This is a genomic window from Pseudomonas sp. SWRI77, from assembly GCF_014269105.1.
Classification (GTDB): Bacteria; Pseudomonadota; Gammaproteobacteria; order Pseudomonadales; family Pseudomonadaceae; genus Aquipseudomonas; species Aquipseudomonas capeferrum.
Window position 1 is genome coordinate 1 of sequence record NZ_JABWRV010000013.1, and the last position, 114,274, is coordinate 114,274.

Genomic DNA, 114,274 nt, shown 5'->3' on the forward strand with positions numbered 1-114,274 from the left:
CTCCTAACCGCAGCAGTCGGAGCCCTTCTTTCCTTTGTGGGGTGATCCGGCACTGGCCCGCACTCGCGGGCCTTTTCATTCACACCGGAGAAGACCATGAGCCATACCCATTTACCCAAGCCAGTTCAACGAGCCCTCAACCAGATCGCCCACAGCCGCGCCCTGTTGCGCCAGATGGAGGAGCGTGAGCGGTTGAGCAAAGAGATCGATCGCCTGTTGGCCAGCGGCCTGAGCGCATCCGAAGCGCTGGAGCAGATCCGGTCGGCGCCGCCGTACATCGCGCCGACCTACTGAGGGGGGCGGGTCGAAAGTCTGGAAGGTTCGCTGACCTAGACCGCCTCCGACCCCACGTACACATTTTTTCCCGTGTTACAAAAAGTTAAAACGAGGTTAACACCATGCCGAACGTGCATGGGGCTGGAAACCACGGAAACAAAGGCATAGACGCCGCTAGCACCTTCTGGCGGATGTTAACCGAGTTAACACATTTAACCTCGAAAAGTTAACGCTTTAACCTCCGAGTTAACAGGAGCCATCATGGCGGAAACAGACGTTCAGGGCATGCTGGTACGCATCGAAGCAACAACCGCGCAGCTCCGCAAAGAGATTGCGCGAGCCGATTCGAGCGTGGCCCAGGCCAGTGGAAAAATAGACAACAGCCTTAAGCAGGTAGACGACGCATTCGACCGGGTTGAGGCGCACTCGGTCGCCCTCCGCGAAGGTGTCAGCAGGGCCTTCACAGGAGTCGGGATCGCGGCTGCCGGCGCGGTTGCCGGCCTGGTGGCGCTGACCACATCGACCCTGAACTATGCGCAGCAAGTCCAGAACTTGGCCAGCCTGGCCAACACCTCGGTAGAAGACTTCCAGCGCTTGTCGGTAGGCGCGAAGACTGTGGGCGTCGAGCAAGAAAAGCTCGCGGACATTTTCAAGGACACCACTGACCGCGTGGGTGAGTTTATCTCTCGCGGCGGCGGCGAGCTGCAGGACTTCTTCCGAGAGATTGCCCCTCAGGTAGGCGTGACTGCGGAGAGCTTCAAGAACCTGTCCGGCCCCGAAGCCTTGCAGCTCTATTACACCTCGCTCGAGAAAGCCGGTGCCAGCCAGCAGCAGATCACCAGCTACATGGAGCAGATGGCCGACGAGGCTACCGCCCTGGTGCCACTGCTCAAGAATGCCGGCGCCGGATTCCGAGAGGCCGGCGACCGAGCCGAGGCAACGGGCGCCATCATCTCGGCGTTCGATATCGGCCAGATGGTCAAGCTGAACAAGTCGGTCCAGGATCTGGAGAATTCGTGGGATGGTGCGGCCCGCCAGCTTGTTGTTGGGCTGCTGCCAGGCATCGAGAGCGTCACCAACAAGCTCCAAGGGATGACTGATAACGGCGCCTCCGAAGCCCTGGGCACCGCAATCGCGTTCCTGGCGGATAACGTCAATATCCTGCTGGGCGTGATCGGCACCAAACTGACGGCAAGCTTCATCGGTTACGTCGCTGCCCTCGGCAAAGGCATCGCGTCGAGCATTGAGGCAACTCGCTCAACCAATGCCCAGGCACAAGCCGCCCTGATGGCGGCAAAGGCCGACCAGATTGCCGCTACGTCTGCCGTAATCCGCGCAGAAAAAGAGGCGGCAGCAGCCCGGGGCACGGCGGTTCAGACCGCCATGTCGATTGAGCTTGCTCAGGCCCGTATGGCCGAGGCAGCCGCAACCACCCGCCTTGGGGTGGCTCAAGCGGCAGTGAAATCGTCGTCCGGCATACTGATGACGCTCCTCGGCGGTCCTGCCGGTCTAGCTGCCCTTGCCGTAGGAGCGGGTATTGCGTTTCTGACCATGGGTAGCAACGCCCAGTCGGCAGGCGCTGACCTTGAAGAACTGAAGCGCCCCATCGAGGAGTTGCGCAAGGCTTTCAGGGAGTTGGACAAGGACCAGCGCAACTCGAAGCTGGTAACCGCCATGCGCGAGCAGGAGCAAGCCGCCGCTGCCGCTGATGAGTCGTTCAAGGACTTCCTCAGTACGATGAAGCAAGGGGTTGGCTCCACGGTGGGAGCCCGCATTTCCGGAGAGGCTGAGGAAGCGCGTAAAGCTGGCAAGGGCCTTTCTGACTGGCTTGACGACCTGAACAAGCGCTTCAAGATCCCGCAAGAGGCCATGCGGAGCATGCGGGAGGCGGCGGGCGGTTACTCCGCTCTCGCAGATAATGCGCAGAAAGCCGGTGAGCGCGTGTCGGTGTACACCAAGGAGCTGAACAGCGCGCGAGAGACAACCGGCGCGGCCGGCGATGCTGACGCCAAGGCTACCTCGGTCGGTCAGACGTACCTGGACACGTTGGACAAGCAGCTGGCCACCCTCAAGGACAAGACCGCCGCCGAAGCCGCTGAGCGCTTTATCACCGACAACAAGATCAAGTCCGAGAGCGACTTGGCCAAGCAGATCCGGGAGCGGGCAAAGGCGGTCGATGCGCAGAAAGAGGCTGACAAAGCAGCGACCCAGGAAACCAAGAACGGCACAAAAGCGACTTCGCAACTTGCTCAGATGCTGGATAAGGCCGCGAAATCGCACCTGCAACTGAAGAAGATCTACGACCCGCTAGGCGCTGCGGCAGATGAATTCAAGTCGCAGGTGGAAGACCTGGACCTGCTGCTATCCAAAAACAAGATCACCACCGAGGACTACAGCCGCGGTATCGCTGCGCTGGCCACTCAGTTCAACTCTGCGGTCCAGGCTTCCACCGGTCTATCACAGGCCATGAAGTACCAAGCCGATCTTGAGCGCCAGTTGGCGATCGCCCGGCAGCAAGGTGACGCGGCAGCCGCCGCGATTGGGATGGGTGACAAGCAGTCCAGCCGCGCCCAGTCACGCCTGGCGCTCGAGCAGGAGAACAACGACAGGATCCTGGCCCTCCGGGACGAGCTGGCCACCGCCTCGACCGAGAAGCAGCGGCAGGAGCTGGAGAAGCAGATTGCCTTGAGGCAGGAATACGGCGCGAAGCTGGTGCAGGCGCAGGAAGACAGTTTCGCCAAAATTGACGCCGCGCAGGCTGATTGGACCAATGGTACGGCGGCAGCGCTTGATAACTACCTTGACAGCGCTGCTGACGTTGCCCGGCAGACACAGGACCTATTTACCAACGCATTCGGCAACCTTGAGGATGGAGTCACCCAGTTCGTGAAAACGGGCAAGTTCGAGTTCAGGGATTTTGCTGACTCGATCATCGAGGACTTAATCCGCATCCAGGTGCGCCAAGCCGCTGCAGGGTTCTTGGGTACCGCCTTCAGCTTCCTGAGCGGGGGCAGTGCGGCACTTGGCCAAGGCACCATGACCGGCTTCAGCGAGGTCATCCCCAACGCCAAGGGGGGCGTTTATGACTCGCCTAGCCTGTCCTCATTCTCCAACCAGGTGCACGACAGCCCCCAGATGTTCGCTTTCGCCAAGGGCGCGGGAATCTTTGCCGAGGCCGGGCCTGAGGCGATCTTGCCGCTTCATCGCGGCTCTGATGGCTCGCTGGGCGTGATGGCCGCTGGAGCTGGTGGCAGCGATGGCGGTGGTTCATCGGTCAGCTTTGGCGGCATTACTCAACACTTCCACTTTAGCGGTGGGGCAAATGCAGCGTCCAAGGCTGACTTGCAGAAGGCCGCATACGACGGCGCCCAGGGTGGCTATGAAATGATGCTACGAGACTTCAGAACCAACGGCGCTGGCCGCCAACTGCTGGCCAGGCGATAGGAGAGACGATGAAAATTACCGATCTGGATCTAGAAGAAATGATTGTGCAGATCGCCGGTGCAGTGTCGCCTTTTGTGTTTGGCGATCTTGGCCCAGGAACATCGGCTAAGACCTACACCGAGCGCGCCAGCTTGCAAGGTGAGGTGATGGGAAGGATTCTGGCCGTGCTGATGGTGGAGCAGATTTGCGGTGATACTGTGGCCAAAAATGTTGAGGCGTGCGTCCACCACATGCAGGAGCAAACACTGAAGCAGCTTCGTTCAAAAATGGTCGAAGCGACGAAATCAGTCTGATTCAGGCTGCTGATAGATAAAGGGGTACCCTCAAATCTGAGGGGACCTCCAATCTAGTATCAAATAACCATCAGTCCTTCCTGAGTAGTCCTTACTCATTTGGAATAATTTTTAGCAAACCATCAATCTTTTCTAGTTTATGCACTTGAGTGGGCAATCCAAGAAAATCATAAATGGCTCTGACTTTAACCAAAAAAGCCTCATCGCAGCTCACCAGCAACTCCGCCCCAATCGCGATCGATGCATGGGCCGCATCGCTAGCAGATGAAATCTGTCTTGCCTCCCTTGAAAGTCGAGTATCTTGATTAAAGCCTACGATATTAAGAACATTATAAATGGAGGTCACTTTCTCATGGAAAAACTGTTCCCGACCATAAATCGGCCCAGCTGAAATACCGTAGAATTGGTCAATGGAAAAACCCTTCCCTGCGTAACCTTCCAACTCAGAGTGAGCTAAGAATACTTTTTGCAGTACGTTTGGAGGTCTAATATTATTAAGCTCTACAGGACCTATCCCTGTATTTTTACGATAATTTTTTACACCCGAAACTTCTTCACCGCTCAGAAGAAACTTACGCATCTGCTCACCAGACACTTCCACTACTTCATCAAACTGAGACTTCAATCGATCCCTGTAAGCGCGCATCCCACTAGCCACATCCTCGGGAAGCCCCTCAGAACTGACAAACCCGTCAATCATGTGCATGAGTTCTGAAAAAGCCTGTTTCTGTTCGGCTTGCACGCTTTCAAAATCTTCGTCTTTCCGACCGCCAAAAATCTTCAAGGTTGTAGATCTGGTAGCCTTATAAAGAAGATCCTGAATTGGTTCCACCTGGCAAAACTCAGAATAAGCAACTCGCAGATTCAAGTCCGAGATTCTGATATCACCTGTGAAATCAAAGCTTTTATCCAGCCCATAAATCAAAATTTTAGGCTTTAGCTTTTCCAGCGCCTCTAAATATTTATCAGGGCAGCCACTGCGCTTAATCTCTCTGAAAGTCTCTTGAGAAATTAGAACATGAAAAAACAAGGGCAACCGTTCAAAGAACTCTGGATCTACCCCATGCACCATTAAGCTCAGTACATTTTGATCGATGTACAGAGTAGGCTTATTCAGGCATGAGCACGATGATTCCACCATCCCCCCTCAGTATCTTTAATAGCGCCAAGCCGTGATCCGAACCACTCGTTCAAGAAAAAAGTCGTGACTACGAATGTGAGTATCTCGGCAACCAAAGTGATTGGGCAAGTAGCTCAACCCGATTTCACCTCGCCTGGCGGAACAATTGGAGTCGGGGATCCGTTCGGTGCACTAGCACCTTTAGCTTTGCTAACGAGTGAAGATACATAAGCCGTTAACTGCCCACTCAAGTTAGGAATCGTCCTAACGGCTTCTTTCATGAGGTCGGACGACAGTAGGTCCTGCCATGGGCTACCATGGTTAGCAGTTTCGACCAATCTAAGCGGTTGCTCATCTAACCGAGTGAGAGCGGATGTGAGCAATTTGACTTCAAGTGCCGGGTCAATACGGCTTGCCTCCCTTCTATACCCTTCATAGGCTTTAGAAATTGAGGCTTTGAAAGCATAATCTTCCGCTAGGCGGAAACGCTGCCCCACTTGTTTGGTTGACAGCCAGGCAAACCAAATTGGGGCGCCCACAGAGAGTACCGAAAGCAGAAAATTGAGTACAATAACGGAGTTAGATGCATCCGGAGTCTTCAATAGCTCCGAAAGATGCATGAGCTGGCCCTTTCCCAGGTAGCTGCCGATACCCAGCGAGCATGCTAGCCCAGCAACCCACGCCCACATCGACCACGACAGTTTTTGAGACCTATCGGCGAATGCAGCGGCTAAGCCTTGGCTCGTCGCAACAGAATAAGCGTGGTTCGCCTTTTTAACAGACTCATCGGCCTCAGCAGCGGCAGCGGCCAACGCTTGCTGTGCTTCCTCAGCTCCATTCTTCGCTGATAGTACTGCGACTCGATCCTTTTCAGCATCTATTTTAAGTTGATAAATTTCACGACGAATCTCGTTCAGGCTCTCCACATCTTCCGGAAGCTGCAATGCAGCGGCGTGAGCCGCAGTAATTTCCTGAAACACTGCCTCCATCGTTACGCTTCCGTGGTCTAGATTGCGCAGTCGGGTTTGCAATCCTCGCAACTGGCGGGATGCATCGCGCAGATCTTGTAACACTTGGGGAGCTTCAACCGTCTCTGTCACCGGCCCAACAACACGTTTGATGGCGTCCAATGTCATAAAAATGGCGGGCACAGCAGCTTGCGGGCTACCCCACACCTGCGGGACGGTATTACCACGGAGAAAGGTAATTCGCTGCGTGAAGCTCTGGACCATCTCCGGTACTGCTTCGAATCCACCGGCACCGTGTTCAACGAGGGCTATCAGGTCGTTGATCGGCCCCACGATGTCATCGAGCGTAAGGCCAGGGAAACTCCAATTGCCGTGGCTGATATTGAACACGGAATTGGCCGGCACATGCGCACGGAGATCAACGATCAGTTGATTGAGCTCAGCAATGAGCGGAGCCATGTTGGTTTCCACGAGTGCCTTCCTTGGCCATTCGTGCACCCATAATGCACCCTGGCTGATTAAATGGCTGCAACGAAAAAGGGCGGAACCCTTGAGAATATTGGCGTCCCAGGCAGGAATTGAACCTGCAACCTTCCCCTTAGGAGGGGGATGCTCTATCCAATTGAGCTACTGAGACGCAAACACCGGCAGTGAGCACTGCACGGTTGGACGGCCAGCATGTTAACCAGCATGCTGGCGTTTGTCATGCTGCAACAGGCCTTTTTCACGTAATCCTTTTCTGTGGGCCGGTGCCGGGCGCGTCTGGCCCGGCAATCACGCCTTCATCGTGCAGCAGTTTGAACAACCTGGTCACCGCCGCTTCGAGCGTGGTGGAGTTGTCCAACACATGCACTGACGAATCGGCGACCGCCTGCAGCCCGCTGTTACGCGCCAGGCGCTGCTCGATCTCTTGCGCGGTCTCCCGGCCTCTGGCAAGCAAGCGCTCGCGCAGCACCTGCGGTTTAACGTCGATGAGCACCGGCAGAAGGCCCGGGTAGCGCCGCCGCGCTTCGCTCAGGTAGGCCCGGGAACCGTTGACCAGTACCGGCCTGCCCGCCTGCAGCCATTGATCGACCTGTAGCGGGATGCCGTAACCCAGGCCATTGGCGCGCCAGTGCATGGCGAAAGCACCTTGGGCACACAGCGCTTCGAACTGCTCGGCAGTGACGCCATGGGCAGCTTCACCCTTGGCTTCGGCCGAACGGGTGATGACGCGACGGGCGATTTGCACCCCGGCTGCAACAAGTTGTTCGCGCGCGGCATCGATCAGGGAATCTTTCCCGGAACCCGAGGGTCCTATGAGAAATATCAGCCGGCCTGTCGCTGATCGACGAGCGCTTGCGTCATGTTGCATAGCCACTATGCTCTAAGGAAGGAAACCCGCGCATTCTAGGTGTTTTCTTGGCCTTTTGCTGCGTTTTACCAGTTTTTGACGGCAGAAGAATGACGGCAGGGCAAGTTGGGGCAGGTAAAACTTTTCAAACCAGTGCTCATTTCTGATAATTGGTACTGGCATAAAGCCTTTATCCAGCTCACTATTTGTCACAGAATTGACGCCAAGGAAACGGCGAGCATGAGGCAAGATGAGCATCCAATTTTCCATGTCGGTTGAACATTTTGTCGTCGTCACGGTCGTACTTCCACCCCCGTGCGGCCAATTTGACAACCGCGTCCCCTGAACCAGAAAATCCGGTCAATTTATATGCGCCCATTGAAACAGGCTATTTATTCGAGCCGCACTGCTGACAAGTTTGTCGTCCGCCTGCCAGACGGGATGCGTGAGCGCATTGCCGAGGTAGCGCGCAACCATCACCGCAGCATGAACTCCGAAATCATCGCGCGCCTGGAACAGAGCCTTATCCAGGAAGGTGCGTTGGGTGACGAACTGAGCATGCGCCTGGACAGCCCTGAACTGTCCCTGCATGAGCGCGAGTTGCTGCAGCGCTTCCGCCAACTGTCGCACCGACAGCAGAACGCTCTGGTCGCCCTCATCGCTCACGATGTGGAAATGGCCGCAGACGCTTCCTGACGTCAGCTTGCAATCGAGTACAAAAAAGCCAGCGTAAGCTGGCTTTTTTGGTTCTGCCTGTGGGAGCCGGGTTCACCCGCCCCCACACGCCGGGGTTCAGAGCAGGAACAGCGTCGCCAGCCCGAGGAAGATGAAGAACCCGCCACTGTCGGTAACCGCAGTGATCATCACACTCGACCCCATCGCCGGATCGCGCCCCAGACGCGTCAGCGTCATCGGGATCAACACGCCCATCAGCGCGGCCAACAGCAGGTTAAGCGTCATCGCCGCGGTCATCACCAGGCCCAGCGACCAGCTGTCATACAGCCAGAACGCCACCACACCAATCACACTGCCCCAGATCAGGCCGTTGAGCAGCGACACCGCCAGTTCCTTGCGCATCAACCGACTGGTATTGCCTGGCGACACCTGGTCCAGCGCCATGGCGCGCACGATCATGGTGATGGTCTGGTTGCCCGAGTTACCCCCAATACCTGCCACGATCGGCATCAGCGCAGCCAGCGCCACCAGCTTCTCGATCGACCCCTCGAACAGGCCGATCACGCGCGAGGCCAGAAACGCCGTGATCAGGTTGATGGCCAGCCATGCCCAGCGGTTGCGCAGCGAACGCCAGACCGAAGCGAAGATGTCTTCTTCTTCGCGCAGACCTGCCATGTTCAGCACTTCGCTCTCGCTCTCCTCACGGATCAGGTCCACCATTTCGTCGATGGTCAGACGGCCGATCAAGCGATCGCTCTTGTCCACCACCGGGGCGGATACGAGGTCGTAACGCTCGAAGGCTTGAGCAGCGTCGTAGGCATCTTCATCGGGGTGGAAGGACACAGGGTCGGTCGCCATGACCTCCGCCACCTTCTTGTCCGGGTCATTGACCAGTAGACGCTTGATAGGCAGCACGCCCTTGAGGATGCCGTCATAGTCGACCACGAAGAGTTTGTCGGTGTGGTTCGGCAACTCTTTCAGGCGGCGCAGGTAACGCAACACGACTTCGAGGCTGACGTCTTCGCGGATGGTGACCATCTCGAAGTCCATCAGCGCACCCACCTGCTCCTCGTCGTAGCTCAACGCCGAGCGCACACGCTCGCGTTGCTGGGCATCGAGGGTTTCCATCAACTCGTGAACGACGTCGCGCGGCAGCTCCGGCGCCAGGTCGGCGAGTTCGTCGGCGTCCATTTCCTTGGCAGCAGCGAGCAGTTCGTGATCGTCCATGTCGGCGATCAGCGACTGACGAACCGAATCGGAAACTTCAAGCAGGATGTCGCCGTCGCGGTCCGAGCGCACCAGCTGCCAGACCGTCAGGCGGTCTTCCAGGGGCAATGCTTCGAGGATGTAGGCGACGTCGGCGGGGTGCAGGTCATCGAGCTTGCGTTGCAGCTCGACCAGGTTCTGGCGGTGGACCAGGTTCTCCACCAGGTCGTGGTGAGCACCCTCCTGGCGGTGGGTGAGGTCTTCGACCACGCGCTGACGCTGCAGCAGTTCGACCACCTGGGCCAGGCGATCCTGCAGGCTCTCTTGCGCTTTCTTTACTTCTACTTCAGTCATAGGCGAGCTCCACTCCCAGCAGCGGAGCACGCCGGGGGAATCAATCGGTCAGATCTTTCTGTATGAAACTTGTTAAGGAGTAACTACTGGGTAAGTCCATGGTGGTATTCCACAAGCCCCGGCGGGGCTGACGGGCGCAATCATACACTGCCTCGGCGGGCAGATCGCTTAAATTTTTGGCCAGAACAATCGTTTGCGAGATAAAGCTAGGACAACGCTCGAAGCTATCAGTGCGACGGCTGTACTGGATCAGGAAGCACATTTGTTTTCTTGGCAGGCGGCGCGCCAGCTTCTGGCGGCACCCCAGCGATTACAGAAAAGCTTAGTTGGACATCGCCGACAATTCAGCGAAACAGAAAAACAAAAAGCCCGCTTGAATAAGCGGGCTTCTTGTTTGTGTGTGGCGGACTCAGCAGGATTCGAACCTGCGACCGCTCGGTTCGTAGCCGAGTACTCTATCCAGCTGAGCTATGAGTCCGCAATGGGTAGTTTTAGACCAGATTACCACTGGTTGTCTGAAGTAGCTTTGCAAGCAGAGCCACTTCAAAAAGTGGCGGACTCAGCAGGATTCGAACCTGCGACCGCTCGGTTCGTAGCCGAGTACTCTATCCAGCTGAGCTATGAGTCCGCAATAGGTAGTTTTAGACCAGATTACCACTGGTTGTTTGAAGTAGCCTTGTAAGCAAAGCCACTTCAAAAGTGGCGGACTCAGCAGGATTCGAACCTGCGACCGCTCGGTTCGTAGCCGAGTACTCTATCCAGCTGAGCTATGAGTCCGTGTCTTGCCGCGCATTATAGGCCGCTGAATCATTTTAGCAAGAACTTTTTTCGTTTAATTTCAACGACTTAGCGTTCTTACCGATTACAGCGCCCTAAGCGAATAATGGCGGTGAAGGGGGGATTCGAACCCCCGATACCCTTATGAGGTATACTCCCTTAGCAGGGGAGCGCCTTCGGCCACTCGGCCACCTCACCGCAACACGAGGCGAATATTAAAGAACCTCTTTCACCTTTGCAACCCTTTTTTTGAAAAAAACTTCAAAAAAATTAAAGGCTTGGCTCTTCATCCTTCTCCTTCTTGATCCGCAGGTAGATTTCCTCGCGGTGAACAGCCACTTCTTTAGGGGCGCTGACGCCAATACGCACCTGGTTGCCTTTGACGCCAAGCACCGTCACGGTGATCTCGCCGTCTCCAATGATCAGGCTCTCGGCGCACCGACGAGTCAGAATCAACATAGCTTTCTCCTTACGCATAACTTTCAGGGGTAACAGTCTTGGGTATCAGGGCCTGGCCGTGGACGACGCCCCAGGCCCTGGTTGTTCGCCACGCAGGGCAAGCGCCTGCCTGGCGAGCAGAAACGCGAAGGGCGCGGCAAGCCGCGCCCTTCCAGGCAGCGCCTTACTCGCCCTGTCGGGCAGGAGCGTCGAGCTCGAACGCGGTGTGCAGCGCGCGTACGGCCAGCTCCAGGTACTTCTCTTCGATCACTACCGACACCTTGATCTCGGAGGTGGAGATCATCTGGATGTTGATGCTCTCCTTGGCCAGGGCTTCGAACATGCGGCTGGCAACGCCGGCGTGTGAGCGCATGCCAACGCCAACGATCGAGACCTTGGCGATCTTGATGTCGCCGATCACTTCACGGGCACCGATTTCGCGGGCGGTGTTTTCCAGCACGCTTTGCGCCTTCTCGTACTCGTTGCGGTGTACGGTGAAGGTGAAGTCGGTGGTGTTATCGTGCGCAACGTTCTGCACGATCATGTCGACTTCGATGTTCGAGGCGCTGATCGGGCCGAGGATCTTGAAGGCCACGCCCGGGGTGTCCGGCACGCCGCGAATGGTCAGCTTGGCTTCATCACGGTTGAAGGCGATACCGGAAATGATCGGCTGTTCCATGGATTCCTCTTCATCAATGGTAATGAGGGTACCTGGACCCTCCTTGAAGCTGTGCAGCACGCGCAGCGGGACGTTGTACTTGCCGGCGAACTCCACCGAACGGATTTGCAGTACCTTGGAGCCGAGGCTGGCCATTTCCAGCATCTCTTCGAAGGTGATCTTCTCCAGGCGCTGCGCCTGCGGCACAACGCGCGGGTCAGTGGTGTAGACGCCATCGACGTCGGTGTAGATCTGGCACTCGTCGGCCTTGAGCGCCGCCGCCAGGGCCACGCCGGTGGTGTCGGAGCCACCACGGCCGAGGGTGGTGATGCTGCCGTGCTCGTCGACGCCCTGGAAGCCTGCAACCACGACCACGCGCCCTTCCTTGAGGTCGTTACGGATCTTCTGGTCGTCGATCTGCAGGATGCGCGCCTTGTTGTGCGAGCTATCGGTCAGAATGCGTACCTGATTGCCGGTGTAGGACACCGCTGGCACACCACGCTTGATCAAGGCCATGGTCAGCAGGGCAATGGTGACCTGCTCACCGGTCGACACGATCACATCCAGCTCACGTGGAACCGGCTGATCGGTGATCTGCTTGGCCAGATCGATCAGGCGATTGGTTTCACCGCTCATGGCCGACAGCACAACCACCAGGTCGTCGCCTGCCTCACGGTGTTTCTTGACCTTTTCGGCTACCTGCTCGATCCGCTCGATGGAACCGACAGAGGTGCCGCCAAATTTCTGTACGATCAACGCCATTTCAATGGTGCCTCAGCCCATACAGGGCCCCAAAAAACAATCCAACATGAAGGGGCCGGCGACTACCCGCCGGCCCCCTCATCTCAAAGTCCCTGCTCTGCGAACGGCACGGCCAGCGCCAGGGCCTGGTCCAGCGCAGCGACGTCGACGCCACCACCCTGGGCCATGTCCGGACGGCCACCGCCCTTGCCACCCACTTTTGCTGCGGCTTGTTTCATCAGATCGCCAGCCTTGAGTTGGCTGGAGAGGTCTTTGGTCACGCCGGCCACCAGCACGACCTTGCCCTCATGCTCGCTGCCCAGCAGGATCACTGCGTGGCCGAGCTTGTTCTTCAGCTGATCGACCAGGGCCAGCAGGGCCTTGCCATCCTGCCCATCCAGGCGAGCGGCAAGTACCTTGGCACCTTTGACCTCAACGGCCGCGTTGGAGAGATCATCCCCGGCGGCGCTGGCGGCTTTGGCCTGCAGCTGTTCCAGCTGCTTCTCCAGCTGACGGTTGCGCTCGAGCACAGCCGACAGCTTGTCGATCAGGTTGTCACGATTACCCTTGACCAGTTGCGCGGCTTCCTTGACCTGCTCTTCGGCAGCGTTCAGGTAGGCCAGCGCAGCCGCGCCGGTAACCGCTTCGATACGACGTACGCCAGAGGCCACGCCGCCTTCGCTGATGATCTTGAACAGGCTGATATCACCCGTGCGCTTGGCATGGATACCACCGCACAGCTCCACCGAGAAATCGCCACCCATGCTCAGCACACGCACGGTGTCGCCGTACTTCTCGCCGAACAGGGCCATGGCGCCTTTGCGCTTGGCGGTTTCGATGTCGGTCACCTCGGTCAGCACTTCGGTGTTGCGGCGCACTTCACGGTTGACGATCTCTTCCAGCGCCTTGATTTGCTCTGGCTTGACCGCCTCGAAGTGGCTGAAGTCGAAACGCAGGCGCTGGCTGTCGACCAGCGAGCCCTTCTGCTGTACGTGGTCGCCCAGCACCTGGCGCAGCGCTTCGTGCAGCAGGTGGGTGGCCGAGTGGTTCAGCGAAGTGGCGTGCTGCACTTCGGCATCGACCTTGGCCTCGACCTCGGCACCCACGCTCAGCGCACCGCTGGCCACCACACCGTGGTGCAGGAAGGCACCGCCGGTCTTGGTGGTGTCGCGCACGTCGAAGCGCACGGCGCCAGCCTGCAGGTAACCGCAGTCACCGACCTGGCCACCGGACTCGGCGTAGAACGGCGTGCGATCGAGGACCACTACACCCTGCTCGCCCTCGCCCAGTTGCTCGACGGCCTGGCCGTCCTTGTACAGGGCGATGACCTTGGCCTGGCCTTCAGTGGTGGTATAGCCCAGGAAGTCAGTGGCGGTGTCGACCTTGACCAGGCTGTTGTAGTCCATGCCGAAGGCACTGGCAGAGCGGGCACGCTCACGCTGGGCGTCCATTTCGCGCTCGAAACCGGCTTCGTCGATGGTCAGCTCGCGCTCACGGGCGATGTCGGCGGTCAGGTCCATGGGGAAGCCGTAGGTGTCGTACAGCTTGAACACCACGTCACCCGGGACCACGTCACCCTGCAGTTGCGCCAGGTCCTGTTCGAGGATGCGCAGGCCTTGCTCCAGGGTCTTGGCGAACTGCTCTTCTTCAGCCTTGAGCACGCGTTCGATATGCGCCTGCTGGCTTTTCAGTTCAGGGAAGGCTTCACCCATTTCGGCCACCAGCGCGGCAACGATCTGGTAGAAGAAGCTGCCCTTGGCACCCAGCTTGTTACCGTGGCGGCAAGCGCGGCGGATGATGCGGCGCAGCACGTAGCCACGGCCTTCGTTGGACGGCAGCACGCCATCGGCAATCAGGAAGCCGCAAGAACGGATGTGATCGGCGACCACTTTCAGCGACGCCTGGCTGTCATTGCTGCAACCGATGGCCTTGGCCGCCGCGCTCAGCAGGTTCTGAAAGAGGTCGATCTCGTAGTTCGAGTGAACATGTTGCAGTACCGCACTGACCCGTTCCAGGCCCATGCCGGTGTCTACCGACGGGGCTGGCAGCGGGTGCAAGACGCCATCGGCGGTGCGGTTGAACTGCATGAAGACGTTGTTCCAGATCTCGATGTAACGGTCGCCGTCTTCTTCCGGGGAGCCGGGTGGGCCGCCCCAGATGTCGGCGCCGTGGTCGTAGAAGATCTCGGTGCAGGGGCCGCACGGGCCGGTATCGCCCATGGTCCAGAAGTTGTCGGACGCGTAGGGGGCGCCTTTGTTGTCACCGATGCGCACCATGCGCTCGGCCGGCACGCCGATTTCCTTGGTCCAGATGTCGTAGGCTTCGTCATCGGTGGCGTACACGGTAACCCAGAGCTTTTCCTTGGGCAGGTTAAGCCACTTGTCCGAGGTCAGGAAGGTCCAAGCGTAGGTGATCGCGTCACGCTTGAAATAGTCGCCGAAGCTGAAGTTGCCCAGCATCTCGAAGAACGTATGGTGACGCGCGGTGTAGCCGACGTTTTCCAGGTCGTTGTGCTTGCCGCCGGCGCGTACGCACTTCTGGCTGCTGACCGCGCGGGTGTAGGCGCGTTTTTCCTGGCCGAGGAAGCAGTCCTTGAACTGGTTCATGCCGGCGTTGGTAAACAGCAGGGTCGGGTCATTGCCCGGAATCAGGGAGCTGGAGGCGACTCGGGTATGCCCCTGCTCCTCGAAGAAGCGAAGGAAGGCTTCACGGATTTCTGCGCTTTTCATAGGTTCTTCCACGGAAACGGCGGCCCTGATGGGCAAACGCGTCGACGAAACGACGGCAAAGGGCCGCATTATATCGGTCCTGCAAGCTCGGTGCAGTGTGTTTATGCGATGGAAAACGTCGATTAGACGGTTTTCAGGCGGTTGCAAACGAAAATGACATGACCGGATGCTAATTGCAGCCTTTCGCCACTGGCAAGCCCATTACGGCCGAAGGGAAGGGAAAATGGAATAGACGGTGAATTAAAAGGTTTTCATTCGAAATCGGATCCAAACCGACTCTCTCACTGGCGGCGGGTTGGCCGCGCCGACCGGCAAGCGGCACCCTCCATAGCACACTGAAGAATGTCTCAGCGCTATCTGTGTAGCGCCCTGTGTCCTGCGTTCATACCTAGTCTGGCCAACCCTTTTCCCAGAGCACATGCACATGACTACCCATGCAGTAACTGCGCAGCGCGTGGACGGTAATGACAGAAGCAAAGGCGCCGGTTTCGGCGAAATGGATGAAGCAATCGGCTATGACAACCCGTCGCCTTCAGGGCTCGGCGTCTCACGGGTGTATTTCAATTACGAGCTGTTCGATCTCTACAAGGCGCCCTTGGTACATTTTCAGCGCAGGGTCATCGAGGCCATCGATGACGAGGAAAACGTCGGTAACCTGGACGAGATTCTGGTCTGGTTGAGTACCGCCAATGTGAAATTGAGCCAGGGCAGCGATATCACCCTGGAAGTCGAAGGCGAATCTTTCATCATTCAGCAGGCCTCACCTGAGCAGCGGCTTCATTTGCTGTTCATGGGCACAACGCTGCCAGAAACGATTGGCGCTGGCGTCACGTGCCCGCTGCGCATTGACGCCAGCGCCGACCCGGACAGGCATTTTGAAATCACCGCCATCGAAAACCTGTACCTCTACGGCACCCCACAGTTCCTGGCACGCGTCTTCGAACAGCTGGCCCTTCTGCCGGGCTACCCCGAACTCAAGCGGCTTCTGGATACAGCGCGCCAACAGTACGCCAGCGTGCCTGATATCGTGCTCATGCAGCGCCATGCCGGGCCGCCGCAACAGGGCCCGGGCTTTGACCTGCAACGCGTGATCCCTGCCAAGTATTCACATCTGCTGCCGGGCAGCTACACCGCTGTGCTTTACGACCCCTATGACGCCAGCGGCCTCGACGGACTGACCACGTTGGCGAGAATCCTGCAGCAGGCCTATGACGCACTGGCACCAGACATGCTGGCCCCTGCCCCAACGTCAGCCGACTGACCGGTTCAGGCCAGACTACGCCCTTCATCAGGCACGATGAGAATCCCTGCCCTGAGGCCATTCCTGACCTTGGGGTTGGGGAAGATGATGCGCGCACCCTCCTCTTCGACTACCCAGCGCATCTCGGCCAGGTCTTCAGCCAACAGGTAACCTTTGCTCAACTCGGAGAAGTTTTCGATATCCGCCGGCAAGTGCAGGCGGAAGCCCTCGCTGTGCTTGATGATCTCGCGGGCGACACTGAACAGTTTCAGGCCATCGAGCGAGTCTTGCGCCTCGGGTTCGGTGCCTTCGATGATCTGGATCAGGCGCTTTTCCAGCTTGTCCAGATTGACCTCTTCGTTCTGCCCGAACGGCCGCGCCCTGCCCAACTCCAGGGTAAACGCCTCGGCATCGAGCTGCTCATAGGTGAATGCACTGAAGGTGATGGACGACTTGCTCTGCAGCAGCACCGCCTCCATGCCGGCTGCCGCCAGGCGCGCCAGCTCTCGACGAGAATGTTTGCGCCCCTCCTTGTACGGGTACAGGGCGAACTGCTCGATCTTCGAACCACGGATGGCGGTATGCAGGTCGTAATGCAAGCGCAAGCGCTCGGGCTTGCTGAAGAACACCCGGGCAAACTGCTCAAGCTCCGCGGCGCGCAGCGCCTCGAAACCACTGGAAAGCTCGTGACGGCCATTGAACAGGCGGTTGATGTCCTGCTCGATGAAGCGCTCGCCCTTGCGGATGGCCGCCGGGTTACCGAACAGGAACAACACCCGCGCGCACGGTTTGATCTTGCCATTGGCCACGCCATGCAGCAGCCGTTCGAGCAATTCGATCGGCGCTGTTTCGTTGCCATGGATGCCGGCCGACAACAGCAGGTCGAGCCCGCAATCTTCAGCCTCGGTCGGGCGCACTTCGAGTGCGCCCTCCCCCAGCCAGCGCAAACGCACGCCCTTGGGTGTAACTTGGGTCTTCTCGGCCGGTTCGTGATCGGTCAAGGTCAGCTCAAGCAATTTGCCGAGGGCGAGCATAGGCACTTCCTTAGTGTTGGTGGCCGCAGTCGGGGCCATGGACGTGATCGTCGCCGTCAGCGACTTCGGCCGGCTCCATCTCCAGCTGCAGGCTGACCAGGTTGGTGGCCATCGGGCGCAGCAGCAGGTTGGCGTACTCGGTGTCGTCTTCCTCGACGTCCACGCCAATCAGCAACTGGCCGCGGCCGTCCTGCTGAATCCACACTTCCTTGCCTTGCCAGACAACGGCAAAGCGGGTGCAGGAAGTTTCCAGCTGGGTGCCGTCTTCGTCTTCGAGGATCAGGCGCAGGGCATCGGTCATTACTTAGTCTCTCTTCAAGGTTGGCGTTGGAACGGATAGACCGAACCCAATTGCAGAATCTGAGTCAACTCATCCAGTGCCGTACGGCATTCGACCAACAACTGCGGGTCGGCAAGGTCCGCTTCGCCCATGCGGTCGCGGTAATGCTTGTCTACCCACTGCAGCAGCGTGTCGTACAGCGGCGCGGTCATGATAACGCCTGGATTGACCGCCGCCAGTTCCGATTCCTTCAACGCTACGCGAAGACGCAGGCAAGCAGGGCCCCCGCCGTTCTGCATGCTTTGCTTGAGGTCGAACACCTTGACCTCGCTTACCGGGCCGCCCTGCTGGGTCAACTGGCCAAGATAAGCCCAGACCCGCTCGTTGCTCCGGCATTCTTCCGGCACCACCAACAGCATGGAGCCGTCATCGCGGCTGAGCAGCTGGCTGTTGAACAGGTAGGAACGCACCGCATCCTCCACCGCCACTGCCGCACGCGACACACGGATGGCCTGGAAGTTGCCACCCTTACTGGCCAGTTTAGCTTGCAGCTGGCCAAGCACCGCATCGGTCTCGAGGAAGGCGTCTTCGTGGTAGAACAGCACCTCGCCGTTACCCACCGAAATCACGTCATTGTGGAACACGCCCTGGTCGATCACCGCCGGGTTCTGTTGAGCGTAGACCACGCCGTCGTCGCTCAGGCCGTGCAGCCGGGCCACGGCTTGGGACGCTTCCAGGGTCTGGCGCGCCGGGTACTTCTGCGGCGCGGGGTAGCGGCTGTCGAACGCGCTGCGGCCGTAGACGAAGAATTCGACGCCCGCTTCGCCGTAGCGACGGCAGAAGCGTGTGTGGTTGGCCGCACCCTCGTCGCCGAACTGCGCCACCGCCGGCAACGCCGGGTGGTGAGCGAAGTGCCTGTCATCGGCGAACATCGCACCCAGCACACGGCTGGTGGTCGGGTGCTCGATACTGCGGTGGTACTTGCAGTTGAGGTTGGCGGCCGTGAAATGCACGCGACCATCGGCCGTGTCGGCACTGGGGCTGACCGTGGCGGCATTGGCCACCCACATGCTCGACGCCGAGCAACTGGCGACCAGCAAGGGCATGGCTTCCCTGGCTGCGCGCTGGATCACCTCGGCATCGCTGCCTGAGAAGCCCAGGCGGCGCAACGCGGCCACGTCTGGCCGTTCCTGCGGGGCCAGCACGCCCTGCTTGAAACCCATGTCGGCCAGGGCCTTCATTTTTGCCAGGCCCTGGCGCGCGGCTTCGCGCGGGTTGGACGACTGCTGGCTGTTGCTCTGCGAAGCCACATTGCCGTAGGACAAGCCGCCATAGTTGTGGGTTGGCCCCACCAGGCCATCAAAATTCACTTCGTAGGATTTCATCGGCTAGGCTCCGAGACCGTTTGTTATAGGGTGACGCCCGGCGTCAGGGTTGCCGGCAAGGCGAGGCTGGCGGTCTCCAGCGAGGCCACGGGGTAAGCGCAGTAATCGGCTGCATAGTAGGCACTGGCGCGGTGGTTGCCGCTGTTGCCGACGCCACCGAACGGCGCGCTGCTGGCGGCACCGGTCAGCTGCTTGTTCCAGTTGACGATGCCCGCCCGGCTGCGCAGCCAGAAATACTGGTAGCGCGCGCGGGAGTCGGAGAGCAACCCGGCGGCCAGGCCGTACTGGGTGTTGTTGGCCTCATCGATGGCGGCATCGAAGTCGGTGTAGCGAATCACCTGTAGCAACGGGCCGAAGAACTCTTCGTCAGGGCGCCCGGCAACGGCGCTGACATCGAGGATGCCAGGCGTCAGCAGTGCGGCGTCGGCCTGCGGCTGAGTCATCTCCAGCAACTTCACGGCGCCCTTGCCCACCAGGTCGGCCTGGGCTGCAAGCAGCGCCTGGGCCGCCTGCAGCGAAATCACCGAGCCCATGAACGGCGCTGGCTGCTGGTCGAATGCGCCCACCGTGATGCTTCTGCACACCTCGACCAGCCGCGCGATCAGCGTATCGCCCCAGGCCCCTTGCGGCACCAGCAGGCGACGCGCGCAGGTGCAGCGCTGGCCAGCGGAAATGAATGCCGACTGGATGATGGTGTACACCGCAGCGTCGAGGTCCTTGACCTCGTCCACCACCAGCGGGTTGTTACCGCCCATCTCCAGCGCGAGAATTTTGTCCGGGCGCCCGGCGAACTGCTGGTGCAGCAGGTTGCCGGTGCGACTGGAGCCTGTGAAGAACAGCCCGTCGATCCCCGGGTTGGCCGCCAGCGCCACACCGGTTTCGCGCGCGCCCTGCACCAGGTTGAGCACACCGGCGGGCAGGCCGGCAGCGATCCAGCAGTTGACGGTCAGCTCGGCAACCTTGGGCGTCAGCTCGCTGGGCTTGAACACCACGCAGTTACCCGCCAGCAGCGCCGGCACGATATGCCCATTGGGCAAGTGGCCCGGGAAGTTGTAAGGCCCGAACACCGCCACCACACCATGTGGCTTGTGCCGCAACACGGCGGTGGCATCGGCCAGCGGGCCGCTTTTTTCGCCGGTCCGCTCGCGGTAGCTCTGCACCGAAATCGCCACCTTGTTGACCATGCTGGTGACTTCGGTCGCAGACTCCCACAGCGGCTTGCCGGTTTCTTCACCGATGCAATGCGCCAGCGCCTCGGCATGCTGCTTCAGCTGTTCGGCGAATTTTTCCAGCACGTCGATACGCGCTTCCAGGCTCAGTTGTGCCCAGGCCGGAAAGGTCTGGCGAGCGGCCCGCACGGCGGCATCAACCTGGCTGGCATCGGCACCCTGCCCTTCCCAGACTACGGCCTGGCTCACCGGGTTGAGCGATTGCAGGGCGGCGCCCTGGCCGGCCTGCCAGTTGCCGGCGATGTAATGCGTGGTCATTTACTGGGCCTCCCGGCTAGCCGACAGCGGCACGGCCCGCACGTTGTCGCCAGCCCCCATGCGCAGGCGCTTGGCGGTCAGCGGGTCGACCACCAGAGTGCCTGCCGCCAGGCGTGCAGGCGCGGCGGTGATGCGGCAGTCGTCGCGTTTGCGGTTGTGGATGATGTAAGGCGTCGCGTCATCGCCGGGGGTGCCGACCGCCAGCACCAGGGTCTGGCTTTCGCGCACGGCGCGAATTTTCGCGGTCTCGCATTCGATGGCAGGGCCGGCGTCGAAGATGTCGACATAGCCTTGGTAGCTGAACCCTTCCTGCTTGAGCATGGCCAGCGCAGGCTCGGTGTCGGTGTGCACACGGCCGATCACATTGCGCGCCGCCTCGGACAGGAAGCAGGTGTACAGCGGGAACTTGGGCATCAGCTCGGCGATGAACGACTTGTTGCCCACCCCAGTCAGGTAGTCGGCCTGGCTGAACTCCATCTTGAAGAAGTGCCGGCCCAGGCTTTCCCAGAACGGCGAACGCCCCTGCTCGTCGGACATGCCGCGCATCTCGGCGATGATCTTCTTGCCGAACAGCTCCGGGAATTCGGCGATGAACAGCATGCGTGCGCGTGACAGCAAGCGGCCGTTGAGGCCAGAGCGGTGGTCGCTACGCAGGAACAGCGAGCACAGCTCGGAGTTGCCGGTCAGGTCGTTGGCCAGGAACAGGGTGGGGATCTCGCGGTAGATGTTCAGCTCCTGCGAGGCGCTGACGGTCAGGCCGACCCGGTAGTTGTACCAGGGCTCACGCAGGCCGACGGCACCGGCGATGGCGCTGATGCCCACCACCATGCCTTCGTCATTCTCCAGCACGAACAGGTAGTCGGTATCGCCACGTTCGGCTTCACCACGGAAGCTCTTTTCGGCCCAACCCACGCGATGCCCGAGGCGTTCTTCGTTGGCCGGCAGCGTAGTCAGCCCAGTGGTGCCGGTGCTGCGAGCCAGTTCGATCAGCGCGGGTAAATCGCTGCTGCGTACGGGACGAACGATCATGCTATCTCCTTGAGCGGCGACCTCTGCCACCGCGAAACGCTTCGTTTCGAGCTTGCTGTTACGAGCGGTCTGCGCAGGCTCGCGCCTCAGACGGCAACCAGACGCACACTGCCACCCTCACCAATGCCCAGGGCGTCGGCCGCATCGCGCCCCAGGCTGACCGGCTTGCCGGGCACCCAGTCGAGCTCCAGCAACACTGCACGGTAGTCCTGCAACTGGCCGTTGCACACCAGGTACGGGCGCCCGCCCTTGACCGGGGCATCTTCAAGCTTGACCGGCACCACACGGCTCTGGGCAATCGAGCGAATGCCCGAAGCCCGCGCATGCAAGGTCGGCCCGCCGTCGAAGATGTCGATGTAGTGCTCGGTCTCGAAACCTTCACGCATTAGGATGTCGAAGGTGATCTGCGCCCGCGGATGAACCTGGCCCATGGCTTCCTGGGCTTCGTCGGGCAGCAGCGGCACATAGATCGGGTAGTGCGGCATCAGCTCGGCCAGGAACGTGCGGCTCTTCAACCCGCACAGGCGCTCGGCGTCGGCGTAGTTGAGGTCGAAGAAATTGCGCCCTATGGCATCCCAGAATGGCGATTCGCCCTGATCATCGCTGTAGCCAACGATCTCGGTCACCACCGAGTCGGCGAAGCGCTCCGGGTGCGCGGCCATGAACAGCAGGCGGCCACGCGAGTTGAGCTCGGCCCAGCCACTGCCGACCAGTTCAGGCAAGACGTAGAAGCTGGTCAGCAGGCTGTTGCCGGTCAAGTCATGGCACAGCGACAGGACATGGATCTTGTTGTGGATCTTCAGCTCGCGCGAGGCGTGCACGAAGGTCTCGTTACGGAAACTGTAGAACGGCTCGGAGTAGCCGGCCGAGGCGACGATGGCCGAACAGCCGGCAAGCTTGCCGGTGACGCTGTCTTCGAGCACGAAGAAGTAGCTTTCTTCGCCATTGAAGCTGACCTCGGCGGCGAAGGAGGTTTCCGACGCGGCGATCTTGTCGCCCAGACGGGCAGAATCGTCCGGCAGCGAGGTGACACCAATGGGGCTGTCGGCAGCCATGCGCTGCACTTCGTTCAGGTCAGCCATTTGCGCGGGGCGCATCACCAGCATGGTGTCACTCCTTTGGTAAAGCGGGCCGCTTAAGGCGGCACGAAAAAACGGCGGGCGCGCGATTGACACTGCAAGCACGCGCCCGCGCTGGAATTCAGGTATCGCCGGCCCCTTCTGGGCCGACGACAGGACCGCAGGCTTATCAGCCCTGGGTCAGTGTGGCCACGGCGCGTTCGAAGCGGTCCAGGCCTTCATCGATGTCGGCGTCTTCAACCACCAGGCTAGGCGCGAAACGCACCACGTCCGGGCCGGCTTGCAGCACCATCACCCCTTCTTTCTCGGCGGCGTTGAGCACGTCCTTGGCCTTGCCCCTCCAGGCGTCGGTCAACACGCAGCCAATCAGCAGGCCAACGCCACGCACCTGGGTGAACAGGCTGTACTTCTGCCCGATCTGCTCCAGACGGGCCTTGAAACGCTCGTGCTTGGCCTTGATACCGGCCAGGGTTTGCGGGGTGTTGATCACGTCCAGCACGGCGCAGGCAACGGCGCAGCCCAGCGGGTTGCCACCATAGGTGGTGCCGTGGGTGCCGACAGCCAGGTGCTTGGCCAGCTCGGTGGTGGTCAGCATGGCGCCGATCGGGAAACCGCCGCCCAGGCTCTTGGCGCTGGTCAGGATGTCGGGGGTCACACCGTAGTGCTGATAGGCGTACAGCGAACCAGTACGGCCGACGCCGGTCTGCACTTCGTCGAAGATCAGCAGTGCATTGTGCTCATCGCACAGCTTGCGTGCGCCTTCCAGGTAAGCCTTGTCGGCCGGGACCACACCGCTCTCGCCCTGGATCGGCTCGATCACCACGGCGCAGGTCTTGTCGGAAATCTGTGCCTTGAGCGCTTCCAGGTCGTTGTACGGCACATGGCTGATGCCGGTGATCTTCGGCCCGAAGCCGTCGGAGTACTTCGGCTGGCCGCCGACGCTGACGGTGAACAGGGTGCGCCCGTGGAAGCTGTTCACGGTGGCGATGATTTCGTGCTTTTCAGGGCCGAAACGGTCATGGGCAACGCGACGGGCCAGCTTGAAGGCGGCCTCGTTGGCTTCGGCACCGGAGTTGCAGAAGAAGGCTCGGTCGGCAAAGGTCGCGTCCACCAGTTTGTGGGCCAGGCGCAGCGCCGGCTCGTTGGTGAATACGTTGGATACGTGCCAGAGGGTGTTGGCCTGCTCGGTCAGTGCCTTGACCAGTGCCGGATGGCAGTGACCCAGGGCGTTGACGGCGATACCGCCAGCGAAGTCGATCAGCTCGCGACCCGACTGGTCCCAGACTCGGGAACCCTCGCCTCGCACAGGAATGAAGGCCGCCGGCGAATAGTTGGGGACCATGACCTGGTCGAAATCGGCACGTTGCACCGGGGCTTGCTCAACGGACATCTGAGTCTCCTGAAGAGGAACGCTGGCCTGGAAGTGGCGAGCGATGGGGGGATTGTAAGGACTGATGGGCGCCTGTCCTTGCGGCCAAGCGACAACTTGTTACAGCGCAAAACCCTGTTTTACCCAGGCTTTCGGCAATGCGACAAACACTGTCGCAATCGCGCAGTGTAACGGGAGTGGGTGGCTGGGTGAACGGGTGTTCACACCGGGATTGGATGCTGCCGGCACCGACCCATTCGTGGGGCCTGCACCGTCAGACAAGCGTCAACCCTTCTCGGCGGGCGCCGAACTCAACTCGAACGGGCTGCTGTTACGCCGCTGGTTGCGGTCTTCACGCGGCGTCGCGCCAAAGAAATTGCGGTACGCACTGGAAAAATGCGGCCCCGAGGAGAACCCGCACGACAAGCCGATCTGGATGATCGACTTGCTGGTCTGCATCAGCATCTGCCGCGCTTTGTTAAGCCGCAGCTCGAGGTAATACTGGCTGGGTACCCGGTTCAGGTACTGCTTGAAGATGCGCTCCAGCTGCCGACGCGACACGCACACATGCTGAGCGATCTCGTCGGTGGTCAGCGGCTCTTCGATATTGGCTTCCATCAGCAATACGGCCTGGGTCAGCTTGGGGTGGCTGGAGCCCAGGCGGTTCTGCAACGGAATACGCTGACGCTCGCCCCCCTCGCGGATACGCTCGACCACCAGTTCTTCAGACACCGCCCCCGCCAGCTCCGCACCATGATCACGGGCCAGCACGGCCAGCAACAGATCAGTCACCGCCATGCCACCACAGGCGGTCAGGCGGTCACGGTCCCAGTCGAACAGGTGGCTGGTGGCGATGACCTTGGGGAAGCGCTCGGCAAAATCGTCCTGCCAGCGCCAGTGCACCGCCGCACGATAACCGTCGAGCAGGCCAAGCTGGGCCAGCGGATACACACCGGCCGACAAGCCACCGATCACGCAACCACTTCGCGCCTGCTGCTTGAGCGCGGTCGACAGCACCGAGCCGACGGCCTGCGGTGGCTCGTCGGCCAGCAACAAGAGCTTCTGAAAGCCCTCCAGGCGGCCATTCCACGGCTCGCCCGGCAGGCGCCAGGCACCCTCAACGGCAGGCTCGGCCTGAAGAAAGGCCAATTCGTAGACCACATCCGGATGCACCCGCTGGGCCACCTGCAACACTTCCTCGGCCAGCGCCAGGGTCAAGGGCTTGGTGCTGGGCCAGATGAGAAAACCGATTCGCTGGGTGGTCATAGGGTGCGGTCCGAAACCTGGGGTCGTTCGAGTCTGTGGCGCAGGGTCAGGCTGCGCTCGCTGCGCAGCATGCCCTATTCTGGTGCAAAGATGCAGCGTTCTTTACTTGAGGCTGCCGGAGAGGAACTGCTTGAGCCGCTCCGATTGCGGGTTGGCCAGCACCTCGCGCGGGCAACCGGTCTCTTCCACCAGGCCCTTGTGCAGGAATACCAACTGGTTCGACACCTCGCGGGCAAAGCCCATCTCGTGGGTCACCACCACCATGGTCCGGCCTTCCTGGGCCAGCGCCTGCATGACCTTGAGCACATCACCCACCAGCTCGGGGTCGAGCGCCGAGGTCGGTTCGTCGAACAGCATCACCTCAGGCTCCACGGCCAGGGCACGGGCAATCGCCACGCGCTGCTGCTCGCCACCGGACATGTGCCCCGGGAAGGCATCCTTGCGGTGGGCGACACCGACTTTGGCCAGGTAGTGCTCGGCCTTTTCCAGGGCCTCTTTCTTGTTCATCCCGAGCACGTGCACGGGGGCCTCGATGACGTTTTCCAGCGCAGTCATGTGCGACCACAGGTTGAAATGCTGAAACACCATCGACAGGCGCGAGCGCATGCGCTGCAACTGACGCGGGTCGGCCGCCTTGAGTGCGCCATCCTTGCCGGCGACCAGCTTTAACTCTTCGTTGTTGAGCAGGATCTTGCCGGCGTGGGGCTGCTCGAGCAGGTTGATGCAGCGCAGGAAGGTCGACTTGCCCGAACCGCTGGAGCCGATGATGCTGATCACATCGCCAGCCTTGGCCGCCAGGGACACGCCCTTGAGCACTTCATGGCTGCCGTAGCGCTTGTGCAGGTCTTGGACTTCGAGTTTGTACATGCTGTCGATTCTCACAGAGCGGTCAGTGCTTGCGCGGCGCCAGGTAGCCGAGCCAGCGGCGTTCGGCCATCTTGAACAGGCGCACCAGGATGAAGGTCAGGCACAGGTAGAACACGCCCGCCGTGATGTAGGCCTCGAAAGGCAGGTAGTACTGGGCATTGACCGTGCGCGCCGCGCCAGTGATGTCGATCAGGGTAACGATCGAGGCAAGGCTGGTGGTCTGCAGCATCATGATCACTTCGTTGCTGTACTGCGGCAGCGCCCGGCGCAAGGCCGACGGCAGCAGGATGCGCCGGTACATCTTGAAGCGCGACATGCCCATGGCCTTGGCTGCCTCGATCTCACCATGGGGCGTGGCCTTGAGGCTGCCGGCGATGATCTCTGCGGTGTAGGCACTGGTGTTGACGGCAAAGGCCAGGCAGGCGCAGAAGGTGGCACTGGACAGCATCGGCCAGAAGATACTCGCGCGCACCGCTTCGAACTGGGCCAGGCCGTAGTAGATCAGAAACAGCTGCACCAGCATCGGCGTGCCGCGAATCACATAGGTGTACAGCCAGGCACTGAGGTTAACCAGCGGCTGCTTGGACACCCGCATCAAGCCCAGCGGAACCGCTGCGAGCAGGCCGAAGAACAGCGACAGCGCCAGCAGCTTGAGGGTGGTCAGCAGCCCGCCGAGGTACAGCGGCATGGCCTCCCACACCACGTTGTAGTCGAAGATCATAGTTCAACCACCTTGACGCCCACCGAGTAGCGTTTTTCAAGATACTTCAAGGCCAGCAGCGAGACACTGGTCAGTACCAGGTACATGGCCGCCACCGCCAGAAAGAAGGTGAAGGGTTCGCGGGTGGCGTCAGCCGCCTGCTTGGCTTTGAACATCATGTCCTGCAGGCCGACCACCGAGATCAGCGCCGTGGCCTTGGTCAGCACCAGCCAGTTGTTGGTGAAGCCCGGAATGGCCAGGCGGATCATCTGTGGCACCTGGATGCGGAAGAACACCTGAAGGTTGCTCATGCCATAGGCCACGCCGGCTTCGGCCTGGCCCTTGGGGATGCCGAGGAAGGCGCCACGGAAGGTTTCCGACAGGTACGCGCCAAAGATGAAGCCCAAGGTGCCGATGCCCGCAGCCAGCGGGTTCAGGTCGATGTAGTCTTCGTAGCCAAACAGCGGCGCTACCCGGTTGATGATGTCCTGCCCGCCGTAGAAGATCAGCAGGATCAGTACCAAATCCGGAATACCACGGATCACCGTGGCATACATATCGCCCAACCAGGCCAGCCAGCGCACCGGCGACAAGCGCAGCGCCACGCCAATCAGGCCGAGCACGATGGCCAGGGCCATCGACGACAGGGCGAGCTGCAGCGTCAGCCACGCCCCGTCGAGGATGACTGCCCCGTAGCCTTTCAACATGATGAGGTCCTCGACCTAAAGAATGAAAAATGGTGCAAACCTCAGAGCCTCTGCTGTTTGCACCATTGCACAGGTGAAACCCGACGTCTTAGTTCGAGTCTGGACCGTAGATGTCGAAGTTGAAGTACTTCTTCTCGATTTCTTTGTACTTGCCATTGGCACGGATGGCGTCGATGGCCGCGTTGATGCGGTCGACGTTGGCCTTGTCACCCTTGCGCACGGCAATGCCAATGCCGTCGCCGAAGTACTTGGCGTCGGTGAACGCTGGGCCAACGAAGGCGAAGCCTTTGCCTGCGTCAGTTTTCAGGAAGCCGTCTTCCAGCAGGGTGGCGTCAGCCACCGTGCCATCGAGGCGGCCGGCAGCCACGTCCAGGTAGATTTCGTTCTGGGTGCCGTAAGGAACCACGGTGGCACCTTTGGCGCCCAGCACTTCCTTGGCGAAGCGGTCATGGATCGAGCCGCGCTGCACGCCGATCTTCTTGCCCTGCAGTTCGCCCAGGCTGTCGCTGACGGTGGTGCCTTCCTTCATCACCAGGCGTGCTGGGGTCAGGTAGTAGCGGTTGGTGAAGTCGACCGACTTCTTGCGGTCTTCGGTGATCGACATGGACGACAGAATCGCGTCGATCTTGCGCACCTTCAGTGCCAGGATCAGGCCATCGAACTCTTGCTCGACCCAGGTGCACTTGGCTTTCATCTCTTCACACAGGGCATTGCCGATGTCGTAGTCGAAACCGGCAATGCTGCCGTCGGGCTGCTTGAAGGCAAAGGGTGGGTAGGCGGCTTCGATACCGATTTTCAATGGTTTTTCATCGGCCTGCGACACCAGGGAAAACACGGACAGCGCCAGGGCGCCAAGCAGTGCGAGCTTCTTCATCAGGTAACTCCATCGGTACGGGGCAATACAAGGCAGGTAACGGCTGCCCGATATGCGAATGGGTACAACGCGAGCCGCGCAGGGTCGGTCGGAGACCACGAGCGAGTGAGTGGCATTTTAACGACAGCCCGGTAGTCGATATTTCTTCAAAGCGACAACTACTTACAGAAGCGCTTGAAACCGCTGCGGGCGATGTTGACAGCCATTGCAAGATATGCAAGAGCGCAAGAATTAGAACCCATTGAACTAGCAAATACTGGGCCTATTATTGGCAAAGCCTTGTGTCACGGCAAGTGCAGCGTACCACCCAGGCAAAAATGCCTGCAAAAATGCACCGAAAGTGGGCCGAACTGTTTCCTCGCGCCCCGTTTGCGATCACCCAAGGTGACAGAAGAGTTACCGATGAATGTCGGGTAACAGTAAAGCAAAAACCCCGCCGGTTGCCCGAGCGGGGTTTTTATCAGGGCCTCAGGGGGGGGCGTGCTACAACCCCCTGCGCATCACGCCGAAGCCAGGTTCATCGCTTTGTGCGTGTCGATCAGGTGCTGTACCACACCCGGGTCGGCCAGGGTCGAGATATCCCCCAATGAGCCGTACTCCGCCGTGGCGATCTTGCGCAGGATACGCCGCATGATCTTGCCCGAGCGGGTCTTCGGCAGCCCAGGCGCCCACTGGATCACGTCCGGCGAAGCAATCGGCCCGATCTCCTTGCGCACCCAGTTTTTCAGCTCCAGGCGCAGTTGCTCGCTGGGCTCCACGCCGGCATTGAGGGTGACATAGACATAGATGCCCTGCCCCTTGATGTCGTGCGGCACACCCACCACGGCCGCCTCGGCAACCTTGGCGTGGGCAACCATGGCACTTTCGATTTCGGCAGTGCCCATGCGGTGGCCGGACACGTTGAGCACGTCATCCACACGGCCGGTGATCCAGTAGTAACCATCTTCGTCGCGGCGCGCGCCGTCACCGGTGAAGTACATGCCACGGAAGGTCTTGAAGTAGGTGTCGACGAAACGGTCGTGATCGCCATACAGCGAACGCGACTGGCCCGGCCAGGAATCGAGGATCACCAGGTTGCCTTCGGCGGCGCCATCGATGAGGTTGCCCAGGTTGTCCACCAGCGCCGGCACCACACCGAAGAACGGACGGGTTGCCGAACCCGGCTTGAGGCCGGTGGCGCCTGGCAACGGGCTGATCAGGATGCCGCCAGTTTCGGTCTGCCACCAGGTATCGACGATCGGGCAACGCTCTTTGCCGACCGCCTTGTAGTACCAGTTCCATGCCTCGGGGTTGATCGGCTCGCCGACCGAACCCAGCAGGCGCAGGCTGGAACCATCGGCGCCGTCAACGGCCGCCTGCCCTTCGGCCATCATGGCGCGAATCGCGGTAGGCGCGGTGTAGAGGATGTTGACCTTGTGCTTGTCGATGATTTTCGACACCCGGGTGATGTCCGGGTAGTTCGGCACACCCTCGAACAGCAAGGTGGTGGCGCCGTTGGCCAGCGGGCCGTAGACGATGTAGCTGTGGCCGGTGACCCAGCCCACGTCTGCGGTGCACCAGTAGACCTCACCCGGGCGGTAGTCGAACACCCGCTCATGGGTCAGCGCGGCATACACCAGGTAACCCCCCGTGGTGTGCAGCACGCCCTTGGGCTTGCCGGTGGAGCCGGAGGTATAAAGGATGAACAGCGCTTCCTCGGCACCCATTTCTTTCGGCGCGCAGTGGCTGGAAGCCACTTTCATCAGGTCTTCGTACCAGATGTCGCGGTGCTGGTGCCAGGCAATCTCGCCACCGGTGCGCTTGCACACGATGATCTTCTGCACGCTGTTGGTTTCAGGGTTGGTCAGGGCCAGGTCGACGTTGCCCTTGAGCGGGGTACGACGGCCGCCGCGCAAGCCTTCGTCGGCGGTGATCACTACCTTGGACTTGCAGTCGATGATTCGGCCGGCCAGCGCCTCGGGGGAGAAGCCGCCGAATACCACCGAGTGGATTGCACCGATGCGGGCACAGGCCAGCATGGCGACCACGGCCTCGGGGATCATCGGCATGTAGATGGTCACCACGTCGCCGCGGTGCACGTCCTGGCCACGCAAGGCGTTGGCAAACTTGCAGACCTGCTCGTGGAGCTCGCGGTAGGTGATGTTGCGGTGCTCGGAAGGGTCGTCGCCTTCCCAGATGATCGCCAACTGGTCGCCACGCTCTTCAAGGTGGCGGTCCAGGCAGTTGGAGGAAACGTTCAGAGTGCCATCGGCAAACCACTTGATATCGACATGGTGGTCATCGAAGGAGGTCTGCTTGACCTTGGTAAACGGCTTGATCCAGTCCAGACGCTGGGCCTGCTCGCGCCAGAAGCCGTCCGGGTTGATCACCGATTGCTGGTACATGGCCTTGTAGGTGGCCTCGTCGGTCAGGGTAGTGGCCGCAACCTCGGGACGAACGGGATACAGTGGAGCCGCACTCATCTGTGTTACCTCGGTGTAATAGTTGTTTTTGTATGGAACCGTTTGTAACTGTACCAGAGCGACAAAAGCCATTCGACGTTGGTAGTAAAGCGGCCGAATTTGGTACTGACGTACGAGCAGAGCGCTCTAGCTAGCGGCTCGTAGCCCTGGCCCGAAAAAAGCAGGGTGCTTTTGGGGTGATTGTTACAGATTCTGTCAAAACACTTTATCAAAAGGCCTACTGTTTCAGCGCAAGCCGCCCCCCTAAAATTCATCTCGCCAACAACGGCAAGGCGATTAACTTCTGGTAACAGCCCCCACGAAGGCAAGCGTTAATCCCCCTCTACTTCGATAGTTAAAACCCGCAGCACGTGCGGCGTTACAAACGCCGCGCACCCCCTCACGACCTTAGACAGGTAAATAGAAAATGAAAGCTTTACTGGTATTGGTACTTGGCAGTCTTTGCGGCGCGGCAATGGCCGGCGAAGCAAACGATGCCGAGCAGATTCCGGTTGAACAGTACAGTTATTCGCAGCACCTGGACATTGCCCGCGTCATCTCCATGAGCGAAGTGCCCAACGTCTGTGAAGTCGTGCCCGCCCGCATGACCTACGAGGACTCCAAGGGCCAGACGCACATTCTTGAATACCGCGTGATGGGGAATGGCTGCTCTAACGGCTAACCCTTGAGATCAGGGCCCCACTGGGGCCCTTCGCGGGAAAATCCGCTGCCACCCGCCATTCAAACTTACATCGACGACTATTATTCTGGCGTCTTGCCCAGCGAATAATCACGCAACTTGTTGGCAATGGTCGTGTGCGAAACACCCAATCTTTTGCCCAATGCGCGGCTACTTGTAAATTCCCCCATCAAACTTTCCAGTACGGCCTTTTCAAAGCGCCCGACAATCTGCGAAAGATCCCCTTCCAGGGAAAATTCCCCCAGCGGTTGACGCACGCCATAGTCGGGCAAACGAATATGCTCGCTTTTAACCACACCGCCTTCACATAACGAAACCGCCTGGAACAATACGTTTTCCAGTTGCCGCACATTACCGGGCCAGTGGTACTGGCTGAGTTTATCCATTGCTGCCGGCAGCAGGCGCGGCAACGCGCAGCCAATTTGTCGGCTGGCCTGATCGAGAAAGTGCTGCACCAGCCCTTCCAGCCCATCCATGCACTCACGCAAGGGCGGAATGTGCAAAGACAACACATTGAGGCGGTGATACAGGTCCTGGCGGAACTCGCCGCGTGCGCACAACTCGGACAAGTCCACCTGGGTCGCGCAAATGACCCGCACATCCAGGTACACCTCTTCATCACTGCCTACCCGGCGAAAGCAACCGTCCTGCAGAAAACGAAGCAGCTTCACCTGCAGCCGCGGGCTCATCTCCCCGACCCCATCGAGAAACAGCGTACCGCCAGCCGTCAGCTCCAGCAGCCCCAGCTTGCCTTCGGCCCGCGCCCCTTCGAAGGCACCGGGCCCGTAGCCAAACAGCTCGGTCTCGGCCATCGACTCGGGCAACCCCGCGCAATTGAGCGCCATCAGCGGCGACTGCCCACGCGGGCTGGCCAGGTGACAGGCGCGCGCCAGCAGCTCTTTACCGGTGCCCGTCTCGCCTTCGATCAGCAAGGGTGCATCCAGGGGCGCCATGCGCCGCGCCTCACGCACCACCGCCGCCATCACCCGCGAGCTCTGGAAGATACTGTCAAAGCCGCGCAACTCCTGCTTGCGCACGTTATAGATACGCTCACCGATACGGTCGGCGCGGTGCAAAGTCAGCACCGCGCCGGCCAGCGCCTCGCTGTCGTCATGCTCGGATTGCAACGGCGCGATATCGGCGAGAAACACGTCGCCCTTGACCTTGACTCGCAAGCCGTTGATGCGCGACTTGTTGGCCCGCACCAGTTCGGGCAGGTCGAAGTCTTCGACATAACGCGCCAGCGGCATGCCCGGCACCTCGTCGACGCGCACCCCGAGCAACTGCGCCGCCGTTCGGTTGGCGGCAACGATGCTGCCGCCCATGTCGATCGACAGCACAGGGAAGTCCAACGCGCCCAGTAAAGCATTCAGCTCCATGTGCCGACGCTCACTGGGCATCAAACCCACGCGCTTGACGCCAAACACCCCGGCAATGGCCTCGAATTTCGGCCGCAGGGCCTGGAACTGCAGGTTGATCAGGTTCGGGCAGTGCAGGTAGATGGCATTGCCATGATCCCCCCCCACCTCGCCGCGCAGCACGTTGATGCCGTACTCCACCAACAGGTTGAGGATGTCGCGAAGGATGCCGATGCGGTTCTGGCAATGCACTTTGATACGCATGAGAGCTCTCTAAGCGCCGATGTTTTTCACCTGGGCGCGGAAAATTCGTAAAGATAAGCTGACAAAAACAGGCAAACCATCAGCCCTATGCCCCGGATTTTCCGTCACGCGCGTCGTTTTGTAAAATTTTCGTTACGAACAGCTGCCAACCCAACACCTGACAGAAACACCTACCCCCGTGCAAATTGCCGGATGAGGGGATATTCCTAGGGTAAGCACATAACAAGAAAAGCCCTCACCAGGAGAGCCACATGAAACAGACGCAATACGTGGCACGCGAGCCCGATGCGCATGGTTTTATCGACTACCCGCAGCAAGAGCATGCGGTGTGGAATACGCTGATCACCCGTCAGCTGAAAGTCATCGAAGGCCGTGCGTGCCAGGAATACCTGGACGGCATCGACCAGCTCAAGCTGCCCCACGACCGCATCCCGCAACTGGGCGAGGTCAACAAGGTGCTGGGCGCCACCACTGGCTGGCAGGTCGCCCGCGTACCGGCACTGATCCCCTTCCAGACCTTCTTCGAATTGCTGGCCAGCAAGCGCTTCCCGGTTGCCACGTTCATCCGCACCCCGCAAGAACTGGACTACCTGCAGGAACCGGACATCTTCCACGAGATCTTCGGCCACTGCCCGCTGCTGACCAACCCCTGGTTCGCCGAGTTCACCCACACCTATGGCAAACTCGGCCTGGCCGCGAGCAAAGAGCAGCGCGTGTACCTGGCACGCCTGTACTGGATGACTATCGAGTTCGGCCTGATGGAGACCCCGCAAGGTCAGAAGATCTATGGCGGCGGCATCCTTTCCTCGCCGAAAGAAACGGTCTACAGCCTGTCGAATGAACCGGAACACCAGGCGTTCGACCCGATAGAGGCGATGCGCACGCCGTACCGCATCGACATCCTGCAGCCGCTGTACTTCGTCTTGCCCAACCTCAAGCGGCTGTTCGACCTGGCCCATGAAGACATCATGGGCATGGTTCAGCAGGCCATGCAGCTGGGCCTGCACGCCCCCAAGTTTCCACCCAAGGTTGCTGCCTGAAGCCACCCTGATAACAACTCGAACTGGAAAAGTAATCATGAATGCCTTGAACCAAGCCCATTGCGAAGCCTGCCGCGCCGATGCACCGAAAGTCAGCGACGAGGAACTGGCAGAGCTGATTCGCGAAATCCCGGACTGGAACATCGAAGTGCGCGACGGCCACATGGAGCTGGAGCGCGTGTTCAAGTTCAAGAACTTCAAGCATGCCCTGGACTTCACCAACGCCGTGGGTGCAATCGCTGAAGCCGAAGGCCATCACCCTGGCCTGCTGACCGAGTGGGGCAAAGTCACCGTGACCTGGTGGAGCCACTCGATCAAGGGCCTGCACCGCAACGACTTCATCATGTGCGCGCGTACCGACAAGGTTGCCGAGTCGGCTGAAGGCCGCAAGTAACACCTGAAGACGGGGCCGCTGTGCCCCCCCCTATACGGCGTTCCGGCGCGAAGGGGGGGCACAGCGGCCCCGTTTTTTTGTAAGACAAATGTCCGTTATTCGCCCGTAAACCCGACAAGCGAACGGGAAAAAGTTCAAACTGTCATCTAGACTGCTGTATCCTGCCCCAGCTTTCCGAAGCCCTAAACGCGCCTGGCGCAGCCTTTTCACTCACACTTGCGAGGAACGACGAGATGCATGAAATCCCGAATCTTCCCTTCCCAAGCCTGAACCCAGAAGAGCAAACCGTTTCCGTCCACGCCGAGCCGACGCCTGCCGTCGACCAGGATGGTGACGATCAATCCAGCGCTGATCAGGAATAAACCGCGCATCACAACTGTGTGAAAACGGCTGACCTGCGGGCCACCGCGGTCAACACGTTTTCACACCGTTCAGCCTCAGGCAGTAGCCTGCTACCCCCCGCTCACCTGCCAGGCTATGCATCGTTGCGGCTCCCTTACCGGAGATTGCACCATGCATTCACCCTCCCCCGCTCCCGACGAGTACCGCCGCCGCATAGAGGCGATCACTGCCCAGGACATCCTGCTGGCGAATGATACGTCCGGCCCCCTCGACCTGAAGACTTCGCTGAGCCTGCACTTTGACCGGGCATTCGACTTCGACGACCTGTTTCCGCGTCAGCTCCAGGACCATGAGTTGCGCGAGGCCCTGAACCAGGCTTTTGCCAGCCAGGCAGCCGCGAGCCACCTCAACGCCTTTTTCAAACGCCCGCCAGCCACCCCCTTGGCCACCGGCGAGTGTGCCTATTTTTTCAGAACCTTGGTGGCACGGGCACTTCCCGACGACCTTACTGGCCCATCGGGTGCCGCTGCCTATCAAAGCTGCAGCCTGGCCCAGACACTCTGGGCCAGGCACCTTTGCCACAAGCGCCGTGACGCCTTCCTCATAGCGGCCCTGCTGCTTCACAACGACCTGCCCGACGAGGCCCCGCTACCCCTTGCGCCGGCAACGACAGTGGAACTTGCGCATGCCCTGGACCTCAATGCCTTGTCACACCACCTGCTGGCCACCCCGGCCGGCACCAACCCAGCCGAGCACCTGTTCGCGACACTTGAGGCAGACGTCTACTACCAGGGGCTGCGCTATCGCCCCCCGACCCTGCGTGAACGCGAAGCCGGCCATGAGCCCAACCAATACGGCAAAGTCACCTTGCCGGGTGCAGCATTGAATGCCCCCGTCGCCCATGTACTGGATGCATTGCTGCACGCCCAAGCGTTCAGCCAGTGGGCCGCTCGCCTGGCACAAGCCCTGCAATTGCCCGAGGCAATCAACAGCCGTGACCTTGCCGAGCAGGCCATGACCGATTGGCTCTACCCACCGCATGCGCGACGTGCCGGCTATGTATTGGACTTCGAACTGTTCAACCCGCAGAACCAGAGGCTGCCCTATGCCGACATACGCCTGGACCTGACCAACAGTGTGCAGGCAAGCCTCGGCTGCCGCCCCGCCGTTGCCGAACTGGCCGCCGAGTTACTGCTGCGCCATTTCGCCCCCGAACTGCTGCTCGACGACACCCCCACAGCGATACCTTATCGGCCCGACCTGAACTGGGCCATTCTGCGCCAAGGGGTCATGCTGCTGCGCGACCTGCAGCGCCCGCTGAGCCATGAACAGGCAGAGCAGATACTCAGCCAGACCGTCCAAGACTCCGCTGGCAGCAGTGAAGCCCTGCGCGACACGCTCGCCCAGTGGGGGCCGCTGCAAGGTCACATCGCGTACATGCCGCCGTGGTCGGCCCAGCAATGGCGCACGGTCTACGATCACTACCTGATTGCCTGGGATGTGGCGCAACTGCAGCAGCAGCCAGACCGCATTGCCGAAGCGTGCAGGTTGCTGGAGGCGGCCAACATCGACCCGGCCGGGCACAACGCCGATGGCCAGCTTCACCTTGAAGCGTATCTCGATCTACAAACCCGCTACAGCGCGAAAGGCCTACCAGACGTCACGCAATGGTTCGAAGAGGCATTTGACCGCTGGCTGGCCTCAGCCCGAATACTCCATGAAGGCCTGATGCAACGGCTGCTCAGGCATCTACCGGAAGATTATCTGCAGGCACTGCGCGAAGGCCCGTGGACCTGTTACGCCGCGACCTGGCCACGTTATCGGCAACCTGGCCCGGTCCCGCCCTATGGTGACAGCCCCGAGGAACACTGGCAGCAAGAGGTAGGCACACTGGGCATGCTGGTTTTGTTGCAAGGTGAACACGACCACACGTTGCTGGAACTGTTCCCGCAGCGCTTGACATGGAACGAGCGCGCCATCCCCTCGGCTGCCGCCCACCGCCTCTCGGACATTGTGACACTGCCCTATCAGGCCTATAACGAAGCGCCCCCTACCTGGGATGTCGCCACGTTCCATTCCAGCCTGAGCACCATCATCCAAGCGCCGGCGAAGCACAGACTGGAGGCTCTGACCAACGCCTACGTCCAATACGTCGGGCTAGGTAACAGCGCAGCGTTGCATGCTGTCAGCAAAGGCGCCACGCGACACGAGGCATTTCTTGCCGAAAAGCGCCAAACCAGCAACTGGGGTTACCTGTGGAAGCTGATCAAACACACTGTGCCGGGGGCTGCGTGCATCGATGCCCAGAACGGGCAGGATGCAGTGAGTTGCATACTGGACGTGGTGGCCGGCGCAGGCTCGGCAACCCGTGCGATCCGCCGCGCAGCCAACCCACTGGCGCGCCTGTCCGCTGCCAACAGCCAAGCCGCTCAGGCGATGCGCCTAGGGTTGGTCAAATCAGCCAGGCGCTGGTCCGAGTTATCCGAATTGCCGCCTGCGGTCTATGCCCGAACCGTTGGGCCCAGGCGCTGGCACAGTCAGCCTGAACTTCCCACTCATGCCACTTGGCCGGACAACTTCAGGCTCGATCAGCCGCCCCCGCCCGGCCTGACCCCCGGCCAGTTCATGCGCGACCGCCTGACACCGCCGGATGCACCTTTGGCGTGGCAAGGCCATCCCCGCCCCCTGTCAATTGCCAGGAGCGATGGCCAGGTGGATACACTCATCAACGGCGCTACCTATCGCCATCACCCCGGCGAACTCAGCAATACGCTTCGCCGCATCGACAACCAGAAGTTGTCGTCTGCACCTGCCCCAACCCTGCAAAACGCGCCGTACCGTAACGAAGGTGACAGGCATATCGCCTTGAGCTTCTCCCCGGCCGCCAACGAAGCGCATACCCCCCTGTTCGGCCAGCAGGTAAGCCATGCCTTCCAGCATGTGCGTATCGAGCCTGCGCCCATACGCATGCACGGAGGCGACAGCCGGTTTGACGCCTGGACACAGGCCATGGTGCATGAGGGCAAGGTGGTGAACTACACCGGCCAGCCGTCCAAACCGCTCGCCCCGATAAAGGCACTGGAGGCTCAGGTTCGCCTGGGCATCATCACCCCCCCGGTTTACCACCGACGCATCACTGCCGACCCTTTGGCGGAATTCTGGTTTGGCTTGCCCGAAACGTTTTCAGCCGCCCAAGTGCAACTGATCGCCCGCGTCTGCCCACCGGTGCGCCTGGGCGGGCTGGCCAGAACCGTGCCCGACCGCCGCACGTTGAGGGCGGCAATCATCGCGTGGCAAAGCCGCGACTGGATAATCGTCGAGGCCGATGTCGGCGTCTTCTATGCAGCGCAGTGGGTGATATCGCCCTGGCAAGCACGCCAGTTGAACGCGCTTGCAGCCGGTACATTGCGGCCAGGTGACCTGCCCACGCCACCCTCCAGCACGCGACAAACCCTGTCGCGGGTGCGCGACGACAAGATGATCGAACGTTATCTGCAGGTCAGCGAAACCTACCGGATCGTCGCGACTCGCCCCAATCTGCAGCGTGACATCGACAACCTGACCGCCCTCCTGCGCGACTGGCTTGAACACAGCCGCGCCAGCCACCCGCCGGCGCCCAGCGTGTTCAAGGAAGTACTCGATGCCGCCGAGGCGCGCATGCTGCCGGAATACGCCAAGAGCATTCTCACGGCTCCCAACGCCCAGGATGCCCTCACCGGTGTCGCCAAGCTCAACCTGGCAGGTCTGAACCGGGAAATCATTCCCGCCTGGCGGCCACTGCGCCAAGCCGCGCTGACTGAGCAGGATCACGTAGCCCTTGTCCTCAATACCTTGCTGCCCGCCACCGGCACCGACGCACCCTTCATGCCGATGAGCGTGGCCGAACTGCTCAGCGAAGCTGGCGCGCTGCAACTTCGCCGACACTTGCCTGGTGCTAACCTGGCTTTCGCCACCGCGACACTGGAAGATGGCAGCCGCCGGGTCTACTTTTCGCTGTCCGGTGGCTGGAAAAATCGCAAGGTAGGCATACCAACACCGCCAGCCGAACCGCACACACGCGTGACCTACATCGATGCACGCGCGCGCATGGAGGGCCAGCCACCGTCCCCCCGCTTTACTGAGCTGCCCACATTGCGTCGCCCCGACCACTTGAATATCGTCGAGCATCATAGGCACCTGGACTCCGAACGCTTGATCGCCACAGTGCTCAACGACGACCTGCTTGCCACGCACGCCAGCGTGCGCAGCATCGACGTCTTCACCCTGTTCAGTACCTGCCGCTCATGCGGAGGCTACGTGCTGCCGCGTCTGCGACTGGACCATGGCGCAGCATCCTTCAGTGTCAGCTGGCTGGTGGACTACAAGGAGTAACCGTGCGCCGTGGGCAGGCTTGTTCATCAAAGACCTGCCCACAGGCCGGGCCAGGGTGGATATGATTACACCGTTCTCGCCCGTCTAGCCCAATGGATCTGCCATGCCCGCCAAATCCACGTCACACCTTGCGATCACCGCGCAGGTGGTGTCCATCGTCCTTTTCACGTTCATCGGCTACCTGAATATCGGCATCCCCCTGGCCGTGCTGCCGGGTTATGTGCATAACGACCTGGGCTTCAGCACCGTGATCGCCGGCCTGGTGATCAGTGTGCAGTACCTGGCCACATTGCTCAGCCGCCCTACGGCCAGCCGCATCATCGATAACCTCGGCAGCAAGAAGGCAGTGATGTACGGCTTGGCCGGATGCGGGCTCAGCGGCGTATTCATGCTGGCCTGCGCCTTCCTCACCCACTTGCCCTGGCTGAGTTTGACCTGCCTGCTGGTCGGCCGCCTGGTGCTGGGCAGCGCCGAAAGCCTGGTGGGTTCTGGCGCAATTGGTTGGGGGATCGGCCGAGTGGGCGCCGAAAACACGGCCAAGGTGATTTCCTGGAACGGCATCGCCAGCTACGGCGCGCTGGCCATCGGCGCCCCACTGGGTGTGCTGATGGTCAAGAGCCTGGGGCTGTGGAGCATGGGCGCAAGCATCATCCTGTTGTGCGTGCTCGGCCTGCTGCTGGCCTGGCCGAAGCGCGCCGCGCCAGTGGTCAGCGGGGTGCGCCTGCCGTTCCTGCGGGTGCTGGGCAAAGTGTTCCCGCATGGCTCGGGGCTGGCACTGGGCTCGATCGGCTTTGGCACCATCGCCACCTTCATCACCCTGTACTACGCCAGCCGTGGCTGGGCGAATGCGGCACTGACCCTGAGCCTGTTCGGGGCCAGTTTCATCTGTGCGCGGCTGCTGTTCGGCAACCTGATCAACCGGCTGGGCGGCTTCAGGGTGGCGATCGCCTGCCTGGCGGTGGAGGCGCTTGGCCTGCTGATGCTGTGGCTGGCGCCCAGCGCCGAGCTGGCATTGGCCGGGGCGGCGCTCAGTGGTTTTGGCTTCTCGCTGGTGTTCCCGGCACTAGGGGTCGAGGCGGTGAACCAGGTGTCGGCGGCCAACCGCGGGGCGGCGGTGGGCGCGTATTCGCTGTTCATCGATTTGTCGCTGGGCATTACCGGGCCGTTGGTGGGCGCGGTGGCGGCGGGGTTCGGGTTTGCTTCGATGTTCTTGTTTGCGGCGGGGGCTTCGGGGTGCGGGCTGGTGTTGAGCCTGTACCTGTATCGGCAGGCGCGACATGGCCGCAAACAGGCCCAGGATGCTTGAGCTTGCAAGGCCTGGACTGCCCTCTTCGCGGGCAACACCGCGAAGAGGGCCTTACAGGTTTACCGCTGCGCGTATTGCAACACCACTTCCAGCGGATGACGCATCTGCCGCTCGGTCATGCGCTTGACCTGGCTGCGGCACGAGTAACCTGTCGCCAGCGCCTCGCCTTCCTTGTCCAGCTTGGTCGCCCAGGACTGCTCGAAGATGGTCCGTGAAGTCGCCTGGTTACGCGCTTCATGCCCGTAGGTGCCGGACATGCCGCAGCAACCGGTAGCCTCGGTCACCAGCTTCAGGCCCAGGCGCGCGAACACCTGCTCCCACTGCCGGGTACTGGCCGGTACGTTGGTTTTCTCGGTGCAGTGGGCCATCAAGCGGAAATTGCCGGGTGCGGTCGGCGCCTGCTCGGGCAGCACATCCATCAGCCACTCCTGCGGCAACAGCACGTTCGGGCAGCCTTCCAGGCCCGGCACCTTCTGGTACTCCTGGCGGTACACCAGGGTCATGGCCGGGTCCAGCCCCACCAGCGGCACGCCGCAATCGGCCAGGGCCTTGAGCTGGGTACCGTTGCGGATCGCCGCCTTGGCGAAGGCCCCCAGGAAGCCCTGCACATGCAAGGGCTTGCCGTTGGCACTGTATGGCGCCAGGAATACCCGGTGGCCCAGGCGGTGAGCCAGGTCGATGAAGGCAGCCAGCAGCGGCGTCTCGAAGTAACGGGTGAAGGCATCCTGCACCAGTACGATGCTGCGCTCACGCTGGGCCGGCGTCAGCTCGCGCAGGGCCGGCACGCTGGCCACGCCGACGCGGCAGCGGGTCAAGGTGGCCTGGAAGTTGAAACGGCTGATCAACGGGCTGTCGACCATGCCGACCTTGTCGGCCAGCAGCTTGCTGACCCACTTCGAGCCCATTACCGCGTTGTACAGCCCCGGCGCATGCGCCAGGTACGGGATGGTGAACTCCAGCGAGCCGATCAGGTAATCACGCAGCGGGCGCTGGTAGCGGCCGTGGTAGAGCTCGAGGAAACGCGAGCGGAAGTCCGGCACGTTGACCTTGATCGGGCATTGCCCCGCGCACGACTTGCACGCCAGGCAACCGGCCATGGCGTCGTAGACTTCGTGGGAGAAGTCTGCCTGCCCCTGGTCGCGCCCGCGGTTGTTGCGCAGCCGCGCCGGCAGGCCCTTGAGCCAGGACACCTTGTTGCGCGCTGCCGCCAGCACATCGATATCCGCCGCACCTTGCAGGCGCAACCATTCACGCATCAACGAGGCACGGCCCTTGGGTGAGTGCTGGCGCTCACGGGTGGCCTTCCACGACGGGCACATGGCGTCGTTGGGGTCGTAGTTGTAGCAGGCGCCGTTGCCGTTGCAGTGCACGGCGCTGCTGAAGTTCTGCCAGACGCGCTCGTCGATGGTGCGGTCGAGGTCACCGCGCAAGGTCACGCCATCGACCTTGGTCAGGCCTTCGGCGCTGTCTGGCGGTGTGCAGATTTTTCCGGGGTTGAGCTGGTTGCGTGGGTCGAATGCACCCTTGAGGCGCTGCAACGCCGGGTACAGTTCGCCAAAGTAATCGGGCACGTACTCCGAACGCAGGCCCTTGCCGTGCTCACCCCAAAGCAGCCCGCCATAGCGCTGGGTCAGCGCCGCCACGGCATCGGAAATCGGCTTGACCAGTGCGGCCTGAGCCGGGTCTTTCATGTCCAGCGCCGGGCGCACGTGCAGCACGCCGGCGTCGACGTGGCCGAACATGCCATAGGCCAGGCCATGGCCGTCGAGCAGCGCGCGGAAGTCGGCAATATAGTCGGCCAGTTGCTCTGGCGGTACTGCCGTGTCTTCGACGAATGGCTGCGGGCGCACCTCGCCCTCGACGTTGCCAAGCAGGCCCACCGAGCGTTTGCGCATGGTGTAGACGCGGGTGACGGCCTCGGCGCCCTCGGCCAGGGTGTGCCCAAGGCGCTCGACGCTGGTGTCGCTTTGCAGGTGCTGGATGAACGCCTGCACCCGCGCATTGACCTCGTCAGGCTGATCGCCACAGAACTCCACCAGGTTGATACCCAAGGTCGGGCGCTCGGGGTCGGCGGGGAAATATTCGGCGACGCTGTGCCAGACGATGTCCTTCATCGCCAGCATCAGTACCTTGGAGTCGACGGTTTCGATCGACAAGGGTTTGTGCGCCATCAAGGCATTGGCATCACGCAGGGCATCCATGAAGCTGGTGTAACGGACGTTGACCAGTACCGCGTATTTCGGGATCGGCAGCACATTGAGCTTGGCTTCGACCACGTAACCCAGCGACCCTTCGGCACCGCACAGCACGCTGTTGAGGTTGAAGCGCCCCTGCTCGTCGCGCAGGTGCGCCAGGTCGTAACCGGTCAGGCAGCGGTTGAGCTTGGGGAAGGTGCTTTCGATCAGTTCGGCCTGGGTTTCCTGGATTTCGCGGGCCACCCGATAGACTTCGCCAACCCGCCCCGGCGCGGCGCAGGCCTGGGCTAGCGCGGCGTCATCGATGGGCAGGCTGTGCAGGCGTTCGCCGCCGAGCAGTACGCTGTGCAATTCGAGCACGTGATCGCGGGTCTTGCCGTAGGTGCAGCTGCCCTGGCCGCTGGCGTCGGTGTTGATCATGCCGCCGACGGTGGCGCGGTTGGAGGTGGACAGTTCAGGCGCGAAGAACAGCCCATGGGGCTTGAGCGCGGCATTGAGCTGGTCCTTGACCACACCGGCCTGGACCCGTACCCAACGCTGTTCGACGTTGATTTCGAGGATGCTGTTCATGTGCCGCGACAGGTCGACCACGATGCCGTCGGTCAGCGACTGGCCGTTGGTGCCGGTACCGCCGCCACGCGGGGTCAGCTTGACCTGCGCAAAGCGCGCCTCTCCCATCAGCGCGGCGACCCGCGCCACGTCATCGGCGTCACGCGGGAACACCGCCGCCTGGGGCAGGCGCTGGTAAATCGAGTTGTCGGTGGCCAGCACCGTACGGGTCGCGTAATCGGCACTGATCTGGCCACGGAAGCCGCTGTTGCGCAGGGCTTCGAGGAATTCTGGGTAGTTCGCGGACGGTGCACTGGTCGGCAGCTGGGCGATCATCGAAGGATGGCCTCTTGATATGGGCTAATTCACGGAAATCCTGTCACACCGGCATGAGTCGTTTCACACCTGATGACGAATAGGTCAATGTTCCTGTACTTTCGCGCCAGGGGCAAACGGATAATCCTGCCGCTATCGATGACTTTTATGAATGAATTACCGCCACCTGACACCGTCCATGTCACTGCTGCTGGCATTCGAAGCCGCCGCGCGGCATGAAAGCTACACCCGCGCCGCCGCCGAACTGTCACTGACCCAGAGCGCCGTCAGTCGCCAGGTTCAGGCGCTGGAGCAGCAATTGGGGCTGACGCTGTTTCGCCGCGAGGGCCGCCAGGTGCAATTGACCGACGTCGGCCGGCTGTACCAGCGCGAGCTGAGCGAGGCATTGGGGCGCATCCGCAGCGCCACGCTGCAGGCGCTGGCCTACCAGTCGGGCGTCGGCACGCTGCGCTTGGCCACCCTGCCCACCTTCGGCTCGAAATGGTTGCTGCCGCGGCTGCATGCGTTCTACAGCGCCCACCCGGGCATGTTGGTGCATATCCATTCACGGATCGAAGCGATCAACTTCGACACCAGCGAGATTGATGCGGCCATCGGGGTGGCGAGCCACGACCTGCCAGGGCTGATCTGCCACCGCCTGCATGCCGAGGAGCTGCTGGTGATCCTGCCGCCAGAGGCAGCCGCCGACCCGCATGGCTGGAGCCCCGCCCGGGTCAGCGAGGAAGTGCTGCTCAATGTCGCCAACAACCCGCATGCCTGGGGCGAGTGGTTCTCGCATCACCAGCTGCCGCATCGGGCGATGCGCCTGGGGCCGAGTTTCGAGCTGACCTCACACCTGATCCAGGCGGTGCGGGCCGGCATCGGCATTGGCCTGGTGCCGCGGATTCTGGTGCAAGAGGAGCTGGCCAAGGGCGAGCTGTTCAGCCCCGGCGCAGCATTTGCCAGCCAGCGCAGCTATTACCTCATCTACCCGCCGCGCAATGAAGCGCTGCCGTCGTTGCGGGCGTTTCGCAGCTGGTTGCTCGAGCAGATCTGAGTTTTTGACAGCTTTATTGGCAACAAAAAACCCGATGCCAATGACCTGACATCGGGTTTGCGTTATCGCCTGCAGCGCTTACTTGGCAACAGTACCGGCAGCGGTGCCATTGGCCTGTGCATCACGCTTGGGCTTGAAGATGTAGAAGATGAACATCACCAACAACCACACCGGGATCGCATACACCGAAATATTGATACCCGGAATCTGCAGCATGATGCCGAGGATCAGCACCACGAACGCCAGGCAGATGTAGTTGCCGTAGGGGTACCACAGCGCCTTGAACAGCGGCTTCTGGCCAGTGCGGTCGAGGTGCTGGCGGAATTTCAGGTGCGAGTAGCTGATCATCGCCCAGTTGATCACCAAGGTCGCCACGACCAGCGACATCAACAGCTCCAGCGCATTCTGCGGAATGAAGTAATTGAGCAGCACTGCAATCAGGGTCACTGCAGCCGACACCAGGATCGAACGCACCGGCACACCGCGCTTGTCGACCTTCGCCAGGGCCGCCGGGGCGTCACCTTGCTCGGCCATGCCCAGCAGCATGCGGGCGTTGCAGTAGGTACCGCTGTTGTACACCGACAGCGCTGCGGTCAGGACCACGAAGTTCAGCAGGTGGGCGGCCACGTCGCTGCCCAGCAGGGAGAACACCTGAACGAACGGGCTGCTGCCGTAGCTGCCGCCAGAAGCGTCGATGCTGGCGACCAGGTTGTCCCACGGGGTCAGCGACAGCAGCACGACCAGCGCACCGATGTAGAAGATCAGGATGCGGTAGATGACCTGGTTGATGGCCTTGGGAATCACGGTCCTCGGCTTGTCGGCCTCGGCTGCGGTGAAGCCGAGCATTTCCAGGCCACCGAAGGAGAACATGATGAACGCCAACGCCATCACCAGGCCGCTGACGCCATGCGGGAAGAAGCCGCCGTGCGCCCACAGGTTGGTAACCGAAGCCTCGGGGCCACCGCTACCGCTGGTCAGCAGGTACGCACCCAGGCCGATCATGCCGACGATGGCCACGACCTTGATGATGGCGAACCAGAATTCTGCCTCGCCGAAGACTTTCACGTTCATCAGGTTGATGAAGTTGATCAGCAGGAAGAAGCCCGCCGCCGTGACCCAGGTCGGGATCTCTGGCCACCAGTAGTGGATGTACTTGCCGACCGCCGTCAGCTCCGACATGCCCACCAGGATGTACAGCACCCAACAGTTCCAGCCCGACATGAAGCCGGCGAAGCCGCCCCAGTACTTGTGGGCAAAGTGGCTGAACGAACCGGCCACCGGCTCTTCGACGATCATCTCGCCCAGCTGGCGCATGATCATGAAGGCGATGAAGCCGCAGATGGCATAGCCAAGAATCATCGACGGGCCGGCGGATTTCATCACGCCTGCCGAACCCAGGAACAGGCCGGTACCAATCGCTCCGCCGAGGGCGATCAACTGGATATGGCGGTTCTTCAGGCCCCGCTTTAGCTCGCCTGAATGCATGTTTTGTCCACTCATGAACGAAGTCACCTGCATTGTTTTTATCTGTGACGAAATCGGACCCACCGCGCTCGTGGCGCAGCGGAATGGGCAAGGTGGTTACCTTGGGTTTCTTGAACGCGGGCGCCGCCAGGGCGGGTCAGCCGGGTGTGATCAAGAGTGCGCGGTACGCAAGAGGGTCACAGGTAAAACGCGGCGCACTGTATACCCCTGCAAGCGCGCAGGCGTCAACGCGTTGCGTCATTTCCCCGGGGAAAAACGCAGCGATCCTGTGGTAAAGGCCTTGAAAGGCGAAGTGATCGGCGTACATGGCGCCTCCATTTGTTGTTTTGTCAGCACGCCTCTCTGGGCGGGCTTTTGCACACGGCAATGGCCGCTATATCAGCGTGCGGCGGGGGTTTGGGCAATAGGGGGCGCGAGCGACAGGGGTGCCTCGCCGCGCGGGGTGCGGCAAGTTATGTTTACACAGGTAGGGGAAATCTGAATTCAGGGCGTATTTTGCCTGCACCCGTATAAATTTCTTTACAGGCCGGTTTGAAAACTTGCCAGTCGTCAGAAAAATTCTTTTTGTTCAATATCTTGGCGACAGCCTAAGGTGCCGCCGCTGAATCCAAAGCAAAAAAAACCAGCCCGGAGGCTGGTTCTTATCTAGCGCTGCTGATCAACCGCGCGGCTTGCCGCGACCACGGCCTGCCGGCTTGTCGCCGTCTGGCTTGGCGGTACGCTTGCGCATCTCGCTCGGGCGCTCGGCCACCGCGCTGCCACGGTTGCCTTTACGCGCGTCGTCACGCGACTGGCGCGCAGGGCGCTCACCGGTGGTATCACGCGGTTGGCGGGCTGGGCGCTCACCCGCGCTGTCACGCGGTTGGCGTGCTGGGCGCTCGGCAGCCCCTTCGCTGGCAGGGCGCAGGTTGCGCACGCGCTCGCCACGGCCCATCGGACGGCTCGACTTGCGCTGCATGCGCTCCATCTTGTCCTTGGCCTTGAGGTTCAAGGTCGGCAGCGCAACTGGCTGCAGGCCCACTTCAGCGGCCAGGATGTCGATTTCACCCTGGGTCATTTCGCGCCAGCGGCCCATCGGCAGGTCGGAGTTGAGGAACACCGGGCCGAAGCGCACGCGCTTCAGGCGGCTGACCACCATGCCCTGCGACTCCCACAGGCGACGCACTTCACGGTTACGGCCTTCCATCACCACGCAGTGGTACCAGTGGTTGAAGCCTTCGCCGCCCGGTGCCTTCTGGATGTCGGTGAACTTGGCCGGGCCGTCTTCGAGCATCACGCCAGCCTTGAGGCGATCGAGCATCTCGTCGTCGACCTCGCCCCGCACACGTACCGCGTACTCACGGTCCATCTCGTAGGAAGGGTGCATCAGGCGGTTGGCCAACTCACCGTCGGTGGTGAACAGCAACAGGCCGGTGGTGTTGATGTCCAGGCGGCCGATGTTGATCCAGCGCCCTTCTTTCGGCCGCGGCAGGCGGTCGAACACCGTCGGGCGGCCTTCCGGGTCGTCACGGGTGCAGATCTCGCCGTCGGGCTTGTTGTACATGATCACCCGGCGGGTGGCCTCGGCGGCTTCTTCGCGCTTGATCAGCTTGCCATCGACAGCGATGGCGTCGTGCAGGTCGACGCGCTGGCCGAGGGTGGCGGCCACGCCATTGACCTTGATGCGGCCCTGGCTGATCCAGGCCTCGACGTCACGGCGCGAACCGACGCCAATGCGCGCCAGTACTTTCTGCAGCTTTTCGCCGGATGGAGGGGTAATTTCGGTATTTTGCAGGTCTTGCTCACTCATCTGGGCACCTCCCGGTGTAGGAATGAAAAAGGGGTCTTGGCGACGAACGCGCCAAAGGGCCGCGCATCATACGCGGTTCGTATCAGGAACGCACTCGAGCGTAGTGGGTTTTGCGGGGGCCGGCAGGGTTTTCTGCCCAGTGGTTTTGCGCTGTCAGTGCGGGCCTCTTCGCGGGGCAAGCCCGCTCCCACCGGTTTGTGGGCTCTGACGGTGAGCGGCCAAACCTGTAGGAGCGGGCTTGCCCCGCGAAGAGGCCCGCACTGCCAGCATAAGCCTCAGGTCTGCAACTTGCCCTCGTCCTCCAGTGAAGCCTCGGGTTCAATCACGTCCTCTTCTTCACGCAAATCATCGAAATCGGTCTTGAGCCCCTCTTCCATCGCATCCAGCTCCACCAGCAGGCTGCGGAAGCTGGTCTCATCCTTCGGCACCTCGGCCTCGGCTTCGCCCTCGCCAAGGCTGGCATCGGCCAGCGCCTGCAGGTGCGCAGGTACTGGCGCGTCATCGGGGTCGAGCAACGGCTCCGGTTCCATCTCGCGCAGTTCGGCCAATGCCGGCAGCTCCTCAAGGCTCTTGAGATTGAAGTGGTCGAGAAATGCCTTGGTGGTGGCGAACATCGCCGGCCGCCCCGGCACTTCGCGATAACCCACGATGCGAATCCACTCGCGCTCCATCAAGGTCTTGATGATATTGCTGTTCACCGCCACGCCGCGCACGTCCTCGATCTCGCCACGGGTGATGGGCTGGCGGTAGGCAATCAGCGCCATGGTTTCAAGCAGCGCACGGGAATAGCGCTGCGGCCGCTCTTCCCACAGGCGCCCAACCCACGGAGCAAAGGTTTCGCGGATCTGCAGGCGATAGCCGGTGGCAACTTCCTTGAGCTCGAAGGCACGCCCGCTGCAGGACTTGCCGAGCACTTCCAGGGCCTTCTTGAACACCTTGGGCTCCGGGCGCTCGACCTCCTCGAACAGCTCGTACAAGCGCTCAAGGGACTGCGGCTTGCCCGAAGCGAGCAAAAAAGCTTCGATCAGCGACGCCAGGTCGCGGGGTTCATTCAGGTTCATCAGGTTCTTCAACAAACTCGGCGCGAAGCCGGACGTGGATCGCGGCGAAAGGCTCATTCTGCACCAGTTCGACCAGTGATTCCTTCACCAGCTCAAGAATCGCCATGAACGTCACCACCACCCCCAACTTGCCCTCTTCTGCGCCGAACAGCTCGACGAAGGGCACGAAGGCGCCGCCCTTGAGGCGTTCGAGTACTTGGCTCATGCGCTCACGGGTAGACAGCGTTTCGCGGGTGATCTGGTGGCTTTCGAACAGGTCATTGCGGCGCATCACCTCGGCCATCGATACCAGCAGCTCCTCCAGGCTGACCTGGGGCAGCAGCTTGCGCACCTTGGCCTGCGGTGCTTCCAGGCGCGGCACGACAATGTCGCGACCCACCCGTGGCAGTGTATCGATCCCTTCTGCAGCGGCCTTGAAGCGCTCGTACTCCTGCAAGCGGCGGATCAGCTCGGCGCGCGGGTCGCCCTCTTCCTCTTCGATCTCGGCCGAGCGGGGCAGCAACATGCGCGACTTGATCTCGGCCAGCATGGCCGCCATGACCAGGTACTCGGCTGCCAGTTCCAGGCGCACGCTCTTCATCAGCTCGACATAGCCCATGTACTGGCGGGTGATCTCCGCCACCGGGATGTCGAGGATATCGATGTTCTGCTTGCGGATCAGGTACAGCAGCAGGTCCAGCGGGCCTTCGAACGCCTCGAGAATGATTTCAAGCGCATCCGGCGGGATGTACAGGTCTACCGGCATCTCGGTCAGGGCTTCGCCATAGACCAGGGCCAGTTGCAACTGTTGAGGCGACTCGGCCTCCTCGGCCGGCGCCTCGGGCGCCTCCACCTGGCTCACGCATTGACCATGAATGGCGTGGGGTCGCCACAACCTTCGCGGATCAGCTCGGGCTCGTCGCCGGACAGGTCGATGATGGTCGATGCCTTCAGATCACCGAAACCGCCGTCGATCACCAGGTCCACATGATGCTCCAGCCGCTCACGGATCTCGTAGGGGTCGGTCATCGGCTGGTCGTCGCCCGGCAGGATGAGGCTGACACTCATCAGTGGCTCGCCCAGTTCAGCCAGCAGCGCCAGGGTGATGGCGTGGTCCGGCACGCGCAGGCCGATGGTGCGGCGTTTCTCGTGCAGCAGCAGGCGCGGCACTTCACGGGTGCCGTTGAGAATGAAGGTGTACGGCCCCGGCACATGCGCCTTGAGCAGGCGGAAGGTACCGGTATCGACCTTGGCATACAGCCCCAGTTGCGACATGTCGCAGCACATCAGGGTGAAGTTGTGGGTCTTGTCCAGGCCACGCAGGCGCCGTACGCGCTCCACCGCGCCCTTGTCGCCAATCTGGCAACCCAGCGCATAGGCCGAATCGGTCGGATAGACCACCACCCCGCCCTTGCGGATGATCTCCACCGCCTGGCGGATCAGCCGCTGCTGCGGATTCTCCGGATGTATCTGGAAAAATTGGCTCACGTAGTCTTCCTGTTCATACCGCCAAAGGCTGTTCATGGCTGAATCGGCGCCACAGAGGTGGCAGGTCCTCGGGCAAAGGCCGGTAGGCACCGATTTCGCCCCAGGTGCCGGGGCCGTGGAAGTCACTGCCAGCGCTTGCCAGCAGGCCGAACTCGCGGGTGAGGATGGACATCGTGCCCACCTGCTCGGCCGGCATCATCCCGTTGACCACCTCAAGCGCCTGCCCGCCTGCCTGAATATAGTCGGCAATCAGCCGTCTGCGCTTGCTGCGGGTCAGATCGTAATGCATCGGATGCGCCAAGCTTACCCAAGCGTTGGACTGGCGCAGCGTAGCGACAGTTTCATCCAGGGTCGGCCAGTGCTGCTTGACGTCACCCAGCTTGCCGGCGCCCAGCCACTTGCGGAACGCTTCGCCGCGGTCCTTGACGTGACCGGCACGCACCAGAAACTCGGCAAAGTGCGGGCGCGCCGGGGCGTTGCCACTGTCGCCCAACGCTTGCTGCACGGCCCTGGCACCCTCAAGCGCGCCGGGCATGCCCTTGGCAGCCAGCCGTTTGTCGATTTCCTCGGCACGCAGCCAGCGGCCATGGTGCAGGGCTTCGATGGCTTCGAGCAACGGCGGTGCGTCGAGGGGGAAGTCATACCCCAGCACATGGATGGTCGCCCCACCCCACGTGCACGACAGCTCTACCCCGCTAATCCAGTGCATGCCGCGCTCGCGGCAGGCCTGGCGCGCTTCGGCCAGCCCTTCGAGGGTGTCGTGGTCGGTGAGTGCCAGCGTTTGCACCCCGTGCTCATGGGCCCGGGCGACCAGGACCGTGGGCGACAGGGCGCCGTCGGAGGCCGTGCTGTGACAGTGCAGATCAACATTCATGGAGGAGCGCTTTCGCTGGAATCGATGTTTGTTATTATGCCGTCACATCCCGATTCTGGCTGCCATTGTGAAACAATTCATCGATTTCATCCCGTTGCTACTGTTCTTCATCGTCTACAAGCTCGACCCGCGGCCCCTGGAGGTTGCCGGCCACAGCTTCGAATTCGGCGGTATCTACAGCGCCACGGCCATGCTCATCGTCAGCTCCCTGGTGGTCTACGGTGCCCTGTTCCTGCGCCAGCGCAAGCTGGAAAAGGGCCAATGGCTGACCCTGATCGCCTGCCTGGTGTTCGGCGGCCTGACCCTGACCTTCCACAGCGAAACCTTCCTCAAATGGAAAGCGCCGGTGGTCAACTGGCTGTTCGCCCTGGCCTTCGCCGGCAGCCACTTCATCGGCGACCGGGTGCTGATCAAGCGCATCATGGGCCACGCCCTGACCCTGCCCGATGCCATCTGGGCCCGCCTGAACCTGGCCTGGATCTGCTTCTTCCTGGTCTGCGGTGCGGCCAACCTGTTCGTCGCCTTCACCTTCCAGGCCTTCTGGGTCGACTTCAAGGTGTTCGGCAGCCTGGGCATGACCGTGATCTTCCTGGTGGCCCAAGGTGTGTACCTGTCACGCCACCTGCACGACGACCCTACTACCTCCAAACCCAAGGATTGACATGCTCTACGCCATCATCGCCAGCGACGTCGCAAACTCCCTGGAAAAGCGCCTGGCTGCCCGCCCGGCACACATCGAGCGCCTGCAGCAGCTCAAGGCCGAAGGCCGCGTGGTGCTGGCAGGCCCACATCCGGCCATCGACAGCAACGACCCAGGTGAAGCCGGTTTCAGCGGCAGCCTGATCGTGGCCGAGTTCGACTCCCTGGCTGCGGCACAGGCCTGGGCCGATGCCGACCCGTATATTGCTGCGGGCGTGTACGACAACGTCATCGTCAAACCCTTCAAGCAAGTCCTGCCTTGACCCGACACCGCGCGGCCCTTTTCGCGGGTAAAGCCGCACCCACAGGGCCGCGCGGTACTGGCGGTTATACGCTTGCCATCAGTCTGCGGTATCTTTGCCACTGGCGGGCCGAATACTCGCCGTCAATGGTTGAATTGAGTGAGTCATGAGCGAGCTGTTACTGATTGATGATGACCAGGAGCTGTGCGAGCTGCTCGGCAGCTGGCTGACCCAGGAAGGGTTTACCGTCCGCGCCTGCCACGATGGCCTGAGCGCACGCCAGGCCCTGGCCGAACATGCCCCGGCCGCCGTGGTGCTGGATGTGATGCTCCCAGACGGCAGCGGCCTGGAACTGCTCAAGCAATTGCGCAGCGAACATGCCGACCTGCCTGTGCTGATGCTCTCGGCACGGGGCGAACCCCTGGACCGCATCCTCGGCCTTGAGCTCGGCGCCGACGATTACCTGGCCAAACCCTGCGACCCGCGCGAGCTCACGGCCCGCCTGCGCGCCGTGTTGCGCCGCAGCCACCCGGCAGCCACCACCACCCAGGTAGAGATCGGCGACCTGGTCTACAGCCCGGCACGTGGCGTGGCCAGCATCGATGGCCGCGAGATGACCCTGACCCTGTCCGAAAGCCGCATCCTCGAAGCCCTGCTGCGCCAGCCGGGCGAGCCGCTGGACAAGCAGGAACTGGCGCAGATCGGCCTGGGCCGCAAGCTGACCCTGTACGACCGCAGCCTGGACATGCACGTCAGCAACCTGCGCAAGAAGATCGGGCCGCATGCCGATGGGCGCCCGCGCATCGTTGCGCTGCGCAGCCGTGGCTATTACTACAGCCTGTGACGTGCCGGGGCCGCCTCGCAGCCCCAACACGCTCGGCAACTCATCTTTACCCAGCCTTTACCCTCCCCTGACCGCCCTTGACGGTCAGTTGCGTAGACTGTGCTCATCCGGTAACCACCGGCCTATGAAAGGAGAGACACCATGCGCAAGACCCTTATCGCCCTGATGTTCGCCGCCGCCCTGCCGACCGTGGCCATGGCCATGCCTGAAGGCGGCCCGCGTCACGACGGCCCGCATCATCGCGGTGATGCGCCTTTCGCCCAACTGGACCTGAGCCGCGACCAGCGCCAGCAGATTGGCAAGCTGATGGGCGAGCAGATGAAGCAACGCCGCGACATCACCGAGCGCTACCTGTCCAAGCTGCCGGCCGCCGACCAGAAGGCCATGAAGGACGAACTCAAGGCCAGCCGCGACAAGACCGACAGCCAGGTCCGCGGCCTGCTCAAGCCTGAGCAACAGAAGCAGTTCGACGAGCTGCAAAAAGAACGCGCCGCGAAGAAAGCCGAATGGCAAGAGTTCCAGGCCTGGAAAGCTGAAAAAGGCGGCAAGGCCCAGTAAGCTGTCCGCCCCACGCCCGGCCCGCACCCCTGCGGGCCGGGCTTTTCCCGTTTGCAGGAGGTGCACTTGCGTTCACTGTTCTGGCGCATCCTGGCCAGCTTTTGGCTGGCCATTACCCTGGTTGCGGGCCTGTCGATCCTGCTCGGCCACATGCTCAACCAGGACGCCTGGATCCTCAGCCGCCACCCGGGCCTCAACACCCTGGCCAGCCACTGGGCCAAGCATTACGAACAGGAAGGCATGGACTCGGCGCAGCACTTTCTCGAACGCCGCAAGCAACGCTTCAAGATCGACGTGCAGGTGCTCGACGACAGCGGCGACGCCGTCGTGCCTGGTACCTTCCCGCGCCGCGCCGCCGCGTTCGAGGCACGCCAGCACAATGACGAGCGGCGCCTGCCGTGGCGCCGTCTGACCGAGGAATACACCAGCCCCTACAGCGGTGAAACCTACCTGCTGATCTACCGCATCCCCCACCCTGAGCTGGACGCCTGGCACCGCGAGAGCCTGCTCTGGCCGCTCAGTGCGCTGGGCATCGCCCTGGTGGTGCTGACCCTGTTCAGCCTGCTGGTGACCCTGTCCATCACCCGCCCTTTGAGCCGCCTGCGCAGCGCCGTGCACGACCTCGGCCAAACCAGCTACCAGCAGAACAGCCTGGCCCGCCTGGCCGCCCGCCGCGATGAGTTCGGGGTACTGGCCAACGACTTCAACAAGATGGGCGCCCGCCTGCAGAGTACGATCGGCAGCCAGCGCCAGTTGCTGCGCGATGTGTCTCATGAACTGCGCTCACCGTTGGCACGGCTGCGCATTGCCCTGGCATTGGCCGAGCGTGCCGAGCCCGAGCAGCGCCAGGCCTTGTGGCCACGGCTGACCCGTGAATGCGACCGGCTCGAAGACCTGATCAGCGAAATCCTCGCCCTGGCCCGCGTCGATGCCGAGCAGGCCCACGCCGAGCCGGTCGACCTCAACGCCTTGCTGGGCGGCGTGCGCAAGGATGCGTTGCTCAGCGCACCGGAGCAGGAGGTGCGGCTGCAGGCGCAAGCAGGGCTGACCTTGCAGGGTTGGCCAACACTGATCGAGCGCGCCGTGGACAACCTGCTGCGCAATGCCTTGCGCTTCAACCCGGCCGGGCAGCCGATCGAAATCAGCGCCGAGCGTGAGCAGGACCGTATCGTGTTGACAGTACGCGACCATGGCCCCGGGGTAGCGGCTGAGTACCTCGCGCAGCTGGGTGAGCCGTTCTTCCGTGCGCCGGGGCAGCAAGCAGCTGGGCATGGGCTGGGGCTGGCGATTGCGCGCAAGGCGGCGGAGCGCCATGGCGGCAGCCTGGTACTGGCGAATCATCCGCAGGGCGGGTTTGTGGCCAGGCTGGAGTTACCTGTAACGGAGGTCATGGTTTGAGATTGCCGGGGCCGCTACGCGCCCCAGCATTCTCAGCGGTTACTCACCCCAGGCACTGACGAAATCAGCAGTCTCCAGCACTGGCGCCGTACGCGGCTCGTTCACCGGCGTGCCCACATACAGATAACCGATCAACTCCTCGCTCTCGGCCAACCCCAGCCCCTTGTGCACATGCGCGTCAAAGGCCATGTCACCGGTACGCCACACCGCGCCAACCCCCTGGGCATGCGCCGCGATCAGAATGCCATGGGCCGCACACCCCGCCGCCAGGCGCTGCTCGGACTTGGGCACCTTGAAGTGGTCCTGCAGCTTGGCGATCACCACGATCAGCAACGGCGCACGCAGCGGCATGGCGCGAGCCTTGTCCAGCGCTGCCTGGCTGGCATCACCCTTGTTCTGTACCGCTTCGGCGAACAACTCGCCGAGCTTCTCGCGGCCCTGGCCTTCGATGGTCAGAAACCGCCACGGGCGCAGCTGGCCATGGTCCGGTGCACGCAATGCGGCCTGGAATAACGCCTCGCGCTGGGCATCATTGGGCGCGGGGTCGGTCAGGCGTGGCACGGAAACACGGTTGAGCAATGCGTCGAGAGCCTCCATCGGCTACCCTCCTGGCAGGTGAATGTGCGGCCATTCTAGCGTTTACATCACCAGACCCATAGGTAGAATGGCGCCCTTCCGTTTCGAGTCAGAGCAGATCACATGGCGTTGCCGACCTTAAGGATCATTGGTTTCATCATCGGCATCTTTCTGATCACCCTGGCCGTCAGCATGGTCGTGCCCATGGCCACCCTGGTGATCTTCGAGCGCACCGGCGACATGCCGTCGTTCCTCTGGTCCAGCCTGATCACGTTCATTGCCGGCCTGCTCATGGTCGTACAGGGCCGCCCCGAGCATGTGCACCTGCGCCCGCGCGACATGTACCTGCTGACTGTCAGCAGCTGGCTGGTGGTGTGCGTGTTCGCCGCCCTGCCGTTCCTGCTGACCCAGCACATCAGCTACACCGACGCCTTTTTCGAGAGCATGTCCGGCATCACCGCCACCGGCGCCACGGTGCTCAGCGGCCTGGACAGCATGTCGCCGGGGATCTTGATGTGGCGCTCGATGCTGCACTGGCTCGGCGGCATCGGCTTCATCGCCATGGCGGTCGCGATTTTGCCGCTGCTGCGCATTGGTGGCATGCGCCTGTTCCAGACCGAGTCCTCGGACCGTTCCGAAAAGGTCATGCCCCGTTCGCACATGGTGGCCAAGTCGATCGTCGGCGTGTACGTCGGCTTCTCCGTGCTCGGCGCGCTGGCCTTCTGGTGGGCCGGCATGCGGCCGTTCGATGCCATCAACCATGCCATGTCGGCGATTTCCACCGGCGGGTTCTCGACCTCCGACCAGTCGCTGGCAAAATGGGATATCCCTGCCGTGCACTGGGTCGCGGTGGTGGTCATGATCCTTGGCAGCCTGCCCTTCACCCTGTATGTGGCGACCCTGCGCGGCAACCGTAGGGCGTTACTCCGCGACCAGCAGGTTCAGGGGTTGCTCGGCATGTTGGTGGTCACCTGGCTGGTGCTGGGCTCCTGGTACTGGGCCACCACCAACCTGCACTGGCTGGATGCCTTGCGCCACGTGGCGCTGAACGTGACCTCGGTGGTGACCACCACCGGCTTCGCCCTGGGCGACTACAGCCTGTGGGGCAATTTCTCGCTGATGCTGTTCTTTTACCTGGGCTTCATCGGCGGCTGCTCTGGCTCGACCGCAGGCGGTATCAAGATTTTCCGCTTCCAGGTCGCCTACATCCTGCTCAAGGCCAGCCTCAACCAACTGATCCACCCACGCGCAGTGATCAAGCAGAAGTACAACGGGCACCGCCTCGACGAAGAAATCGTGCGTTCGATCCTGACCTTCTCGTTCTTCTTCGCGATCACCATCTGCGTGATGGCATTGCTGTTGTCGCTGCTGGGCGTGGACTGGATGACCGCACTGACCGGTGCTGCCGGCACGGTATCGGGCGTAGGCCCGGGGCTGGGCGAAGTGATCGGCCCGGCCGGCAACTATGCCACGTTGCCGGACGCCGCCAAGTGGATCCTCGCCGGCGGCATGCTACTGGGCCGCCTGGAGATCATCACGGTGCTAGTGTTGTGCATGCCGGCGTTCTGGCGTCACTGAGCCCCTCAGGCTCCGCGCCCAGACGGGCACGGTACTCGCTGGGTGTGGCATCGAACCAGCGACGGAACGCCCGGTAGAAATTACTCGGGTCGGCAAAGCCTAACAGGTAGGCGGTTTCCAGCAAGGTCATGCCCGGCTGGGCGAGGTACTGCTCGGCAAGCTCACGCCGGGTATCGTCGAGCAAGGTCTGGAAGCTGGTACCTTCTTCTTGCAGGCGCCGCTGCAAGGTACGTTGAGACAGGTGCAGGGCCTGGGCCAGGGTTTCGCGCTTGGGCTCGCCCTGGGGCAATATGCGGCACAGCACCTGGCGGACCCTGTGGGTCACCCGGCTTTCCGAGAAGCGCGCCAGGTACTCACCGGCAAAACGGTCATGCAGCACCGCCATCGCCTCGTTGGCAGTCGGCAGCGGCGCCTCCATGTCGGCACGCTCGAACACCAGTGCATCGTGCGGTGCGTCGAACACCAGCGGTGAGTGGAACGCCACCTTGTAAGGTTCGACGTTCTTGGGCTGCGGCCCCTGAACCAGCACACGTCGTGGCTGAATGTCACGCCCGCTGAGCCAGGTGCACAACGCAAGCGCACACGCCAACGACGCTTCGGCGCTGTGCCGGGTTGGCGGCAGATGGTCGCCATGCACGGTCAGAACCAGCGAATAGCCCTCTGGGCCAAGGCGAAAGCTGAGGTCGGAACTTTCGGCAATGATGCGCTGGTACCGCACCAGCCGCTCGAAACCTTCGGCCAGGGTGCGGCTGGACATCAACGCATAGCCCACCACATGGAACGACGCCGGGCGCACCACCCGCGCCATGTTCAGGCCGATGGCTTCGTTGCCCGACAGCTCTACCGCCAGTTGCCAGAGCCGGGTCATGGCGTCCTGGGGGAAACGCGCGTCGGGGTCATCGAGGGCAGCGAAGTCCAGCCCTAGCTGCTTGAACATGGCCGGGCAGTCGAGCCCTTCCAGCTCGAGTGCCTTGACGATCCCTGATGCCCAGCTGGCTGACGTGGTTCTTTCACTCATGACAGGCTTCTTATGCTGACCGCTCCTGCGGTGAACCCCAAGGATACTCAATTGGCGCCTATTGTCACTGGTAGGCCCCGCCAATGACTCTAGACTCGATTCAGGCTCCACGCCGTGCATCTTATCCACAAGTATTAATCCCGGAGCACTGCCATGACCCGCACAGCGCAGTTTCGCAGTTTTGCCGAGTTCTACCCCTACTACCTGGGCGAGCACAGCAACCCCACGTGCCGCCGCCTGCACTTTGTCGGGACGAGCCTGGTAATTGCCCTGCTGGCGTACACCATCGGCAGCGGCAAATGGTTGCTGCTGCTGGCCGTGCCGCTGTTCGGCTATGGGTTTGCCTGGGTCGGGCATTTCTTTTTCGAGAAGAACCGGCCGGCGACGTTTACATACCCGTTCTATAGCCTGATGGGTGATTTCGCCATGTTCCGCGATATTCTGCTGGGCAAGATCAGCCTGTAAATCGCCGGGGCCGCATTGCGCGCCCCATGCCCCTCAAGCCTCACGCCGATTCGCGCACCGTCGCCACCTTCTGCGCGCTCTGCGCCTGCACATCCGCCAGCCGATACAATTCGATGCTGCCATCCCAGTGCTCGATCAACGCCGTGCACGACTCCACCCAATCCCCGCAATTGAGGTACTCGACCTCCCCCACCTTGCGCATTTCGGCATGATGAATATGCCCGCAAACCACCCCATGAAAGCCTCTGCGGGTGCACTCATGGGCAATGGCAGCCTCGAAGTCACTGATGAAGTTCACCGCGCCCTTGACCTTGTGCTTGAGGTAGGCCGACAACGACCAGTAGCCATAGCCGTAACGGGCACGCCAATGGTTGAGCCAACGGTTGAGCACCAGGGTGAACTCATACGCGCGGTCCCCCAGAAACGCCAGCCAGCGGTGGTAGCGGGTAATCACATCGAACTGGTCGCCATGGATCACCAGCAGGCGTCGGCCATCGGCAGTCAGGTGCTCGGCCTCGTCCACCAACTGGATATTGCCCAGCATCAGCTTGGAATAGCGGCGCAGGAATTCGTCATGGTTGCCGGTGACATAAATCACCTCGGTGCCCCGTTTGCTCATGGTCAACAGGCGTCGGATCACGTTGGTGTGGGCCTGCGGCCAATAGATGCCACCGCGCAGCTTCCAGCCATCGATGATATCGCCCACCAGGTAGATGCGGTCGGCCTGGTAGCCCTTGAGAAACCGCGACAGATGCTCGGCCTGGCAGTCACGGGTGCCCAGATGTACATCGGATATCCATAAGGTGCGCACGCGCTGCTTGCGCGAAGGACGGGAGAGTTCGGCATGGGTCATGGGCGGGCTCCGGCGCAGTTTGCTGGAGCCTGGCAGGTGCAGATGACAGTGCAGTGGCAAAACGGTTACCCGTGATGGCCTGCCGTGAATGAGGCACAATGCGCACCTGCCCTGCGAGGACGCCCCATGACCACCGGCCCGATTCTCTCGCTGCGCCGTTACCGGAACAGCCTGATTACCCACAGCCACGAACATCCGCAACTGGTGTTCGGCTTGGCTGGACGCTTGCACTTCGAGGTCCAGGGCCACGGGGCACGGGTTGATCGCCAGGGCCTGATGGTGGTGCCGGCAGGCGCACATCACACCTGCGCCAGCGATGCTGGCAGCGATTGCCTGGTGCTGGATGTGCCCGGGGAGCACTGGTTGCGTGAACAGCTGGGCGAGCATGCCGATGCCAGCCGTCGCCTGCTCGATCGCCCCGCTGCCTTGGGCCTGGATAGCCGCCAGCAGCAGCTGGTCGACTGGCTGGCGACCAGCCCCATCGACGACCCGCTGATTGCCCGGCAAGGCGCGGCGCTGCTGTTGGCCAGCCTCAACCCCGCGGCAGCCGCAAGCATCCGGCCCAGCCAGCGCCTGCCTTATGCCGCCTTCGATGCGCATATCGAGCAACATGCCGCCCACCCCTTGCAGGTGGCCGACCTGGCGCGCCTGGCCGGCCTGTCCACTGCGCGGCTGCATGCGCGCTTCATCGCCGAATGCGCGATGACGCCGATGGACTACATTCGCCAGCGGCGCCTGCTCAAGGCGCGGCAGCTGGTGGAGCGGACCTTGCTGCCGTTGGGCGAGATTGCGGCGCAGGTGGGGTACAGCTCGCAGAGTGCGTTTTCGGCGGCGATGCTACGGGCGTTTGGCTGTACACCGCTAGCCTTGCGGCGAGCGTCTGGCGACAACGGACGCTAGGTGCGCGACAGATCCTATTGGCCTGAGGACTTACACTGTGCCTGCACTGGCCCTTTCGCGGGGCAGTGCTGACCTGCTCTTGCTCAAGGACCCACCATGAACCACCGCACTGCCCTAGGCGCCCTGCACATCGGCGCGCTGTTTTTCGGCCTCACCGGGGTGTTTGGCAAACTGGCCGCCAGCGCCAGCCCGGCGATCATCGTCTTCGGCCGCGCGGCCTTCGCCGTCATCGCCCTGGCGCTGTTCGCCCAGTTCGCCCGCAAAGGCTGGCACCGGCTGACGGGCCCGGATGTGCGCCGCTTGCTGCTAGGCGGGGTACTGCTGGCGGGTCACTGGGTCAGCTTCTTCATTGCCGTCAAGGTCGGCGGTGTAGCCATCGCCACCCTGGGCTTTACCAGCTTCCCGGCCTTTACCGTGATCCTTGAAGGGGTGCTGTTCCGCGAACGCATCCGCCGCAACGAAGCCGTGCTGGTCGTGCTGGTGTGCATCGGCCTGGTGCTGGTCACCCCGGCATTCGACCTGGCCAGCCAGGCCACCGGGGGCCTGCTTTGGGCAATGCTGTCGGGGCTGCTGTTCTCGCTGCTGTCGCTGACCAACCGCGCCGGCTCCGGGCGCTTGCCAGCAGTGCAGGCAGCGCTGTGGCAGAACCTGGTGGTCAGCCTCTGCCTGTTGCCGTTCGCAGCGTCGGGGCTGGCGGCGGTGACGCCGATGGACTGGGTGTGGATCGCCCTGCTCGGCATCTTCTGCACCGGCGTGGCACACAGCTTGTTCGTCGCCAGCCTGGCCGTGATCAAGGCGCGTACCGCCGCCGTGGTGTTCGGTATGGAGCCGGTGTATGGCATCGCCGTGGCCTGGGCGGTGTTCGCCGAGACCCCTACTATGCGCATGCTGCTGGGGGGCGCGCTGATCATTTTCGCCATCGTGCTGTCCAGCCGCCTGGCTGCCGAACAACCCGCCAAGCCCCGGCCTTTGGCAGAGGGTACGTAATCAGCGGTCGTTGTGGCCCAGGTCGCGCTGCGGGTCGATCTGGTCGCGTACCCGCTGCTTGAGCACCTTGGCCTCCGGGAACCCACCGTCGGCCTTGCGCTCCCAGATCTGCACGCCATTGCAGGTGATGCGGAAGATGCCACCGGTGCCAGGCTCCAGCGCCACCCGGCCGAGGTCGTCGGCAAAGGTACTGAGCAGCTCCTGGGCCAACCAGGCGGCGCGCAGCAGCCACTGGCACTGGGTGCAATATATGATGACGATTTCCGGCTTGCTGATGGCCATGGTGAAGCATCTCCAGGTAAGGGGCCGCTTATACTAGCGGTCTTTCGCCCACGGTTTGAGACTCACGATGCGCCGTTTGCTGTTCTGTTTGTTGTCGATATTCGTTGCTATTACGGCACATGCCGCCGAACAGGCTCGGCCCAAGGTCGGCTTGGTGCTGTCTGGCGGCGCGGCCCGTGGCCTGGCCCATATCGGCGTGCTCAAGGCCCTGGAGGAACAGGGCGTGCGCATCGACGCCATCGCCGGCACCAGCATGGGCGCGGTGATCGGCGGGCTGTACGCCTCCGGCTACAGTGTCGAAGAACTGGAAAAGCTGGCCACCACCCTGGATTGGCAGCAGGCGCTGTCCGACGCGCCCCCGCGCAAGGACATCCCCTTCCGGCGCAAGCAGGACGACCGCGACTTTCTGGTCAAGCAGAAGCTGAGCTTTCGCGACGACGGCAGCCTGGGCCTGCCCCTGGGCGTGATTCAGGGCCAGAACCTGTCGCTGCTGCTTGAAAGCAAACTGGCCCACACCGCCGACACCCGCGACTTCGACAAGCTGCCGATCCCTTTCCGTGCTGTGGCTACCGACATCGCCAGTGGCGAAAAGGTGGTGTTCCGCCGCGGCCACCTGCCCCAGGTGATCCGCGCCAGCATGTCGATCCCTGCCGTGTTCGCCCCGGTCGAGCTGGATGGCCGACTGTTGGTGGATGGCGGCATGGTCGACAACATTCCGCTGGACGTGGCCCGCGACATGGGGGTGGACCTGGCCATCGTGGTCGACATCGGCACGCCACTGCGTGACCGCAAGCAACTGGCCACGGTGGTCGATGTGCTGAACCAGTCGATCACCCTGATGACCCGGCGCAACTCCGAAGAGCAGCTGGCCAGCCTGCACCGTGATGACATCCTGGTGCAGCCACCGCTGGCCGCGTTTGGCGTGACCGACTTCGGCCGGGCCCGCGAAATGATCGAAGCCGGCTACCGTGCCACGCGCCTGCTCGACCCGCGTCTGGCGGCGTTGCGCCAGCCCGAAGGTGACAGCAGCCTGGCCATTGCCCGCTCGCCGCACCAACGCACCCCGGTGATTACCGCCATCAGGGTAGAGAACGACTCCAAGGTCAGCGACGACGTGATCCGCTCCTATATCCGCCAGCCGATCAATGCGCCGCTGGAGCTGGACCGCCTGCAGACCGACATGGGCACGCTGTATGGCCTGGACTACTTTGACCGGGTGCAATACCGTGTGGTGCACAAGGGCGCCGACAACACGCTGGTGATCAATGCCCGTGGCAGACGCGGCGGCACCGACTACCTGCGCCTGGGGCTTAACCTCTCGGACGACCTGCGCGGCGACAGTGCCTTCAACCTCGGCGCCAGCTACCGGGTCAACGGCATCAACAGCCTGGGCGCCGAATGGCTGACCCGCGCGCAGATCGGCGACCAACAGGAGCTCTACAGCGAGTTCTACCAACCGCTGGACGTAGGCTCGCGCTTCTTCATTGCCCCCTACCTGGACGTGGGCTCGCGCAACATCGAGGCGACCCTGGACAACGACCCGGTCGCCGAGTACCGCCTGGAGCGCTACGGTTTCGGCCTGAATGTGGGCCGGCAGATCGGCACCTACGGCGAGGTGCGACTGGGTGCGGGCAAGGCCTGGGGCGAAGCCGAAGTGCGCATCGGCGACCAGGACCTGCCCAAGGTCAGCTTCAATGAAGGCTTCTACGAGCTCAAGTACTCGTTCGACACCCTCGACAACGTGTACTTCCCGCACAGTGGCGAAGACATCGGCCTGACCTTGCGCAAGTACGACAAATCGCTCGATTCCGACCAGGACTATCGCCAGTGGCTGTTCAGCCTGGACAAGGCCATCAGCAGTGGCCCGAACACCTGGGTGCTGGGCGGGCGCTACGGGCGCACACTGGATGAAACGGAGGTGGTGACGTCGAGCTTCGTGATGGGCGGCGCACGGGAGCTGTCAGGGTTCCGCCAGGACTCGGTGTCGGGGCAAAACGTCAGCTTGCTGCGCATGGTCTACTACCGCCGCCTGACCCCGCGGGCCTACGTGCCACTGGACTTCCCGCTGTATATCGGCGGGTCGCTGGAGCGTGGCCGGGCGTGGAACAACGACAACGAATTTGACAGCGGCTATATCAATGCAGCGAGCATCTTCCTGGGGATGGAGACGCCGCTGGGGCCGCTGAACCTGAGCTACGGGGCCAACAGCGCACATGAGCAGGCGGTGTATCTGAACCTGGGGCATACGTTCTGAAACGTGGGGCCGCTGTGCGGCCCCCAAAAATCAGGGCTTTTCGAGGTTGCCGAGGATTTTCGCATGCACGCGCATGCACACCTCCAGGTCCGCTTCATCCACGCCGGTGAACAGCTCAAGCCGCAATGCATTGGCAATGGTCTCGATCTGTTCGATCAGCGGCTTGGCCGGTGGGCATAGCAGGATTTTCTTCGCCCGCCGGTCTTCAAGCACCGCTTGGCGCCGCACCAGGCCCTGCGCCTCGAGGCTGTCGAGCAAGCGTGCCAAGGTCGGGCCTTCGACCCCAACGCTCTGGGCCAATTCACGCTGAGTGGGGGCCTCCTCGAAACGGGCCAGGTGCAGCAACACCAGCCAGCGCGCCTGGGACAGGTTGAGCCCGGCCAGGCGGCGATCCAGCTCGGCACGCCAACCCCGGGACATCTGGGCCAGCTGCATGCCGAAGCGGTGTTGGTTGTCGGTCAGGGGCATAAGCAACTCATTGGATAGATCTAATTATTAGGCAGCTAACCATGACCCGGACCACGTGGCAAGGCTCGGGCCCTTGCCAGTGTCCGATAATCGTCAAAAAACATGACAAAGGTCAGCAGTTGGCGGGTCTGGCCTGGAACCTTGTCGCGCTCAGAGCTCGAACTCCGCCGCCAACGCGGCGCGCACGCAATACAGCACACCTTCAGGTATGCGCGACCCGAACAGCGGCGCGATGGTCGATACCGGCGGCAGTTCGCCCTCCCCGTCAAGGAAGGCGTCCTGCACCTCCGCCAGCAAGTCTTCTGGCAGGTCGATGGCTTGATCAAGGCTCAGTTCCTGGCGGCCGAGCGCCTCGGCCAGCAGGCTATAGACGTTCTTTTCACTGCAGTTGAGTTGCCCGGCGATCTGCGCCGGGGTCATCCCCGCGCGTGCCAGGCTGACCAGCTCGTGACGCAGGTCCAGCACCACTTTCGGTGCCTCGTCAGTGCCACCGCTGTTGTTGAGCACCTCAAGGAACGCCTGGCCATAGCGCTCAAGCTTGCGCGCGCCCACGCCGCTGACCTGGGCCATGTCGCTGAGGCTGGCCGGCTGGCTGCGTAGCATCTCGAGCAGCGTCGAATCGGGGAAGATGACGTAAGGCGGCACGCTGTGCTCCTCGGCCAGCTTGCGCCGCAGGGTACGCAGCGCTTCCCACAGTTCGCGCTCTTCGGCACGCACCAACTGGCTGGCCGGGCTGCCGCCGCCTGAGGCGCTCTTGGCCACGGTCTGCGGCTTGAGGTCACGGCGCAGTTGCAGGTTCACCTCGCCGCGCAGCAGCGGCCGGCAGCTGTCGGAGAGGCGCAAGCCGCCGTAGCCTTCCAGGTCGATATCCACCAGGCCGCGCGCGACCAACTGGCGGAACAACGAGCGCCACTCGGCTTCGGCCAGCGACTTGCCGACACCGAACACCGAGAGCTTCTCGTGGCCGAAATTGCGCACCTTCTCGGTGTCCTTGCCCAGCAACACATCGACCAGGTGCCCGACCCCATAGCGCTGACCGGTACGGAACACCGCTGACAGCGCCTGGCGAGCCGGCTCCGTGGCGTCCCAGGTCTGTACCTGGTCGATGCAGTTGTCGCAATGCCCGCAGGGCTGCTCCAGGGTTTCGTCGAAGTAGGCCAGCAGCGACTGGCGGCGGCAGCGGGTTTCTTCACACAGGGCCAGCATGGCATCGAGCTTGTGCTGCTCGATGCGCTTGTGGCGCTCGTCGCCTTCAGAGTTCTGCAACATCTGCTTGAGCATCACCATGTCCTGCAGGCCGTAGGCCATCCAGGCATCGGACGGCAAGCCGTCACGCCCGGCACGGCCGGTTTCCTGGTAGTAGGCCTCGAGCGACTTGGGCAGGTCGAGGTGGGCGACAAAGCGCACGTTGGGCTTGTCGATGCCCATGCCGAAGGCGATGGTGGCGACCATGATCAGCCCTTCCTCGTTGAGGAAGCGGTGCTGGTTGGCAGACCGCGTCTCGGCCGCCAGGCCGGCGTGGTAAGGCAGCGCAGGGAAGCCTTGATCGCAGAGAAAAGCAGCGGTCTCGTCGACCTTCTTGCGCGACAGGCAGTAGACGATGCCTGCGTTGCCACGACGCTCGCCGAGGAAGGCCATCAGCTGCTTGCGCGGCGCTTCCTTGGGCACGATGCGGTAGAAGATGTTCGGCCGGTCGAAACTGGAAAGGAAACGCTCGGCGCCCTGCAGGTGCAGGCGCTGGACGATCTCTTCGCGGGTGCGCATGTCGGCGGTGGCGGTCAGGGCGATGCGCGGCACATGCGGGAACAGCTCGGCCAACTGGCCCAGTTGCAGGTATTCCGGGCGGAAGTCATGGCCCCATTGCGACACGCAGTGGGCCTCGTCGATGGCGAACAGCGAGACGTCCAGCTCGCGCAAGAAATCGAGCATGCGCGGCTGCACCAGGCGCTCGGGTGCCAGGTACAGCATCTTCAGCTCACCGCGGCGCATGCGCCCGGCCAGCTCACGTTGCTGCTCGGCGTTCAGGGTGGAGTTCAGCGCGGCCGCAGCCACCCCAAGCTCATCGAGCGTGGCGACCTGGTCGTCCATCAGCGCGATCAGCGGCGAAACCACCACCGTGAGGCCGGGGCGCAACAGCCCAGGCACCTGGAAACACAGCGACTTGCCGCCGCCGGTGGGCATCAGTACCAGCGCATCGCCGCCGTTGGCCACGCATTCGATGATTGCTGCCTGGCGCCCACGGAAACTGTCGTAGCCGAAGATATCCTTGAGAACGCGCTGAGCCTGTTCGAGCATGTGCAACTCCACAAATCGCCGTACCATCCTGGATACAGGCTGGACGAAAAACCCGCCCCGCACACGCCGAATGCGTAAGCGGTTTTTGCCAGACGGCCGCAACAGCCCGCCCCTGGATGAAAAATCGCGGATTATACCCCAGTGCCAACCCCCGCAGGAGGCTGCGGTGACAGACGTTCCCTTTGCCCTGCTTTCGCCGCAAGATGCTAGAATTCGTTATCGTTTATTCCCCAAGGTAGCCCTGTAATGTCCTTCGCCGAGCAACTCACCCGCCTGCAAGCCTTCCTCGACGCCGACGAGCTGCACGAAGAAGCGCTGGACTACGTCGCCGCCCACGGCTACCTCACGGCACTTTCGATCAATGCCGAGGACGTTCCCGAGCGCGAGTGGATCGACGCCCTGTTCGCCGAAGAGCCGCACTACGCCAGCGATGCCCAGCGCACCGAGATCGAAGCGACCCTGGTGGCGCTCAAAGCTCACATCGCCCGCCAACTGGCCAGCGACGAGGAGTTCGACCTGCCATGCGACCTGGACCTGACCGACGAGCCGGACGATTCCGACCTGCGCGGCTGGTGCATCGGCTTCATGGAGGGTGTGTTCCTGCGTGAAGAGGCCTGGTTCGAGAGCGCCGAGGAAGAAGTCAGCGAGATGCTGCTGCCGATCATGGTCGGTTCGGGCCTGTTCGACGAACAGCCAGAGTTTGCCGACATCGCCAGCAATGCCAACCTGCAGGACGACATGATCGTGCAGATCCCAGAGGCACTGAGCGCGCTGTTCCTGCTGCTGCACGCCCCTGACGAGAAGCCGGCGCTGCTCAAGCCACGCCACCACTGAGTCGGCTGTGCGCTACCTGCTGCTGGCCATCGGCTGGCTCAGCGTCGCGCTGGGGGTGCTGGGGATATTCCTGCCGGTGTTGCCCACCACCCCTTTTCTGCTACTGGCGGCAGCCTGCTTTGCCCGCAGCTCGCCGCGCTTTCATCACTGGCTGGTCCATCACCCGAAGCTCGGGCCGTGGATCCGCGATTACCTCAGTGGCGAAGGCATCCCCCTCAAAGGCAAGGTCTACGCTATCGGCCTGATGTGGGCCAGCATCGGCCTGTCGTGCTACCTGGTACCGCTGTTCTGGGCACGCGCCTTCATGCTCACCAGTGCGGTACTGGTGAGCCTGTATATCCTCAAGCAGAAGACCCTGCACAGACCACGCTGAATGCGGCGCGCCAGTAAAGGCACCCTCGCAGGGCGTGCCGTGGCCGTCGAAAAGCACAGTCAGTCAATTTTTTGTCGCCAAATATCTATTTCGCCTATCCAGGCTTTTTTTTAGCTACAAAAGTTCTGGAACTCGCTGTAAACCTTGAAAAACGAGACTTTCAGCAGCTTTCAATTTCGCTGTTGTGGATCAGCTCCCGCTTGCTCTTAGACCACATAAATCAGATAACAGAATTTGTTATGAGAAAATCTTCTTACGACTTTGATTGAATGTTCTTAGCTCTGTTGTTAAAAACCTGACACGATTTGCAGGATAACTATATCGTCATTTTTTTGGCGACAAGCAGGACTTATTTTAGGATCAGGGAGAGGTACCCATGCGCGTTTTGAACCCCATCACCAGTGCATTACTGTTGGCCATGGCGTGTGCCAACGTACAGGCGATGTCGATTACCGAGGCTGTCCAGAGCGCCGTGGATTACCATCCGCAGATCAGCTCCAACCGCAACAGCAAGCTGTCCGCTGATGAAGACGTGAAATTCGCGCGTGGCGGCTACTACCCTTCCGTGGACCTGGTTGCAGGTTATGGTCGCCAGCGTTCGGACAACCTCAGCACCCGCGGCACCAATGCCGACGGTACGCGCAGCCACGACAAGGCCACCCTCAGCTACACCCAGTCGGAACTGCGCCTGCGCCAGATGCTGTTCGACGGCTTCAACACTTCGAACGAAGTAGGCCGCACCGAAGCGGTCGCCACCTCGCGCGCCTACTACACCCAGGCCGTCGCCCAGGATGTTGCCCTGCGCGCGGTAGAGGTGTACCTGGAAGTACTCAAGCGCCGTGAGCTGGTGACGCTGGCCAAGAACAACCTGCAAGCGCACCTGCGGGTCAACGACCAGATCGGCCTGCGCACCGAGCGCGGCGTCGGCAGCACCGCCGACCTCGATCAGTCCCGCGCCCGTCGTGCACTGGCAGAAAACAACCTGGACACCGCCGAAGTCGACCTGGCCGATGCCGAGGCCAACTTCTTCAGCGTCATCGGCCGACAGCCCGATGAACTGGAGGGGCCGCAATCGATCAAGGTAGAGATCCCCGGCACCCTCGACGATGCCCGTGAAGGCATGCGCCAGAACAACCCGTACATCAAGTCTGCCCAGGCCGACGTCAATGCTGCCGAGCAGCAGTACGAAGTGGCCAAGTCGACCTTCTACCCACGCCTGGACGCGATACTGGCCACCGGCGCCAACAACAACCTCGGCGGCGAGAAAGGCCACAGCAACAACGACTGGCAGGCCGGTGTCGAGCTCAACTACAACGTGTTCCGCGGCGGCAGCGACAAGGCCCGCCTGCAGTCCGATGCCCACAAGATCAACCAGGCACTGGACATTCGCAACAACGCCCTGCGCGAGCTGACCGAGAACCTGAGCCTGGCCTGGAACGCCATGAACAACGCACGCAAGCAGACCCCGACCGCGCGTGAATACGCCGAGACCACCAAGCGTGTGCGTGCTGCCTACCAGGACCAGTTCGGCCTTGGCCAGCGTACCCTGCTCGACGTGCTCGACAGTGAGAACGAGCTGTACAACGCCGACCGCCGTTACACCGAAGTGCGCTACACCGAGGAGTTCTCGATGTACCGGGTACTGGCAACCATGGGTGAGCTGCTGAGCAAGCAACGTATCTCGCTGCCGCCGGAAGCCATTGCCAGCAATGAGGTGAAGACCGAAGCCAGGCTGCCTGACATGCGCTGAGTGCAAGCCTCAGAGCGCCTATGAAGGGCCGTGATTGCGCTGGAAGGTCTCGGCGCCCATGGCCTTTATCTGCCCCTCGATCAGCGCGTCGAACGGTTTGAGCAGCGCGTCAAAGCTGACTGGCTGCTCCAGCACGTTCAGCGCCTCGACCACCGCCTCCAGGGTCGACAACGCCCCCGCCTCCGGCGCCTTGCGCAGCCGGTAGCGCGAAGGCGCAACCGCGCCCAGCGTCACCCGCGGCAATGCCGCAAGCATTGGGTTCAGGTACAGCAGCTTGCGGGCCTTGCGCCAGGTACCGTCGGGTACGATCAACAGCAACGGCTGGTCATCCACTTCGGTATAAGCCGCCAGCACCTGGGCTTGATCGCCCGGGAACAGCAACGCGGCACGGTAACCGGGCGTGGCAAGCAGCTCATCCAGGCCCTCGAACACCTCCCCGACCCGCAACTCGGCATTGTTCAGCCCCAGGGCCGCCAGGCGCGCGGTATTCAGGGCATGGGCGGTTTCACTGGGGTGCTGCAGCAGGACGATACGGGTGCGGCTGCCGAGCGAGGGGATCAGTGGGCATAGGCAGTGGTCAAGCGGGCGCTGGCAGCGCTCGCAGCGGGGTCTGGGCATAGGGCTCTCCTTACCGGGCGCAGTGTGCCACAGCTTGTTCGAAATCCCCTGCCTCAGCGGTTGAAGCGCTCAGCCAGGCTGTGCAGGTATTCGGCCATACGCTCCAGGTCCTGGCTGATTTGCGCACCCTGCCTGGCCTGCCCCGCGCTCTGGTCACACAGGTGTGCAATCCTCACGATCTGCTGGTTGATATCCTCGGCAACATGACTTTGCTGCTCCGAAGCCGTCGCCATCTGCTGGCTCATGCCGGTAATGCGGCTGACCGCCTGGGCGATACCGGCCAACGCCACTTGCACCGCCTCGACACTGTGCACGCTGTCGCGCGAAATCTGCTCGCCGCGGGTGGCGGTACTCACTGCCCGCTCTGCCCCCACCCGCAACGAGGCGATGATCTGATGAATCTCTTCGGTCGAGGCACGGGTGCGCTGGGCCAACGAACGCACCTCATCAGCCACCACGGCAAACCCGCGCCCCTGTTCACCGGCCCGCGCTGCCTCGATGGCGGCATTGAGTGCCAGCAGGTTGGTCTGGTCGGCAATCGAAGTGATCGTGTCGACCACGCTGCCAATCGACTGGGTCTGCTCGGCCAGTGCATTGACTGCCTGGCCGATATCATTCACCGCATCGCTCATGCTCCCCATCGCCTTCAGGCTCTGCTGGGCCAACTCGCTGCCATGCTGCGCCAACTGGTCGGCATCGCCTGCGGCATGGGCGGTGCTTTGCACGTTATGGGTAACCTCCTGGATGGTCGCTGCCATTTGCGCGATCGCCGTGGCGGACTGGTCGGTTTCGCTGCGCTGGCGGTCAAGCATCTGCGCCTGGGCGTCTGACAGGTCGGCCGACTGCGCCGCACGTGACTTGACCCCGACTCCTGCATCCACCAAGCGGGTCAAGGCGGTTTGCAAGCGCGCCTCTTCACTGATGATGGCCAGGTCCAGCTGGCCTTGCAGCCCCGGGTTGTCGCTGTAGGTCAACGCCACCAACGGGCTGGTGAAGGCTTTCGGGTGCTCGCCCAGGGTACGCCGGATGGCCTGGCTCTGCCGGTGTTCGATCAAGTACCAGGCCAGCAGCAGGCTGGCCATCAATACCCCCAGCGCCGCATACGGCGGCAACCACAGATAACCTGCGGCCGAGAGCAGGCCTGCGCCAATCAGCGGCCAGCCGCGGCCCAGCTGATGCCCTAGCCGCGCGGCCCAGGGTACCGCTGAGCGGCCGGCACGCAGGCGCGCGTATAGCGCTTCGGCACGGCGAATCTGCTCGCGCGTCGGCACCGAGCGTACCGACTCGTAGCCGCTGACCCGCCCTTGCTCGTACACCGGGGTGACGTAGGCGCTGACCCAATAATAATCGCCGTTCTTGGCGCGGTTCTTGACCACGCCCATCCAGGGTTTGCCTTGTTTGATGGTGTCCCACATGTGGCCGAAGACGGCCGGAGGCATGTCGGGGTGGCGCACCAGGTTGTGGGGCTGGCCGACCAGTTCGTCGTAAGTGAACCCGCTGATCGCCACGAAGGCGTCATTGCAGTAGGTGATGCGGCTGTTGAGGTCCGTCGTGGAGATCAGGCGTTGATCGCTGGAGAAGGTTCTTTCGTGCTCAGTGACGGGCAAATTCATGCGCATCTTGGGCGATCCTTGCAGGATGAAGAGGGGGAAATCATCAGCGCAAGTTGATATTTAGCAGAGCGCTATCAGGTTAGCGGTCCTGTTTTGTAGGAATTGAGCCCGTCCCGACGGAATGCATGAACACACTGTGCATCAGCCGACGTTGAGTTGGCTTTTAAGCAGGTCGCGGAAGGTTTGAATCAACGGTTCGCGGCTACGGCCGCGGCGAACGATCAGCGAAAATGGCGCCTGATAGCCGAAGGTAGACGGCGACAAGACGCGCAGGTCGCCCTTGTCCACCCATGCCTGGGCGTAGTGCTCTGGCAGGTAGCCGATGTAGGCACCCGACAGGATCAGAATCAGCTGCGCCTCCATGCTCTCCACGGTCGCCGCACTGTGCTTGAAGCCGTGCCGGGCCAGTTCTGCCTGGCTCCAGTAGCCGCGCCCGACCATGCGCTGCTGGGTCACTACCTGCTCGGGGATGCGCCGCTCGGCGAACAACGGGTGGCGGCTGCTGCAGTACAGCCAGTGCTGCTCACGGTACAGGGGCTGATAGACCAGGCCACTCATGCGCGACGAAAACGCCCCGATGGCCAGGTCGAGGCGGTTGTCCTGCACCCCCAATTGCAGCTCGTAGGGGCTGGACACCGACAGGTGCAGGTGAACCCCCGGGTGCTCCTGGCTATAGGCACCGATGGCTTCGGCCAGTGGCAACGCGCGGTCACCCACGGTCGAGTCAATCACCCCCAGGTTGAGCGTGCCCCGCAGCTCGCCCTTGAGCGCCGCGGCATATTGCTCGAAGCCATCCAGCTCGGCCAGCAGGCGCAGGCTCTCCTGGTGGAACAGTTCACCTTTGCTGGTCAGGCTGAAACCGCCGCGCCCACGGTGACACAGGACAATCCCCAGCCCGCCCTCCAGCTGGCTCATGTAGGTGCTGATGGCCGACGTCGACAGGTTCAGCTCGCGCTGGGCGTTGGCGAAGCCCTGGTGGCGCACCACGCTGACGAAGATGCGCAGCAGTTTCAGATCGGGCAGGGTCGAGGCCATGGTGCAACGGTTCCGCAAAGTTAATGGCGGCAAGTCTAACCGGTTGCGCAGGCATTAGTTCAGAAATTCCTGAAGTAAGTATTTGCCGGTAGCGATTCTTCCCGGGCACTACCTTGCGCAAACTCGGCCGAAATGTCCTGCCCGCCGGCACAACCAAAGCAAACAGGCGCGCCGCGGCACAGGTTCGAACAAACACAACAATCGACCGACTGATGAGGCCCACCGTGGACAAGACTCTCCACCAACCACTGGGCGGCAACGAAATGCCGCGTTTCGGCGGCATCGCCACCATGCTCCGCCTCCCCCACCTGCAAAGCGCCGCCGGCCTGGACGCCGCGTTCATCGGCGTGCCGCTGGACATCGGCACCTCCCTGCGCTCCGGCACCCGCTTCGGCCCACGGCAGATCCGCGCCGAATCGGTGATGATCCGCCCGTACAACATGGCCACCGGTGCTGCGCCGTTCGACTCGCTGTCGGTAGCCGACATCGGTGACGTGGCCATCAACACCTTCAACCTGCTCGACGCCGTGCGCATCATCGAAGAAGCCTACGACGAGATCGTCGAGCACAACGTCATCCCGATGACCCTGGGTGGCGACCACACCATTACCCTGCCAATCCTGCGCGCCCTGCATAAAAAGCACGGCAAGATCGGCCTGGTGCACATCGATGCCCACGCCGACGTCAACGACCACATGTTTGGCGAGAAGATCGCCCACGGCACCACCTTCCGCCGCGCCGTGGAAGAAGGCCTGCTCGATTGCGACCGCGTGGTACAGATCGGCCTGCGCGCCCAGGGCTATACCGCCGACGACTTCAACTGGAGCCGTCGCCAGGGCTTTCGCGTAGTTCAGGCCGAGGAATGCTGGCACAAATCGCTGGAACCGCTGATGGCCGAAGTACGCGAAAAGGTCGGCGGTGGCCCGGTTTACCTGTCGTTCGATATCGACGGCATCGACCCTGCCTGGGCACCGGGCACCGGCACGCCGGAAATTGGGGGCTTGACCACGATCCAGGCGATGGAGATCATTCGCGGCTGCCACGGCCTGGACCTGATCGGCTGTGACCTTGTCGAAGTCTCCCCGCCTTACGACACCACCGGCAACACCTCGCTGCTCGGCGCCAACCTGCTGTTCGAAATGCTCTGCGTGCTACCTGGCGTAGTGCGTCGCTGAACCAGGCCTGCGCCGCGCCAACCGCGATACCCGCTATACCCTGGCAGGAGCCATGAGGGAGGGCCATTGAGGCCCGTCAACACAAGACAAGACCGCCAGGTGCCGTAAGGTGCCCGGGCGGTCGATCTCGCCATAATAAAGATAATCGGGAGACTCCCAATGGCCTTGGACATCATTGTTGTAATGATCTATACCGCCGGCATGCTCGGGCTTGGCTGGTATGGCATGCGGCGTGCGAAAACCCACGAAGACTACCTGGTGGCCGGACGCAACCTCGGCCCCACCCTGTACATGGGCACCATGGCCACCACCGTGCTGGGCGGCGCGTCCACCGTCGGCACCGTGCGCCTGGGCTATGTCCACGGTATTTCGGGCTTCTGGCTGTGCGCTGCGCTGGGCCTGGGCATCATCGCCCTCAACCTGTTCCTCGCCAAACCGCTGCTGCGCCTGCGCATCTTCACCGTCACCCAGGTGCTGGAGCGTCGGTACAACCCCATGGCACGCCAGGCCAGTGCAGCGATCATGCTGGCCTATGCGCTGATGATCGGCGTCACCTCGACCCTGGCCATGGCAACCGTACTGCAGGTGCTGCTGGAATTGCCGTTCTGGATGTCGTTGCTGCTCGGCGGTGGCGTGGTGGTGCTGTACTCGACCATCGGCGGCATGTGGTCGCTGACCCTGACCGACATCGTCCAGTTCGTGATCAAGACCGTCGGCCTGATGTTCATCCTGCTGCCAGTCTGCCTGTACAAGGCCGGCGGCTGGGACACCCTGGTGGCCAAGCTGCCAGCGTCGAGCTTCCAGCTGACCAGCATCGGCTGGGACACCATCATCACCTACTTCCTGATCTACTTCTTCGGCATCCTCATCGGCCAGGACATCTGGCAGCGGGTGTTCACCGCCCGTGACGAGAAGGTCTGCCAGCGCGCCGGTACCACCGCAGGTGTGTACTGCGTAGTGTACGGCCTGGCTTGCGCCCTGATCGGCATGGCTGCACACGTGCTGATGCCAGACCTGGCAAACCCGAACAATGCCTTTGCCGAGATGATCAAGAGCACCCTGCCCGATGGCATCCGCGGCCTGCTGATGGCGGCGGCCCTGGCAGCCATGATGTCCACCGCCAGCGCCGGCCTGCTGGCCGCGTCCACCACCCTGACCGAAGACCTGCTGCCCAAGCTGCGTGGCGGCAAGCAATCGAGCCTGGGCATCAGCCGCCTGTTCACCTTGCTCACCGGCCTGGTGGTGCTGGGTATCGCCCTGGTGGTGAACGATGTGATCAACGCCCTGACCCTGGCCTACAACCTGCTGGTCGGCGGCATGCTGATCCCGCTGATCGGTGCGATCTTCTGGAAGCGCGCAACCACCGCAGGCGCAATCGCCAGCATGTCGCTGGGCTTCGCCACCGCGCTGTTGTTCATGTTCAAGGATGGGTTGGAAGCCAACACGCCGATTTACTACAGCCTGACGATTGGCCTGGTGAGCTTTGTGGGGATCAGCCTGATGACGCGTAAATCGGTAGCAGCGATGAAGCTGGCCTGATAGCCGATACACCCTTAGATAACACCGGCAACAAAAAGGCCGCCGCATCAGCCATGATGCGGCGGCCTTTTTCATTTCAGCGACGACGCGGCTGGCGCTTGCGCTGCTCTTCGTCAGTCGGGATCGGCACCGGCTGCAAGGGTGGTGGTATCAGCCCCAGTGCGACAGCCAAGTCGTGGAGCCAGTTGAACAGTGGTTTCTTCATAGTGCCCCCTTTGACGGGTCAGCCTCACGGTCAATCAATCCAGTCATGTTTCATACAGATCATAGCCCGATGTCCTGTATTGCGCATGTATCTGTTCCTAGAGATAGGGGCCATTTTGACGCGGATCAAGGGGAAACGCCGCATTCCGACGACTGGCTAATCGTTTCGCTTTGTTGCAGATCGATCCACGCCTGCAAATTCGCCCCTCGCATCCCTTGGCGCCACATCAACCAGGTCACCGCCTGATCGAACGGCGCCTGCAAGCGATGAACCCGCACCCGGTCACGCCCCGGCAGGCTGTCGAGCATGGACTGCGCCATCATCGCCACGCCGGCGCCGGCGATGACGCATGCCAGCATACTCTGGTAGGACTCGATCTCCATCACTCGCCCCATCGGCGTATGCGCGTGGGCATACCAGGCTTCAAGGCGCATGCGGTACGAGCAGCCTTGGCGGAAGGTGAACACCGCCTTGCCTGCCACGTCTTTTGCCGTGTGCACGGGCGGGTGTTCGGGGCTGGTGATCAACACCAGTTGCTCTTCGCACAGTGGCACGCCATCCAACCCGGCCAGGCTCGGCGGGCCATCCACCAAGGCCGCGTCCAGGCCATGGCTGAGCAAACCCTCGAACAACTCGCCGCTGGGCGCCGCGCGCACCTGCAGGTTCACCGCCGGGTACGCCTGGTGGTAACGCGCCAGCAAGGCCGGCAGGTGGGTCGCTGCAGTGCTGTACATGGTGCCCAGCACAAACTCCCCGGCCGGCTGGCCACCCTGCACAGCCGCCATCGCCTCGTCACGCAGGGCCGACAGGCGATTGGCGTAGTCGAGCAACACCTTGCCCGCAGGTGACAGCTGCAAGCGCTGGCGCTCGCGCAAAAACAGCTCGACGCCCAGTTGGTCTTCGAGCTGGCGCAGGCGCGTCGACAGGTTCGAGGGCACCCGATGCAAGCGCTCGGCGGCGCGGGTCACCGAGCCTTCCTCGGCAACCGCCTGGAAGATGCGCAGTTGGCTGAACTCCATACCATTCTCCAAAACAGAACAACTTCATCATCATTATTCAATTTTATTGAATATAAAAGCCCCTTAACCTGCCAGCCATCGCTTACCTCGTGCAGGAGTCCTTCCATGTCACCGCTCATACAACTGCTGGCCAGCGCCGTGGCGCTGATGATGGCCATGGGCATAGGCCGCTTCGCCCTGACCCCGCAACTGCCGCAATTGATCGCTGAAGGCCAGTTCGACCTCACGGCCGCTGGGTTGGTCGCAGCAGCCAATTACCTGGGTTACTTCCTGGGTGCAGTGGATGCCATGTTCGCCCGCACCCCTGCCCAGGTTCGCCTGCGCCTGCATGGCGGGCTGTGGCTGTGCGTGCTGTTGACCCTGGCCTCTTGGGCCGCCGGTGGCTTCTGGAGTCACCTGCTGCTGCGTTTCGGCACCGGCGTGGCCAGCGCCTGGGTACTGGTGATGATCACCAGCCTCAGCCAGCAGGTCGCCAATGCACACCAGCGCCAGCGCCTGGGCGCGCTGGTGTTCGCAGGGCCCGGGGTGGGTATCGCCGTTAGCGGACTGTTGGCGCTGGGTGCGCATGTGCTGGGGCTGGGTTCGGCAGCGCTCTGGTTGATCTATGCCACCGCCGCGCTGCTAATGCTGCTGGCAGTAAGGCCTTGGTTGCCACGGCCGCAGGCGCCGGCAATGATCCCGGCCACTGTGCAGCCAGGTACAAGGCACGGTGCCGGTATTGGGCGCCTTGGGCTGGTGTATGCCTTGTACGGCGTCGGTTACATCCTGCCGGCCACCTTCTTGTCACAGATGGCCAACCAGCAGTTTCAGGGACAATGGCTGGCCGACCTGTTCTGGCCTGCGTTTGGCGTGGCGGCAGCGCTGGGCGTGGTGCTGGTGAGCCTGCGCCGGGACGGCCGGACCTCTGCCTGGCTGACCGCCACCCTGTGGCTGCAAGGGCTGGGCGTGCTGGCTTGCTTGTGGGGCGGCGGCCTTGGCCTGGCCTTGGGCGTGGTGCTGTGCGGTGCGCCGTTCCTGGCCTGCATGCAGCTGGTGATGCAGCGTTCGCGGGAGCTGGCGCCGCAGGCGACGCAGCGTAATGCCGGGCTGCTCACTGCGTGCTTTGCACTCGGGCAACTGAGCGGGCCGTTGTTGGCGGCCGTCAGTAACCACTACACGGGGAGTTTGCAGCCCGCATTGCTGCTGGCCGCCAGTGGTCTGGCAGTGGCCGGGGGGCTGGTGCTGGCTGGCGCCCAAGCCCATCGCACCTGCCCTGCCCAACACTCGGCGGATGCGTGCTCGGTGTAGGTGCTACCGTCACCCCACCCACTTACGCAATTGCTGCTTTACCCAGGGCTCGGCACTCACCAGCACCACCCCAAGCAACACCATCACTGCGCCGAGTACGAAGTTCACGCTCAGTGGCTCATCCAGCAGCAGCACTCCGAACGTCACGCCGAACAACGGCGTGATGAACGAAAACACCGCCAGGTTCGACGCCAGGTATTTGCGCAATAGCCAGAACCAGGTCAGGTAGCTGACAAACGACACCACGATCCCCTGGAACAGCACACTGCCAATCGCCAACGGCGTCAGCGACACCGCCCCGATCTGGCCACTGAGCAAGGCAATCAGCAGCAACCCGGCAAAACCGACGGCCAGCTGATAGAACAAGGTCAAGGTCGCTGGCGCTTCCGACAACCGCGAACAGCGCACCACCACCGTCGTCGCGCCCCAGGCCAACCCTGCCACGACACCGAAGGCATCGCCCAGCAAGGTGCGGCTGTCCATCTGCTCGAACGACATACCGCCGGCAAATGCCGTGGCAATCCCGCCGAACGCCAGCAAGATCCCCAACCACTGCAGCAGCCGCAGCCGCTCGCTGGGCAGCAAGAAGTGCAGGCCCAAGGCAGTAAACACGGGTGCCGTATACAGGAAGACAGACATGTGCGCTGCCGACGTCAGCTTCAGCCCCTCGGCGATGAACAGAAACTCCACGCCGAACAGCGCGCCGGCCAACAGCCCGGCGCGCCAGGTAGTGCCCACCTGCTCCCAACCACCGCGCCAGCAGATCATCAGGCCCACCAGCACTGCAGCAATACAGTTACGCAGGGCGGCCTGCATCACCGGGGCAATGTCGACCGCGGCCGTCTTGATCAGCACCTGCTGGCAGCCCCAGATCAGGCACAGCCCGAGCATGACCTGGAAAGCAAAAGCGTCGGGGTTCTTCCGGGCCGCGCTCATGAGCGGGCCTTACGGATAATCGATGGCATCGGCGTCAACTCGGCAGTCTTCAAGAATTACCGATTATCGGTTTTCCTTGGCCACCCGTGCCACCCTCAAAACGACCTCAAGCAATCTGCGCCTTGGAGGACACCTGCTCAAAGGTCGCCTCATCCAGCGCGTCTTCCTGTTCTTCGAGCACTTGGCGGGGGTGCTCGAAGCCTGGGATGCTGCTGTCGATCAGGCTCAACAGGCGTGATCCGCGCTCGGTAAGGACAAAGTTTTCACCGTTGCCACCGTCTTCTGCTGGCCGGGTTTCGATGAAGCCGCGCTCGAACAGCAGCTTTTCATACTCGCAAGCGCGGGTCTTCAGGTGGTCAAGGTCGCCAACTGGCTGGCCTTTGGCGGCCAACGCTGCGGCGTGCTGCTCGGCATAGGGGCGTGGCGTGAAGCTGTGACCGGCGCTGTTCTGGGCTTCATGCAGCAAGCGCTCGATCAGGTCCCAGTCGTAGGTGATGCTCATGGCGGCAGGCTCCTGCTGTGGACGGAAGGGGTACACAGGGTGGACCTGTCGACAGTGAGCCATGTTCAGAAAAAAACAGAAACCATTTGATGCGTTGCTCCGTGTGATTTATAAACTACATTCGCCCAATGAAGAAAATCGAATCCAGCAGTTTCAGGCATTGGGTGCATGGACTCCGGGACGACACGGCGCGTATCCGGATTATTGCTCGTATCAACCGCTTGATGGAGGGCCTGCCTGGCGACGTTTCAGCAGTTGGCCATGGTGTAAGTGAATTGAGAATTCACTATGGGCCGGGCTACCGCGTGTACTTTCACCAATCAGGCGATACGTTGGTAATTCTGCTCTGCGGCGGGCACAAAAGCAGCCAACGGCGGGACATCAAAGCGGCTCACGAAATCCTGCGCTCCTGGAGGATGCAACATGACTGAAACATTTTTTGACTTCGATGCGGCTGATTACCTGACCACCCCGCAAGCCATCGCGCAGTTCATGTCCGATGCGCTTGAAACGGGCGATGCCAGCTACGTGGCCAAGGCCGTTGGTGTGGTAGCACGTGCCAAAGGCATGAGCGAATTGGCGAAAGAGACGGGTTTGTCACGTGAACAACTTTATCGCTCGTTCAGCGAGCACGGTAATCCGACGTTGAAGTCGTTTCTTGCCGTCATGAAGGCGCTGGGAATAGACATGACCGCCAAACCTCATCTTGCCCACTGACAACATCAGTTGTACTGCAGGTACGGATTGCAGAGCCCGCCGGTCGCTGAAGCTGAACTTCGATGCATCGACTGCCCTCCATCACGCATAGCCAACGCGAGAGGTAAGAAGGATGAAACCGCTGCTAAGCATTGCCTGCGCCACCGCCCTGCTCTGCGCCCTACCCGCCTGGGCCTGCACACCGGAAGAGGCCACGCAGAAGCGTGAAGAGCTGGCCGGCCTGGTCAGCCAGCTCACTGAGCAGAACCCGCAGAAGGCCAAGGAAATCAATGATGAGCTCCAAGGGATGGAGCTGGGGACGGCGAGCAAGGACTTGCCCGACAAATGCCAGTTGATCGATACACGGATCAAGGAACTGAAGACAGCGGAGAAAAAAGCTGACTGATGCGAGGTTGTGAAGCCCTATCGCCGGCAAGCCGACGATAGGGCACAAGCCGATTTACTCAGCTGCAGGCTGACGCTTTCTCAGCGGGGCCATGCCGTCGGAACTGGCCAGTGGCGCGTTGGCCTTTGGCTTGGCGGTTGGCTTGCGCTTGGCAGCAGCCTTCTTGTCACCCGACTTCTTCTCGACCTTTTTCTTCTTGGTCCCGGCAGCCTTGCCCGAGGCCTTGACCTTTTTCGGCCCGTTGTAGGTACCTTTGACTTCCTTGATAACCCGGCGCTCGAACTGCTGCTTGAGGTAGCGTTCGATGCTCGACATCAAGTTCCAGTCGTTGTGGGTGATCAACGAGATGGCCAGGCCTTCGCCCCCGGCACGGCCGGTACGGCCAATGCGGTGCACGTACTCGTCGCCACTGCGCGGCATGTCGAAGTTGATCACCAGGTCCAGGCCGTCGATGTCCAGGCCACGGGCCGCCACGTCGGTCGCCACCAGCACCTTGGAGCTGCCCTGCTTGAAGCGGTCGATGGCCAGCTTGCGGTCTTTCTGGTCCTTTTCACCGTGCAGTACGAAGACCTTGACGTCCTTGGCCACCAGGTGACCATAGATGCGGTCTGCCAGGGCACGGGTGTTGGTGAAGATGATCGCCTTCTGATAGGTCTCGTTTTCCAGCAACCACTGGACGATCTTCTCTTTGTGCTGGTCGTGGTCAGCCATGATGATCTGCTGACGCGTGCCCTCGGCCAGTTGCGAGACGCTGTTGAGCATCAGGTGCTCAGGGTCTTTCAACACCTTGCCGATGATGTCGCGCAGTGCTGCGCCACCGGTGGTGGCGGAGAACAGCAGGGTCTGCTCGCGGTTCTCGCACTCCTTGCACAGGCGCTCCATGTCTTCGGCAAAGCCCATGTCGAGCATGCGGTCGGCTTCGTCGAGGATCATCACCTTGACATGGGACAGGTCCAGGTTACCGGCATTGAGCTGTTCGAGCAGACGGCCCGGGGTGCCGATCAGCACGTCCGGTACCTTGCGCAGCATGGCGGCCTGTTCCTTGAAATCTTCACCGCCGGTGACCAGGCCAGCCTTGATGTAGGTGAACTGGGAGAACAGCTGCACCTGCTTGAGGGTCTGCTGCGCCAGCTCGCGGGTAGGCAGCAGGATCAGCGCGCGGATTTCCACGCGTGGGCCGCTCAGGTCGACCAGGCGGTTGAGCATCGGCAGGACGAATGCCGCGGTCTTGCCGCTGCCGGTTTGCGCGGTCACACGCAAGTCACGCCCTTGCAGGGCCAGGGGGATGGCCGCTGCCTGCACCGGGGTCGGCTCGACAAATTTAAGCTCGGCCACGGCTTTAAGCAGGCGTTCGTGCAGGGCGAATTGGGAAAACACGGAGGTAACCTCAGGCAAGTGCGGGAAATTCAGTTGCATAGGGTAACGTTTTCTGCCGCCATAGCCGAATTTCTTTTGGCAACTTTATCGGCTTCCGCGCTCTAATGGCGCTTCGTTTGGCAATACAGACCGCTCACAACCCCATGGATATCCAACGAATCTGGCGTGACTCCCTCGACCTCTGGGGCACCCTCGACCAACATCCCATGCTCCACGCCGCCATTGGCCTGGCCGTCCTGCTGCTGATTTCCCTGGTGGTCGGCCGCCTGGCGCGCTTCCTGATGCTGCACGGTACCCGCCTGCTGGCACGCCAACAGGCGCTGAAATGGCTGGATGACCTGCGCCACAATAAAGTCCTGCACCGGCTGGCCCAGACCACACCGTCGCTGGTGCTGCAGTTTGGCCTGAAACTGGTGCCGGAGTTGTCCGACACGGCGCAGCACTTCCTCGGCAACGTCGCCCTGGCCTTCACCCTGCTGTTCATGACCATGGCCCTGTCGTGCCTGCTCGATGCCCTGCTCGACATCTACGCCCGCACCGAGCACGCCCGCACCCGCTCGATCAAGGGCTATGTGCAACTGGCCAAGATGATGCTGTGGATTTTTGCCTCCATCGTCATCGTCGCCACCCTGATCGACCGCTCGCCATTGCTGCTGCTGTCGGGCCTGGGTGCCATGTCGGCGGTGCTGCTGTTGGTCTACAAGGACACGCTGCTGTCGTTCGTGGCCAGCGTGCAGCTGACCAGCAACGACATGCTGCATGTGGGTGACTGGATCGAAATGCCCCAGGTGGGCGCCGACGGTGACGTGGTGGACATCACCTTGCATACAGTGAAGGTGCAGAACTTCGACAAGACCATCGTCTCGATCCCGACCTGGCGCTTGATGAGCGAGTCGTTCCGCAACTACCGCGGCATGCAGCAGTCGGGCGGCCGGCGCATCAAGCGCAGCCTGTTCATCGACGCCGCAGGTGTGCGCTTTCTCACACGCGAAGAGGAGCAGCGCCTCACCCAGGTGCGCCTGCTGGGCGACTACCTGGCCAGCAAGCGCCAGGAACTGCAAACCTGGAACGAAGCCCTGGGGCCGGTGGCCGAACTGTCCGCCAACCGGCGCAAGCTGACCAACATCGGCACCTTCCGCGCCTTTGCTCTGGCTTACCTGAAGAACCACCCCAACGTGCATCAAGGCATGACCTGCATGGTTCGCCAGATGCAGACCACCGCCGAAGGCGTGCCGCTGGAGATCTACTGCTTCACCACGACCACGGTGTGGGCGGAGTATGAGCGGATCCAGGGGGATATCTTCGATTACCTGTTGGCGGTGTTGCCGGAGTTCGGGTTGAGCTTGTACCAGCAGCCTAGCGGTAATGACATGCGGGCGGGGTTGGCGGGGCGACTGTCAGCTGAACCTGTGCCGCATCGTCTGGAAGACCTGAGCGAGGCTTGAGATTGCCGGGGCCGCTTTGCGGCCCATCGCAGGCAAGCCAGCGCCTACTCGAGTTTCAGCCCCACCAACGGCCACGGGCTGGCTTGCCCCATGCCCCGTTTCTCGGCCAGGAACGCCCCCAGTGAAATCAACGCGCACGGGGTGGTCGCCAGCGCCAGCATGTCGAGAAAATGCAGCACCGGCTGCGCCAGGCCCAAACCAGAAACCGCCCAGGCCGCCGACGCACAAGGGGATACCGATGTAGCCATGCGGGTTCATTCACGCCTTGTTGCCAAGCGGTACCTGAGCACGGCTGCCCAACCGGCTCAGCCACACCGATGCCAGAATCACTGCCCCGCCGATGAACAGCCGCCCTAGCGGCTCGTGCTGGTTCCAGATCAACAGGTTGAGCAACAGCCCCACCGGCACATGCAGGTTGTTCATCACCGCCAGTGTCGCCCCGGAGACCAGGCACGCGCCCTTGTTCCACCAGTACAGGCCCAACGCAGTAGGGCACAGCCCGAGGAACAACAGCACCAGCCATTGCACATCGGTGCTCGGCAAGTGCTGGGCATTGCCGAACAACACGAACGCCGGCAACACCACGATCAAGGCCCCCAGGTAGAAGTAGCCGAAGCGCGTGTAGTGCGGCAGGTTGCTGGGGTTTCGGGCGACCAGATGGCGGTACAGCACCTGGCCGGCGGCATAGGTGAAGTTGGCCAGCTGCAGCAGCAGGAAGCCGATGAAGAACTCGCCGCTGATGCTGTCGAAGCGGATCACCGCGGCCCCGGCCACCGCCACCAGCGCCGCGAGCAACGCCCACGGGTTGAAACGCCGGTTCAAGGCGTCCTCGATCAAGGTGACGTGCAACGGTGTGAGGATGGTGAACAACAGCACTTCCGGCACGGTGAGCACGCGAAAGCTCAGGTACAGGCACACATAGGTGATGCCGTACTGCAGCGCGCCGATCAGCAGCATCGAGCGCATGAAGCGCGGCTCGACCTGGCGCCAGCGGGTCAGCGGCAGAAACACCAGGCCCGCCAGCAGCACCCGCGCGAGCACGGCAAAGTAGCTGTCGACGTGCCCGGCCAGGTACTCGCCGATCAAGCTGAAGGAAAACGCCTGGATCAGCGCGACGATAATCAGGTAGCCCATGGTTGCCTCTCGTGGATCAAGGCGGCGACCTTAGCGGGTTGCGGCCGCTGTGTTCAACCATGAGGAATGTAGGGATGGCAGCGCACGCGGCCGTTCCGGTCCTAAAAGCAGACCGCCTTGGCCACGGCAAAATAGGTTCTTCACAGAATGTTGGGGAAGTGGGGCTGCTATGCGCTTGTCGGGAGATAGGGTGATGGCGGCTAGCTGCCTGTCTTGGATTTGGAGGTGGGGCGGAAATCGAGCGCCGCGCGGGCGGCGCTCGATCTCATAGGCGCTGCAAAACCCAAGACGGGCACCTGGTGGCCCCGAATCCAATCTCCAGGCATCCACAACCTCCCCCCAAAAAAAAGCCCGGCCATTGGCCGGGCAGATACACCCAAAGGAGCAAACAAGGTGTCAGGGTTGGGAATTCGTTGACGCTCAGGCCACCGCAGCCAGTTTGGCCTTGGCCTGGTTGAGGCCCTTCTCGAAGAAGTCGCCGCTCATGTTCAGGCCCTCGGCATGGATGAAGTTCACATCGTGAATGCCGATGAATGCCATCACCTGGCGCAGGTACGGTTCCTGATGGTCGCTGGTGGCGCCGGCATGAATACCGCCGCGGGCAGTCAGGACGATGGCGCGCTTGCCGGTCAGCAGGCCTTGCGGGCCGGTCGGGGTGTACTTGAAGGTGATGCCGGCGCGCAGTACATGGTCCAGCCAGGCCTTGAGGGTGCTGGGGATGGTGAAGTTGTACATCGGCGCGGCCATCACCAGCACGTCGGCCGCCAACAGCTCATCGGTCAATTCGTTGGAGCGGGCCAGCGCGTCCAGTTCGGCGGCGCTGCGCTGCGCCTCGGGTTTCATCCAGCCTCCGAGCAGGTTGGCATCCAGGTGGGGCACCGGGCTCACGGCCAGGTCACGTACGTTGATCTCGTCGGCCGGGTGGGCCGCCTGCCATTGCTGGATGAAGTCGCGGGTCAGTTGACGGGAAACGGAATCCTGCTGGCGGGCGCTGCTTTCGATGATCAGTACGCGGGACATGGGGTGCCTCCATCGGCAAATAGGGTGCGATTCGATGGAGGTGAGATTAAGGCTTGACCTATCGATAAAAAAGCGTAAAAAGTGGGTTCAATCAATCGATTAATCAGTTTTATTCGGCCGCGCAGTTCACGCCGATCCGCAGCTTGATGATCTGGCGATTGAACTTGGCGGTCACATCGACGCTTTTACCTGCCGGTACGTTCACCCGGCGCACCCGCGGCGCTTCCGGGCCGTTGCGGAACGTTACCTTGCAGGCTGCCGGTACCTGCCCGTAGTTGTTGAGGGTGATGGCACCAATATCGTAGGCAGTGTCGTAGGCGGTGTAGTCGAGTTTGACCCCGTCCAGCTGCTTCTCCACATCGATGGGGTAAGCCATGGCCCCGAGGGGCAGGCACATCAGTATTGCCGCACAACATTTCTTCATGGGGCGCTCTCCTTGGAAGAGCGCAGCTTAGGACAACAGGAGCGAAACATGAAAGCGCCGCGCGTAACCCTTGATCAGTGGCGAACCCTGCAAGCAGTGGTCGATCACGGGGGGTTTGCCCAGGCCGCCGAGGCACTGCACCGTTCGCAGTCATCGGTCAGCTACACCGTGGCACGCATGCAGGAGCAGCTCGGTGTACCGCTTCTGCGCATCGATGGGCGCAAGGCCGTGCTCACCGAAGCCGGCAACGTGCTGCTGCGCCGTTCGCGCCACTTGGTCAAGCAGGCCAGCCAGCTCGAAGACCTTGCCCATCACATGGAGCAAGGCTGGGAAGCCGAAGTGCGCGTGGTGGTCGATGCCGCCTACCCCAGCGCCCGGCTGGTGCGTGCCTTGAGTGCATTCATGCCGCAGAGCCGTGGCTGCCGGGTGCGTCTGCGCGAAGAGGTGCTGTCGGGCGTCGAAGAAGTGCTGCGTGAAGGCATCGCCGACCTTGCCATCAGCAGCTACAGCATCGGCGGCTACCTGGGTGCCGAACTGAGCGCGGTGGAGTTCATCGCCGTTGCCCACCCCGAACACAGCCTGCACCGCCTGGGCCGGGACATCACCTTCCAGGACCTGGAAAGCCAGCTGCAGGTAGTGATCCGCGACTCCGGCCGCGCGCAACCGCTCGATGTCGGTTGGCTGGGTGCCGAGCAGCGCTGGACCGTCGGCAGCCTGGGCACCGCCACCACCTTCGTCAGCAGCGGCCTGGGCTTTGCCTGGTTGCCCCGGCACATGATCGAACGGGAGCTGCGCGAGGGGGTGCTCAAGGCGCTGCCGTTGGACCAGGGTGGCAGCCGCCACCCACTGTTCTACCTTTATTCGAGCAAAGAGAAGACCCTGGGCCCGGCCACGCAGATTCTCATCGACCTGCTGCGCAACTTCGACACCGCGCCCCTGGACGTGCCCTTCGCAGCCCCCCCGCAAGCCTGAGAGTACCGCGCCCATGGCCTATTTCGAACACGAAGGATGCTTGCTGCATTACGAGGAATATGGCCAGGGCGAACCCTTGGTGCTGCTGCATGGCTTGGGCTCCAGCTGCCAGGACTGGGAGCTGCAGATACCCCTGCTGAGCCATCACTACCGGGTGATTGCCATGGACATCCGCGGCCACGGCCGCTCTGACAAGCCCCGCGACGGCTACCAGATCGCCACCTTCAGCGAAGACCTGCTGGCTTTACTCGAACACTTGCAGACCGGCCCGGTGCACTTCGTCGGCCTGTCGATGGGCGGCATGGTCGGTTTCCAGTTCGCCGTCGACCACCCGCAGTGGCTGCGCAGCCTGTGCATTGTCAACAGCGCCCCCGAGGTCAAGCGCCGCACCCGCAGTGACTGGGCCTGGTGGGCCAAGCGTTGGGGCCTGGCACGCCTGCTCAGTGTCGAGACCGTTGGCAAAGGGCTGGCCGAACGACTATTCCCCAAGCCCGGGCAAGCCGACCTGCGCCAGAAGATGGCCCAGCGCTGGGCACGCAACGACAAGCGTGCCTACCTCAAGAGCTTCGACGCCATCGTCGACTGGGGCGTGCAGGAACGCATCGGGCAAATCCGCTGTCCCACGCTGGTGATCGCCGCCGACCACGATTACACGCCGATACAACTCAAAGAGCGCTACGTCGCCCTGATACCCCAGGCCAGGCTGGTAGTCATCGACGATTCCCGGCACGCTACGCCCCTCGATCAACCCGAGGTCTTCAACCAGACCCTGCTGCAATTCCTTGCAGCCGCTTCCACCTCTCAAGGATCTTTGAGCCCATGCTGAAAAAACTCCTGCTCACCGCCTGCTCGGTTGCCTTCGCCACCAGCGTCATGGCGTCCGACAAGACCCCTCACGTATTGCTGGACACCAGCTTCGGTCAGGTCGAAATCGAGTTGAATGCCGAGAAGGCGCCGATCAGTACCAAGAACTTCCTCCAGTACGTCGACAGCGGTTTCTACAACAACACCATCTTCCACCGCGTGATCCCGGGCTTCATGGTTCAGGGCGGCGGTTTTACCGATCGGATGGCGCAGAAAGACACCCAGGCCCCAATCCGTAACGAGGCCAGCAACGGCCTGCTGAACACCCGCGGCACCCTGTCCATGGCCCGCACTTCGGACCCGAACTCGGCCACCAGCCAGTTCTTCATCAACGTGGCCGATAACGACTTCCTCAACCCCGGCCGTGACCGCGGCTATGCGGTGTTCGGCAAGGTGACCAAAGGCATGGAAGTGGTCGACCAGATCGTCAACTCACCGACCACTGTCAAGAACGGTATGCGCGACGTGCCGGCCGATCCGGTCTACATCAAGTCCGCCAAACGCATCGACTGACCGCAGGCTTCACAGGGATGTGAAACCGCCTGAGGGTCGGACGAACAGGAGTGTTGTCACCCATGCTGTACCGCCGTTTCGAAAGACTGATCGATATTTTCCGCGAGGCACCGAGCGAAGCGCCGCCGAGCACGGTGTGGCCGTTCTACCTGTATTACCTGCGCCAAGTCTGGCCCAGCTTTGTCGCCCTGCTGGTGGTAGGGCTGATTGCCTCGCTGATCGAAGTGGCGATGTTCAGCTACCTGAGCCGCATCATCGACCTGGCCCAGGGCACGCCCAATGCCAACTTCTTCAGCGAGCACAGCGGTGAGCTGATCTGGATGCTGGTGGTGGTGCTACTGTTGCGCCCGCTGTTCTTCGGCCTGCACGACCTGCTGGTGCACCAGACCATCAACCCAGGCATGACCAGCATGATCCGCTGGCAAAACCACACCTATGTGCTCAAACAGAGCCTGAATTTCTTCCAGAGCGATTTCGCCGGGCGCATTGCCCAGCGCATCATGCAGACCGGCAACTCGCTGCGTGATTCGGCGGTACAGGCGGTGGATGCGCTGTGGCACGTCCTGATCTACGCCGTCAGTGCACTGGTGCTGTTCGCCGAGGCCGACTGGCGCCTGATGCTGCCACTGCTGGCGTGGATCGCCTGCTACATCGGCGCGCTGTTCTACTTCGTGCCCCGGGTCAAGGCGCGCTCGGTGATTTCGTCCGACGCACGCTCCAAGCTGATGGGGCGCATCGTCGACGGCTACACCAACATCGCCACCCTGAAGCTGTTCGCCCACACCGATTACGAGCAGCAGTACGCCCGCGAGGCGATCCGCGAACAGACCGAGAAAACCCAGCTGGCCTCCCGCGTCATCACCAGCATGGACGTGGTCATCACCACCCTCAACGGCTTGCTGGTGGTCGGCACCACGGGCCTGGCGCTGTGGCTGTGGAGCCAGTCGCTGATCACCGTGGGCGCAATCGCCCTGACCACTGGCCTGGTGATCCGCATCGTCAACATGTCGGGCTGGATCATGTGGGTGGTCAACGGCATCTTCGAGAACATCGGCATGGTCCAGGACGGCCTGCAGACCATCGCCCAGCCGGTTACCGTCACCGACAAGCCCAATGCGCCTGCGCTGAAGGTAAGCCGTGGCGCGGTGCACTTCGACGACGTGGACTTCCACTACGGCAAGGCCAGCAACGTGATCGAGGGGCTCAACCTGGACATTCGCCCGGGCGAGAAGATTGGCCTGATCGGCCCGTCAGGCGCGGGCAAATCGACCCTGGTCAACCTGCTGCTACGCCTGTACGACGTGCAGGGCGGGCGCATCCTGATCGATGGCCAGGACATCGCCGAAGTGAGCCAGGCCAGCCTGCGCGCACAAATCGGCATGATCACCCAGGACACCTCGCTGTTGCACCGCTCGATCCGTGACAACTTGCTGTACGGCCGCCCCGAGGCCAGCGAAGCGGCACTGCACGAAGCGGTGCGCCGTGCCCGCGCCGACGAGTTCATACCACAGCTGTCCGACGCCCAGGGGCGTACCGGCTTCGATGCCCATGTGGGCGAGCGTGGGGTCAAGCTGTCTGGCGGCCAGCGCCAACGTATCGCCATTGCGCGGGTGCTGCTGAAGAATGCGCCGATCCTGATCATGGACGAGGCCACCTCGGCGCTGGACTCGGAGGTCGAGGCAGCGATCCAGGAAAGCCTGGAGACCCTGATGCAAGGCAAGACGGTAATCGCTATCGCGCACCGGCTTTCAACCATTGCCCGGATGGACCGCCTGGTAGTGCTGGACAAGGGGCATATCGTCGAAAGCGGCAGCCACAGTGAACTGCTGGCGCAACAAGGGTTGTATGCGCGGTTGTGGCATCACCAGACCGGGGGGTTCGTCGGGGTGGATTGAACCCGGCCGGTGCAGCCGAGGCAGGTTTCAATCCCTGCGGTAGGGCAACATCCCCCGCGCCTCCTCGGCATACCCCCGCACCCCTTCGCGCTCCTGCAACAAGAACCCCTCGACCGCCCGCCGCAACCCCGGGTGCAACAGGTAATGCCACGACCGCGTCAGCACCGGCTCGAACCCACGGATCAGCTTGTGCTCGCCCTGGGCCCCCGCATCAAAGCGCTGCAAGCCTTCAGCAATGGCAAAGTCCATGCCCTGGTAGAAGCAGGTCTCGAAGTGCAGCCGGTCGAATTCATCCAGGCACCCCCAGTAACGGCCATACAGGCTGTCGTCGCCCACCAGGCTCAGGGCCATGGCCACGTCACGCCCACCCTGCCTCGCCATCACCACCCGCAGTGCCTCGGGCATGCGCTCGGCCAGCAGGCTGAAGAATTCACGGGTCAGGTACGGGGCGCGCCTGCGTACCGCATACGTGTTGGCGTAGCACAGGTAGACAAAATCCCACTGCGCCTCCGTCAGTTGCTCCCCCCGGTACCACTGGAAGTCGATGCCCTGCCCGGCCACCTGTTCGCGCTCCTTGCGCATCTGCTTGCGCTTGCGCGAGCTGAGCGTGTCGAGGAAATCCTGGAAGTCTCGATAACCGCGGTTACGCCAGTGAAACTGGCAACCAAGGCGCTCCATCCAGCCTGGCAAGCTGGCCATCTGTTGGTCCAGGGCCGGGTCGGTGAAGTTGATGTGCGCACCAGAAAGCCCGCCCTTGCCCAGGTATTCGGGTAGCGCTTGCAACACCAGCAGGCCGTCGGCGGGGTCGGCAGCCAGCAGGCGCGGGCCGCTGACCGGGCTGAACGGCACCGCGCCGAGCAACTTGGGGTAATAGGCGATGCCTGCCCGCTCACAGGCATCAGCCCAGCCGTGGTCGAACACATACTCGCCAAACGAATGCCACTTGCGGTAGGCCGGCATGACCGCGCGCACCTGCCCTTCCCGTTCCAGCACCAAGTGCTCGGCCGCCCAGCCGGTCGACGGTGCAACGCTGGCGCTGTCCTCCAGGGCAGTGAGGAAGGCGTGGCGCAGAAATGGCTGGCCAGCGGGCACCAGGGCATCCCAGGTGGCCGCCGGAAGATCACGCAGATGAGCAAGGCTGTACAGGCTGGTCACGGTTTCGACTCGCTTTCTTGAGGCACTCAGTATCCCGGAAGAAGGGCCCATCACTCAAATGACGATCGCCCGGCCAACTCATTCATGCCCGATGGCTTAACAACAGTGCCACTAATTCGACATTAATCTGTAATCCCCCCTCGCAATACTTGCGCCTGTTTTCCGGAACCCCAGAACCTGTCTATTCAGGCCCTTTCCGAAGACATGCCAACACAGGGGCGGGCGCTGAGCCTCCCCCATTTTTTTCAGTAGGGAGAACCTTATGCGTCTTGTTTCCACACTTACCGGAGTGAGCCTCACCGGCATGATGCTGGCTCTGAGTACTCCGGCCAGTGCTGCTGTCGACGCCAAGTTGCTCGAAATGCTCCGCGCCAATGGCTCGATCAACCAGGCGCAGTACAACGAACTGCAAGGCGATCTGGCAAAAGAGACCAAGGAAAAGGCCGACCAGAAAGCTCAGTCCGAACGTATGAGTTCCTTTGAACAGAAAGTGGCATGGGCCGCCAAGACCCAGATCAAGGGTGATGTGCGCCTGCGCTACGAAGACGTCAACGTCGACGAGCCGAACAGCAGCAGCGGCAACCAGGACCGCCAGCGCGTTCGTGCCCGTGTCGGCTTCTACAGCGAGATCAACCCGCAAGTCGATGCAGGCGTACGCATCGCCACCGGCAGCAGCGCCGACCGCCGCTCCACCAACCAGAGCCTTGACAACTACTTCGACAAGAAGTCGCTGTGGGTCGACCTGGCCTACCTCGACTGGCACCCGACGGCGGTGCCGAACTTGCACCTGATCGGCGGCAAGATGCCCCAGCCATGGGTGAGCATGGGCGATATCATCTGGGACAGCGATATCAACCCCGAAGGCGTAGCAGCGACTTACAAGGCCGACCTGGGCGGCGCCGAAGTGTTCGCCAGTGCGGGCCAGTACACCCTCAAGGACAACGTCGACGGCGACGGTGTGCAGTACAAGCATGACGCGCAGGTCTACCACGGCCAGCTGGGTGCCAAGTTCGCCCCCGCCGACGTGCTGAAGGTCACCGTGGGTGCGAGCATCTATGGCTACGACAACGACAAGGAAGCGGCCATTCTGCAGTCGTTCGGCAACACCACCAACGAGTTCAACCTGGTGGAAGGCTTCGGCCAGCTGGACTTCACCGGCTTCGCCATCCCGCTGTCGGCCTACGGCCAGTACGTGAAAAACACCGAGAGCACCGACGGTGAAGACCAGGCCTGGCTGGCCGGTCTGAAGACCAAGGTTGGCGCCTGGAGCCTGGACTACAACTACCGCGATGTTCAGCGCAACGCCGTGGTCAGCCTGTTTACCGACTCCGACTTCGGCAACGGCTTCACCGGTTCGCGCGGGCACAAGTTCAAGGTCGGTTACGAAATCGACAAGAACTTCTCGCTGGGTGCGGCTTACCTGATGGCCAAGACCGATCTGTCGCAGTTGCCGAACAGCAATGCGGATGTCGATACGCTGCAGGTCGACCTGGAAGCCAAGTTCTAAGCAACCGCTTCTCTGTTTCACTCAAGGCGGGAAATGCCGACCCCATCCGGCATTTCCTGCCTTTTTTCGTCTGCCAGAAATGCGCCGGCCCCTTCGCGGGTAAAACCGCGAAGGGGCCGGTACAGGTCCTTACAAAAACCTAGCGCTTGCGCAGAATCACACTCCCCACCGAATACCCCGCACCAAACGAGCTCAGCACGCCCACCGCCCCCTCGGCCAGGTCATCCTGGTACAGGTGGAAGGCAATCACCGACCCTGCCGAACTGGTGTTGGCATAACGGTCCAGAATCACCGGTGCTTCTTCCTCGGTGGCTTCACGCCCCAGCAGCTTCTTGACGATCAGGTGGTTCATGCTCAGGTTGGCCTGGTGCAGCCAGAAGCGCTTGACGTCGCTCGGCTGCAGGTCGTTCGCCTCCAGGTGCTCACCGATCAGCTCAGCGACCTTCGGGCACACTTCACGGAACACCTTGCGCCCTTCCTGGATGAACAGTTTGTCTGCCGCCCCTTCACCCTCCTCCGCCGCGCGGTTGAGGAAGCCGAAGTTGTTGCGGATGTTGTTGGAGAACCCCGTCCACAACTTGCTGCTGACAATCTCGAACTGGTGCTTGGACGTGGCCAGGTCGGCCCGCTCGATCAGCACCGCAGTGGCGGCATCGCCGAAGATGAAGTGGCTGTCGCGGTCGCGGAAGTTCAGGTGCCCGGTGCAGACCTCGGGGTTGACCATCAGCACCGAACGCGCCTGGCCCAGTTGCACACTGTTGGCGGCGGTCTGGATGCCGAAGGTGGCTGACGAGCAGGCCACGTTCATGTCGAAGGCGAAGCCCTCGATGCCCAGTTCCTTTTGCACTTCGATGGCAATGGCTGGATACGGGCGCTGCAGGTTGGAGCAGGCGACGATCACGCCATCGACATCGGCAGCGGTGCGGCCTGCACGTTCCAGTGCCTGGCGCGCTGCGGCCACGGCCATTTCGCACAGAACCGACGGCTCGTCATTGGAGCGTTCTGGCAGGCGCGGTTTCATGCGTTGCGGGTCGAGAATGCCGGCCTTGTCCAGCACGAAGCGGCTCTTGATGCCCGAGGCCTTTTCGATGAAAGCAGCGTCGGACAGCGGCTCTGCCTCGATCTCACCGCGCTCGATGGCGGCGGCGTTGTCGCGGTTGAACTGCTGCGACCAGGTATTGAAGGACTCCACCAGTTCTTCGTTGGAAATGCTCTGGGCCGGGGTATACAGGCCGGTGCCGCTGATCACGACGTTATGCACGGTCGTTCCTCTGGTCAAAGGCCATCGCCACGGGGCGCTGGCTGGAAACATGACTGAATAATGGCACTTTAGTGCCAATTCAAAGGCGAGGGCCGCGCCCTTGTGGGCGCGGGTTTACCCGCGAAGGGCCGCAATGCGGCCCCCAAACGCCTTGAAGTGTGCCACAAATCAAGGCAGTTAGCCTTCCACCTGGCTCCACTGTTTGCTCAATCGCTTGTCAGAAATCGGCACTTTCGTCCCCAGCTGCTGCGCGAACAACGACACCCGGTATTCTTCCAGCAACCAGCGGTACAACGTCAGTTGCTCATCGCGCTTGCCCTCCTGGGCGTGCTTGTCGGCGCGTTTCTTGTACTGGGCCCAGAGGTTGGCCAGCTCGCCGCTCCAGACGCGATCCTTCTGCACCTGCGAGCCCAGCTTCTCCAGGCGCAGCTCCACGGCCTTGAGGTAACGCGGCAGCTCCTTGAACCAGGCACCCGGGGTTTCGCGCACGAAGCCCGGGTACACCAGGTTGGCCAATTGTTGCTTGATGTCGTTCAGCGCCACCGCCTGGCTCAGGTCGATCTTGCCCTTGAAGCGCTTCTGCAGGCCATGCCACAGCTTGAGCACCTCCAGGGTCAGGCGCGCCAGGCGCTCGGCATGCTCGGCCCAACTGCCACGCTTGCGCTCAGCCAGCCCGGCCAAGGCCGCGCCGTCACGGGGCAGCGGCTGTTCGCCTTCAAGGATGCAGCTGTCCAGGCTGGCCAGCAGAATGTCTTCGACCAGCGCCTCGACACGGCCCAGCTCGCGGTACAGCAAGCCCAGTTCGGTCAGCCCGGGCAGCTTGCCGCGCAAAAACTTGGCAGGCTCTGCCAACTGCTGCAACAACAGGCGCTGCAAGGCGCGGCGGTGCTGGAACTCGGCTTCGGCCTGGGTCGAGAAACGCCCTTCGCGAACAGTGCCGTTTTCCTCCACCAGCGCCGGGTACACGGTCATCGACAGACCGGCGATCTTCTGCTGGGTGGTCTGCGCCACTTCGCTGAACGCCTTCGCCTGCACCGGCCGTTCGGCGTGTTCGCTGCGTGGCACCGCCAGCGCGGCCTGGCTGGCAGCGGCGAAGCGCGCGGTCAACTCGGCCAGGTCGCGGCCTTCGCCAAGGAACTTGCCCTGGGCATCGACCACTTCGATGTTCATCCGCAGGTGGCCTTCGACCAGGCTGACAGATTCTGCCCAGGCCTCGTCGGAAACACGTGCACCGGTCATGCGCAGCAGCTCCTGGCCCAACGCCTGGGGCAGCGCGCCCTGGCCGAAAGTCATGCGGGCCAGCGAAGCTTTGACGAAGTCCGGCACCGGCACGAAATTCTTGCGCAGCGCCTTGGGCAGGTTGCGCACCAGCGCCACGCACTTGGCTTCGAGCAGGCCCGGCACCAGCCACTCCAGGCGCTCGCCCGGCAGGCTCGGCAACAGCGGTGCCGGTACCCGCACCGTCACGCCGTCGCGCGGGTGGCCCGGTTCGAAGTGGTAGCTCAACGACAGGCGCAAGTCCCCCACCTGCAGGCTGTCCGGGTACTGCGCTGCGGTGACTTCGCTGGCCTCACGGGCCAGCACGTCTTCCTCGCGCATGATCAGCAGGTTGGCGTCCTTCTGGCTGGTCATGCGGTACCAGGCATCGAAGGTCGCGGTCTGGTGGATGTCCTCGGGCAGGCGCGCTTCGTAGAAGGCGTAGAGGGTCTCTTCGTCGGCCAGAATGTCGCGCCGGCGGGCCTTGGCCTCCAGTTCGTCGAGCTGTTCGAGCAGGCGCTTGTTGGCCGACAGGCACTTGGCCCGCGACTGGATTTCGCCGCCCACCAGCCCCTCGCGAATGAACAGCTCCCGCGATGTCACCGGGTCGATCGGGCCGAAGTGCACCGGGCGGCGGCCAACCAGAATCAGCCCGTACAAGGTGATCTGCTCGTACGCCACCACCTGCCCGCGCTTCTTCTCCCAATGCGGTTCGAAGTGGTTCTTCTTGACCAGGTGGGCCGCCAGCGGCTCGATCCAGTCGGGCTCGATGCGGGCGACCATGCGCGCATACAGCTTGGTGGTTTCCACCAGCTCGGCGGCCATCACCCACTGCGGACGCTTGCGGCCCAACCCCGAGGACGGGTGGACCCAGAAGCGCCGTTGGCGGGCACCTTGGTAATCGCCCTCCTCGGTCTTCTGGCCGATCTGGCTGAGCAGGCCGCTGAGGATTGCCTTGTGCATCCGTTGGTAATCGGACGGTTCCTTGTTGACCGTCAATTGCAGGTCACGGCAGATCAGCGCCAACTGGCGGTGGGCGTCACGCCATTCGCGCAGGCGCAGGTAATTGAGGAAACTCTTACGGCACCAGTTGCGCAGCGGGCTGGCAGTCAACGCCTGGCGCTGCTCCTCGAAGCCCCGCCACAAATTGACCAGCGCGGCGAAGTCGGAGTCGACGTCCTTCCACTGGGCATGCGCCTGGTCGGCCGCCTGCTGGCGCTCCGGCGGCCGCTCACGCGGGTCTTGCACCGACAGCGCACTGGTGACGATCAACACTTCCTGCAGGCTGCCCTGACGGGCGCCTTCAAGCAGCATGCGGCCTAACCGTGGGTCGATGGGCAAACGCGCCAGTTGCCGCCCGAGCGGGGTCAACTGGTTTTCGCGGTTGACCGCCGAGAGCTCCTGCAACAGGTTGAAACCATCGCTGATAGCCTTGCCATCCGGCGGCTCGATGAACGGGAACGCATCGATCGCACCCAGGCGCAGGTGCAGCATCTGCAGGATCACCGCCGCCAGGTTGGTGCGCAGAATCTCCGGGTCGGTGAACGCCGGCCGGCCGTTGAAATCCTCTTCGCTGTACAGGCGCACGCAGATGCCAGGCTCGACCCGGCCGCAACGGCCTTTACGCTGGTTGGCACTGGCCTGGGATACCGCCTCGATCGGCAGGCGCTGGACCTTGGCCCGGTAGCTGTAGCGGCTGATGCGGGCGGTGCCGGTGTCGATCACGTAGCGAATGCCCGGCACCGTCAGCGAGGTCTCGGCAACGTTGGTGGCCAGGATCACCCGGCGCCCGGTATGCGACTGGAAAATGCGCTGCTGCTCGGCGGGTGACAGGCGTGCATACAGCGGCAGAATCTCGGTATGGCGCAGTTGCGCCTTGCGCAGGATCTCGGCCGCGTCGCGGATTTCCCGCTCACCCGGCAAGAAGATCAAGACATCACCCGGCCCCTTGCCCTGGCTGCGCTCGTGTTGCGCCAGTTCATCCAGGGTGGCGAGGATGGCCTGGTCGACGGTGAGGTCATCCTCGATCTGGTTGCCTTCCTCGTCCTGCTCGCTGGTCAGCGGGCGGTACCAGGTTTCTACCGGGAAGGTGCGCCCGGAGACTTCAATGATAGGTGCACCGTCGAAGTGCTTGGAGAAACGCTCGAGGTCGATGGTCGCCGAGGTGATGATCAGCTTCAGGTCCGGGCGGCGGTGCAACAGGGTCTTGAGGTAGCCGAGCAGGAAGTCGATGTTGAGGCTGCGTTCGTGGGCTTCGTCGACGATGATCGTGTCGTAGCGTTCGAGAAAGCGGTCGTGCTGGGTTTCAGCCAGCAGGATGCCGTCGGTCATCAGCTTGACCAGGGTGTTGGAATCACTCTGGTCCTCGAAACGCACCTGGTAACCAACCAGCCCACCAAGCGGCGTGCCGAGTTCTTCGGCGACACGGGCGGCGACGCTGCGCGCAGCAATCCGGCGTGGCTGGGTATGGGCAATCAGGCCATGGCTGCCGCGCCCCAGCTCAAGGCAGATCTTCGGCAACTGGGTGGTCTTGCCCGAGCCGGTCTCACCGGCGATGACCAGCACCTGGTGCTCGGCCAGCGCCTTTTTGATCTCGTCACGCTTGGCTGCAATGGGCAGGCTGTCGTCGTAGCGCACGGTCGGCACGCTTTGCTGGCGCGCGGTGACCTGGGCGCAGGAGGCCTGGACCTTTTCCGCCCACTGGGCGAGCTTGGCCTCGTCGGGGCGCTTGCGCAGCTCATGCAGTTGCCGACGCAGACGATGGCGGTCGGCGATCATGGCGTGGTCGAGGTTTTTCAGGAGCTGGTCGATGGCTTGATCTGTCATGGGGCTTTTTAGTGATGCAGGTGGGCCTGCTTTTTCATGATCGGCATTTGAAGAGGCGCAATTGTCGCAGATTTGCCCGTTCTCTGCTGGCTCCTGCACCCAGCACCTCGCCGCAAATGTTTAGCCGACACCGATGTAAAGGTTGCCATTCACTGCTTTAATCAACCTTACGCCGCATGTGAGTATCAAAGGCATGATCCCTGCCCCGTTCACCGTGCCCCCGCAGTCCCGCCCTTCGCTCCCGAAGGCCCGGACCCGTGCCGGTGAAAATCCGCTGGTGCACATCATCCTCGCGTTCTGGGCCTTGTGGCACTGTCGCCACGCACGCCCACCGGATACTTCGCTCACGCATCACTGACCAGACCCGGCCCGCTGCTGGCCGATCGTTTCAGTTTGACCCCACGGTTGCCCGCGGCGGTCATGTGCGCCCATGAGCGAATCCGACATGCACTTTGCAAACCCCGAACACGCCAGCCAGTTCCTGGCCGACAACCCCGATATCGAGCTGATCGAACTGTTCATCCTCGACGCCAACGGTGTACCCCGCGGCAAGCTGCTGCACCGCGAGGAACTGCTGGCGGTGTACCAGACCGGTCGCCCGCTGCCCAGCACCATCATGGGCCTGACCCTCAACGGCGATGACGTCGAAAACTCAGGCCTGGTCTGGGATGTCGGCGACATCGACTGCCGCGCCTACCCGCTGGAGGGCAGCCTGGTACGCCTGCCGTGGCGGCGCGTACCGACCGCCGCAGTGCAGGTCAGCATGCACCCCAGCGAGGGCCTGCCGGCCAGCATTGCCGACCCGCGCCATGTGCTGCTGCGCACCATCGATGCACTCAAGGCTGACGGCTACCACCCGGTGATGGCCTGCGAGCTGGAGTTCTACCTGCTCGACCAGAAGCGTGATGCCCAGGGCCGACCGCAGCCTGCCCTGGACAACGACGGCGGCCGCCCACGCAGCACCCAGGTGTATGGCCTGCGTGAGCTTGAGCAGATCGAGCCGTTTCTCGCCGACCTCTACGCTGCCTGCAAGGCCCAGGGTATTCCGGCCCGCACGGCGATCTCCGAGTATGCACCCGGCCAGGTGGAAATCACCCTTGAGCACGGCGATGCCCTGGCGGCAATGGACCAGGCCGTACGCTACAAGCGCCTGGTCAAAGGCGTGGCCCATGCCCATGGCATGCAGGCCTGCTTCATGGCCAAACCCTTCGCGCAACTGGCCGGCACCGGCATGCACATGCACCTGAGCCTGGCCGACAGCGCCGGCAACAACCTGTTCGCCAGCGAAGACAAGGCCGGCACGCCACTGTTGCGCCAAGCGGTGGCCGGCATGCTGCGCCACCTGCGCGATTCGCTGTTGTTGTTCTGCCCCAACGCCAACTCGTTCCGCCGCTTCCAGGCCAACAGCTACGCGCCACTTGCGCCGACCTGGGGGGTCGACAACCGCACGGTCAGCCTGCGGGTACCAGGCGGCCCGGCCAACAGCCGGCACGTGGAGCACCGCATCTGCGGCGCCGATGCCAACCCGTACCTGGCGGCAGCGGCAATCCTCGCCGCCAGCCACCGAGGTATTCGCGAACAGCTGGACCCTGGCGCCCCCGTTGAAGGCAACGGCTACGCCCAGGCCACCGAGCACCTGCCCACCGACTGGCTGACCGCCCTGGATGCCCTGCAGCATTCGGACTGGGCGCGCGAAGCACTGGGCGCGGACTTCCTCGGCGTGTACCTGAAGGTCAAGCGCGCCGAGTACCGCCAGTTCATGGCCGAAGTCAGCGAGCAGGACTGGCGCTGGTACCTGCACCAGGCTTGAGCCCCATTCATAACAAGGAACACCCATGAACGCAGCACTGAACCAGGGGCCGGCCCAACGTGCGCCGTCCTATTACAACGCCACCCTGAATGACCATACGCAGTACCCGACCCTCAAGGGCACCGAGCAGGTAGACGTGGCGATCATCGGCGGTGGGTTCACCGGCGTGGCCACTGCCGTGGAGTTGGCCGAGCGCGGCCTTAAAGTGGCTATCGTCGAAACCAACCGCATCGGCTGGGGTGCCAGCGGGCGCAATGGCGGGCAGGTGACCGGCAGCTTGTCGGGCGACGAAGCCATGCGTACACAGATGCGCAACCGCCTGGGCAGCGAGGTGGATGATTTCATCTGGCACCTGCGTTGGCGCGGGCACCAGGTCATCGAGCAACGGGTGGCCCGCTACGGTATCGACTGCGACCTCAAGCGCGGCCACCTGCATGCGGCGATGAAACCGTCGCACCTGAACGAGCTGCGCGGGTTCGAGGCCGAAGCCCAGCGTCGCGGCATGGGCGACCAGGTGCAGATGCTCGACCGTAACGCCATGGCCCAGCACCTGCAAAGCCCGCTGTACCTGGGTGCATTGAAGAACCGACGCAACCTGCACCTGCACCCGCTCAACCTGTGCCTGGGCGAGGCGCGTGCCGCCCATAGCCTGGGGGCACTGATCTTTGAAAACTCAGAGGTGCTGGACATCGTCCACGGCCCGCGCCCGGCAGTAGTGACAGCCCAGGGGCGGATCGAAGCCCGCCAGGTGATGCTGGCGGGCGATGTCTATCACAAGCTGGAACAGCGCAAGCTCAAGGGCAAGATCTTCCCGGCCATGGGCGGCATCGTCACCACCGCACCGTTGGGCGAGCTGGCCGAGCAGATCAACCCGCAGGACCTGGCGGTATACGACTGCCGTTTTGTCCTCGACTATTACCGCCTGACCGCCGACAAGCGCTTGCTGTTTGGCGGCGGCGCCAACTATTCCGGGCGCGACTCACGCGATATCGAAGCAGAGCTGCGCCCGTGCATCGAGCGCACCTTCCCGGCGCTCAAAGGGGTACCGATCGAGTTCCAGTGGAGCTGCGCCATGGGTATCGTGGTCAATCGCATCCCGCAACTGGGCAAGCTCTCGGACAATGTCTGGTACTGCCAGGGCTATTCCGGGCATGGCATTGCCACCAGCCACATCATGGGCGAGATCATGGCCGAAGCGCTGACCGGGACTCTGCAGAAGTTCGACACCTTTGCCCAGTGCAAGCATGTGCGGGTGCCAATGGGGGAACTGCTGGGGAATCCGCTGTTGGCGGCGGGAATGTGGTACTACCAGATGCTTGAAAAACTGCGCTGATCGACGCGCGTGCTGGTGTAGGAGCGGCCTTGCGTCGCGAAAGGGGCGCGTAGCGGCCCTAGATTTCAGCTTCGCCGCATAGATCGTCGGGGCCGCTTTGCGGCCCTTTCGCGACGCAAGGCCGCTCCTACATCGATCGCTGCGTGGGTTAGGCGATCTTTTTGAGGCCTTGCTTCTTCAGCTCTTCGTCACGCAATTCACGGCGCAGGATCTTGCCCACGTTGGTGGTCGGCAACGTATCGCGGAACTCGATGTAGCGCGGCACCTTGTAACCGGTGACGTTGGCACGCATGTGCTCCATCACCTGCTCCTTGGTCACGGTCATGCCCGGCTTGACCACGATGAACATCTTGATCACTTCACCCGACTTCTCGTCCGGCACACCAATGGCCGCGCACTGCAGCACACCGGGCAAGCCGGCGAGCACGTCTTCCAGCTCGTTGGGGTACACATTGAAACCTGAGACCAGGATCATGTCCTTCTTGCGGTCGACGATGCGCATGTAACCGTCCGGCTGAATCAACGCGATGTCACCGGTCTTGAGCCAGCCTTGGCTGTCGAGGATCTCGGCGGTGGCGTCCTCGCGCTGCCAGTAGCCCTTCATCACTTGCGGGCCTTTGATGCACAGTTCACCCACCTCGCCCAGCGGCAGTTCATTGCCACTGTCGTCGATGACCTTGCACAGCGTCGAGGGCACCGGGATACCGATGGTGCCGACCTGGTTGGCCTCGGACGGGTTGACCGCAGCCACCGGGCTGGTTTCGGTCATGCCGTAACCTTCGCAGATGGCACACCCGGTCACGGCCTTCCAGCGCTCGGCCACGCTCAGTTGCAGGGCCATGCCGCCAGACAAGGTGATTTTCAGCGCCGAGAAGTCCAGGGCGCGGAACCCCTCGTTGTTGCACAGGGCGACGAACAAGGTGTTGAGGCCGACGAAGCCGCTGAATTTCCACTTGCCCAGCTCTTTGACCATCGCCGGCAAATCACGCGGGTTGCTGATGAGCACGTTGTGGTTGCCGATCAGCATCATCGCCATGCAATGGAAGGTGAAGGCATAGATGTGGTACAGCGGCAGCGGCGTGATCAGGATCTCGCAACCTTCATGCAGGTTCGAGCCCATCAGCGCCCGGCACTGCAGCATGTTGGCCACCAGGTTGCGGTGGCTCAGCATCGCGCCCTTGGCCACGCCCGTGGTACCGCCAGTGTATTGCAGCACCGCGACGTCGCTGCCTTGCGGGTTGGCTTCGGTAACCGGCTGGCCCTTGCCCAGTGCCAGGGCGTCGTTGAAGCGCACGGCACGCGGCAGGTTGTAGGCCGGCACCATCTTCTTCACGTACTTGATGACACTGTTGATCAGCAGGCGCTTGAGCGGCGGCAGCAGGTCGGCCACTTCGGTGACGATGACATGCTTGACCTGGGTCTTGGGCAGCACTTTTTCAGCCAGGTGGGCCATGTTGGCCAGGCACACCAGCGCCTTGGCGCCGGAGTCGTTGAACTGGTGCTCCAGCTCCCGCGCGGTGTACAGCGGGTTGGTGTTGACCACGATCAGCCCTGCACGCATGGCACCGAATACCGCTACCGGGTATTGCAGGACATTGGGCAGTTGCACGGCAATGCGATCACCCGGTTTCAGGTCGGTGTGCTGCTGCAGCCAGGCGGCAAATGCCCCCGACAGCGCATACAGTTCGCCATAGGTGATAGTCTTGCCCAGGTTGCTAAAGGCCGGTTTGTCGGCAAAGCGTTGGCAGGATTGCTTGAGTACCGCCTGGATATTGGGGAATTCGTCAGGATTGATTTCCGCCGTAATCCCGGCTGGGTATTTATCCTTCCAAAAATGTTCGATCATGGAAGCCCACTCCTTCAGCAACAGCGAAGTTCGATTCACGCGTCGATGCGCTTATTATTGATATGTGATGACGGCTCATTGCAAACCGGATCATCTGAAAGCGGCCCGAGAGTAACAGCTTTGCCAGGGGTCGCCTAGAGGCCAAAACAGGCCTTACGGTCACAAAAATGACTCAATGAACAATACAGGTCATTTTTAGAGTAATTATCCAAAATGTCGCAAAACGGGCCGAAAGGCCCGCTCTAGAGGCGTATTTGCAGCCTTTTCAGGCAATGTCACGCAGCTCGCGCCGCAGAATCTTGCCCACCGGTGTCATCGGCAGCGAGTCGCGCAGCACAATGTGCTTGGGCACCTTGTAACCGGTGAAGTTGGCCTTGCAGTAAGCTTTAAGCTCATCCACGCTGACCCCGCCCTCACGCGGCACCACGAACAGTTTCACCGCCTCGCCAGAGCGCTCGTCGGGTACGCCGATGGCGGCGCAACTGGCGACTTGCGGATGGGCCATGATCACGTCCTCGATCTCGTTGGGGTACACATTGAAGCCCGAGACGATGATCATGTCCTTCTTGCGGTCGACGATACGGGTGAAACCATCGGGGTCGATCACCGCGATGTCGCCGGTCTTCAGCCAGCCCTGGGCGTCCAGGGTCTGCGCCGTGGCCTCCGGTTGTTGCCAGTAGCCCTTCATCACCTGCGGGCCCTTGATGCACAGCTCGCCCCGCTCGCCCAGCGGCAGCTCGTTGCCATCGTCGTCGATCACCTTGAACGCCGTGCCTGCCACCGGGATGCCTACCGTGCCCAGGCGCGCCAGCTGGCCATAGGGGTTGGTGCTGGCTACCGGCGACGTCTCGGTCAGGCCGTAGCCTTCGACGATACGGCAGCCCGTGAGGCTCTCCCAGCGCTCGGCGGTGGCCTTGACCAGCGCGGTGCCGCCAGAGTTGGTGACCTTCAGCGCGGAAAAGTCCAGTTGCCTGAAGCCTGGATGGTCCATCAGCGCGACGAACAAGGTATTGAGCCCCAGCAGGCCGGAAAAACGCCACTTGCCCAGCTCCTTGACGAAGCCGGCGATGTCGCGTGGGTTGGTAATCAGCACGTTGTGGTTGCCTGTGACCATCATGCACATGCAGTTCGCGGTAAACGCGTAGATGTGGTACAGCGGCAGCGGCGCGATCATCACCTCCTGGCCTTCCTTGATCATCTTCTGCCCGTCTGGCCCGTGCTGCGAGAAACACGCCAGCACCTGGAGCATGTTGGCCACCAGGTTGGCGTGGGTGAGCATGGCGCCCTTGGCCAGGCCAGTGGTGCCACCGGTGTATTGCAACACGGCGATGTCGTCGAGGCTCAGCGGCACCGGTTTGTGGCTCAGCGAACGGCCCTCACGCAGCACCTGCTTGAACGACACCGCCTGGGGCAATTGATAGGCCGGCACCATCTTCTTCACTTTGTCGACCACGGTGTTGACCAGCCAGCCCTTGGCGGTGGGCAACAGGTCGCCCATCTTTGCTTCGATGAGGTATTCGATGCCGGTATCGGGCAGCACTTCCTGCACGCGCTTGCCGAACATGTTCAGGTACACCAGGGCACGGGCGCCGGCGTCCTTGAACTGGTGGCGCATTTCACGCTCGGTGTACAACGGGTTGGTGTTGACCACGATCAGGCCCGCGCGCAACGCACCGAACACGGCGATCGGGTACTGCAGCACGTTGGGCATCTGCACGGCGATGCGATCGCCCGGGGCCAGGTCGGTATTGTGCTGCAGCCAGGCTGCGAAGGCCGCCGACTGGCGCTCCAGCGCCGCGTAGGTCAGGGTGACGCCGAGGTTGCTGAACGCCGGGCGGTCGGCAAAGCGCTTGCAGGAGCGTTCGAACACCTCGACGACAGAGGTATAGGCATGGATATCGATGGTGGAAGGCACGCCCGCAGGGCGCTTGTCATTCCAGAAGTCGGCTTGCATTTATTATTGTTCCTCTGCCTGGACCTGCTACCGGTAGCGGGTCATGTAATCCTTTGACCTGGTCGCCAATGGCAAACAGGCGTTGAACCGACGTTAGCAGGTAAGCCGAAGGCGGCATATACGCCAAGCTCCGCCATTAACATTGTGAATCTTATTTGTGCCCTTCCTGCAATCCAGCCGGTTGCGCATACACTGTGCGCGTACCCCTGCACAAAGGACCGGCCATGCCCCACGACGCCTTCTGGCTACCCGCCAGCGAGCATTGCAGCCTCTATGTGCACCAATGGCTGCCGACAACCCCGGTGAAGGCCGTGGTGTTGCTGGCCCATGGCATGGCGGAGCACGCCGGGCGCTACCGGCGCCTGGGCCAGGCGTTGAGCGAGGCCGGCTTTGCGCTGTTCGCCGCCGACCAGCGCGGCCATGGCCGCACCGCCGAGCTGGGCAGCCTGGGCCTGTTCGCCCGCAATCATGGCTGGAATGCCGTGGTCAATGACCTGGGCTTGCTCGCCCAGCACATCGGTCAGCAGTACCCCGGCACACCGTTGTTCGTGTTTGGCCACAGCATGGGCAGCTACATCGCCCAGGCGTACCTGCTGCACCACAGCGCCAGCGTGCAGGGGGCGATCCTCAGCGGCTCCAACTTCCAGCCGGCTGCGTTGTACCGGGTGGCGCGGCTGATTGCCCGGCTGGAGGCCTGGCGCCAGGGGCCGCTGGGCAAGAGTGCGCTGATAGACTGGCTGTCATTCGGCGCGTTCAACAAGGCCTTCAAGCCTAACCGCACGGCCTTCGACTGGCTTAGCCGCGACCCTGGCGAAGTGGACCTGTACGTGAATGACCCCCTGTGTGGCTTTCGCTGCAGCAACCAACTGTGGCTCGACTTGCTGCAAGGCTTGGCGCAGATCAGCCAGGCAAGTACCCTCGCGCAGATCGATCCGAACCTGCCATTGCTGGTGATTGGCGGCGAATGTGATCCGGTCAGTGCCGGCAAGCGTCTCACCCATCTGGCCGACGCGCTGCGCGCGACCGGCAACCGGCATGTACAGCTGCGCGTCTACCCACAAGCGCGGCACGAAGTGCTCAACGAAACCAACCGTGACGAGGTCACCGCCGATATTCTCGGCTGGCTCGAACAGGCGCTGGCCCTTGGCCGCCCTGCGCGCAGTGAATGATAGGCACCCTCGCCCCACCGCTTAAGGAAGCCCCGATGTCCCAGGTCACCAACACGCCTTACGAAGCCCTTGAGGTCGGCCAGAAAGCCACCTATGAGAAGTCTGTGGAAGAACGCGACATCCAGCTGTTCGCTGCGATGTCCGGTGACCACAACCCGGTGCACCTGGATGCCGAGTTTGCGGCCAAGAGCATGTTCCGTGAACGCATTGCCCATGGCATGTTCAGCGGCGCGCTGATCAGTGCCGCAGTGGCCTGTACCCTGCCTGGGCCTGGCACCATCTACCTGGGCCAGAAGATGAGCTTCCAGAAGCCGGTAAAAATCGGCGACACCCTGACCGTGCGCCTGGAAATCCTCGAGAAGCTGCCCAAGTTCAAGGTGCGCATCGCCACCAATGTGTACAACCAGAACGATGAGCTGGTCGTCGAAGGCGAGGCCGAAATCCTGGCGCCGCGCAAGCAGCAGACCGTCGAGCTGGTATCGCCACCGCATTTCGTGGCCAGCTGATTTCAGCACAGGCCGCTTCGCGGAGGTTCGGGGCGCCGAACCACCGCGAAAAGGGCTGCAAATACCCTTACCCCAATTCGCGTAGACGGCTTTCGATATGCCGTCGCTCCGGCGCCTGCCGGGTCAACGCCAGTGCCTGCTGCCAGGCCGCGCGTGCCTCTTCGACATGACCCAACTGAGCATGCAACTGCGCCCTTGCCGCATAGGCCAGGTGATAATCGCGCAACTCCCCCGCCGCCAGAATCGCTTCAACCTCCGTGAGCCCCACCTGCGGCCCATCACGCTTGGCCAGCGCCACCGCCCGGTTCAGCGCCACCACCGCGGACGGCCAGTAGCGTTGCAACACATCGTACAGCCCGACGATTTCGTCCCAGTCCGTCGCATCGGCCGTGGCCGCCTCGGCATGCACCGCGGCAATCGCCGCCTGTACGGTGTAGGCGCCATAGGCCCGGCTTTGCAGGGCGTGGCGCACCAGCGCGCAACCTTCTTCGATACACTCGCGGTCCCACAGGCTGCGGTCTTGTTGCTCAAGCAGCACCAGATTGCCCTCGGCGTCTGTACGCGCACGCTGGCGCGACGCCTGCAACAGCATCAACGCCAGCAAGCCAAACCCCTCCGGGTCGGGTAGTAGTTGCACCAGCAGGCGGCCAAGGCGAATCGCTTCGTCAGTCAGATCTTGCTGCAGCAGGGCGTCGCCGGACGATGCCGAGTACCCTTCATTGAACACCAGGTAGATCACCCGCAATACGCTCTCGAGGCGCTCGGGCAACTCATTGAGCACCGGCACCTGATAGGGGATGCCGGCATCGCGGATCTTGGCCTTGGCCCGCACGATGCGCTGGGCGATGGTGGCCGGGCTTTGCAGAAACGCTCGAGCAATCTGCTCGGTGGTCAGGTCGCAGACCTCGCGCAGGGTCAGCGGCACCTGGGCGTCGCCGGCCAACGCCGGGTGGCAGCAGGTGAAGATCAGCCGCAAACGGTCGTCGCCGAGCAGTTCTTCGTCGCTGGGGTCTTGCGCCTGGCCTTCCAGCAGCATGATCAGATCCGCCTGGGAGCGGTCGAAGCGGGCACGTCGACGTAACGCGTCGATGGCCTTGAAACGGCCGGTCGAAACCAGCCACGCCCGCGGGTTGTCGGGGATGCCATCACGCTGCCAGCGCTCGACGGCAATGAAGAACGCATCATGCATGGCCTCCTCGGCCAGGTCGAAATCCCCCAGCAGGCGAATCAAGGTCGCCAGGATGCGCCGGGAATCGCGACGGTAGACTGCCTCGACCTCGGCGCGCACCTGCGCCAGCGTCACCATCAGTCCGGCATCCGCTGGGTCACCACCTCCACCAGGCGGTCCAGGCTTTCTCCCCAGCCTTGGTGAAACCCCATTTCTTCATGGGCACGGCTGTCGGCGGCGCTCCAGTGCCAGGCGCGGGCGGTGTATCGGGTTTTGCCGTGTTCCTCGTCGAAGGTCACCACGGCGGTCATGAAGGCTTTGTTCGAAGGCACCCAGCCTGGCCCGAAAGCGTCGGTGAACACCAACCGCCGGGGCGCGGCGATCTCCAGGAACACGCCCTGGGTTGGGTACTCGGTACCATCCGGGGCGCGCATCAAGGTATGGAACAGGCCACCAACCCACAGCTGCATTTCGCATTCGGGGGTGGTCATGCCATGTGGCCCCCACCATTGCATCAGCCACTGGGGCTCGGTCCAGGCGCGGAACACCTTGGCCGGTGGTGCGTCGATCAGGCGGCTGATGGACAACTCGTGCTGCGCTTGCGCAGGGTGTGCAAGGCTCATGCTGGTTGTTCTCCGTTATTGTCAGGGTTGCAGTTCGCGCACAGGCCGCACTTCCACACTGCCGACCCTGGCGGCGGGGATGCCCTTGGCGATGTTCAGCGCCTCGTTGAGGTCGCGGGCATCCACCAGATAGAAGCCGGCCAGTTGCTCCTTGGTCTCGGCGAACGGGCCATCGGTGAGGCTCATCTGCCCATTGCGCACACGCACCGTGGTGGCGGTCTGCACCGACTTCAGCGCCTCGGCCGCGAGCATGCGCCCGCCGCCCTGCAGGGATTCGGCGTACGCCATGCACTCGGCGTCTTCCGGGCTGTCGGGCAGGCTGTGCAGCAGCCCTTCGTCACAATAGACCAGGCACAGGTATTTCATGGTCGCCTCCAGGGCATTGGCACAGTGCGTTTGGCGATATCGGCTCAGGGCTTGAGATCGAACAGGGCTTTCTGGGTGTCCATGTCGAAGGGTGCCGACCAGTGTTCGTGGATCACCTGCCATTGCCCGCCTTGGCGGCGATAGCCGACCGTGACGCGCATGAAGCCACACTGGCTTTCGTCATCGGACGGGCCGCAGCGGTTCAGCCAATGGGCCAGGCCCAGGTCGCCGTCGGCGTACACGGTGAGTTCGGCCAGTTCGAAGACCATCGGGCCGGTGCAAAAGCCCATGCACATTTCCCAGTGGGCCTGGTAGGTGGCTTTGCCTTTGAATTGCAGTGCCTTGATGGCATCGAAGGCGACGATGTCGTCGGCATAGGGGGCGGTGATGGCCTGGACGTCGCGGTCGCGCACAGCTTGCATCCAGCGGTCGATCAGTTGGCGAATTTCGTTTTCGGCTGAGGTGCTCATCGGGGTGCTCCGATCGTTTGAGGTTTTGGCACAGATTTGGGCTGGGCCTTCAACTCTGGTCGAACGGTAGACGGGGGAATCGACAGGGTGGTGAAATTATTTTTGTTGCCGGAAAGAAAGGGTTGGGCCGGCAGGTGCATGCCTACACTGCCGAACTGGCGAGAATAAATTCACGATACCCCGAAACAATCACATAAACCGCGAAATAGCAGAAGATCGCCGCCGACAACAGGTACGACCAGGTCAGCAGCCGGTCGCCAAGCAAGCGCCCGCCATGGCTGGCAATACCACACAGGCTCAGACACCAGACCAACCCTGCGGCAAAAAAGCCGCTAAGGAACAACCCGGCATCCAGCAAACTGCCTCCGCCGGAGCGTGAAATCAGCACCCCACCGACAGCCGCGAACCACAAAATCGCGGTGGGTGACGACATGGCCAAAAAGATCCCTCGCATAAACTCGCGCCAACCGGACTCCACCACCACGTCTGCCCGCGCCTCCATGTGCCCGCCGCGCCACGCGGCCAGCAGCATCTTCACCGCAAACCACACCAGCAGCGCCGAACCGCCCAGCCACAAGGTCCAGCGCACGCTTTCGAACTGCAACAGCACGGTCATCCCGGCCAGCGCGGCAACGGCATAGATCAAGTCACCCACGCAAGTCCCAAGCCCCAGCCAGAAACCTTTGAGAAAACCACGCTGCATGGCCAAGGTGATCATGGCGATGTTGGCGATGCCGATGTCCAGACACAGGGACAGGCTGAGGAGAAATCCATTGGAAAAAGGCATTGAGCACTCGATGACCGGCCAATTAAGCGCCGTAGAGCCTGCCACGAGTGATCACTCGATTGAAAGCGCAAATTCCCCATGACAGTGGGCGCGGTACCCCCTGATGCCAATCAAGCTCAGTCGATGCCCGCCAGCACGCGCGCATACAGCGCCCGATCCACATTCGCCCCGCTAAGCACCACGGCCACCCGCCTACCGACTTGTCGCTCGCGCTCCTGCATCAACGCCGCCAGCGCCGCAGCCCCTGCACCTTCGGCAGTATTGTGCGTGGCTTCGTGGTACAGCCGCATGGCCTCGGCGACTTCACTGTCGGTGACCCGCACGATGCGCGCGGCATGCTCGCACACCAAGGCGAACGCCTCCGGGTGCGGCACGCGGCAGGCCATGCCATCGGCGAAGGTCTGGGCGGTGGCGGTGGTGACGATGCGGCCCAGTTCGAAACTTTGCGCATAGGCATCGGCAGCACTGGACACCACCCCCACGATCTCGGTCTTCAACCCCAGCAGGTTGCGTGCCTGGATCAGCCCGCAGATCCCCGACCCCATGCCGATCGGCACGTACACGCTGTCCAGGTCAGACACCGCCTCGAGCAGCTCCAGAGCATACGTGGCCACGCCGCGCACCAGCTCCGGGTGAAACGACGGCACCATCGCGTACCCCAATTCATCAGCCAGCCGGGCAGCCTCTTCACGGGCCACATCAAAATCGACACCGTGCTCCACCAGTTCGGCGCCGAGGGCGCGCATGGCGGCGTTCTTTTCGGTGGAATTGCCTTCAGGCACCACAATCACCAAGGGGATGCCAGCCTGGCGGGCAGCCAGTGCCATGCTCTGGCCGTGATTGCCACGCGTGGCGGTGACCAGGCCGCGCGGCGGCTTGCCGCCCGCCAGCAGCGAGCGCACGTAGACCAACCCGCCACGCACCTTGAATGCACCGGTGGGCGCGTGGTTCTCGTGCTTTACCCACACCTGGCAGCCCAGCCGTTCGGCCAGCAAAGGCCAGGCGTGCTGCGGTGTTGCAGGCACGTGCTGGTGAACGAAATCGGCGGCTTCGCGCAGGGCATTCAGGTCGAACATGGCGATCATCCCTCTTCGGTAGGTGGTTGATCCGATCCTAAGCCCCGGGCATTGTATGGGTACAACCTTATATTGCATGGGTAGCAATTTCGTGTGGATCCCAACGCTCGCAAACGATGACCAGCCCCGCTACCTGGCATTGGTCGAGGCGATCGCCGATGCCATCGAGCGCGGCGAGCTCAAGGTCGGTGACCGCCTGCCACCGCAACGGCGCCTGGCCTGGAAACTCGACCTGAACCCCAGCACCACCCAGCAGGCCTACCGGGAAGCTGCCGCCCGCCACCTGGTGGCCGGCGAAGTCGGCCGCGGCACCTACGTGCTGGCAGGCAGCAAGGAAGCGACCCTGTTTCGCCTCAAACACCAAGACGGGCCAAAGCCGCTGATCGACCTGTCGACCAACGTACCGGTGGCCGACCCGCACAATCAGGACCTGCAGCGCAGCCTGCACAGCGTGCTGGAGCAGCGCGACAGCAGCTTGCTGGATCACTACCTGGGCCCCGAGCAACTGCTGCGCGGCCGTATTCAGGGCGCGCACTGGCTGGCCAAGCGTGGCTTGGCGCTGGCCCCGGACCAATTGCTGCTCAGTGGCGGCGCTCAGCAGGCACTGACCCTGGTGCTGCAGTCGTTCTGCCAGGCCGGTGAACCGGTCATGCTCGAAGCCTTGACCGCACCTGGCATCAAAGCAGCCTGCCGACAGCTACGCCTGCCCGTGCATGGCGTGGCACTGGACAGCCAAGGCCTGCGGCCCGACGACCTTGACCGCGTCACCCGCGCCAGCGGTGCCCGCGTACTGGTCACCACACCGACCCTGCACAACCCCACGGGCACCTGCATGGATGACGCCCGCCGCGAAGCGCTTGCGGCGGTCGTCAAACGCCTGGGGCTGCTGGTGATCGAGGATGACGTGTATGGCGCACTCAGCGACCGACCGCCGCTGTACCCACTGCTGGGCGAGCAAGGGGTGCTCATCAGCAGCTTGTCCAAGACGGTGGCAGCAGGTTTGCGTGTAGGGTGGATTGCGGCCAACCCGCAGCTGCTTGCACACATCGACCCGCACGCCCAGGCGAGTCACTGGCCGGTGTCGCCACTGAACCTGTATATCGCCTGCCAGTGGATAGAAGATGGCACAGCAGCGCTACGCCTGGCCTGGCAACGTGCTGAAATTACCGAGCGCTGGCGCCTCGCGCGAAAGCTGCTGGGCGATGGGTTGCACAACACAGGCCAGCCTTCGCCGCACGCGTGGCTGGCCACACCGCAAGGTGCAGAGGGGGTGGTCAAGCAGTGTCGCGAACGGGGCGTGGAGGTTGTCCCGGCCAGTGTGTTCGCCATTGGCGCCAGCGAGGTGCAGGCCGTGCGTATCAGCCTGTCGGCGGCCGCCAGCCGGGCTGAACTGAAACAAGGGCTGGAGGTGGTGCGGCAGGTGCTTTCCAGTGAATGAACCGGGAGAAGCCTGCAACCTCTTCGCGTCGGCGCGGCGCGAAGAGGCCGCTGACCTTGAACGATCAACCCTGCTGGCAACCCTCGCCCATGGCGCGGTACTGAATGGTGTGCACCTGGCCCTGGTGGTCTTCATAGGTCATGGTTGCAGGTACCACTTCGCAAACATTGGGGATGGTCGACAGGTTGATGACCCGTTTGATATCCAGGTTCATGGAGTAGTCGTACTGCTGGGCCACAGGCTGGTTGGAGACAGGTTGGACCTCATCGGCGAGGGCGAACGAGGACATACCGACCAATGCAAGAATCAGTAATGGTTTCATGTGGGAGTGCCTATAAAGCAATCAAGCTGATCGATTGACTTCTAATGCCGTCATTGGCGCGGAGAAGTTGTCATCGACTGCAAAGATGACACGAAGTACCGATCCCGCTTCGTCGTACTGCTGGTGGGATGAGTAAAAGTCTACTCCCGGTTGGCAATAGTTGAACCCCGAAGTCGGATATTCACCCTTGCCGGATTTGCAACAATCTGCGACATAATGGGCGGTATATAGTGGCGTAGAGCCGTTGGTTGGCCTCTGCCCGACCCGGCCGATTCAACAAGGGAAATGCGCGATTTCTGATTACCTGTGTTGCTCAAGGCTGCTCGACCCTGAACGACGCCTGCTCGATCACTTCTACCGCCAGCACGGCTCGCGCATGCGCTCGGCCAGTGACGGCGAACTGTGGGTGGCGCGTGCCAGTTGCATCATTGCAGGGCTGAACTTGACCCCGGTGGGCGATGGCTACTGGCTTACCGGGCTGTTCGTCGACCCGCAACAGCGCAACCAAGGTGTGGCTGGGCGGCTGGTCGAAGCCGCGCTGGCGCAGGCCGTTGGGCCGACTTGGCTGTTCTGCCACCCCGACCTTGTGCCCTTCTACCAGCGCCTTGGCTTCGACACGGCAACCGCGCTGCCAGAAGCCCTGGCTGCCCGCCTGCAGCGCTACCAGCGCAGCAAGCCGCTAGTAGCCCTGCAGCGTGGTCAATCGTCGCTGGCGTCCAACCCGGGGAACAGCACCTCGGTGTAACCGAATTTGGCGAAGTCCTGGATGCGCGAGGGGTAAAGCCGGCCGATCAGGTGGTCGCACTCGTGCTGCACCACGCGCGCATGGAAGCCATCGGCAAAACGGTTGATCGGGTTGCCTTGCGGGTCGAGCCCCTCATAGCGAATGTGCTTGTAGCGCGGCACCACGCCGCGCAATCCGGGTACCGACAGGCAGCCCTCCCAACCGTCCTCGACCTCGGTGGTCATCGGCGTGATCACCGGGTTGATCAGGATGGTCTGCGGCACCGCTTC

The 114,274-nt window shown here is 62.3% G+C and carries 102 protein-coding genes, 5 tRNA genes and 1 pseudogene (1 of these 108 cut by a window edge); 43 read left to right on the top strand and 65 right to left on the bottom strand.

All coding sequences use genetic code 11. The features are described from left to right. The first annotated feature begins 96 nt into the window (after positions 1–96). The 3 genes from HU766_RS14210 (at position 97) to HU766_RS14220 (ending at position 4,013) form a co-directional block, all read left to right on the top strand. Positions 97–294 (top strand): hypothetical protein, encoded by a 198-nt coding sequence (locus tag HU766_RS14210; protein WP_186657905.1) that lies wholly within the window; start codon positions 97–99, stop codon positions 292–294. A 243-nt stretch (positions 295–537) separates the two neighbouring features. Beyond that, positions 538–3,720, top strand: coding sequence for a phage tail tape measure protein (locus HU766_RS14215; RefSeq protein ID WP_186657910.1), 3,183 nt, complete (start codon positions 538–540; stop codon positions 3,718–3,720). An 8-nt stretch (positions 3,721–3,728) separates the two neighbouring features. After that, positions 3,729–4,013 carry a hypothetical protein gene (locus HU766_RS14220; protein ID WP_186657913.1) on the top strand — a complete coding sequence of 95 codons (285 nt, stop codon included), beginning with the start codon at positions 3,729–3,731 and terminating at the stop codon, positions 4,011–4,013. A 91-nt stretch (positions 4,014–4,104) separates the two neighbouring features. Here the strand turns inward: HU766_RS14220 and HU766_RS14225 are convergent, their stop codons facing one another. The 5 genes from HU766_RS14225 to HU766_RS14245 form a co-directional block, all read right to left on the bottom strand. Then, positions 4,105–5,154, bottom strand: coding sequence for a hypothetical protein (locus tag HU766_RS14225; protein WP_186657915.1), 1,050 nt, complete (start codon positions 5,152–5,154; stop codon positions 4,105–4,107). 113 nt (positions 5,155–5,267) lie between these two features. Further along, a complete protein-coding gene (locus tag HU766_RS14230) occupies positions 5,268–6,572 on the bottom strand; it encodes a hypothetical protein (RefSeq protein ID WP_186657918.1) in 1,305 nt (434 codons plus the stop codon). A gap of 89 nt (positions 6,573–6,661) precedes the next feature. Further along, positions 6,662–6,738 (bottom strand) — tRNA-Arg (locus tag HU766_RS14235). 87 nt (positions 6,739–6,825) lie between these two features. Beyond that, positions 6,826–7,455, bottom strand: coding sequence for a phosphonate metabolism protein/1,5-bisphosphokinase (PRPP-forming) PhnN (gene phnN, locus HU766_RS14240; RefSeq protein ID WP_186657922.1), 630 nt, complete (start codon positions 7,453–7,455; stop codon positions 6,826–6,828). 12 nt (positions 7,456–7,467) lie between these two features. Further along, positions 7,468–7,731 carry a hypothetical protein gene (locus HU766_RS14245; protein ID WP_077068496.1) on the bottom strand — a complete coding sequence of 88 codons (264 nt, stop codon included), beginning with the start codon at positions 7,729–7,731 and terminating at the stop codon, positions 7,468–7,470. 72 nt (positions 7,732–7,803) lie between these two features. On the opposite strand from HU766_RS14245, the gene HU766_RS14250 reads away from it, so the two are divergent. Beyond that, positions 7,804–8,130, top strand: a complete 327-nt coding sequence (locus HU766_RS14250) for an Arc family DNA-binding protein (protein ID WP_033699552.1) — start codon at positions 7,804–7,806, stop codon at positions 8,128–8,130. Positions 8,131–8,226: 96 nt separating this feature from the next. On the opposite strand, the gene mgtE is transcribed toward HU766_RS14250, so the two are convergent. The 8 genes from mgtE to alaS all read right to left on the bottom strand — a co-directional run bounded on the left by mgtE (position 8,227) and on the right by alaS (position 15,012). Continuing rightward, positions 8,227–9,669 (bottom strand): magnesium transporter, encoded by a 1,443-nt coding sequence (gene mgtE / locus HU766_RS14255; RefSeq protein WP_186657941.1) that lies wholly within the window; start codon positions 9,667–9,669, stop codon positions 8,227–8,229. Positions 9,670–10,070: 401 nt separating this feature from the next. Next, positions 10,071–10,147, bottom strand: a tRNA-Arg gene (locus HU766_RS14260). Between the two features lie 73 nt (positions 10,148–10,220). After that, positions 10,221–10,297, bottom strand: a tRNA-Arg gene (locus HU766_RS14265). A gap of 72 nt (positions 10,298–10,369) precedes the next feature. Continuing rightward, positions 10,370–10,446, bottom strand: a tRNA-Arg gene (locus tag HU766_RS14270). Between the two features lie 107 nt (positions 10,447–10,553). Beyond that, positions 10,554–10,644: transfer RNA gene (locus tag HU766_RS14275), tRNA-Ser, on the bottom strand. Positions 10,645–10,716: 72 nt separating this feature from the next. Then, positions 10,717–10,905 (bottom strand): carbon storage regulator CsrA, encoded by a 189-nt coding sequence (gene csrA, locus HU766_RS14280; protein WP_003254503.1) that lies wholly within the window; start codon positions 10,903–10,905, stop codon positions 10,717–10,719. A gap of 163 nt (positions 10,906–11,068) precedes the next feature. Beyond that, the gene (locus HU766_RS14285) at positions 11,069–12,304 is read right to left on the bottom strand and encodes an aspartate kinase (protein WP_033699557.1); all 1,236 of its coding nucleotides are present in this window, start codon (positions 12,302–12,304) and stop codon (positions 11,069–11,071) included. Between the two features lie 83 nt (positions 12,305–12,387). Continuing rightward, complete coding sequence (gene alaS / locus HU766_RS14290; RefSeq protein WP_186657945.1) at positions 12,388–15,012, bottom strand: alanine--tRNA ligase; 2,625 nt, start codon at positions 15,010–15,012, stop codon at positions 12,388–12,390. Positions 15,013–15,436: 424 nt separating this feature from the next. Here alaS and HU766_RS14295 point away from each other — a divergent pair, with 424 nt between their 5' ends. Beyond that, positions 15,437–16,273 carry a hypothetical protein gene (locus HU766_RS14295; RefSeq protein ID WP_186657947.1) on the top strand — a complete coding sequence of 279 codons (837 nt, stop codon included), beginning with the start codon at positions 15,437–15,439 and terminating at the stop codon, positions 16,271–16,273. Positions 16,274–16,278: 5 nt separating this feature from the next. Here HU766_RS14295 and astE read toward each other — a convergent pair whose 3' ends face one another. The 13 genes from astE to acs form a co-directional block, all read right to left on the bottom strand. Next, complete coding sequence (gene astE / locus HU766_RS14300) at positions 16,279–17,286, bottom strand: succinylglutamate desuccinylase (protein WP_186657949.1); 1,008 nt, start codon at positions 17,284–17,286, stop codon at positions 16,279–16,281. 10 nt (positions 17,287–17,296) lie between these two features. Then, positions 17,297–17,587: a topoisomerase II gene (locus HU766_RS14305; protein ID WP_033699561.1), complete on the bottom strand. Its 291-nt coding sequence runs from the start codon at positions 17,585–17,587 to the stop codon at positions 17,297–17,299. A 14-nt stretch (positions 17,588–17,601) separates the two neighbouring features. After that, positions 17,602–18,951 carry an N-succinylarginine dihydrolase gene (astB, locus tag HU766_RS14310; RefSeq protein WP_186657951.1) on the bottom strand — a complete coding sequence of 450 codons (1,350 nt, stop codon included), beginning with the start codon at positions 18,949–18,951 and terminating at the stop codon, positions 17,602–17,604. Positions 18,952–18,974: 23 nt separating this feature from the next. Further along, positions 18,975–20,438, bottom strand: a complete 1,464-nt coding sequence (astD, locus tag HU766_RS14315) for a succinylglutamate-semialdehyde dehydrogenase (protein ID WP_186657953.1) — start codon at positions 20,436–20,438, stop codon at positions 18,975–18,977. Further along, a complete protein-coding gene (gene astA, locus HU766_RS14320; protein ID WP_186657955.1) occupies positions 20,439–21,467 on the bottom strand; it encodes an arginine N-succinyltransferase in 1,029 nt (342 codons plus the stop codon). A gap of 86 nt (positions 21,468–21,553) precedes the next feature. Further along, positions 21,554–22,573 carry an arginine/ornithine succinyltransferase subunit alpha gene (aruF, locus tag HU766_RS14325; RefSeq protein ID WP_047583454.1) on the bottom strand — a complete coding sequence of 340 codons (1,020 nt, stop codon included), beginning with the start codon at positions 22,571–22,573 and terminating at the stop codon, positions 21,554–21,556. Positions 22,574–22,715: 142 nt separating this feature from the next. Then, entirely contained in the window at positions 22,716–23,936 is a 1,221-nt protein-coding gene (locus tag HU766_RS14330) for an acetylornithine transaminase (protein WP_186657958.1), read from the bottom strand. Between the two features lie 264 nt (positions 23,937–24,200). Next, a complete protein-coding gene (gene argR / locus HU766_RS14335; protein ID WP_186657961.1) occupies positions 24,201–25,181 on the bottom strand; it encodes a transcriptional regulator ArgR in 981 nt (326 codons plus the stop codon). Between the two features lie 102 nt (positions 25,182–25,283). After that, positions 25,284–26,048: an arginine/ornithine transport ATP-binding protein AotP gene (gene aotP, locus HU766_RS14340; RefSeq protein ID WP_186657974.1), complete on the bottom strand. Its 765-nt coding sequence runs from the start codon at positions 26,046–26,048 to the stop codon at positions 25,284–25,286. A gap of 22 nt (positions 26,049–26,070) precedes the next feature. Continuing rightward, the gene (locus HU766_RS14345; protein WP_186657978.1) at positions 26,071–26,769 is read right to left on the bottom strand and encodes an ABC transporter permease; all 699 of its coding nucleotides are present in this window, start codon (positions 26,767–26,769) and stop codon (positions 26,071–26,073) included. Continuing rightward, positions 26,766–27,455 carry an ABC transporter permease gene (locus HU766_RS14350; RefSeq protein ID WP_033699572.1) on the bottom strand — a complete coding sequence of 230 codons (690 nt, stop codon included), beginning with the start codon at positions 27,453–27,455 and terminating at the stop codon, positions 26,766–26,768. The genes HU766_RS14345 and HU766_RS14350 overlap by 4 nt, the downstream gene beginning before the upstream one ends. An 88-nt stretch (positions 27,456–27,543) precedes the next feature. Then, positions 27,544–28,329, bottom strand: coding sequence for an ABC transporter substrate-binding protein (locus tag HU766_RS14355; protein ID WP_186657981.1), 786 nt, complete (start codon positions 28,327–28,329; stop codon positions 27,544–27,546). 500 nt (positions 28,330–28,829) lie between these two features. Next, positions 28,830–30,791 (bottom strand): acetate--CoA ligase, encoded by a 1,962-nt coding sequence (acs, locus tag HU766_RS14360; RefSeq protein WP_033699574.1) that lies wholly within the window; start codon positions 30,789–30,791, stop codon positions 28,830–28,832. Between the two features lie 406 nt (positions 30,792–31,197). Between acs and HU766_RS14365 the strand changes: the two genes are divergently transcribed. Beyond that, positions 31,198–31,452 (top strand): DUF2790 domain-containing protein, encoded by a 255-nt coding sequence (locus HU766_RS14365; RefSeq protein WP_033699576.1) that lies wholly within the window; start codon positions 31,198–31,200, stop codon positions 31,450–31,452. An 80-nt stretch (positions 31,453–31,532) separates the two neighbouring features. Here HU766_RS14365 and HU766_RS14370 read toward each other — a convergent pair whose 3' ends face one another. Further along, complete coding sequence (locus HU766_RS14370) at positions 31,533–33,092, bottom strand: sigma-54-dependent phenylalanine hydroxylase transcriptional regulator PhhR (protein WP_033699577.1); 1,560 nt, start codon at positions 33,090–33,092, stop codon at positions 31,533–31,535. A gap of 251 nt (positions 33,093–33,343) precedes the next feature. On the opposite strand from HU766_RS14370, the gene phhA reads away from it, so the two are divergent. From phhA to HU766_RS14390, 5 genes are all read left to right on the top strand, one after another. Then, positions 33,344–34,132: a phenylalanine 4-monooxygenase gene (gene phhA, locus HU766_RS14375; protein ID WP_033699579.1), complete on the top strand. Its 789-nt coding sequence runs from the start codon at positions 33,344–33,346 to the stop codon at positions 34,130–34,132. A 37-nt stretch (positions 34,133–34,169) separates the two neighbouring features. Next, on the top strand, positions 34,170–34,526 hold the full coding sequence (locus HU766_RS14380) for a 4a-hydroxytetrahydrobiopterin dehydratase (RefSeq protein ID WP_033699581.1): 357 nt from the start codon (positions 34,170–34,172) through the stop codon (positions 34,524–34,526). 233 nt (positions 34,527–34,759) lie between these two features. After that, positions 34,760–34,888: a hypothetical protein gene (locus HU766_RS26440; protein WP_077068497.1), complete on the top strand. Its 129-nt coding sequence runs from the start codon at positions 34,760–34,762 to the stop codon at positions 34,886–34,888. A 151-nt stretch (positions 34,889–35,039) separates the two neighbouring features. Beyond that, a complete protein-coding gene (locus tag HU766_RS14385; protein ID WP_186657984.1) occupies positions 35,040–39,239 on the top strand; it encodes a deaminase domain-containing protein in 4,200 nt (1,399 codons plus the stop codon). A gap of 103 nt (positions 39,240–39,342) precedes the next feature. Then, a complete protein-coding gene (locus HU766_RS14390; protein WP_186657987.1) occupies positions 39,343–40,545 on the top strand; it encodes an MFS transporter in 1,203 nt (400 codons plus the stop codon). A 59-nt stretch (positions 40,546–40,604) separates the two neighbouring features. On the opposite strand, the gene HU766_RS14395 is transcribed toward HU766_RS14390, so the two are convergent. Beyond that, complete coding sequence (locus HU766_RS14395; RefSeq protein ID WP_186657991.1) at positions 40,605–43,625, bottom strand: FAD-binding and (Fe-S)-binding domain-containing protein; 3,021 nt, start codon at positions 43,623–43,625, stop codon at positions 40,605–40,607. Between the two features lie 151 nt (positions 43,626–43,776). Between HU766_RS14395 and HU766_RS14400 the strand changes: the two genes are divergently transcribed. Beyond that, positions 43,777–44,661, top strand: coding sequence for a LysR substrate-binding domain-containing protein (locus tag HU766_RS14400; protein ID WP_186658002.1), 885 nt, complete (start codon positions 43,777–43,779; stop codon positions 44,659–44,661). A 78-nt stretch (positions 44,662–44,739) separates the two neighbouring features. Here HU766_RS14400 and HU766_RS14405 read toward each other — a convergent pair whose 3' ends face one another. The 6 genes from HU766_RS14405 to HU766_RS14430 all read right to left on the bottom strand — a co-directional run bounded on the left by HU766_RS14405 (position 44,740) and on the right by HU766_RS14430 (position 51,337). Continuing rightward, the gene (locus HU766_RS14405) at positions 44,740–46,161 is read right to left on the bottom strand and encodes an amino acid permease (RefSeq protein WP_186658004.1); all 1,422 of its coding nucleotides are present in this window, start codon (positions 46,159–46,161) and stop codon (positions 44,740–44,742) included. 643 nt (positions 46,162–46,804) lie between these two features. Further along, positions 46,805–47,935, bottom strand: coding sequence for a 23S rRNA pseudouridine(2605) synthase RluB (gene rluB, locus HU766_RS14410; RefSeq protein WP_186658006.1), 1,131 nt, complete (start codon positions 47,933–47,935; stop codon positions 46,805–46,807). A 275-nt stretch (positions 47,936–48,210) separates the two neighbouring features. Beyond that, on the bottom strand, positions 48,211–48,996 hold the full coding sequence (gene scpB / locus HU766_RS14415) for an SMC-Scp complex subunit ScpB (RefSeq protein ID WP_186658015.1): 786 nt from the start codon (positions 48,994–48,996) through the stop codon (positions 48,211–48,213). Then, entirely contained in the window at positions 48,983–49,741 is a 759-nt protein-coding gene (locus tag HU766_RS14420; protein WP_186658194.1) for a ScpA family protein, read from the bottom strand. Before HU766_RS14420 ends, scpB begins: the two co-directional genes overlap by 14 nt. A 92-nt stretch (positions 49,742–49,833) precedes the next feature. Next, positions 49,834–50,463, bottom strand: a complete 630-nt coding sequence (locus HU766_RS14425; protein ID WP_186658025.1) for an L-threonylcarbamoyladenylate synthase — start codon at positions 50,461–50,463, stop codon at positions 49,834–49,836. A gap of 13 nt (positions 50,464–50,476) precedes the next feature. Beyond that, on the bottom strand, positions 50,477–51,337 hold the full coding sequence (locus tag HU766_RS14430) for a PHP domain-containing protein (protein WP_186658028.1): 861 nt from the start codon (positions 51,335–51,337) through the stop codon (positions 50,477–50,479). Positions 51,338–51,404: 67 nt separating this feature from the next. On the opposite strand from HU766_RS14430, the gene HU766_RS14435 reads away from it, so the two are divergent. From HU766_RS14435 to HU766_RS14455, 5 genes are all read left to right on the top strand, one after another. Then, positions 51,405–51,998 carry a septation protein A gene (locus HU766_RS14435; protein ID WP_033699595.1) on the top strand — a complete coding sequence of 198 codons (594 nt, stop codon included), beginning with the start codon at positions 51,405–51,407 and terminating at the stop codon, positions 51,996–51,998. A gap of 1 nt (position 51,999) precedes the next feature. Continuing rightward, complete coding sequence (locus tag HU766_RS14440; protein ID WP_033699597.1) at positions 52,000–52,299, top strand: YciI family protein; 300 nt, start codon at positions 52,000–52,002, stop codon at positions 52,297–52,299. A gap of 145 nt (positions 52,300–52,444) precedes the next feature. Further along, positions 52,445–53,122: a response regulator transcription factor gene (locus tag HU766_RS14445; protein ID WP_033699599.1), complete on the top strand. Its 678-nt coding sequence runs from the start codon at positions 52,445–52,447 to the stop codon at positions 53,120–53,122. A 141-nt stretch (positions 53,123–53,263) separates the two neighbouring features. After that, positions 53,264–53,680 carry a Spy/CpxP family protein refolding chaperone gene (locus tag HU766_RS14450; RefSeq protein ID WP_033699600.1) on the top strand — a complete coding sequence of 139 codons (417 nt, stop codon included), beginning with the start codon at positions 53,264–53,266 and terminating at the stop codon, positions 53,678–53,680. A 60-nt stretch (positions 53,681–53,740) separates the two neighbouring features. Then, the gene (locus HU766_RS14455) at positions 53,741–55,078 is read left to right on the top strand and encodes a HAMP domain-containing sensor histidine kinase (protein WP_186658030.1); all 1,338 of its coding nucleotides are present in this window, start codon (positions 53,741–53,743) and stop codon (positions 55,076–55,078) included. Positions 55,079–55,117: 39 nt separating this feature from the next. Here HU766_RS14455 and HU766_RS14460 read toward each other — a convergent pair whose 3' ends face one another. After that, complete coding sequence (locus HU766_RS14460) at positions 55,118–55,675, bottom strand: NAD(P)H nitroreductase (RefSeq protein WP_033699602.1); 558 nt, start codon at positions 55,673–55,675, stop codon at positions 55,118–55,120. Between the two features lie 102 nt (positions 55,676–55,777). Between HU766_RS14460 and HU766_RS14465 the strand changes: the two genes are divergently transcribed. Then, a complete protein-coding gene (locus tag HU766_RS14465) occupies positions 55,778–57,232 on the top strand; it encodes a TrkH family potassium uptake protein (RefSeq protein WP_033699604.1) in 1,455 nt (484 codons plus the stop codon). Here the strand turns inward: HU766_RS14465 and HU766_RS14470 are convergent. Further along, complete coding sequence (locus tag HU766_RS14470) at positions 57,189–58,250, bottom strand: AraC family transcriptional regulator (RefSeq protein WP_047583458.1); 1,062 nt, start codon at positions 58,248–58,250, stop codon at positions 57,189–57,191. The two genes, HU766_RS14465 and HU766_RS14470, sit on opposite strands and share 44 nt — an antisense overlap. A gap of 153 nt (positions 58,251–58,403) precedes the next feature. On the opposite strand from HU766_RS14470, the gene HU766_RS14475 reads away from it, so the two are divergent. Beyond that, the gene (locus HU766_RS14475; protein ID WP_033699608.1) at positions 58,404–58,715 is read left to right on the top strand and encodes a DUF962 domain-containing protein; all 312 of its coding nucleotides are present in this window, start codon (positions 58,404–58,406) and stop codon (positions 58,713–58,715) included. Between the two features lie 40 nt (positions 58,716–58,755). Here the strand turns inward: HU766_RS14475 and HU766_RS14480 are convergent, their stop codons facing one another. Next, positions 58,756–59,568 (bottom strand): UDP-2,3-diacylglucosamine diphosphatase, encoded by an 813-nt coding sequence (locus HU766_RS14480; protein WP_186658033.1) that lies wholly within the window; start codon positions 59,566–59,568, stop codon positions 58,756–58,758. Between the two features lie 126 nt (positions 59,569–59,694). On the opposite strand from HU766_RS14480, the gene HU766_RS14485 reads away from it, so the two are divergent. Together HU766_RS14485 and HU766_RS14490 are read left to right on the top strand one after the other, a co-directional pair. Next, complete coding sequence (locus HU766_RS14485) at positions 59,695–60,468, top strand: AraC family transcriptional regulator (RefSeq protein WP_033699612.1); 774 nt, start codon at positions 59,695–59,697, stop codon at positions 60,466–60,468. Positions 60,469–60,564: 96 nt separating this feature from the next. Beyond that, positions 60,565–61,455 (top strand): DMT family transporter, encoded by an 891-nt coding sequence (locus HU766_RS14490; protein ID WP_186658036.1) that lies wholly within the window; start codon positions 60,565–60,567, stop codon positions 61,453–61,455. On the opposite strand, the gene HU766_RS14495 is transcribed toward HU766_RS14490, so the two are convergent. Continuing rightward, positions 61,456–61,737, bottom strand: coding sequence for a SelT/SelW/SelH family protein (locus HU766_RS14495; RefSeq protein ID WP_156310953.1), 282 nt, complete (start codon positions 61,735–61,737; stop codon positions 61,456–61,458). 67 nt (positions 61,738–61,804) lie between these two features. On the opposite strand from HU766_RS14495, the gene HU766_RS14500 reads away from it, so the two are divergent. Then, on the top strand, positions 61,805–63,991 hold the full coding sequence (locus tag HU766_RS14500) for a patatin-like phospholipase family protein (protein WP_186658051.1): 2,187 nt from the start codon (positions 61,805–61,807) through the stop codon (positions 63,989–63,991). A gap of 30 nt (positions 63,992–64,021) precedes the next feature. On the opposite strand, the gene HU766_RS14505 is transcribed toward HU766_RS14500, so the two are convergent. After that, on the bottom strand, positions 64,022–64,459 hold the full coding sequence (locus HU766_RS14505; RefSeq protein WP_033699619.1) for a MarR family transcriptional regulator: 438 nt from the start codon (positions 64,457–64,459) through the stop codon (positions 64,022–64,024). Between the two features lie 150 nt (positions 64,460–64,609). Beyond that, positions 64,610–66,754, bottom strand: coding sequence for a DNA helicase RecQ (gene recQ / locus HU766_RS14510; protein ID WP_033699621.1), 2,145 nt, complete (start codon positions 66,752–66,754; stop codon positions 64,610–64,612). A 246-nt stretch (positions 66,755–67,000) separates the two neighbouring features. Here recQ and HU766_RS14515 point away from each other — a divergent pair, with 246 nt between their 5' ends. From HU766_RS14515 to HU766_RS14525, 3 genes are all read left to right on the top strand, one after another. Next, positions 67,001–67,588, top strand: a complete 588-nt coding sequence (locus tag HU766_RS14515) for a YecA family protein (protein WP_033699623.1) — start codon at positions 67,001–67,003, stop codon at positions 67,586–67,588. 7 nt (positions 67,589–67,595) lie between these two features. Beyond that, a complete protein-coding gene (locus HU766_RS14520) occupies positions 67,596–67,961 on the top strand; it encodes a YbaN family protein (protein WP_033699624.1) in 366 nt (121 codons plus the stop codon). A gap of 376 nt (positions 67,962–68,337) precedes the next feature. Then, complete coding sequence (locus HU766_RS14525) at positions 68,338–69,711, top strand: TolC family outer membrane protein (RefSeq protein WP_186658061.1); 1,374 nt, start codon at positions 68,338–68,340, stop codon at positions 69,709–69,711. An 18-nt stretch (positions 69,712–69,729) separates the two neighbouring features. On the opposite strand, the gene HU766_RS14530 is transcribed toward HU766_RS14525, so the two are convergent. The 3 genes from HU766_RS14530 to HU766_RS14540 all read right to left on the bottom strand — a co-directional run bounded on the left by HU766_RS14530 (position 69,730) and on the right by HU766_RS14540 (position 72,977). Beyond that, complete coding sequence (locus HU766_RS14530; protein ID WP_186658063.1) at positions 69,730–70,329, bottom strand: DTW domain-containing protein; 600 nt, start codon at positions 70,327–70,329, stop codon at positions 69,730–69,732. Positions 70,330–70,382: 53 nt separating this feature from the next. Beyond that, positions 70,383–71,948 carry a PAS domain-containing methyl-accepting chemotaxis protein gene (locus tag HU766_RS14535; protein WP_186658066.1) on the bottom strand — a complete coding sequence of 522 codons (1,566 nt, stop codon included), beginning with the start codon at positions 71,946–71,948 and terminating at the stop codon, positions 70,383–70,385. A 135-nt stretch (positions 71,949–72,083) separates the two neighbouring features. Further along, the gene (locus HU766_RS14540) at positions 72,084–72,977 is read right to left on the bottom strand and encodes a LysR family transcriptional regulator (protein ID WP_033699632.1); all 894 of its coding nucleotides are present in this window, start codon (positions 72,975–72,977) and stop codon (positions 72,084–72,086) included. A gap of 224 nt (positions 72,978–73,201) precedes the next feature. On the opposite strand from HU766_RS14540, the gene speB reads away from it, so the two are divergent. Beyond that, on the top strand, positions 73,202–74,152 hold the full coding sequence (gene speB, locus HU766_RS14545) for an agmatinase (RefSeq protein WP_027593127.1): 951 nt from the start codon (positions 73,202–73,204) through the stop codon (positions 74,150–74,152). Between the two features lie 159 nt (positions 74,153–74,311). After that, complete coding sequence (locus HU766_RS14550) at positions 74,312–75,691, top strand: sodium:solute symporter (protein WP_033699635.1); 1,380 nt, start codon at positions 74,312–74,314, stop codon at positions 75,689–75,691. 76 nt (positions 75,692–75,767) lie between these two features. Here the strand turns inward: HU766_RS14550 and HU766_RS26445 are convergent, their stop codons facing one another. Then, complete coding sequence (locus HU766_RS26445; RefSeq protein ID WP_256214945.1) at positions 75,768–75,896, bottom strand: PA1414 family protein; 129 nt, start codon at positions 75,894–75,896, stop codon at positions 75,768–75,770. Positions 75,897–76,021: 125 nt separating this feature from the next. Beyond that, positions 76,022–76,915 carry a LysR family transcriptional regulator gene (locus tag HU766_RS14555; protein ID WP_033699637.1) on the bottom strand — a complete coding sequence of 298 codons (894 nt, stop codon included), beginning with the start codon at positions 76,913–76,915 and terminating at the stop codon, positions 76,022–76,024. A 105-nt stretch (positions 76,916–77,020) separates the two neighbouring features. On the opposite strand from HU766_RS14555, the gene HU766_RS14560 reads away from it, so the two are divergent. Further along, the gene (locus HU766_RS14560) at positions 77,021–78,202 is read left to right on the top strand and encodes an MFS transporter (RefSeq protein ID WP_186658069.1); all 1,182 of its coding nucleotides are present in this window, start codon (positions 77,021–77,023) and stop codon (positions 78,200–78,202) included. Positions 78,203–78,211: 9 nt separating this feature from the next. On the opposite strand, the gene HU766_RS14565 is transcribed toward HU766_RS14560, so the two are convergent. Continuing rightward, entirely contained in the window at positions 78,212–79,138 is a 927-nt protein-coding gene (locus HU766_RS14565) for a DMT family transporter (protein ID WP_186658072.1), read from the bottom strand. 106 nt (positions 79,139–79,244) lie between these two features. Then, positions 79,245–79,640: a transcriptional regulator gene (locus HU766_RS14570; RefSeq protein WP_033699644.1), complete on the bottom strand. Its 396-nt coding sequence runs from the start codon at positions 79,638–79,640 to the stop codon at positions 79,245–79,247. 128 nt (positions 79,641–79,768) lie between these two features. On the opposite strand from HU766_RS14570, the gene HU766_RS14575 reads away from it, so the two are divergent. The 3 genes from HU766_RS14575 to HU766_RS14585 all read left to right on the top strand — a co-directional run bounded on the left by HU766_RS14575 (position 79,769) and on the right by HU766_RS14585 (position 80,742). After that, positions 79,769–80,071, top strand: a complete 303-nt coding sequence (locus tag HU766_RS14575; RefSeq protein ID WP_095063759.1) for a type II toxin-antitoxin system RelE/ParE family toxin — start codon at positions 79,769–79,771, stop codon at positions 80,069–80,071. Continuing rightward, entirely contained in the window at positions 80,064–80,357 is a 294-nt protein-coding gene (locus tag HU766_RS14580; protein WP_095063760.1) for an addiction module antidote protein, read from the top strand. The genes HU766_RS14575 and HU766_RS14580 overlap by 8 nt, the downstream gene beginning before the upstream one ends. Before the next feature lie 112 nt (positions 80,358–80,469). Beyond that, positions 80,470–80,742, top strand: coding sequence for a hypothetical protein (locus tag HU766_RS14585; RefSeq protein WP_033699650.1), 273 nt, complete (start codon positions 80,470–80,472; stop codon positions 80,740–80,742). Between the two features lie 54 nt (positions 80,743–80,796). On the opposite strand, the gene HU766_RS14590 is transcribed toward HU766_RS14585, so the two are convergent. Next, a complete protein-coding gene (locus HU766_RS14590) occupies positions 80,797–82,158 on the bottom strand; it encodes a DEAD/DEAH box helicase (protein ID WP_033699652.1) in 1,362 nt (453 codons plus the stop codon). Between the two features lie 104 nt (positions 82,159–82,262). Between HU766_RS14590 and HU766_RS14595 the strand changes: the two genes are divergently transcribed. Then, positions 82,263–83,564, top strand: a complete 1,302-nt coding sequence (locus tag HU766_RS14595; RefSeq protein WP_186658075.1) for a mechanosensitive ion channel family protein — start codon at positions 82,263–82,265, stop codon at positions 83,562–83,564. A gap of 50 nt (positions 83,565–83,614) precedes the next feature. Here HU766_RS14595 and HU766_RS14600 read toward each other — a convergent pair. The 4 genes and pseudogenes from HU766_RS14600 to HU766_RS14615 form a co-directional block, all read right to left on the bottom strand. Next, positions 83,615–83,800 (bottom strand): annotated as a pseudogene (locus HU766_RS14600) (AEC family transporter); the annotation flags it as partial. A gap of 22 nt (positions 83,801–83,822) precedes the next feature. Continuing rightward, positions 83,823–84,698 carry a carboxylate/amino acid/amine transporter gene (locus tag HU766_RS14605; RefSeq protein WP_033699658.1) on the bottom strand — a complete coding sequence of 292 codons (876 nt, stop codon included), beginning with the start codon at positions 84,696–84,698 and terminating at the stop codon, positions 83,823–83,825. Positions 84,699–85,118: 420 nt separating this feature from the next. Then, on the bottom strand, positions 85,119–85,718 hold the full coding sequence (locus HU766_RS14610; protein ID WP_033699661.1) for an FMN-dependent NADH-azoreductase: 600 nt from the start codon (positions 85,716–85,718) through the stop codon (positions 85,119–85,121). Positions 85,719–85,827: 109 nt separating this feature from the next. Next, positions 85,828–86,142, bottom strand: coding sequence for a hypothetical protein (locus HU766_RS14615; RefSeq protein WP_033699663.1), 315 nt, complete (start codon positions 86,140–86,142; stop codon positions 85,828–85,830). A 48-nt stretch (positions 86,143–86,190) separates the two neighbouring features. On the opposite strand from HU766_RS14615, the gene HU766_RS14620 reads away from it, so the two are divergent. The 4 genes from HU766_RS14620 (at position 86,191) to HU766_RS14635 (ending at position 90,386) form a co-directional block, all read left to right on the top strand. Beyond that, positions 86,191–87,114 (top strand): LysR family transcriptional regulator, encoded by a 924-nt coding sequence (locus HU766_RS14620; RefSeq protein WP_033699665.1) that lies wholly within the window; start codon positions 86,191–86,193, stop codon positions 87,112–87,114. 13 nt (positions 87,115–87,127) lie between these two features. Further along, complete coding sequence (locus HU766_RS14625; protein WP_186658078.1) at positions 87,128–87,940, top strand: alpha/beta hydrolase; 813 nt, start codon at positions 87,128–87,130, stop codon at positions 87,938–87,940. After that, positions 87,934–88,491, top strand: coding sequence for a peptidylprolyl isomerase (locus tag HU766_RS14630; protein WP_033699669.1), 558 nt, complete (start codon positions 87,934–87,936; stop codon positions 88,489–88,491). The genes HU766_RS14625 and HU766_RS14630 overlap by 7 nt, the downstream gene beginning before the upstream one ends. Positions 88,492–88,553: 62 nt before the next feature. Next, entirely contained in the window at positions 88,554–90,386 is a 1,833-nt protein-coding gene (locus tag HU766_RS14635) for an ABC transporter ATP-binding protein (RefSeq protein ID WP_033699671.1), read from the top strand. Between the two features lie 27 nt (positions 90,387–90,413). Here HU766_RS14635 and HU766_RS14640 read toward each other — a convergent pair whose 3' ends face one another. After that, the gene (locus tag HU766_RS14640; protein WP_186658081.1) at positions 90,414–91,541 is read right to left on the bottom strand and encodes a GNAT family N-acetyltransferase; all 1,128 of its coding nucleotides are present in this window, start codon (positions 91,539–91,541) and stop codon (positions 90,414–90,416) included. A 262-nt stretch (positions 91,542–91,803) separates the two neighbouring features. Between HU766_RS14640 and HU766_RS14645 the strand changes: the two genes are divergently transcribed. Further along, positions 91,804–93,048, top strand: coding sequence for a putative porin (locus tag HU766_RS14645; RefSeq protein WP_047583807.1), 1,245 nt, complete (start codon positions 91,804–91,806; stop codon positions 93,046–93,048). A gap of 139 nt (positions 93,049–93,187) precedes the next feature. Here the strand turns inward: HU766_RS14645 and HU766_RS14650 are convergent, their stop codons facing one another. Both HU766_RS14650 and hrpA read right to left on the bottom strand, forming a co-directional pair. Next, the gene (locus HU766_RS14650) at positions 93,188–94,309 is read right to left on the bottom strand and encodes a beta-ketoacyl-ACP synthase III (protein ID WP_186658086.1); all 1,122 of its coding nucleotides are present in this window, start codon (positions 94,307–94,309) and stop codon (positions 93,188–93,190) included. Positions 94,310–94,486: 177 nt separating this feature from the next. Beyond that, positions 94,487–98,392: an ATP-dependent RNA helicase HrpA gene (hrpA, locus tag HU766_RS14655; RefSeq protein WP_186658101.1), complete on the bottom strand. Its 3,906-nt coding sequence runs from the start codon at positions 98,390–98,392 to the stop codon at positions 94,487–94,489. Positions 98,393–98,837: 445 nt separating this feature from the next. Between hrpA and HU766_RS14660 the strand changes: the two genes are divergently transcribed. Together HU766_RS14660 and HU766_RS14665 are read left to right on the top strand one after the other, a co-directional pair. Continuing rightward, on the top strand, positions 98,838–100,202 hold the full coding sequence (locus HU766_RS14660; RefSeq protein WP_033700192.1) for a glutamine synthetase family protein: 1,365 nt from the start codon (positions 98,838–98,840) through the stop codon (positions 100,200–100,202). A gap of 25 nt (positions 100,203–100,227) precedes the next feature. Further along, positions 100,228–101,535, top strand: coding sequence for an FAD-binding oxidoreductase (locus tag HU766_RS14665; protein ID WP_186658102.1), 1,308 nt, complete (start codon positions 100,228–100,230; stop codon positions 101,533–101,535). 148 nt (positions 101,536–101,683) lie between these two features. On the opposite strand, the gene fadD1 is transcribed toward HU766_RS14665, so the two are convergent. Both fadD1 and fadD2 read right to left on the bottom strand, forming a co-directional pair. Continuing rightward, positions 101,684–103,381, bottom strand: a complete 1,698-nt coding sequence (fadD1, locus tag HU766_RS14670; protein ID WP_186658103.1) for a long-chain-fatty-acid--CoA ligase FadD1 — start codon at positions 103,379–103,381, stop codon at positions 101,684–101,686. A 265-nt stretch (positions 103,382–103,646) separates the two neighbouring features. Next, on the bottom strand, positions 103,647–105,335 hold the full coding sequence (gene fadD2 / locus HU766_RS14675) for a long-chain-fatty-acid--CoA ligase FadD2 (protein WP_186658104.1): 1,689 nt from the start codon (positions 105,333–105,335) through the stop codon (positions 103,647–103,649). Positions 105,336–105,559: 224 nt separating this feature from the next. Here fadD2 and HU766_RS14680 point away from each other — a divergent pair, with 224 nt between their 5' ends. Together HU766_RS14680 and HU766_RS14685 are read left to right on the top strand one after the other, a co-directional pair. Further along, positions 105,560–106,504 (top strand): alpha/beta hydrolase, encoded by a 945-nt coding sequence (locus HU766_RS14680; RefSeq protein WP_033699684.1) that lies wholly within the window; start codon positions 105,560–105,562, stop codon positions 106,502–106,504. Positions 106,505–106,539: 35 nt separating this feature from the next. Further along, positions 106,540–107,010 (top strand): MaoC family dehydratase, encoded by a 471-nt coding sequence (locus tag HU766_RS14685; protein WP_033699686.1) that lies wholly within the window; start codon positions 106,540–106,542, stop codon positions 107,008–107,010. A 67-nt stretch (positions 107,011–107,077) separates the two neighbouring features. On the opposite strand, the gene HU766_RS14690 is transcribed toward HU766_RS14685, so the two are convergent. From HU766_RS14690 to HU766_RS14715, 6 genes are all read right to left on the bottom strand, one after another. Further along, entirely contained in the window at positions 107,078–108,316 is a 1,239-nt protein-coding gene (locus tag HU766_RS14690; RefSeq protein WP_186658105.1) for an RNA polymerase sigma factor, read from the bottom strand. Beyond that, positions 108,316–108,801, bottom strand: a complete 486-nt coding sequence (locus HU766_RS14695) for an SRPBCC family protein (protein ID WP_186658106.1) — start codon at positions 108,799–108,801, stop codon at positions 108,316–108,318. Before HU766_RS14695 ends, HU766_RS14690 begins: the two co-directional genes overlap by 1 nt. Positions 108,802–108,822: 21 nt before the next feature. Then, the gene (locus tag HU766_RS14700) at positions 108,823–109,167 is read right to left on the bottom strand and encodes a YciI family protein (RefSeq protein WP_033699692.1); all 345 of its coding nucleotides are present in this window, start codon (positions 109,165–109,167) and stop codon (positions 108,823–108,825) included. 44 nt (positions 109,168–109,211) lie between these two features. Next, positions 109,212–109,637: a nuclear transport factor 2 family protein gene (locus tag HU766_RS14705; protein ID WP_186658108.1), complete on the bottom strand. Its 426-nt coding sequence runs from the start codon at positions 109,635–109,637 to the stop codon at positions 109,212–109,214. A gap of 142 nt (positions 109,638–109,779) precedes the next feature. Further along, positions 109,780–110,424: a LysE family translocator gene (locus HU766_RS14710; RefSeq protein WP_186658110.1), complete on the bottom strand. Its 645-nt coding sequence runs from the start codon at positions 110,422–110,424 to the stop codon at positions 109,780–109,782. A 116-nt stretch (positions 110,425–110,540) separates the two neighbouring features. Then, positions 110,541–111,500, bottom strand: coding sequence for a threonine dehydratase (locus tag HU766_RS14715; protein ID WP_186658113.1), 960 nt, complete (start codon positions 111,498–111,500; stop codon positions 110,541–110,543). A 76-nt stretch (positions 111,501–111,576) separates the two neighbouring features. On the opposite strand from HU766_RS14715, the gene HU766_RS14720 reads away from it, so the two are divergent. After that, positions 111,577–112,938 (top strand): PLP-dependent aminotransferase family protein, encoded by a 1,362-nt coding sequence (locus tag HU766_RS14720; protein WP_186658115.1) that lies wholly within the window; start codon positions 111,577–111,579, stop codon positions 112,936–112,938. 64 nt (positions 112,939–113,002) lie between these two features. On the opposite strand, the gene HU766_RS14725 is transcribed toward HU766_RS14720, so the two are convergent. Continuing rightward, complete coding sequence (locus HU766_RS14725) at positions 113,003–113,260, bottom strand: DUF2790 domain-containing protein (RefSeq protein ID WP_033699696.1); 258 nt, start codon at positions 113,258–113,260, stop codon at positions 113,003–113,005. A 376-nt stretch (positions 113,261–113,636) separates the two neighbouring features. On the opposite strand from HU766_RS14725, the gene HU766_RS14730 reads away from it, so the two are divergent. Beyond that, positions 113,637–114,005 carry a GNAT family N-acetyltransferase gene (locus HU766_RS14730; RefSeq protein ID WP_186658203.1) on the top strand — a complete coding sequence of 123 codons (369 nt, stop codon included), beginning with the start codon at positions 113,637–113,639 and terminating at the stop codon, positions 114,003–114,005. Here the strand turns inward: HU766_RS14730 and def are convergent. Then, positions 113,960–114,274: the 3' portion of a peptide deformylase gene (def, locus tag HU766_RS14735; protein WP_033699698.1), read on the bottom strand. 222 nt of this gene lie beyond the right edge of the window; the window shows 315 of its 537 coding nt (coding positions 223–537); its start codon lies off the right edge, out of view; the stop codon is at positions 113,960–113,962. The genes HU766_RS14730 and def overlap by 46 nt on opposite strands.

Bases quoted from the DNA above. Each gene is read 5' to 3' on its own strand.
- HU766_RS14210 (WP_186657905.1), top strand. From the start codon at position 97: ATGAGCCATACCCATTTACCCAAGCCAGTTCAACGAGCCCTCAACCAG.
- HU766_RS14215 (WP_186657910.1), top strand. From the start codon at position 538: ATGGCGGAAACAGACGTTCAGGGCATGCTGGTACGCATCGAAGCAACA.
- HU766_RS14220 (WP_186657913.1), top strand. From the start codon at position 3,729: ATGAAAATTACCGATCTGGATCTAGAAGAAATGATTGTGCAGATCGCC.
- HU766_RS14225 (WP_186657915.1), bottom strand. From the start codon at position 5,154: ATGGTGGAATCATCGTGCTCATGCCTGAATAAGCCTACTCTGTACATC.
- phnN (WP_186657922.1), bottom strand. From the start codon at position 7,455: ATGCAACATGACGCAAGCGCTCGTCGATCAGCGACAGGCCGGCTGATA.
- HU766_RS14250 (WP_033699552.1), top strand. From the start codon at position 7,804: ATGCGCCCATTGAAACAGGCTATTTATTCGAGCCGCACTGCTGACAAG.
- mgtE (WP_186657941.1), bottom strand. From the start codon at position 9,669: ATGACTGAAGTAGAAGTAAAGAAAGCGCAAGAGAGCCTGCAGGATCGC.
- csrA (WP_003254503.1), bottom strand. From the start codon at position 10,905: ATGTTGATTCTGACTCGTCGGTGCGCCGAGAGCCTGATCATTGGAGAC.
- HU766_RS14285 (WP_033699557.1), bottom strand. From the start codon at position 12,304: ATGGCGTTGATCGTACAGAAATTTGGCGGCACCTCTGTCGGTTCCATC.
- alaS (WP_186657945.1), bottom strand. From the start codon at position 15,012: ATGAAAAGCGCAGAAATCCGTGAAGCCTTCCTTCGCTTCTTCGAGGAG.
- HU766_RS14295 (WP_186657947.1), top strand. From the start codon at position 15,437: ATGACTACCCATGCAGTAACTGCGCAGCGCGTGGACGGTAATGACAGA.
- astE (WP_186657949.1), bottom strand. From the start codon at position 17,286: ATGCTCGCCCTCGGCAAATTGCTTGAGCTGACCTTGACCGATCACGAA.
- HU766_RS14305 (WP_033699561.1), bottom strand. From the start codon at position 17,587: ATGACCGATGCCCTGCGCCTGATCCTCGAAGACGAAGACGGCACCCAG.
- astB (WP_186657951.1), bottom strand. From the start codon at position 18,951: ATGAAATCCTACGAAGTGAATTTTGATGGCCTGGTGGGGCCAACCCAC.
- astD (WP_186657953.1), bottom strand. From the start codon at position 20,438: ATGACCACGCATTACATCGCCGGCAACTGGCAGGCCGGCCAGGGCGCC.
- astA (WP_186657955.1), bottom strand. From the start codon at position 21,467: ATGATCGTTCGTCCCGTACGCAGCAGCGATTTACCCGCGCTGATCGAA.
- aruF (WP_047583454.1), bottom strand. From the start codon at position 22,573: ATGCTGGTGATGCGCCCCGCGCAAATGGCTGACCTGAACGAAGTGCAG.
- HU766_RS14330 (WP_186657958.1), bottom strand. From the start codon at position 23,936: ATGTCCGTTGAGCAAGCCCCGGTGCAACGTGCCGATTTCGACCAGGTC.
- argR (WP_186657961.1), bottom strand. From the start codon at position 25,181: ATGACCACCCAGCGAATCGGTTTTCTCATCTGGCCCAGCACCAAGCCC.
- aotP (WP_186657974.1), bottom strand. From the start codon at position 26,048: ATGTACAAACTCGAAGTCCAAGACCTGCACAAGCGCTACGGCAGCCAT.
- HU766_RS14345 (WP_186657978.1), bottom strand. From the start codon at position 26,769: ATGATCTTCGACTACAACGTGGTGTGGGAGGCCATGCCGCTGTACCTC.
- HU766_RS14350 (WP_033699572.1), bottom strand. From the start codon at position 27,455: ATGTTGAAAGGCTACGGGGCAGTCATCCTCGACGGGGCGTGGCTGACG.
- HU766_RS14355 (WP_186657981.1), bottom strand. From the start codon at position 28,329: ATGAAGAAGCTCGCACTGCTTGGCGCCCTGGCGCTGTCCGTGTTTTCC.
- acs (WP_033699574.1), bottom strand. From the start codon at position 30,791: ATGAGTGCGGCTCCACTGTATCCCGTTCGTCCCGAGGTTGCGGCCACT.
- HU766_RS14365 (WP_033699576.1), top strand. From the start codon at position 31,198: ATGAAAGCTTTACTGGTATTGGTACTTGGCAGTCTTTGCGGCGCGGCA.
- HU766_RS14370 (WP_033699577.1), bottom strand. From the start codon at position 33,092: ATGCGTATCAAAGTGCATTGCCAGAACCGCATCGGCATCCTTCGCGAC.
- phhA (WP_033699579.1), top strand. From the start codon at position 33,344: ATGAAACAGACGCAATACGTGGCACGCGAGCCCGATGCGCATGGTTTT.
- HU766_RS14380 (WP_033699581.1), top strand. From the start codon at position 34,170: ATGAATGCCTTGAACCAAGCCCATTGCGAAGCCTGCCGCGCCGATGCA.
- HU766_RS26440 (WP_077068497.1), top strand. From the start codon at position 34,760: ATGCATGAAATCCCGAATCTTCCCTTCCCAAGCCTGAACCCAGAAGAG.
- HU766_RS14385 (WP_186657984.1), top strand. From the start codon at position 35,040: ATGCATTCACCCTCCCCCGCTCCCGACGAGTACCGCCGCCGCATAGAG.
- HU766_RS14390 (WP_186657987.1), top strand. From the start codon at position 39,343: ATGCCCGCCAAATCCACGTCACACCTTGCGATCACCGCGCAGGTGGTG.
- HU766_RS14395 (WP_186657991.1), bottom strand. From the start codon at position 43,625: ATGATCGCCCAGCTGCCGACCAGTGCACCGTCCGCGAACTACCCAGAA.
- HU766_RS14400 (WP_186658002.1), top strand. From the start codon at position 43,777: ATGAATTACCGCCACCTGACACCGTCCATGTCACTGCTGCTGGCATTC.
- HU766_RS14405 (WP_186658004.1), bottom strand. From the start codon at position 46,161: ATGAGTGGACAAAACATGCATTCAGGCGAGCTAAAGCGGGGCCTGAAG.
- rluB (WP_186658006.1), bottom strand. From the start codon at position 47,935: ATGAGTGAGCAAGACCTGCAAAATACCGAAATTACCCCTCCATCCGGC.
- scpB (WP_186658015.1), bottom strand. From the start codon at position 48,996: ATGAACCTGAATGAACCCCGCGACCTGGCGTCGCTGATCGAAGCTTTT.
- HU766_RS14420 (WP_186658194.1), bottom strand. From the start codon at position 49,741: ATGCCGGTAGACCTGTACATCCCGCCGGATGCGCTTGAAATCATTCTC.
- HU766_RS14430 (WP_186658028.1), bottom strand. From the start codon at position 51,337: ATGAATGTTGATCTGCACTGTCACAGCACGGCCTCCGACGGCGCCCTG.
- HU766_RS14440 (WP_033699597.1), top strand. From the start codon at position 52,000: ATGCTCTACGCCATCATCGCCAGCGACGTCGCAAACTCCCTGGAAAAG.
- HU766_RS14445 (WP_033699599.1), top strand. From the start codon at position 52,445: ATGAGCGAGCTGTTACTGATTGATGATGACCAGGAGCTGTGCGAGCTG.
- HU766_RS14450 (WP_033699600.1), top strand. From the start codon at position 53,264: ATGCGCAAGACCCTTATCGCCCTGATGTTCGCCGCCGCCCTGCCGACC.
- HU766_RS14460 (WP_033699602.1), bottom strand. From the start codon at position 55,675: ATGGAGGCTCTCGACGCATTGCTCAACCGTGTTTCCGTGCCACGCCTG.
- HU766_RS14465 (WP_033699604.1), top strand. From the start codon at position 55,778: ATGGCGTTGCCGACCTTAAGGATCATTGGTTTCATCATCGGCATCTTT.
- HU766_RS14470 (WP_047583458.1), bottom strand. From the start codon at position 58,250: ATGAGTGAAAGAACCACGTCAGCCAGCTGGGCATCAGGGATCGTCAAG.
- HU766_RS14475 (WP_033699608.1), top strand. From the start codon at position 58,404: ATGACCCGCACAGCGCAGTTTCGCAGTTTTGCCGAGTTCTACCCCTAC.
- HU766_RS14480 (WP_186658033.1), bottom strand. From the start codon at position 59,568: ATGACCCATGCCGAACTCTCCCGTCCTTCGCGCAAGCAGCGCGTGCGC.
- HU766_RS14485 (WP_033699612.1), top strand. From the start codon at position 59,695: ATGACCACCGGCCCGATTCTCTCGCTGCGCCGTTACCGGAACAGCCTG.
- HU766_RS14490 (WP_186658036.1), top strand. From the start codon at position 60,565: ATGAACCACCGCACTGCCCTAGGCGCCCTGCACATCGGCGCGCTGTTT.
- HU766_RS14495 (WP_156310953.1), bottom strand. From the start codon at position 61,737: ATGGCCATCAGCAAGCCGGAAATCGTCATCATATATTGCACCCAGTGC.
- HU766_RS14500 (WP_186658051.1), top strand. From the start codon at position 61,805: ATGCGCCGTTTGCTGTTCTGTTTGTTGTCGATATTCGTTGCTATTACG.
- HU766_RS14505 (WP_033699619.1), bottom strand. From the start codon at position 64,459: ATGCCCCTGACCGACAACCAACACCGCTTCGGCATGCAGCTGGCCCAG.
- recQ (WP_033699621.1), bottom strand. From the start codon at position 66,754: ATGCTCGAACAGGCTCAGCGCGTTCTCAAGGATATCTTCGGCTACGAC.
- HU766_RS14515 (WP_033699623.1), top strand. From the start codon at position 67,001: ATGTCCTTCGCCGAGCAACTCACCCGCCTGCAAGCCTTCCTCGACGCC.
- HU766_RS14525 (WP_186658061.1), top strand. From the start codon at position 68,338: ATGCGCGTTTTGAACCCCATCACCAGTGCATTACTGTTGGCCATGGCG.
- HU766_RS14530 (WP_186658063.1), bottom strand. From the start codon at position 70,329: ATGCCCAGACCCCGCTGCGAGCGCTGCCAGCGCCCGCTTGACCACTGC.
- HU766_RS14535 (WP_186658066.1), bottom strand. From the start codon at position 71,948: ATGCGCATGAATTTGCCCGTCACTGAGCACGAAAGAACCTTCTCCAGC.
- HU766_RS14540 (WP_033699632.1), bottom strand. From the start codon at position 72,977: ATGGCCTCGACCCTGCCCGATCTGAAACTGCTGCGCATCTTCGTCAGC.
- HU766_RS14550 (WP_033699635.1), top strand. From the start codon at position 74,312: ATGGCCTTGGACATCATTGTTGTAATGATCTATACCGCCGGCATGCTC.
- HU766_RS26445 (WP_256214945.1), bottom strand. From the start codon at position 75,896: ATGAAGAAACCACTGTTCAACTGGCTCCACGACTTGGCTGTCGCACTG.
- HU766_RS14555 (WP_033699637.1), bottom strand. From the start codon at position 76,915: ATGGAGTTCAGCCAACTGCGCATCTTCCAGGCGGTTGCCGAGGAAGGC.
- HU766_RS14560 (WP_186658069.1), top strand. From the start codon at position 77,021: ATGTCACCGCTCATACAACTGCTGGCCAGCGCCGTGGCGCTGATGATG.
- HU766_RS14565 (WP_186658072.1), bottom strand. From the start codon at position 79,138: ATGAGCGCGGCCCGGAAGAACCCCGACGCTTTTGCTTTCCAGGTCATG.
- HU766_RS14570 (WP_033699644.1), bottom strand. From the start codon at position 79,640: ATGAGCATCACCTACGACTGGGACCTGATCGAGCGCTTGCTGCATGAA.
- HU766_RS14575 (WP_095063759.1), top strand. From the start codon at position 79,769: ATGAAGAAAATCGAATCCAGCAGTTTCAGGCATTGGGTGCATGGACTC.
- HU766_RS14580 (WP_095063760.1), top strand. From the start codon at position 80,064: ATGACTGAAACATTTTTTGACTTCGATGCGGCTGATTACCTGACCACC.
- HU766_RS14585 (WP_033699650.1), top strand. From the start codon at position 80,470: ATGAAACCGCTGCTAAGCATTGCCTGCGCCACCGCCCTGCTCTGCGCC.
- HU766_RS14590 (WP_033699652.1), bottom strand. From the start codon at position 82,158: ATGCAACTGAATTTCCCGCACTTGCCTGAGGTTACCTCCGTGTTTTCC.
- HU766_RS14595 (WP_186658075.1), top strand. From the start codon at position 82,263: ATGGATATCCAACGAATCTGGCGTGACTCCCTCGACCTCTGGGGCACC.
- HU766_RS14605 (WP_033699658.1), bottom strand. From the start codon at position 84,698: ATGGGCTACCTGATTATCGTCGCGCTGATCCAGGCGTTTTCCTTCAGC.
- HU766_RS14610 (WP_033699661.1), bottom strand. From the start codon at position 85,718: ATGTCCCGCGTACTGATCATCGAAAGCAGCGCCCGCCAGCAGGATTCC.
- HU766_RS14615 (WP_033699663.1), bottom strand. From the start codon at position 86,142: ATGAAGAAATGTTGTGCGGCAATACTGATGTGCCTGCCCCTCGGGGCC.
- HU766_RS14620 (WP_033699665.1), top strand. From the start codon at position 86,191: ATGAAAGCGCCGCGCGTAACCCTTGATCAGTGGCGAACCCTGCAAGCA.
- HU766_RS14625 (WP_186658078.1), top strand. From the start codon at position 87,128: ATGGCCTATTTCGAACACGAAGGATGCTTGCTGCATTACGAGGAATAT.
- HU766_RS14630 (WP_033699669.1), top strand. From the start codon at position 87,934: ATGCTGAAAAAACTCCTGCTCACCGCCTGCTCGGTTGCCTTCGCCACC.
- HU766_RS14635 (WP_033699671.1), top strand. From the start codon at position 88,554: ATGCTGTACCGCCGTTTCGAAAGACTGATCGATATTTTCCGCGAGGCA.
- HU766_RS14645 (WP_047583807.1), top strand. From the start codon at position 91,804: ATGCGTCTTGTTTCCACACTTACCGGAGTGAGCCTCACCGGCATGATG.
- hrpA (WP_186658101.1), bottom strand. From the start codon at position 98,392: ATGACAGATCAAGCCATCGACCAGCTCCTGAAAAACCTCGACCACGCC.
- HU766_RS14660 (WP_033700192.1), top strand. From the start codon at position 98,838: ATGCACTTTGCAAACCCCGAACACGCCAGCCAGTTCCTGGCCGACAAC.
- HU766_RS14665 (WP_186658102.1), top strand. From the start codon at position 100,228: ATGAACGCAGCACTGAACCAGGGGCCGGCCCAACGTGCGCCGTCCTAT.
- fadD1 (WP_186658103.1), bottom strand. From the start codon at position 103,381: ATGATCGAACATTTTTGGAAGGATAAATACCCAGCCGGGATTACGGCG.
- fadD2 (WP_186658104.1), bottom strand. From the start codon at position 105,335: ATGCAAGCCGACTTCTGGAATGACAAGCGCCCTGCGGGCGTGCCTTCC.
- HU766_RS14680 (WP_033699684.1), top strand. From the start codon at position 105,560: ATGCCCCACGACGCCTTCTGGCTACCCGCCAGCGAGCATTGCAGCCTC.
- HU766_RS14685 (WP_033699686.1), top strand. From the start codon at position 106,540: ATGTCCCAGGTCACCAACACGCCTTACGAAGCCCTTGAGGTCGGCCAG.
- HU766_RS14690 (WP_186658105.1), bottom strand. From the start codon at position 108,316: ATGGTGACGCTGGCGCAGGTGCGCGCCGAGGTCGAGGCAGTCTACCGT.
- HU766_RS14695 (WP_186658106.1), bottom strand. From the start codon at position 108,801: ATGAGCCTTGCACACCCTGCGCAAGCGCAGCACGAGTTGTCCATCAGC.
- HU766_RS14700 (WP_033699692.1), bottom strand. From the start codon at position 109,167: ATGAAATACCTGTGCCTGGTCTATTGTGACGAAGGGCTGCTGCACAGC.
- HU766_RS14705 (WP_186658108.1), bottom strand. From the start codon at position 109,637: ATGAGCACCTCAGCCGAAAACGAAATTCGCCAACTGATCGACCGCTGG.
- HU766_RS14710 (WP_186658110.1), bottom strand. From the start codon at position 110,424: ATGCCTTTTTCCAATGGATTTCTCCTCAGCCTGTCCCTGTGTCTGGAC.
- HU766_RS14715 (WP_186658113.1), bottom strand. From the start codon at position 111,500: ATGTTCGACCTGAATGCCCTGCGCGAAGCCGCCGATTTCGTTCACCAG.
- HU766_RS14720 (WP_186658115.1), top strand. From the start codon at position 111,577: ATGGGTAGCAATTTCGTGTGGATCCCAACGCTCGCAAACGATGACCAG.
- HU766_RS14725 (WP_033699696.1), bottom strand. From the start codon at position 113,260: ATGAAACCATTACTGATTCTTGCATTGGTCGGTATGTCCTCGTTCGCC.
- HU766_RS14730 (WP_186658203.1), top strand. From the start codon at position 113,637: ATGCGCTCGGCCAGTGACGGCGAACTGTGGGTGGCGCGTGCCAGTTGC.